At 35.5% G+C, this 115,343-nt stretch carries 98 protein-coding genes (2 of these 98 running past the window's edge); 44 read left to right on the top strand and 54 right to left on the bottom strand.

Annotation, left to right across the window (positions count from 1 at the left end):
- The 3 genes from ACZZZI_RS10890 to ACZZZI_RS10880 form a co-directional block, all read left to right on the top strand.
- Positions 1 to 830 carry the 3' portion of a hypothetical protein gene (locus ACZZZI_RS10890; RefSeq protein ID WP_463489434.1) on the top strand. The gene continues 463 nt to the left of window position 1, outside the view, so the window shows 830 of its 1,293 coding nt (coding positions 464-1,293); the start codon falls outside the window, past its left edge; the stop codon is at positions 828 to 830.
- A gap of 63 nt (positions 831 to 893) precedes the next feature.
- Positions 894 to 1,454: a thiamine pyrophosphokinase gene (locus ACZZZI_RS10885; protein ID WP_344768124.1), complete on the top strand. Its 561-nt coding sequence runs from the start codon at positions 894 to 896 to the stop codon at positions 1,452 to 1,454.
- Positions 1,451 to 1,945 (top strand): GNAT family N-acetyltransferase, encoded by a 495-nt coding sequence (locus tag ACZZZI_RS10880; protein WP_344768126.1) that lies wholly within the window; start codon positions 1,451 to 1,453, stop codon positions 1,943 to 1,945. Before ACZZZI_RS10885 ends, ACZZZI_RS10880 begins: the two co-directional genes overlap by 4 nt.
- Before the next feature lie 170 nt (positions 1,946 to 2,115).
- Here ACZZZI_RS10880 and ACZZZI_RS10875 read toward each other — a convergent pair whose 3' ends face one another.
- The 3 genes from ACZZZI_RS10875 to ACZZZI_RS10865 all read right to left on the bottom strand — a co-directional run bounded on the left by ACZZZI_RS10875 (position 2,116) and on the right by ACZZZI_RS10865 (position 6,519).
- Positions 2,116 to 3,423 (bottom strand): M20/M25/M40 family metallo-hydrolase, encoded by a 1,308-nt coding sequence (locus tag ACZZZI_RS10875; RefSeq protein ID WP_316755088.1) that lies wholly within the window; start codon positions 3,421 to 3,423, stop codon positions 2,116 to 2,118.
- Positions 3,424 to 3,467: 44 nt separating this feature from the next.
- Positions 3,468 to 5,300: a M61 family metallopeptidase gene (locus ACZZZI_RS10870; protein ID WP_463489433.1), complete on the bottom strand. Its 1,833-nt coding sequence runs from the start codon at positions 5,298 to 5,300 to the stop codon at positions 3,468 to 3,470.
- A 94-nt stretch (positions 5,301 to 5,394) separates the two neighbouring features.
- On the bottom strand, positions 5,395 to 6,519 hold the full coding sequence (locus ACZZZI_RS10865; protein WP_344768132.1) for a DUF4407 domain-containing protein: 1,125 nt from the start codon (positions 6,517 to 6,519) through the stop codon (positions 5,395 to 5,397).
- 160 nt (positions 6,520 to 6,679) lie between these two features.
- Between ACZZZI_RS10865 and ACZZZI_RS10860 the strand changes: the two genes are divergently transcribed.
- Together ACZZZI_RS10860 and ACZZZI_RS10855 are read left to right on the top strand one after the other, a co-directional pair.
- Positions 6,680 to 6,997 carry a rhodanese-like domain-containing protein gene (locus ACZZZI_RS10860; RefSeq protein WP_316755083.1) on the top strand — a complete coding sequence of 106 codons (318 nt, stop codon included), beginning with the start codon at positions 6,680 to 6,682 and terminating at the stop codon, positions 6,995 to 6,997.
- A 127-nt stretch (positions 6,998 to 7,124) separates the two neighbouring features.
- Positions 7,125 to 7,322 (top strand): DUF6358 family protein, encoded by a 198-nt coding sequence (locus ACZZZI_RS10855; protein ID WP_316755081.1) that lies wholly within the window; start codon positions 7,125 to 7,127, stop codon positions 7,320 to 7,322.
- Here ACZZZI_RS10855 and ACZZZI_RS10850 read toward each other — a convergent pair.
- On the bottom strand, positions 7,288 to 8,331 hold the full coding sequence (locus ACZZZI_RS10850) for a dipeptide epimerase (RefSeq protein ID WP_463489432.1): 1,044 nt from the start codon (positions 8,329 to 8,331) through the stop codon (positions 7,288 to 7,290). The genes ACZZZI_RS10855 and ACZZZI_RS10850 overlap by 35 nt on opposite strands.
- A gap of 80 nt (positions 8,332 to 8,411) precedes the next feature.
- Here ACZZZI_RS10850 and ACZZZI_RS10845 point away from each other — a divergent pair, with 80 nt between their 5' ends.
- Both ACZZZI_RS10845 and ACZZZI_RS10840 read left to right on the top strand, forming a co-directional pair.
- Positions 8,412 to 9,548 carry a hypothetical protein gene (locus tag ACZZZI_RS10845; RefSeq protein WP_463489431.1) on the top strand — a complete coding sequence of 379 codons (1,137 nt, stop codon included), beginning with the start codon at positions 8,412 to 8,414 and terminating at the stop codon, positions 9,546 to 9,548.
- A 253-nt stretch (positions 9,549 to 9,801) separates the two neighbouring features.
- Positions 9,802 to 10,767 (top strand): hypothetical protein, encoded by a 966-nt coding sequence (locus tag ACZZZI_RS10840; protein ID WP_463489430.1) that lies wholly within the window; start codon positions 9,802 to 9,804, stop codon positions 10,765 to 10,767.
- On the opposite strand, the gene ACZZZI_RS10835 is transcribed toward ACZZZI_RS10840, so the two are convergent.
- The 3 genes from ACZZZI_RS10835 to ACZZZI_RS10825 are packed head-to-tail and all read right to left on the bottom strand — an operon-like array spanning position 10,750 to position 13,848.
- Positions 10,750 to 11,364: a rhomboid family intramembrane serine protease gene (locus tag ACZZZI_RS10835; RefSeq protein ID WP_463489429.1), complete on the bottom strand. Its 615-nt coding sequence runs from the start codon at positions 11,362 to 11,364 to the stop codon at positions 10,750 to 10,752. The genes ACZZZI_RS10840 and ACZZZI_RS10835 overlap by 18 nt on opposite strands.
- 5 nt (positions 11,365 to 11,369) lie before the next feature.
- On the bottom strand, positions 11,370 to 13,109 hold the full coding sequence (locus ACZZZI_RS10830; RefSeq protein ID WP_463489428.1) for a M14 family metallopeptidase: 1,740 nt from the start codon (positions 13,107 to 13,109) through the stop codon (positions 11,370 to 11,372).
- Positions 13,110 to 13,116: 7 nt separating this feature from the next.
- Positions 13,117 to 13,848 (bottom strand): hypothetical protein, encoded by a 732-nt coding sequence (locus ACZZZI_RS10825; protein ID WP_463489427.1) that lies wholly within the window; start codon positions 13,846 to 13,848, stop codon positions 13,117 to 13,119.
- A 59-nt stretch (positions 13,849 to 13,907) separates the two neighbouring features.
- Here ACZZZI_RS10825 and pepT point away from each other — a divergent pair, with 59 nt between their 5' ends.
- Positions 13,908 to 15,161 carry a peptidase T gene (gene pepT, locus ACZZZI_RS10820; protein WP_463489426.1) on the top strand — a complete coding sequence of 418 codons (1,254 nt, stop codon included), beginning with the start codon at positions 13,908 to 13,910 and terminating at the stop codon, positions 15,159 to 15,161.
- Positions 15,162 to 15,206: 45 nt separating this feature from the next.
- On the opposite strand, the gene ACZZZI_RS10815 is transcribed toward pepT, so the two are convergent.
- Positions 15,207 to 15,533: a hypothetical protein gene (locus ACZZZI_RS10815; protein ID WP_316755063.1), complete on the bottom strand. Its 327-nt coding sequence runs from the start codon at positions 15,531 to 15,533 to the stop codon at positions 15,207 to 15,209.
- Positions 15,534 to 15,706: 173 nt separating this feature from the next.
- Between ACZZZI_RS10815 and ACZZZI_RS10810 the strand changes: the two genes are divergently transcribed.
- Positions 15,707 to 16,573, top strand: a complete 867-nt coding sequence (locus ACZZZI_RS10810) for an aldose 1-epimerase family protein (protein WP_463489425.1) — start codon at positions 15,707 to 15,709, stop codon at positions 16,571 to 16,573.
- Between the two features lie 6 nt (positions 16,574 to 16,579).
- Here ACZZZI_RS10810 and ACZZZI_RS10805 read toward each other — a convergent pair whose 3' ends face one another.
- From ACZZZI_RS10805 to ACZZZI_RS10790, 4 genes are read right to left on the bottom strand one after another with little or no spacing between them, the layout of a single operon-like run.
- Positions 16,580 to 18,949 carry a hypothetical protein gene (locus ACZZZI_RS10805; RefSeq protein ID WP_463489424.1) on the bottom strand — a complete coding sequence of 790 codons (2,370 nt, stop codon included), beginning with the start codon at positions 18,947 to 18,949 and terminating at the stop codon, positions 16,580 to 16,582.
- A 10-nt stretch (positions 18,950 to 18,959) separates the two neighbouring features.
- Positions 18,960 to 20,129 carry a DUF4249 domain-containing protein gene (locus ACZZZI_RS10800; protein WP_463489423.1) on the bottom strand — a complete coding sequence of 390 codons (1,170 nt, stop codon included), beginning with the start codon at positions 20,127 to 20,129 and terminating at the stop codon, positions 18,960 to 18,962.
- Position 20,130: 1 nt separating this feature from the next.
- The gene (locus ACZZZI_RS10795; RefSeq protein WP_463489422.1) at positions 20,131 to 22,890 is read right to left on the bottom strand and encodes a TonB-dependent receptor; all 2,760 of its coding nucleotides are present in this window, start codon (positions 22,888 to 22,890) and stop codon (positions 20,131 to 20,133) included.
- 1 nt (position 22,891) lies between these two features.
- The gene (locus ACZZZI_RS10790; RefSeq protein ID WP_463489421.1) at positions 22,892 to 23,578 is read right to left on the bottom strand and encodes a hypothetical protein; all 687 of its coding nucleotides are present in this window, start codon (positions 23,576 to 23,578) and stop codon (positions 22,892 to 22,894) included.
- Between the two features lie 236 nt (positions 23,579 to 23,814).
- Here ACZZZI_RS10790 and ACZZZI_RS10785 point away from each other — a divergent pair, with 236 nt between their 5' ends.
- Complete coding sequence (locus ACZZZI_RS10785) at positions 23,815 to 24,237, top strand: VOC family protein (protein WP_463489420.1); 423 nt, start codon at positions 23,815 to 23,817, stop codon at positions 24,235 to 24,237.
- 56 nt (positions 24,238 to 24,293) lie between these two features.
- Here the strand turns inward: ACZZZI_RS10785 and ACZZZI_RS10780 are convergent, their stop codons facing one another.
- Positions 24,294 to 25,889, bottom strand: a complete 1,596-nt coding sequence (locus ACZZZI_RS10780; RefSeq protein WP_463489419.1) for an ABC-F family ATP-binding cassette domain-containing protein — start codon at positions 25,887 to 25,889, stop codon at positions 24,294 to 24,296.
- Between the two features lie 158 nt (positions 25,890 to 26,047).
- Here ACZZZI_RS10780 and ACZZZI_RS10775 point away from each other — a divergent pair, with 158 nt between their 5' ends.
- The 4 genes from ACZZZI_RS10775 to ACZZZI_RS10760 all read left to right on the top strand — a co-directional run bounded on the left by ACZZZI_RS10775 (position 26,048) and on the right by ACZZZI_RS10760 (position 28,990).
- Positions 26,048 to 27,064, top strand: a complete 1,017-nt coding sequence (locus tag ACZZZI_RS10775) for a 2-hydroxyacid dehydrogenase (RefSeq protein WP_463489418.1) — start codon at positions 26,048 to 26,050, stop codon at positions 27,062 to 27,064.
- 98 nt (positions 27,065 to 27,162) lie between these two features.
- Positions 27,163 to 27,753 carry a sigma-70 family RNA polymerase sigma factor gene (locus tag ACZZZI_RS10770; RefSeq protein WP_463489417.1) on the top strand — a complete coding sequence of 197 codons (591 nt, stop codon included), beginning with the start codon at positions 27,163 to 27,165 and terminating at the stop codon, positions 27,751 to 27,753.
- A gap of 10 nt (positions 27,754 to 27,763) precedes the next feature.
- On the top strand, positions 27,764 to 28,039 hold the full coding sequence (locus ACZZZI_RS10765; RefSeq protein WP_463489416.1) for a hypothetical protein: 276 nt from the start codon (positions 27,764 to 27,766) through the stop codon (positions 28,037 to 28,039).
- 438 nt (positions 28,040 to 28,477) lie between these two features.
- Positions 28,478 to 28,990 (top strand): thermonuclease family protein, encoded by a 513-nt coding sequence (locus ACZZZI_RS10760; protein WP_463489415.1) that lies wholly within the window; start codon positions 28,478 to 28,480, stop codon positions 28,988 to 28,990.
- A 1-nt stretch (position 28,991) separates the two neighbouring features.
- Here the strand turns inward: ACZZZI_RS10760 and ACZZZI_RS10755 are convergent, their stop codons facing one another.
- The gene (locus ACZZZI_RS10755; RefSeq protein ID WP_463489414.1) at positions 28,992 to 31,364 is read right to left on the bottom strand and encodes an outer membrane beta-barrel protein; all 2,373 of its coding nucleotides are present in this window, start codon (positions 31,362 to 31,364) and stop codon (positions 28,992 to 28,994) included.
- Positions 31,365 to 31,604: 240 nt separating this feature from the next.
- Here ACZZZI_RS10755 and ACZZZI_RS10750 point away from each other — a divergent pair, with 240 nt between their 5' ends.
- From ACZZZI_RS10750 to ACZZZI_RS10730, 5 genes are all read left to right on the top strand, one after another.
- On the top strand, positions 31,605 to 32,648 hold the full coding sequence (locus ACZZZI_RS10750) for a sensor histidine kinase (RefSeq protein ID WP_463489413.1): 1,044 nt from the start codon (positions 31,605 to 31,607) through the stop codon (positions 32,646 to 32,648).
- The gene (locus ACZZZI_RS10745; RefSeq protein WP_463489412.1) at positions 32,641 to 33,351 is read left to right on the top strand and encodes a LytR/AlgR family response regulator transcription factor; all 711 of its coding nucleotides are present in this window, start codon (positions 32,641 to 32,643) and stop codon (positions 33,349 to 33,351) included. Before ACZZZI_RS10750 ends, ACZZZI_RS10745 begins: the two co-directional genes overlap by 8 nt.
- A 381-nt stretch (positions 33,352 to 33,732) precedes the next feature.
- Positions 33,733 to 35,682 carry a tetratricopeptide repeat-containing sensor histidine kinase gene (locus ACZZZI_RS10740; protein ID WP_463489411.1) on the top strand — a complete coding sequence of 650 codons (1,950 nt, stop codon included), beginning with the start codon at positions 33,733 to 33,735 and terminating at the stop codon, positions 35,680 to 35,682.
- 101 nt (positions 35,683 to 35,783) lie between these two features.
- Positions 35,784 to 36,608 (top strand): carboxypeptidase-like regulatory domain-containing protein, encoded by an 825-nt coding sequence (locus tag ACZZZI_RS10735; RefSeq protein WP_463489410.1) that lies wholly within the window; start codon positions 35,784 to 35,786, stop codon positions 36,606 to 36,608.
- A 181-nt stretch (positions 36,609 to 36,789) separates the two neighbouring features.
- The gene (locus ACZZZI_RS10730; protein WP_463489409.1) at positions 36,790 to 37,050 is read left to right on the top strand and encodes a hypothetical protein; all 261 of its coding nucleotides are present in this window, start codon (positions 36,790 to 36,792) and stop codon (positions 37,048 to 37,050) included.
- A 160-nt stretch (positions 37,051 to 37,210) separates the two neighbouring features.
- Here ACZZZI_RS10730 and ACZZZI_RS10725 read toward each other — a convergent pair whose 3' ends face one another.
- The 3 genes from ACZZZI_RS10725 to metG all read right to left on the bottom strand — a co-directional run bounded on the left by ACZZZI_RS10725 (position 37,211) and on the right by metG (position 42,140).
- Entirely contained in the window at positions 37,211 to 37,822 is a 612-nt protein-coding gene (locus ACZZZI_RS10725) for a GIN domain-containing protein (protein WP_316755029.1), read from the bottom strand.
- 892 nt (positions 37,823 to 38,714) lie between these two features.
- A complete protein-coding gene (locus ACZZZI_RS10720) occupies positions 38,715 to 39,560 on the bottom strand; it encodes a hypothetical protein (RefSeq protein ID WP_316755027.1) in 846 nt (281 codons plus the stop codon).
- A 474-nt stretch (positions 39,561 to 40,034) separates the two neighbouring features.
- Positions 40,035 to 42,140 carry a methionine--tRNA ligase gene (gene metG, locus ACZZZI_RS10715; protein ID WP_316755025.1) on the bottom strand — a complete coding sequence of 702 codons (2,106 nt, stop codon included), beginning with the start codon at positions 42,138 to 42,140 and terminating at the stop codon, positions 40,035 to 40,037.
- Between the two features lie 39 nt (positions 42,141 to 42,179).
- On the opposite strand from metG, the gene ACZZZI_RS10710 reads away from it, so the two are divergent.
- Both ACZZZI_RS10710 and ACZZZI_RS10705 read left to right on the top strand, forming a co-directional pair.
- A complete protein-coding gene (locus tag ACZZZI_RS10710; protein ID WP_463489408.1) occupies positions 42,180 to 43,079 on the top strand; it encodes a S66 peptidase family protein in 900 nt (299 codons plus the stop codon).
- Position 43,080: 1 nt separating this feature from the next.
- Positions 43,081 to 43,488: a DoxX family protein gene (locus ACZZZI_RS10705; RefSeq protein WP_316755021.1), complete on the top strand. Its 408-nt coding sequence runs from the start codon at positions 43,081 to 43,083 to the stop codon at positions 43,486 to 43,488.
- A 62-nt stretch (positions 43,489 to 43,550) separates the two neighbouring features.
- On the opposite strand, the gene ACZZZI_RS10700 is transcribed toward ACZZZI_RS10705, so the two are convergent.
- The 10 genes from ACZZZI_RS10700 to ACZZZI_RS10655 all read right to left on the bottom strand — a co-directional run bounded on the left by ACZZZI_RS10700 (position 43,551) and on the right by ACZZZI_RS10655 (position 63,441).
- A complete protein-coding gene (locus ACZZZI_RS10700) occupies positions 43,551 to 45,008 on the bottom strand; it encodes a RagB/SusD family nutrient uptake outer membrane protein (protein WP_463489407.1) in 1,458 nt (485 codons plus the stop codon).
- 11 nt (positions 45,009 to 45,019) lie between these two features.
- Positions 45,020 to 48,166 carry a SusC/RagA family TonB-linked outer membrane protein gene (locus tag ACZZZI_RS10695; RefSeq protein WP_463489406.1) on the bottom strand — a complete coding sequence of 1,049 codons (3,147 nt, stop codon included), beginning with the start codon at positions 48,164 to 48,166 and terminating at the stop codon, positions 45,020 to 45,022.
- A gap of 195 nt (positions 48,167 to 48,361) precedes the next feature.
- A complete protein-coding gene (locus tag ACZZZI_RS10690; RefSeq protein WP_463489405.1) occupies positions 48,362 to 49,870 on the bottom strand; it encodes a RagB/SusD family nutrient uptake outer membrane protein in 1,509 nt (502 codons plus the stop codon).
- 11 nt (positions 49,871 to 49,881) lie between these two features.
- On the bottom strand, positions 49,882 to 53,067 hold the full coding sequence (locus ACZZZI_RS10685) for a SusC/RagA family TonB-linked outer membrane protein (protein ID WP_463489404.1): 3,186 nt from the start codon (positions 53,065 to 53,067) through the stop codon (positions 49,882 to 49,884).
- Positions 53,068 to 53,274: 207 nt separating this feature from the next.
- Positions 53,275 to 54,744, bottom strand: a complete 1,470-nt coding sequence (locus ACZZZI_RS10680) for a RagB/SusD family nutrient uptake outer membrane protein (protein ID WP_463489403.1) — start codon at positions 54,742 to 54,744, stop codon at positions 53,275 to 53,277.
- A gap of 18 nt (positions 54,745 to 54,762) precedes the next feature.
- Positions 54,763 to 57,402: a SusC/RagA family TonB-linked outer membrane protein gene (locus ACZZZI_RS10675; RefSeq protein WP_463491792.1), complete on the bottom strand. Its 2,640-nt coding sequence runs from the start codon at positions 57,400 to 57,402 to the stop codon at positions 54,763 to 54,765.
- A complete protein-coding gene (locus ACZZZI_RS10670; protein ID WP_463489402.1) occupies positions 57,384 to 57,890 on the bottom strand; it encodes a carboxypeptidase-like regulatory domain-containing protein in 507 nt (168 codons plus the stop codon). Before ACZZZI_RS10670 ends, ACZZZI_RS10675 begins: the two co-directional genes overlap by 19 nt.
- 242 nt (positions 57,891 to 58,132) lie before the next feature.
- Complete coding sequence (locus tag ACZZZI_RS10665; protein WP_463489401.1) at positions 58,133 to 58,675, bottom strand: DUF1735 domain-containing protein; 543 nt, start codon at positions 58,673 to 58,675, stop codon at positions 58,133 to 58,135.
- Between the two features lie 30 nt (positions 58,676 to 58,705).
- Positions 58,706 to 60,295, bottom strand: a complete 1,590-nt coding sequence (locus ACZZZI_RS10660; protein WP_463489400.1) for a SusD/RagB family nutrient-binding outer membrane lipoprotein — start codon at positions 60,293 to 60,295, stop codon at positions 58,706 to 58,708.
- An 11-nt stretch (positions 60,296 to 60,306) separates the two neighbouring features.
- Entirely contained in the window at positions 60,307 to 63,441 is a 3,135-nt protein-coding gene (locus ACZZZI_RS10655; RefSeq protein WP_463489399.1) for a SusC/RagA family TonB-linked outer membrane protein, read from the bottom strand.
- Positions 63,442 to 63,689: 248 nt separating this feature from the next.
- Between ACZZZI_RS10655 and ACZZZI_RS10650 the strand changes: the two genes are divergently transcribed.
- A complete protein-coding gene (locus ACZZZI_RS10650; RefSeq protein ID WP_316755006.1) occupies positions 63,690 to 63,830 on the top strand; it encodes a hypothetical protein in 141 nt (46 codons plus the stop codon).
- 378 nt (positions 63,831 to 64,208) lie between these two features.
- Here the strand turns inward: ACZZZI_RS10650 and ACZZZI_RS10645 are convergent, their stop codons facing one another.
- The gene (locus ACZZZI_RS10645; RefSeq protein ID WP_463489398.1) at positions 64,209 to 66,704 is read right to left on the bottom strand and encodes a M14 family metallopeptidase; all 2,496 of its coding nucleotides are present in this window, start codon (positions 66,702 to 66,704) and stop codon (positions 64,209 to 64,211) included.
- Positions 66,705 to 66,788: 84 nt separating this feature from the next.
- Here ACZZZI_RS10645 and ACZZZI_RS10640 point away from each other — a divergent pair, with 84 nt between their 5' ends.
- Positions 66,789 to 68,090, top strand: coding sequence for a UDP-N-acetylmuramoyl-tripeptide--D-alanyl-D-alanine ligase (locus ACZZZI_RS10640; protein ID WP_463489397.1), 1,302 nt, complete (start codon positions 66,789 to 66,791; stop codon positions 68,088 to 68,090).
- A gap of 8 nt (positions 68,091 to 68,098) precedes the next feature.
- Here the strand turns inward: ACZZZI_RS10640 and ACZZZI_RS10635 are convergent, their stop codons facing one another.
- Genes ACZZZI_RS10635 through ACZZZI_RS10625 form a run of 3 tightly spaced genes read right to left on the bottom strand, consistent with a single transcriptional unit; the run spans position 68,099 to position 71,193 of the window.
- A complete protein-coding gene (locus ACZZZI_RS10635; protein WP_316755000.1) occupies positions 68,099 to 68,590 on the bottom strand; it encodes a gliding motility lipoprotein GldH in 492 nt (163 codons plus the stop codon).
- The gene (locus ACZZZI_RS10630) at positions 68,559 to 70,043 is read right to left on the bottom strand and encodes a PSP1 domain-containing protein (protein ID WP_463489396.1); all 1,485 of its coding nucleotides are present in this window, start codon (positions 70,041 to 70,043) and stop codon (positions 68,559 to 68,561) included. Before ACZZZI_RS10630 ends, ACZZZI_RS10635 begins: the two co-directional genes overlap by 32 nt.
- A 1-nt stretch (position 70,044) precedes the next feature.
- The gene (locus ACZZZI_RS10625; RefSeq protein WP_463489395.1) at positions 70,045 to 71,193 is read right to left on the bottom strand and encodes a DNA polymerase III subunit; all 1,149 of its coding nucleotides are present in this window, start codon (positions 71,191 to 71,193) and stop codon (positions 70,045 to 70,047) included.
- A 202-nt stretch (positions 71,194 to 71,395) separates the two neighbouring features.
- Here ACZZZI_RS10625 and ACZZZI_RS10620 point away from each other — a divergent pair, with 202 nt between their 5' ends.
- The 8 genes from ACZZZI_RS10620 to ACZZZI_RS10585 all read left to right on the top strand — a co-directional run bounded on the left by ACZZZI_RS10620 (position 71,396) and on the right by ACZZZI_RS10585 (position 78,909).
- Positions 71,396 to 73,822: an outer membrane beta-barrel protein gene (locus ACZZZI_RS10620; protein WP_463489394.1), complete on the top strand. Its 2,427-nt coding sequence runs from the start codon at positions 71,396 to 71,398 to the stop codon at positions 73,820 to 73,822.
- A gap of 173 nt (positions 73,823 to 73,995) precedes the next feature.
- A complete protein-coding gene (gene ruvX, locus ACZZZI_RS10615; RefSeq protein WP_316754992.1) occupies positions 73,996 to 74,412 on the top strand; it encodes a Holliday junction resolvase RuvX in 417 nt (138 codons plus the stop codon).
- An 8-nt stretch (positions 74,413 to 74,420) separates the two neighbouring features.
- The gene (locus ACZZZI_RS10610; RefSeq protein ID WP_316754990.1) at positions 74,421 to 75,056 is read left to right on the top strand and encodes an O-methyltransferase; all 636 of its coding nucleotides are present in this window, start codon (positions 74,421 to 74,423) and stop codon (positions 75,054 to 75,056) included.
- A gap of 25 nt (positions 75,057 to 75,081) precedes the next feature.
- Entirely contained in the window at positions 75,082 to 75,759 is a 678-nt protein-coding gene (locus tag ACZZZI_RS10605; protein WP_344768219.1) for a glucosaminidase domain and LysM peptidoglycan-binding domain-containing protein, read from the top strand.
- Between the two features lie 51 nt (positions 75,760 to 75,810).
- On the top strand, positions 75,811 to 76,647 hold the full coding sequence (locus ACZZZI_RS10600; protein WP_316754986.1) for a glucosaminidase domain-containing protein: 837 nt from the start codon (positions 75,811 to 75,813) through the stop codon (positions 76,645 to 76,647).
- A 48-nt stretch (positions 76,648 to 76,695) separates the two neighbouring features.
- Positions 76,696 to 77,448 (top strand): hypothetical protein, encoded by a 753-nt coding sequence (locus tag ACZZZI_RS10595; protein ID WP_316754985.1) that lies wholly within the window; start codon positions 76,696 to 76,698, stop codon positions 77,446 to 77,448.
- Positions 77,445 to 77,780: a hypothetical protein gene (locus tag ACZZZI_RS10590; RefSeq protein WP_316754983.1), complete on the top strand. Its 336-nt coding sequence runs from the start codon at positions 77,445 to 77,447 to the stop codon at positions 77,778 to 77,780. The genes ACZZZI_RS10595 and ACZZZI_RS10590 overlap by 4 nt, the downstream gene beginning before the upstream one ends.
- Before the next feature lie 127 nt (positions 77,781 to 77,907).
- Positions 77,908 to 78,909, top strand: a complete 1,002-nt coding sequence (locus ACZZZI_RS10585) for a DUF3078 domain-containing protein (RefSeq protein WP_316754980.1) — start codon at positions 77,908 to 77,910, stop codon at positions 78,907 to 78,909.
- Between the two features lie 3 nt (positions 78,910 to 78,912).
- Here the strand turns inward: ACZZZI_RS10585 and ACZZZI_RS10580 are convergent, their stop codons facing one another.
- A complete protein-coding gene (locus ACZZZI_RS10580) occupies positions 78,913 to 79,641 on the bottom strand; it encodes a siderophore-interacting protein (protein WP_463489393.1) in 729 nt (242 codons plus the stop codon).
- Positions 79,642 to 79,737: 96 nt separating this feature from the next.
- Here ACZZZI_RS10580 and ACZZZI_RS10575 point away from each other — a divergent pair, with 96 nt between their 5' ends.
- A complete protein-coding gene (locus ACZZZI_RS10575; RefSeq protein ID WP_344768227.1) occupies positions 79,738 to 80,727 on the top strand; it encodes a helix-turn-helix transcriptional regulator in 990 nt (329 codons plus the stop codon).
- A gap of 172 nt (positions 80,728 to 80,899) precedes the next feature.
- Here the strand turns inward: ACZZZI_RS10575 and ACZZZI_RS10570 are convergent, their stop codons facing one another.
- Complete coding sequence (locus ACZZZI_RS10570) at positions 80,900 to 83,323, bottom strand: DUF5916 domain-containing protein (RefSeq protein WP_344768229.1); 2,424 nt, start codon at positions 83,321 to 83,323, stop codon at positions 80,900 to 80,902.
- Positions 83,324 to 83,514: 191 nt separating this feature from the next.
- On the opposite strand from ACZZZI_RS10570, the gene ffh reads away from it, so the two are divergent.
- Positions 83,515 to 84,855 carry a signal recognition particle protein gene (gene ffh, locus ACZZZI_RS10565; RefSeq protein WP_463489392.1) on the top strand — a complete coding sequence of 447 codons (1,341 nt, stop codon included), beginning with the start codon at positions 83,515 to 83,517 and terminating at the stop codon, positions 84,853 to 84,855.
- 568 nt (positions 84,856 to 85,423) lie between these two features.
- Here the strand turns inward: ffh and ACZZZI_RS10560 are convergent.
- From ACZZZI_RS10560 to ACZZZI_RS10535, 6 genes are all read right to left on the bottom strand, one after another.
- Complete coding sequence (locus tag ACZZZI_RS10560; protein ID WP_463489391.1) at positions 85,424 to 86,038, bottom strand: ABC transporter ATP-binding protein; 615 nt, start codon at positions 86,036 to 86,038, stop codon at positions 85,424 to 85,426.
- A 23-nt stretch (positions 86,039 to 86,061) separates the two neighbouring features.
- Positions 86,062 to 86,526, bottom strand: coding sequence for a GNAT family N-acetyltransferase (locus ACZZZI_RS10555; RefSeq protein WP_463489390.1), 465 nt, complete (start codon positions 86,524 to 86,526; stop codon positions 86,062 to 86,064).
- Between the two features lie 32 nt (positions 86,527 to 86,558).
- Positions 86,559 to 87,344 carry an acyl-ACP--UDP-N-acetylglucosamine O-acyltransferase gene (gene lpxA, locus ACZZZI_RS10550; RefSeq protein ID WP_154281849.1) on the bottom strand — a complete coding sequence of 262 codons (786 nt, stop codon included), beginning with the start codon at positions 87,342 to 87,344 and terminating at the stop codon, positions 86,559 to 86,561.
- Positions 87,345 to 88,757 carry a bifunctional UDP-3-O-[3-hydroxymyristoyl] N-acetylglucosamine deacetylase/3-hydroxyacyl-ACP dehydratase gene (locus ACZZZI_RS10545; protein ID WP_316754962.1) on the bottom strand — a complete coding sequence of 471 codons (1,413 nt, stop codon included), beginning with the start codon at positions 88,755 to 88,757 and terminating at the stop codon, positions 87,345 to 87,347.
- Positions 88,747 to 89,823, bottom strand: a complete 1,077-nt coding sequence (gene lpxD, locus ACZZZI_RS10540; RefSeq protein WP_344768241.1) for a UDP-3-O-(3-hydroxymyristoyl)glucosamine N-acyltransferase — start codon at positions 89,821 to 89,823, stop codon at positions 88,747 to 88,749. The genes ACZZZI_RS10545 and lpxD overlap by 11 nt, the downstream gene beginning before the upstream one ends.
- Positions 89,824 to 89,945: 122 nt before the next feature.
- Complete coding sequence (locus ACZZZI_RS10535; RefSeq protein WP_463489389.1) at positions 89,946 to 91,169, bottom strand: HD domain-containing protein; 1,224 nt, start codon at positions 91,167 to 91,169, stop codon at positions 89,946 to 89,948.
- A 112-nt stretch (positions 91,170 to 91,281) separates the two neighbouring features.
- Between ACZZZI_RS10535 and porX the strand changes: the two genes are divergently transcribed.
- From porX to ACZZZI_RS10515, 4 genes are all read left to right on the top strand, one after another.
- Positions 91,282 to 92,835: a T9SS response regulator signal transducer PorX gene (gene porX, locus ACZZZI_RS10530; RefSeq protein ID WP_316754959.1), complete on the top strand. Its 1,554-nt coding sequence runs from the start codon at positions 91,282 to 91,284 to the stop codon at positions 92,833 to 92,835.
- Positions 92,836 to 92,954: 119 nt separating this feature from the next.
- Positions 92,955 to 93,380: a tRNA (adenosine(37)-N6)-threonylcarbamoyltransferase complex ATPase subunit type 1 TsaE gene (gene tsaE, locus ACZZZI_RS10525; RefSeq protein WP_316754958.1), complete on the top strand. Its 426-nt coding sequence runs from the start codon at positions 92,955 to 92,957 to the stop codon at positions 93,378 to 93,380.
- 469 nt (positions 93,381 to 93,849) lie between these two features.
- Positions 93,850 to 95,079: an alanine dehydrogenase gene (locus tag ACZZZI_RS10520; protein WP_316754957.1), complete on the top strand. Its 1,230-nt coding sequence runs from the start codon at positions 93,850 to 93,852 to the stop codon at positions 95,077 to 95,079.
- A 36-nt stretch (positions 95,080 to 95,115) separates the two neighbouring features.
- The gene (locus ACZZZI_RS10515) at positions 95,116 to 95,799 is read left to right on the top strand and encodes a M15 family metallopeptidase (protein ID WP_463489388.1); all 684 of its coding nucleotides are present in this window, start codon (positions 95,116 to 95,118) and stop codon (positions 95,797 to 95,799) included.
- Between the two features lie 44 nt (positions 95,800 to 95,843).
- Here the strand turns inward: ACZZZI_RS10515 and ACZZZI_RS10510 are convergent, their stop codons facing one another.
- From ACZZZI_RS10510 to ACZZZI_RS10475, 8 genes are all read right to left on the bottom strand, one after another.
- Positions 95,844 to 96,344: a phosphoglycerate mutase family protein gene (locus ACZZZI_RS10510; protein ID WP_463489387.1), complete on the bottom strand. Its 501-nt coding sequence runs from the start codon at positions 96,342 to 96,344 to the stop codon at positions 95,844 to 95,846.
- Between the two features lie 117 nt (positions 96,345 to 96,461).
- The gene (locus ACZZZI_RS10505; RefSeq protein WP_463489386.1) at positions 96,462 to 97,832 is read right to left on the bottom strand and encodes a RagB/SusD family nutrient uptake outer membrane protein; all 1,371 of its coding nucleotides are present in this window, start codon (positions 97,830 to 97,832) and stop codon (positions 96,462 to 96,464) included.
- A gap of 10 nt (positions 97,833 to 97,842) precedes the next feature.
- Positions 97,843 to 101,118, bottom strand: coding sequence for a SusC/RagA family TonB-linked outer membrane protein (locus tag ACZZZI_RS10500; protein WP_463489385.1), 3,276 nt, complete (start codon positions 101,116 to 101,118; stop codon positions 97,843 to 97,845).
- Between the two features lie 125 nt (positions 101,119 to 101,243).
- A complete protein-coding gene (locus ACZZZI_RS10495) occupies positions 101,244 to 102,257 on the bottom strand; it encodes a FecR family protein (protein ID WP_463489384.1) in 1,014 nt (337 codons plus the stop codon).
- A gap of 55 nt (positions 102,258 to 102,312) precedes the next feature.
- Positions 102,313 to 102,864, bottom strand: coding sequence for an RNA polymerase sigma factor (locus ACZZZI_RS10490; protein WP_463489383.1), 552 nt, complete (start codon positions 102,862 to 102,864; stop codon positions 102,313 to 102,315).
- Between the two features lie 92 nt (positions 102,865 to 102,956).
- Positions 102,957 to 104,000, bottom strand: a complete 1,044-nt coding sequence (locus ACZZZI_RS10485; RefSeq protein WP_463489382.1) for an aminotransferase class I/II-fold pyridoxal phosphate-dependent enzyme — start codon at positions 103,998 to 104,000, stop codon at positions 102,957 to 102,959.
- 12 nt (positions 104,001 to 104,012) lie between these two features.
- On the bottom strand, positions 104,013 to 104,810 hold the full coding sequence (locus ACZZZI_RS10480; RefSeq protein ID WP_463489381.1) for an alpha/beta hydrolase: 798 nt from the start codon (positions 104,808 to 104,810) through the stop codon (positions 104,013 to 104,015).
- Between the two features lie 5 nt (positions 104,811 to 104,815).
- The gene (locus ACZZZI_RS10475) at positions 104,816 to 106,144 is read right to left on the bottom strand and encodes a D-alanyl-D-alanine carboxypeptidase/D-alanyl-D-alanine-endopeptidase (RefSeq protein ID WP_463489380.1); all 1,329 of its coding nucleotides are present in this window, start codon (positions 106,142 to 106,144) and stop codon (positions 104,816 to 104,818) included.
- A gap of 50 nt (positions 106,145 to 106,194) precedes the next feature.
- Between ACZZZI_RS10475 and ACZZZI_RS10470 the strand changes: the two genes are divergently transcribed.
- The 5 genes from ACZZZI_RS10470 (at position 106,195) to ACZZZI_RS10450 (ending at position 110,303) form a co-directional block, all read left to right on the top strand.
- Complete coding sequence (locus tag ACZZZI_RS10470; RefSeq protein ID WP_463489379.1) at positions 106,195 to 107,445, top strand: aspartyl protease family protein; 1,251 nt, start codon at positions 106,195 to 106,197, stop codon at positions 107,443 to 107,445.
- An 85-nt stretch (positions 107,446 to 107,530) separates the two neighbouring features.
- The gene (locus ACZZZI_RS10465; protein WP_463489378.1) at positions 107,531 to 108,397 is read left to right on the top strand and encodes a phosphodiester glycosidase family protein; all 867 of its coding nucleotides are present in this window, start codon (positions 107,531 to 107,533) and stop codon (positions 108,395 to 108,397) included.
- Between the two features lie 41 nt (positions 108,398 to 108,438).
- On the top strand, positions 108,439 to 109,368 hold the full coding sequence (locus ACZZZI_RS10460) for a hypothetical protein (protein ID WP_463489377.1): 930 nt from the start codon (positions 108,439 to 108,441) through the stop codon (positions 109,366 to 109,368).
- Positions 109,369 to 109,472: 104 nt separating this feature from the next.
- Positions 109,473 to 109,664 (top strand): cold-shock protein, encoded by a 192-nt coding sequence (locus ACZZZI_RS10455; RefSeq protein WP_010599196.1) that lies wholly within the window; start codon positions 109,473 to 109,475, stop codon positions 109,662 to 109,664.
- 114 nt (positions 109,665 to 109,778) lie between these two features.
- Positions 109,779 to 110,303 (top strand): RBBP9/YdeN family alpha/beta hydrolase, encoded by a 525-nt coding sequence (locus tag ACZZZI_RS10450; protein ID WP_463489376.1) that lies wholly within the window; start codon positions 109,779 to 109,781, stop codon positions 110,301 to 110,303.
- A 58-nt stretch (positions 110,304 to 110,361) separates the two neighbouring features.
- Here the strand turns inward: ACZZZI_RS10450 and ACZZZI_RS10445 are convergent, their stop codons facing one another.
- The 4 genes from ACZZZI_RS10445 to ACZZZI_RS10430 form a co-directional block, all read right to left on the bottom strand.
- A complete protein-coding gene (locus ACZZZI_RS10445; RefSeq protein WP_463489375.1) occupies positions 110,362 to 110,847 on the bottom strand; it encodes a hypothetical protein in 486 nt (161 codons plus the stop codon).
- Positions 110,844 to 111,425: an RNA polymerase sigma factor gene (locus tag ACZZZI_RS10440; protein WP_316754927.1), complete on the bottom strand. Its 582-nt coding sequence runs from the start codon at positions 111,423 to 111,425 to the stop codon at positions 110,844 to 110,846. The genes ACZZZI_RS10445 and ACZZZI_RS10440 overlap by 4 nt, the downstream gene beginning before the upstream one ends.
- A gap of 118 nt (positions 111,426 to 111,543) precedes the next feature.
- Positions 111,544 to 111,864, bottom strand: coding sequence for a DMT family transporter (locus ACZZZI_RS10435; RefSeq protein ID WP_463489374.1), 321 nt, complete (start codon positions 111,862 to 111,864; stop codon positions 111,544 to 111,546).
- 67 nt (positions 111,865 to 111,931) lie between these two features.
- On the bottom strand, positions 111,932 to 112,486 hold the full coding sequence (locus ACZZZI_RS10430; protein WP_463489373.1) for a Crp/Fnr family transcriptional regulator: 555 nt from the start codon (positions 112,484 to 112,486) through the stop codon (positions 111,932 to 111,934).
- 150 nt (positions 112,487 to 112,636) lie between these two features.
- On the opposite strand from ACZZZI_RS10430, the gene ACZZZI_RS10425 reads away from it, so the two are divergent.
- On the top strand, positions 112,637 to 112,993 hold the full coding sequence (locus ACZZZI_RS10425; RefSeq protein ID WP_316754921.1) for a DUF6249 domain-containing protein: 357 nt from the start codon (positions 112,637 to 112,639) through the stop codon (positions 112,991 to 112,993).
- Position 112,994: 1 nt separating this feature from the next.
- On the top strand, positions 112,995 to 114,113 hold the full coding sequence (locus ACZZZI_RS10420; RefSeq protein WP_463489372.1) for a serine hydrolase domain-containing protein: 1,119 nt from the start codon (positions 112,995 to 112,997) through the stop codon (positions 114,111 to 114,113).
- A gap of 47 nt (positions 114,114 to 114,160) precedes the next feature.
- On the opposite strand, the gene ACZZZI_RS10415 is transcribed toward ACZZZI_RS10420, so the two are convergent.
- The 3 genes in view from ACZZZI_RS10415 to ACZZZI_RS10405 are tightly spaced (each overlapping or abutting the next) and all read right to left on the bottom strand, a layout consistent with a single transcriptional unit that may run on beyond the window.
- On the bottom strand, positions 114,161 to 114,583 hold the full coding sequence (locus tag ACZZZI_RS10415) for a hotdog fold thioesterase (protein WP_316754917.1): 423 nt from the start codon (positions 114,581 to 114,583) through the stop codon (positions 114,161 to 114,163).
- Positions 114,573 to 115,082: a DinB family protein gene (locus ACZZZI_RS10410; protein WP_463489371.1), complete on the bottom strand. Its 510-nt coding sequence runs from the start codon at positions 115,080 to 115,082 to the stop codon at positions 114,573 to 114,575. The genes ACZZZI_RS10415 and ACZZZI_RS10410 overlap by 11 nt, the downstream gene beginning before the upstream one ends.
- Positions 115,063 to 115,343: the end of a sensor histidine kinase gene (locus tag ACZZZI_RS10405; RefSeq protein ID WP_463489370.1), read on the bottom strand. Its footprint extends 925 nt past the window's final position; only the last 281 of its 1,206 coding nucleotides appear in the window; its start codon lies beyond the right edge, outside the window — the gene reads right to left on this strand; its stop codon occupies positions 115,063 to 115,065. Before ACZZZI_RS10405 ends, ACZZZI_RS10410 begins: the two co-directional genes overlap by 20 nt.

Genomic DNA, 115,343 nt, shown 5'->3' with positions numbered 1-115,343 from the left:
CTTTTGGAGATTCCTCTCCAATGGGTTTAGCTTGGACATTTTTAGGTTTCTCAAAAGGCTATAATATCTTTATGGGTATTATTGAAGTATCAGCTATCCTATTACTATTTAAAAGAACAATGGTTGTAGGCGCATTTTTATCATTAGCTGCAAGTGTGCACGTAATGGCTATGAACTACTTCTTCGATATACCCGTAAAAATCCTTTCGACAACACTCGTCTTCATGTGTCTATTTATTTTAGCTCCTAATATGCTGGCGATATACAGGTTCTTCTTAACCAATCAACCTCAAAAAATAACGCTTCTTGAGGTTCCTGCTTTTAGAAAACGCTGGTACATTATTTTGTTTAGAAGCTTCAAATATATAATAATTGTTTGGACAATTGGAATCATGTTCAGCAATGCATTAAAGCAACAATATACCTACGGCTCACTAGCGCCAAAACCTTTTTTATACGGCATATACGATGTTGAAATTGTTAAATTTAAAGGTAATGAAGTGCTTCCACTTACTACCGATAGTACACGCTGGAAAAAAATGATTATTAGTAGAACTGATTATGCTCAGATAAAACTGATGAATGATAGTACATTAAATTTCGCTACAGTATTTGATAGGGGCAAAAAAGAACTTATATTAAATTCAAGAAATAAAGACTTTGAAAAATATACACTGAAATATAGTTTCCCCGATAAAGATCATCTTATTTTCTATGGTAAAAAGAACACAGACTCCATTTACATAAGTTTTAAACGTAAAGATTTGAAAGAATTTAGATTAATTAACCGGGGTTTTCATTGGATTAATGAGTATCCATATAATCGATAAAGTTATACATCATTATAGTTCAATCCATACTCACTTCTTGATACTATTTTTTATCTTCGCAATATGTCTTCACACCATATTGTAAAAGAAAAACAAGAGCCAGCTTTATACATTGATGAGCTTGGAAATTTTAACGAAGAGCTTTTAGGCCAGCTATTAGAATGGAGCCCAACGCTTTTAGTAAATGGCGAAAACTATGATAAAATTATCTCTTTAGGTTTAAAAGTCGATGTTTTAGTAAACGGAAAAGAAACTGATACTCAGGAAGACACCAAGTTTGTTCATGGCCTGGTAGATGATTTAATGGTTGCCATGAATTATCTATATGAAGAGAAATTCCCTGCTGTAAATGTGATCACCTCTAAATTCGATCTAGAAAAATTTGCAGGTTTTGAAGATAAAATTAATCTTGTTGTATTTACCGAGAAGGCAAAACACTATGCCATCAAATCTGGCTTTTCAGTTTGGAAACCTGCTGGAAGTGAATTTTTAATTCACGGCAACAGGTACTTTGAAGTAAACAACCTCATGCAAAACGAGGAAGGTATTTTCGAAGTCGTTAATGATGGATTTGTAGAATTTACTTTTTCTGGTCAACCTATTTTTATTAGTGAACCAATATGATTACCCTTAGAAAAGCCAAAGAAGAAGATTTAGAAATTATCCGTGATATAGCTGCAGGCACCTGGCCTGATGCTTACCTAGACATTATCGGGCAAGCTCAAATCGATTATATGTTAGAGAAAATGTATAACCGTGGTGAGTTACTTAAGCAGCTTATGGACGGGCATATTTTTCTTATCGCAGAAGATAATGAAAATCAATATGGCTTTGCTGGCTATTCGATTATCGGTCATGATGAACGCATTTATAAGTTACATAAACTTTACGTGTTGCCTTCCGCACATGGTAAAGGCGTTGGTAAAATCTTAATAAATGAGGTCTTTAATCAGGTAAAAGATGCTGGAGCTTCGGCATTAGAACTTAACGTTAACAAGCATAATAAAGCAAAAGATTTCTACCTAAAAGGAGGTTTTACAGTTAAAGAATCTGTTAAATTGGATATTGGCGGTGGTTATTTCATGGATGATTATGTAATGGAATATAAATTTTAGAAATAGTAACCCTTTTGCTCTTAGTAAAGAAATATTTTGACGTTGATTCAAACATTTCTTTATCATAACTGCTAAAAATTAATTAAGAAATAAAGCCCTGATTTGAAAACAAATCAGGGCTTTTTATTTATATAGTTTGTGTGTTCACAAAACAAATCGTAGCTGATATTTTATTGCTTCAATTTCGGGATTCTTGTAGGCGTATCAGTTCCGTTTACAATCGAAGTTGCGCTTTTAGCAATCGCTTTAATGGTAGATAAAATATTCTCTACATCCAAAGAACTGTATTCATCCTTAACAGAGTGATAAAGCTTATCGATATCTATTTGATCTGTACTAATTGTATGCGCAGGAACACCTAATGCGGCTAAGGTTGCATTATCACTACGGTAAAATAAATTTTGCTCTGGATATGGATCTGGATGGAAAGTAAACTCTGTACCAGTTAAGTTTTTCTGTAAAATTTTTCCGAAATCAGAACGTTCAAATCCAGTAATAAAGGCTGTATTTTTTCCGAATTTCGAATCTTTGCCAATCATTTCAATATTAAACATGGCTACCACATCATCAGGATTTAATTTTTCAGAGAAGTATCTTGCACCAAAACCACCAATTTCTTCAGCCGTAAAAGCAACAAAAATTAAAGTACGTTCGTTATTTTTTTGTGCTTTATAATATTTCGCCAAGGCAATCATTGCAGTTGTTCCCGATGCATCATCATCTGCACCATTTGCAATACTATCGCCATCAACTGATTTAGTTATACCTAAATGATCGTAATGACCAGAAAATACAACTAGTTCTTTAGCTTTCGATTTACCAGGAATCATGCCTGCAACATTAAATAGAGGCAGTTTTTCAGTTTTGTTTTTTACTTCAACGTTAAATTCTTTTGCATCATTTACACCAAACACAAACACCATCGCATCTTGTGTTGGGCTCTGCATATCCTTTTCATCTAAAATTGCGCCACGACCTCCAAAAGATTTATAACGTTTAAAATCTGCAGCAAATTTTTCATTCACCAAAACGATTTGTTTTTTACCTGCCCGACTTAACGCACGGTATTGTACCGCAAATGTTTTTGTTGTATCTAATTTAATAACTCCATCGCCATTGGTTTGGTTAAAAGTAACCAAAGGTGATTTACCTGTTACCAGAATATTTTCCTGCGCAATAGTTTTGCCATCGATAACCAGTTTAGTTGGTTCGGGACTTAGTTTAATTTTAAAAAAAGTTTGACGGAAAGAATCGGCGCCAGTTAATGGTTTCAAACCAATTTTCTTAAACTCAGATTCGATAAACGTTGCAGCTTTATCTATTCCAGGCGTAAATGTCCCACGGCCTTCCATATCATCAGCACTTAAAGTTTTAATTAAGTGGTCGGTATATTCACGGGTAATTATTTTATCAATATTTTGTGCACTCAGCTGTAAAGTGGCCATTCCAGCAATTGCAACAAGAAAAATTTTCTTCATTTTTTATTTATTTTATCTACTAATTTAGTTTTTTGATTTGATTATTATTTTGTTTTCACCTGAGAATTTAACCAGTTATCTCTGAAATTTTGCATCTCTTTTGTTAAACTTCCTCCAGTTTTTTCAATAGAAATAACCTCAAGTGTTGGATTTTCAGCAAAAGTTAACTTTGTCGATTTTGCTTCTCCGCGATAAGAATAAGTTACTTCTACAACATCGCCAGGTTTATGTGCTTCTGTTAACTTAGTTAACGCAGCTTGGTCTTTTATTTCCACACCATCAATAGTTAACAATACATTATCAACATCTAAACCCGCGTTATAAGCTGGTGTTCCGATTGTTGTTTGCGGTAATGTAACTTTACCATTCTCTACTGTTAAGCGTGTTATGCCTGTATAAGCTTTTCTTGGATTTGCTTTTCTAAGCACAAATCCAGCATTCAGTAATAATTTTGCGTAATCATTCTTCTCCGTTCCATAAATATAACGCTTAAAAAAATCTGCCGCAAAAGCGGGATTCTTTGTTAAAGCGGCTAACGTTTTTTCCAAATCGGAAACGGTGTATGCAATTTCTGGCTTACCATAAGCTTTCCACAAGGCACGCATATAGTCATCAAGGCTAAGTTTAAATTCGCTGCGCAAACGTAAATCTAATGCCAAAGCCGTTGCCGCACCGTAAGTATAGTACGAAAGAAAAATATTGCCTTTGTTTGTTTGATCAATAGCCACACCTGCATCAGCAAAAACAGCATATCTGCTAGATTGTATTGGCGAATAATTTTTAGCCCCTGGCGAATTTAGCACTGCGTTTGCTAAACCATTAAAAGTTTGAGCAGCATTATCTACCGTTTTAAAACCTGCTCTGGTAAGCAACAATGAACCATAATATTGTGTAAAACCCTCAGCAAGCCAAAGCTCATTACTGATGTTAGAATGATTAAAGTTAAAAGGCTCTAAGGTTTTAGGTCTTAACCGTTCAACATTCCAGCTGTGAAAATATTCGTGAGAGAATGTTCCAAGTAGATTAGATTCATATCCTTCAATTTTTGGTGTACGCTGAACAATTGAAGTAGAGTTTCTATGTTCCATCCCATCGCCAGCATTATCTGGATAAACATCGTGAAGGAAATAATAATTTCCATAATCGTAAGTTGGAAATTCGCCCCAAACGGCATAATGCTCATCAACCATTTTCTTGAGCATATTTGCATAATTATCTACTGTTTTTTGTTCATCATTAGAATGTGAAATCAGATGAATGGTTTGCATTTTTCCATCTTTATTTTTTACTTCCCAGCTTGCCGTTTTATAGTTAGCAATTTCAATTGGGCTATCCATAAAATACTGAAAACTTGGGGCATAATAAGTTTCGTTACCCATTGGCTTTAATTGCGTAGCCACTTTCCAGTTTTGTTTATCGTTGTAGTTAAATTTTACCAAACGAGCACGCTCATCCAGTCCAATCGGAAATGCAAACGTTGCAGGGATATTCATGTGTGCATGTGTTTCATCGAAACCCGCGTATGTTCCATCAATCCAGTTACCAAATAACGTATAGGTTATTTTAACGCTTTTACCAGGATTTGGGATTTCGTAAACATCGCCAGCAGATTGATTTAACACCAATACTTTTCCATTACCATCGAAAGCTTTTAGGTTGTAAACATTTTTACCGAATTCGTGGGTTGCATATCGCCCAGGCGAAGAACGGCTCATTCTAACTTTCAAAGTGCCAGCAGGAACATTTGGAATTTGCATACTGATTTCTGCCTCGTGGTGAATGGCATTAGGGAATGAAACATTGTAGCTGATTTCATTTTGGGCAAAAACGCTTAACGATAATAACATTACCGCAGCCGTTCCTAAAATTTTTTTCATAAATCGGGGTTTGACGGGCTTAAATTACAAAAAATGGAAGATGTTTTATGTAAGATGGATGATGGATTCCGCTTTGGGTACCTTAATTCTGCCATTATTCTTTGTCCCAATCGTATTTTTGTAAATCGCGGTAGGCTTTTCCTTTTAAAATCTCTTTTTGTTTAGATGATTCTGAATCAACACGGGTTTCGTGAACATGATCAGCTACTTCCATTCTAAAATCTTTATTCTTTTTTGATTCATAAATATCAGCTTCATCACCATCAGCGGTAACGTAATCGTAAGGGCCACGGGCGCTCATTAGTTTTACAAAAACAGGTAAGCATTCGAAGAAAATAAACAGCAGGCCAATAAAAGTAACCGCAAGCGCCGTATTATTGTCGCTGGTTCCGTTTGCATTAAATTTTAACTGTCCTAAAGCCCAGTTTCGATCGGCAAAGCCAGCAATATTTGCCAAACTATCTAACTGCGGTTTGGTGAAAAGTTTTTCGGTAAAAAGGCCATCAAATTCTTTCCGTTTATCAATAAAAGATTCTGATTTATTGATATTAATTTTCAAACTATCTAACTCAGCTGTTCGTTGTTTTATTTCTTCTTCTTTACGTTTTGCAAAAGGGCCATAACCTAATACGCCTGATGTTTCTGTTGTTTTATTTCCAAAAATTTCAAAGTTAAGCTTCTGCCTATCGGCTTTTATTCCCTTTTCCAACGAATCTCGTGTCGCCTTTTGTTGGTTTAGTCTACCAAATTCTACCTGATATTTATTCTGGAAAGCTTTATTTAAGGTATCAATTTTAGAACGCTGCCCGTTTAAATAACTCACTTTTAAACGTTCCTTAATCTCCTTATCAAAAATTTTCAGCTCTATTGGCCTCGAGATTACAATACCAATCATAATTGCCAATAAAATACGAGGTGTAGCCTGTAAAATTTGTTTATTAGTTGAAGCGCTTTTATTTATACTGGATACAATATATCTATCCATATTAAAAATTGCTGCGCCCCATAAAAAGCCAAAAATTATGGCAAAAACTACAGCCAGATCATCGCCTTTAAAAACGAAATACATGGCGTAGCCACCAGATAAAGCAGCAAACAGACCTGTAAAGAAAATTGTGGCACCAATGCCTGTATATTTATTTTGTTCAGTTGAATATTTTTCCAGTGTCGGGATATGGGCACCAGAACAAAACCAGAAAAATCGGTTCAGTTTGTTCATAAAAGTTATTTACAATTAAACGCCTGAGAATTAAATATGTTACAGTTTTAAGCGAAATATTTGTCTTTAAATGTTTAACTACAGTAATTAAAATGTTATAAGATCAAGCATTATTGTACCCATGAACTAATTTATATAAGTTTGTAAAAATAAATTTCACATGAAAGAAGTATCAGTACAGGAACTAAAACAGAAAATCGACAATAAAGAAGATTTCCAATTAATCGATGTTCGCGAAACATTTGAATACGAGGTTTCTAACCTTGATGGAGAAAACATCCCTTTGGGTGGCATTTTAATTGAAGCTGATAAAATCTCGAAAGATAAACCTGTTATTATTCAGTGCCGTAGCGGTAAAAGAAGTGCTGCTGCAGTTATGCAGTTAGAATCGCAGTATGGCTTTGAAAATTTATATAATTTAAAAGGTGGTATTTTAGCTTGGCAAGAGGCTTTCGATCCAAATATGCCAGTGTACTAAAAATAATCAACATACATTTTCCAATTATCAAACTTTTCAGGCTGCATAAACAAGTTTTTTCAACTTCTTTTGCTTCATGCGAGTTTGATAATTGTTATTTGAATATTTACTCTTTAACCTTCTTACTGTGGGCAAAAAATTCGCACTAAACATTTTTTATAACCTTGGAATCATCCTTTCAATTTTTGGATTAGTGTGGTGTTATAACAATGGTAAATATCTTCCATCTGCTTTTTTAGTAGGAACTGCTGCCTGCCTTTTCTATTTCAAAATTCAATTAATGAAAGATATTAGAAAGTCGTATAAGGAAAAAGATCAGGATTAACACCTTCCAAACCCAAACCTGGCAAATCTTTAAGAATGTACTTTCCGTTTTCGAATTGAGGATTTGCGAAAGGGTTATTTTTGGTTAACCAGGGTCCATCCAAATCTGCCCAGTTGCAAAGTGGCGCCAATGCTATAGCGGCAAGGGTTGCACAACTGGTTTCGCTCATGCAGCCAATTAAAACCTTCATCCCGAACGAACGGGCTTTTAAAATCATTTGATGGCCTTCGTACATCCCGCAACTTTTCATCAGTTTTACATTAATACCATGATAAGCGCCTTTTAATTGATCCATATCAGCTAGTCTTTGTACAGCCTCATCTGCCAGCAATGGAATCGGGCTTCTTTCTGTGAGCCAGGCATTGCCATCCAAATTATTTTTATCCATCGGTTGCTCGATTAAAACCACCCCTTTGTTATGCAACCAGTAAATTAAATCAATAGCCTGAATTTTATCTGCCCAGCCTTGATTTGCATCAACATAAAGCGGCACATCAGTCATGCTTCTAATCGTTTCGATTATTTCTTTATCATTATCTCTGCCAAGTTTTACCTTAATCACTTTAAAGGCTTCGGCATCTTTTAACTTTTCACGAATTATCTCTGGTGTATCAATACCAATGGTATAAGAGGTAACAGGCATTTTTGCTGGCTCTGCACCGTAAATTTCATAACAGGGCTTATTTAAAATTTTACCGTTGATATCATTTAATGCAATGTCAATGGCAGCTTTAATTGCTGGCTGACCTGGAGCAAGACTATCCAGGTAAGAAATTATTGCTCCAAAATTAAAAGGGTATTGAATTGTATTCCAGTCGACAAGCTTTAAAAAGGCATTTGCGCTTTCGTAGCTTTCGCCCATGTAGGGCACCATAGATGCTTCGCCATAGCCAATAACATCTTCATACTGAACTTTTAAAAGCATCAGCGGTGTACTGGTTCTGGTAAATTTTGAGATAGCGAAAGGATGTTTTAATTCTAATTCAAACTGCTTGCAACTTATTTTCATTATCAATCGTCTATTAAATAAATAAGGCGGAATTCGCTTTACAAAGGTATATTTGTTTATTAACGCAAACCAATCCTGCTATGAAAAACATTTCAAGATTACGGTATTTTATTTATTTATCCTGCATAATTATTGGAGGATGTACCACAGGAAAAAAAGCCTTGGAAAAAGGCGATTACGACGCATCAGTTTCTAAGGCGGTAAGCCGTTTACAAAGCTCACCTAAAAACAGCGAAGCATTAGGTGTATTACCAGCAGCATTTAACTTTGCCCTGCAAGATCATTTAACAAAAATTGATGAAGCTAAAGCATCTATTGATGTATATAAATGGGAAGCCGTGATGTATAATTATCAAAAAATTAATCAGCTTGTTGATGAAATTAATAGTTGCCCAGCGTGTTTAACCGTTGTACCAAAGCCAATAAAATATATTGATGAATTAGCTGAAAGCCGCTTGAATTCAGGTATTGCAAGATATAATTCTGGGCTTACTTTCCTAAACCAAAATACTAGGGTAAGTGCTAAAAAAGCCTATTACGAATTTGAAAAATCGCAAAACCTTGCTCCAAATTACAAAGATGCTGAAGCGAAAATGGATGATGCCTACTGGGCAGCAGTAACCCGAATTGTAGTTCAGCCGATTATGATCAATAGCAGTTATTATAAGTTAAGTGGCGATTATTTCCAGCAACAAATCGATAATTTTATTGGAAATTACTCCAGAAATAAGTTTGTTATTTTTTACTCGGAACAACAGGCAACAAAGCAAAAAATTGTACCCGACCAAGTGTTGAGTTTAAATTTCGATGATTTTGTTGTTGGGCAAACTTATATTAAAGAACGTGTTGAAAGACTGAAAAGAGATAGTGTTATAATTGGCGAAACCCGTGAGAGAAAACCTGTTTATGGAACAGTAAAAGCTAACTTAAGCGTTTTCGAAAAAAACATATCTTCATCAGGACTGTTGGATTTGACCATTACCGATTGGCAGAGTAAAAAGGTCGTTCGTAAGCAAAAATTCCCTGGAACCTACATTTGGAAAGATAGTTGGGCAAGTTATAAAGGTGACGACCGAGCATTAAGCAACCATCAGTTAGCGATGACGAGAAGAAAAGAAACGATTCCACCACCGCCAGATGTTTTGTTTTTAGAGTTTACAAAACCTATTTACAACCAACTGGTAGATGATATTAGCTATTATTACAACAATTATTAGTTAACGGATTTAAATTGGCTCAACAATATAAATCTATCCGCAAATTTGTTGCATTGAGCTTGTCGAAATATAAAAGATTTTTCAAAAAAGGTTCTTCGACAAGCTCAAAAAATCCTTTTTACAAATCCATAAGGATAGGGCATAACTCTAGCGCCTTTTAAGTTTGTTGGAAAAATCACCGACTTAGTAATCGCAACGTTAAAATAAATCATCGTTGTTAAGCCGTAAAAATATAATAGCTAATATTGCAGCGATGAATACCGGCTTATACAATCCTTTCCAGAAATTCGATTTTTTATATAAAACCTGCTTTTTAAGTGGTCAAACATTCAACTCTCCTGTAGTTCAGGTGCCATTGCTTCCAAAGTGGTTATTGGATCAGGCGGGCTTAACAGGCGAAGAGCAAATTCAATTTTTAGATGAGAGTATTCGCTCCTACAGCACGCTTGTAATCCCTGTAAATAGCGAGATTAACGAGCAGTTTTTAAATCCTTTGGAAGAAAAAATTGAGAACGCTTTTAAAAATGGGTATGAATCAATCTCTCGTTTAAACGAACTGGATTTGTTTAACTGGATTGGAAAGTTTCTATATGGCTTTGTTTATATCGAAATGCATTCGGCTTTACGCAAGGAAATGACTGCCGATGGTTTAAACATGTCGCAATCGTTAATGATGAAATTCGCCAACCTGAATTTCATGATGCAAAATCTGTACACCAGTATCGAATTTGAAGATTTTAATCCTTGGTCTATTATAATTGTTAAGCTAGAAAATGAAGAAACGCCATTCAGTTTCCGTGATGAGATTAATACTTTAACTTTTTCATTAAAGTTTAAAAATTTCGGAATTATTGCTTGCCTGCAGGATAATGGAACTAACAAACGCTACCATCAGGATATTGTAAATGAAGTAAAAGGAAAAGCGTTAACCGCTGAGCAATTTGAAGAGCTAACTGCTCGTTTTTATTATTCGGCCTACCTATTTAACCGTTTACCCGAATATACTTTTATGCCCGTTGAAGGGACAACTTACATAGAAGCGATGCCCCTTCGTGGCAATATGAGTAAGCCACTTTTTGATGTTTGGCAGCATAAAGTTTACGCACAGGTTTTAGAAAATTTCTGGAAACCGTGGGGTTACGTTAAATTCGAAATTATTAAAAATCCTGATGAACCGATGAGCTTTTTTGAAAACCCTTGCTTACCTGTTGCCGGTTAATACGCTTATAAAATTCTGAATAATTCCAGGCTCAAAAATTATTGTAAATATTAATCCAGTTAACGCACCGAAAAAGTGTGCATCATGATTAATATGATCTCTGGAGTTGCGAGAGGCGTAAGCACAGTAAATCAGGTATAAAAATCCGAATACAACTGCTGGAATTCCGATCGGGATAAACATGATGTAAATCTTTGACATCGGGTTATACAAAATATAACTAAAAAGCACTGCGCTAACTGCTCCAGAAGCTCCTAAACTGTTATAGTGGAAGTTATCCTTATGTTTAAAAACGGTTGGTATGTCGCTTAAAATCAAGCCTAAAAAATACAATAAACCAAATTGCCAGCTTCCCATTAAACGCTCCAAGGTAAATGCGAAAGCAGAAAAAGTAAACATATTAAAAAACAGGTGCATCCAATCGGCATGAATTAAACCACTTGTGATTAAAGTATAAATACTATTTCCTTTTGAAACACTGTATGGATGCAGCATAAATTTACCGTAAACGCTGTTGTCATAAAAGGCGTAAAGGCTAGTTACAATTGTAAAAACAAAAATTATTGAGGCAACTGGTGCTACGTTTAAATATTCCATTTAACTTATTTTAAATTGAGTTTTACATTAGTAAGCAAACGCGAAACTGGGTATCTGTTGTGTGTTTTTTCGTAATAATCAGAATTTTTATATACAAATTCTAATTGTGCAGCACCGCTTTTAGCGAAAACGGTATCGGTTGCCTTTTTTTCGTCTAACTGCGCTTTTAATTTTGGATTATTTTTTAACAATTCTGCCGCTGTATCTTCAAAAACATAAGCAGAATAGTGCTCTTTCATATCTAAAATAGAATCGAAGAAATTCCAGTTAAAAAAAGAATCCGTTGCTTGCGGCTCTAATGTTTCAACAATATATCGGTTGGTAAACTGATTAACATAAACCACAAAATCGCCTGCGTAATACTGCAAAGTTTGCGCTACTGGATTTAGTTTAACAGCCGAATGCAAATAATGTCCTTCATAAGGCCTTGTTCCTGTTTTAAAATCGCCAATGTAGTAGCTTTCGACAGTAATCTTTGTATCTGTTTTAAGTTGCTCTATTTTAACGTTATTCAACTTAAGCAAAGCGATAACCCGATCCCATGCTTTTGGAATGATGTAGGCAATTGGTTTCTGCACAGTGACAGCAGCTTCGAACTTATTGTATTCTTTTATATTTTTGGTAAAGGGCTTATTTCTATCGTAGTAAAGCCGATCTACACCGCTTATTTCGCTTGGCTTTTTATCTGCCTGAAAACCTTTAAACGGAATGCTATCGCTTTCATTTTTATTCAAAGCCCATTCTAAAGGAAATTCCTTTTGTACAGCCACAAATTCATCAGCTTTGCGTTTATTTTCGCCAATAATTTTTGCATCACGTTGAACAACATCAATGTAAGTTTGCAATAATTTGTATGTAGCATCTACCCGCAAATCGTACGATTTTAACATGTGTGTTTCTGGCATAAAACCAATCGTATTATGTAGCGTGGTATAACCAGTAGAGTATCTTGGCGATTCGATAAAACCTGTAATTCCAGTTTCTGGTGTTTGGCCGATTGAATTTACATAAGGTATCATTGGGTAGCCTTTCTGCTCCATTCCTTTATACAACTCAGGCACTAAAGTTTTGGTTAAATAAGCAGAAAGAATACCATTTAATTTATCCTTTTGTGTAGGAATTAAAGTCATTACGTATTGGTAATCGGCACCATTACTGGTGTGCGTATCTACAAAAATTTCGGGCTGCCAGGTGTTAAAAATTAACTGGAAAGCAGCAGCGTTTTTTGAATCTGTTTTAATGAAATCGCGATTTAAATCGAGGTTTTTACTATTCCCTCTAAAACCATAAGCAACAGGCCCGTTTTGATTGGCTCTAGAAGTTCCACTCCTGTTAAAACTTCCATCAATATTGTACATCGGAATAATGCAGATTACTACATCTTTCGGGAGTTTGTTTGCACTTAATAAATCGCGGGCAAGCATCATCGATGCATCAACACCTTCTGGTTCGCCAGGATGAATGCCATTATTAATAAGTAGAATACGCTTATTTGCTTTTCTAATTGCCGATGGTTCAAAAACCTGATCTCTTGAAAGAATTAAAAGATGCAGAGGCTTGCCGAAGTCGGTGCTTCCGTAGGTTAAAAGCTTAGATTGAGGGTATAACTTTACTAAAGATTTATAGTAAAAAATTGCCTTATCATAAGTCGTCGTTTCTTTCTTGCCGCTTTGTTCGTATGGGGTTTGTTGTGCCATCATACTAAAGTTAGCAAGAAGTAGGAAAAACACTAAGATTTTTCTCATACAATAATTAAAGGGTTTTGCGATAAACTTTAATATTACCGAAGTAATATTTAAAGCCAATGCTGTAAACATTATAAGTATCTGGATCGTAGTTTTTAAACTTAGTTGCGGGATCATTATAACCATCTAGTCCCTCGCCAAATGTAAAATTACTTTGCGCATTTACGTTAATTACATAACGTACATAACCCCAGCCATCGTTTAAATAAAAGTTAATACCTAAATTAACTGGCACCCAAAGATTGGTACTTTTATCTTCTCCCGGAAATGGGCCATAACCTGGATCGAAAGCAGCCCAACTTGGCTTATATCGAACAATATCTGTAATTTTATTTTTCACAGCTCCAATTCCCGAGCCTATATATAAACCTTTAATATTGTATAAAAAATCAGTTTTATTATAGTTAATAAATTCACCCAGAGCGAATTTCATATTAAAATTTACACCCGTGTATTGATTTACAAACTGCCGATTATGTGGATCAGTAACAATATCGCCGCCCTGAACAATGCCATACTGCGCCTCTAAACCAGCAGTAACAAAAGGGGTAAGATGATGATCAATTGTACCAGCAATAGTGTAGCCCCAGCTTCCTTTATAAACGTCCGTTTTAGAATAGTTTGGCCCTACATTTATTCCATAATCCCACTTAAAATAATTAGATTGAGCATTAGAAAACTTGGCAAACATCAAAAGGGGAACAGCTAGGAATATAATTTTGAGGCGGTTAGAATTCATATTGTTTTTTTACAAAAATAATATGTTTATTCAATATCCATAACTTTTACCTTTGAAATATGAATATCTATCAAAACTTCAACAAATCGCTAGAGAAGAGATTTATCAATTATGCAAAAATTGATACACAATCTGACCCTGAATCTCCAACTTGCCCTTCAACCTTAAAACAAAAAAACCTGGGCAAACTTTTAGTTGAAGAGCTTTTAGAAATCGGCATAAGAGATGCTCATATAGACGAAAATGGTTATGTATATGCAACAATCCCGTCAACAACCGAAAAAAATGTTCCAGTAATTTGCTTTTGTTCACATATGGATACTTCGCCAGATTGTAGCGGAGAAAATGTTAAACCGATCATACATGAGAATTATCAAGGCGAAAATTTAGTATTACCTGATGATACGAATATTGTAATCAAACTTGCAGAACATAAAGATCTGCAGCATCAAATTGGAAATGATATTATAACAGCAAGTGGTACTACTTTGCTAGGTGCCGATAATAAGGCTGGTGTTACCGAAATTATGGAAGCTGCAAGCTTTCTTGTAAAAAACCCAGCTATAAAACACGGGGTAATTAAAGTTCTTTTTACGCCTGATGAAGAAATTGGACGCGGTGTAGACAAAGCCGACCTTAAAAAGTTAGCTGCCGATTTTGCTTATACCATCGATGGAGAAACCTTAGGCTCTATAGAAGATGAAACTTTTTCTGCTGATGGTGCAACTTTAACCATAAATGGCGTGAGCAGTCACCCGGGTTTTGCCAAAGGTAAAATGGAAAGCGCCATAAAAATTCTTGCTGAAATTTTAGATGTTTTACCAAAAGATAAACTAACGCCCGAAACAACCAGTGGCAAAGAAGGCTTCATTCATCCCGTTGCAATTAAAGGCCAGGTTGAACAAGCAGAAGCACAGTTTATTATTCGTGATTTTACCGACGAGAAATTGGCAGAACATGGAAATCTTCTTAGGCAAATAACTGAGGAGATTTTAAAAAAGTACCCAAACTCAACTTATAATTTAGTAATTAAAGAGCAGTACAGAAATATGAAACAAGTATTGGATCAGTTCCCTAAAATTGTAGAATACGGTATTGAAGCAATTGAACGAGCGGGTGTAAAGGCAAAAAAACAAAGTATTCGTGGTGGCACCGATGGTTCTCGATTATCGTACATGGGTTTACCGTGTCCGAATATTTTTGCTGGCGAACATGCATTTCATAGTAAACAAGAATGGGTAAGCGTACGGGATATGGAAAAAGCAGTTCAAACCATTATTAATATTGCTACCATTTGGGAAGAAAACAGTTAACCCGTTTTCAGTTGGCAGTTTAGAGAAGCTGTAAATTGCCAACTATTAATGATCTTGCCCGATATCCAATCTATTTATTTTTCCTTCTTTATTAAGTTGAAATTTAAAAAAGGTTTTAAAATCGCCCCACTGATCAGAATGAAAATGGCCATAAACATGCAAGCCATTGTTTTCAACCTTATCAATACTCGTAAATCTTTCGTGGCCCAAAGCTTTTTTAAAAAAATTATTAAACTGCATTTGGTTTCCATCGTCGTATAAAACAACTTCTTCGGCGAAAAGTAAAAACCAGGCGTTATGATCTCCTTTTTGTAATGCCTCTATTGCTGCCTTAACCTTTCTGTTTGTTAGTTTCTTTAAATCGACAGCCATTATTTATACTAATTGAGTGAGATGAATTACTAGATAGATGCTAAAACCATTGGAAAATTATCAAATTTAAATAAAAAACAGAAGGTTATAACCAGCTCGCAAGAAAATTACTTTTTCTGTATTTTAATAAAAGATAATCGATTTATTATCAAATTTGCTACTTTTAAATACAAATGATAACACTAGAAAACGACTTTATTAAAGTCCGAATTGCCAATAAGGGTGCCGAGCTACAAGGCTTATTTAGTAAAGAAACTAATATAGAATATTTATGGAATGGGGATTCGGAATACTGGGGCAAGCATAGTCCTGTTCTTTTCCCTATTGTTGGCTCTTTAAAAAACGACAGTTACATTTACAAAGACAAAACATATAAATTACCCCGACATGGTTTTGCCCGTGATAATGAATTTATTGCAGATCAATTAAATACCGCTGAAGCTGTTTTCACATTAACACAAAGTGATGAAACTTTAAAAGTTTACCCTTTTCCATTCGAATTAAAACTTAACTACCAAATCATAGATAGAAAGTTGATTTTAGAATACACGGTAACCAATACAAGCAGTAAAAAGATGTTTTTCTCATTAGGTGCTCATCCAGCGTTTGCTGTTCCAAACACGCCAAATACAAGCTACGAAGACTATTACCTTGCATTTAATAACGATGAAAAATTAACCTACTGGAAATTGGAGGATGGACTGGTTGCCAATGAAACCGAGAACATCGACCTCAGCAGACATCGATTAAACCTAAAACACGATCTTTTTTATGATGATGCCTTAGTTTTTAAAGCATTGCAAAGCAATTGTATTAGCTTATTAAACTCTAAAAATGATTATGGCTTACATTTTCATTTTGATGACTTTCCTTTCTTTGGCATTTGGTCGGCCAAGGATGCACCATTCGTTTGCTTGGAGCCGTGGTGTGGTGTCGCCGATAGCGTTAACCATAACCAGCAGTTGGCTTACAAGGAAGGAATTGTTAAACTGGATGCAGGAAAAAGCTGGAAAAGATCTTGGGAAGTAGAATGCTTTTAAAGCAGACTACTTAACCTCGAAACTGAAATAGCTTACCCCTGGAATACCCGATGCAGTAAGCCCCTGTACAACACCAATGTAACTACCTTTTTTATCAGATGTATAAAAACTAACTTTTCCTTTCCCATTAGCATCAATATTAACCTCAGGCGACCAATATAAAGTGGATCTAAAATCTGGAATTCTTTTATTCTTCAAATCATCCCCAGTTGGACTATAAAATTCTCTTTGTAATTGCATTCCTTCGTAATCAATAACAACTGCACGAGGGTCTATTTCTGTTCCGCCTAAATCTGATTTCATAGTCGAAAAGCTCAAAATCCCTTCAGAGCTTGTAGGCCCATAATAGTACCTGCTTCGAATTACTTCCAACTTTTCTACTTTAAGCGGATCTATTGCTATTACCTTATCCATATTAAAGTACGGCACACCGTCCAGTAAAACCAAGGGGTCTACTTCCTCATCAAGAATTGCTTCTTCACCTAAAATATGAAAATGGAATCTTTTTTGCTTTTTATATACAAAAACCTGCGCAACATACTCTCTTAAAACCTCTTCCATCGTTGTAAAACGGGTATAATCGCTTAATTTATAAGTTTTATAAGGGTTTAAATAAAAGGCTGAACTATCGATATTAGGCTTATAAAACTGTTTCAATTTTGCTCCCGAATAAACATTTTGCACTTGCATGCTTAAGTTACGCATACTCAAATCGTTTAATTGTGAAGTCTTAAGGTTTCCTGAAAGATATTTATTTGCTGAATATTTTTCAAAAAACGGATTGTTTATGGAAATAAGACTCGTACTATCTAATTCTGTATTCGTTTGTAAAACAACCTCGTTCTGGCCGTAGAAATCTTTTGTATTAAATACAACTTGCCCTGTAGAATCGCTGGTTGAGCCATAAAACTGAATTCTTTTGCCCGGAACGCTCATATATACAAGATGATTGTTAATCGCATTTCCTGCCTTATCTACAATTTTTCCAGAAACAATATGACCGTTATATTCTGGCAGAAACTTAAATACTGGCGCTTTCTTTCCACTTAAAACATCCGCCCAGTTAAACCGTCGCCAACCCTGTGTAAGTAATAAATTATCAAGCGCTTCACTTGTACCTAAATTATTTTGTTCGAAGTAATACCCAGGTGATTCTACCTCGCCCTTTAAATTAGAGCTAAGCCATAAATAGCTTTCTATATCTGGATAGTTTTTAACATCTAAAGAATCGACCTTATGAACTGAAATTGAAACATCAGCCAACTTGCTTAAGTTCTTTTCATCGTTAAGCGATAAATTAACATTTACTTCTTGTCTGTTATTATAAAATTTCGAGTCAGAAACTGCATTTATGGTTAACTTTTTAGCCGATTTCTTAAAATATAAACGCTCTGCAACGGCTTTTCCTTCGTTATTAAAAGCCGTTAAATAAGTTATGCCATCGTTCAGGCTATCTTTTTTAACTACAAAAGATGCTTTACCTCCCGAAACTTCTCCTGTTGATGCAAAGACGGTTTTAATTCCATTATGAGCAACTAAATATAGTTTTTGATTACCTAAATTACTGAAAACATCGATGTTCAAATTTGCATTTTCATCTTTTAAGTTAAGCACATAGCCCGTTTTCTTTGCTGCTGGAAGTTGCTGTATTATAATTTCACCTTGTGCCGATCTTGCAATGGCCTTGTAATCGTTATTTGCCAATGGCATGAAACTAAACTGTCCAATACCGAATTTTAAAGTTTTAAAGCGGGCTAAAGTATCATTTCGGTTGTTTACAATAACGCCACTTATATCCATCCCTTTGCCATCCGAACCTAAAATTTTGAAGCCAACCCTACTGGTTATTCCTTCAACCAAATCACCGCCTTCTGGAAAAAATTGTAAATTATATTTTTTGCTTTCTGCCTTTGAATTCTGAGGTGTGTTTAATGTGTTTATTATTTTCAATGGTTTTTCAAAGAAAACATCTGCGCCCAAATTTTTCATCCAGTTGGTGTAGGCCCTTAACTTATAAGTTCCATTATTCAAATTAACAGGAATATATAAAGAGCCGTTACCACTACCGTTTTTTAAACTAATTTTTGCTTGTAGCACTGGGGTATTAGCGTCATCCAAAACCTCTATATAAGCTACTTTACTTACATTTAATGGTTTATTTTGCAAATCTGTATAATAAGCTTTAAACCAAAGTATTTCTCCAGTCAGGTAAAATTCGTTATCGGTTTGTACAAAGAGTTTTTCTTGTAGGATATTATTATTCTGGTGATTTACCAAAGCCTTTTGTATCTCAGGTAGTACCTGTGCATTTAACCGCAGCGTAACCAGAGAACATAAAAAAACAACTGAATATAACTTTAAAATTATCTTATTCATATACGGTTACTTATTGCCAAAATCCTGGTTTTTTATTGGTTCCTCTAATTGTACAATCGGCACATTGGGCACCTGCTCCAGTATGCCCTACAACACCCCCGTTATTCCCTGTCATTTCCTCTAACGGTAGTAATGCTTTTGTTTGAAATAATGCATCTTCATCCCTGTTTTTTGTAATAGGATTAACGGTATAAACAGAATCCGGTTCGCTACACGAATAGGGATATTTTACACGCCATATGCCCGGCAATACATCTCTTGGCACGAAAATCCTTTGCTGAGTAACTGTACCTGCACTAATATAACCTATAACGGGTTCGGCGGCATTACTGATATTATGGATATTACCCGTTAACTGAGATGGCAAGGCATCGAAAATAGACCCCAGATTCTCGGTATTTTTCTTTAACAATTCCCAAAACTCAAAAGCCTCTTTTGTTAATGCATACTGTTTAACTAAAATGCTATACTTTACACCAATCTTTTCTGAGTCTGATGTGATGAAAGTTAATGGATTTAGATAAATAACATCGTTTACCAATTTTGAAGAAGACCCTAAAACTATAGAACTTGAAATGCTATTCCCCCAGCACTCATAAATGTTTTCTGTTGCTAAATTCCTCGGTACAATTGCTTTTCCATCCGCTTTAAAACGAGAGAAATATTTAGCTCTAAATTGCCATGTTTCGTTATATTCCCATCTATAATACCTGCTTTTATTAGTAGCATCATGTGTATTGGTGTACAACTGCAAACCGTTTTCTGTAATTTTCCAGGTTATGCTGTCAACTGCAGGCGAAACCCTTGCCTCAACAAAATCAGACAAATATGTAACACCTTTTGAAGTTTTTATTCTTAATCTATATTTTTGGCTTACGCTTAGGTTTAAAGGTGCCGATGCATAAGTACCTGCCACCTTAACATCCGATAGGTTATAACTTTGATTGGCATCGCTTTCTACAGTAACCGTAGCCCCCGTTTCAACTTTAAGGGTATTTTTATTATCTAAAACAACTGTTCTGCTTAACCTAATAAAAGTAGAATCAGTGCCTGTGTTTATTAAACCTTCAACAACCAGGTAATTATAATTTACATCTGTTACTTCGGGTTTGTATGCCTTTTTACAACAAAACAATATTACTCCAACAAGTACAAGGCCTAAAATGCTAAACTTTTTCATGTTAAAATCTTATATTATAGTTGATAAATGGAATTGCTGATGCAAAGATGGAAAGCTTGTAACCACTTATTACACCGTTTTGCTCTGTAAAGTATGTTGAATAAGCATTTTGTCTGCCTGTAACATTGTAAACTCCAATTGTCCAGGAGTTATGAGTAAGCTGATGCACTTTATGATTTCCCTCGATGTTTAATGAGATATCGGAACGGAAATAATCTGGTATTCTATATGCATTTCGATCCGAGTAAAAAACCCGCTCGCTGCCAGCATAATAGTACTTCGCAATTGGAAGTGTAATTGGTCTGCCAGTACTATAAGTTACGTTTAGCGAGAAGCTATAACGATGCGTAAAACGATAATTTCCAGTAAAATTAAAGGCATGCGGTTTATCATAGTTTGCAGGGTAATAATTTCCACCATTCACAGGAGCTGCTATAGTTGCATCATCCATTTTAAGGAAGGTTCGAGAATAAGCATAACTCATCCAGCCATTAAGATTTCCTGTGTTTTTACGTACAAAAAATTCAACGCCGTAAGCTTTTCCTTCGGTATTTAAAACATCAGTTTCTATATGATGGTTGAGCACCAAATTAGCACCACTCTTATAATCCAGATAGTCTTTTAACTTTTTATAGTAAACCTCTACAGAAGTTTCTATAGTTTGCGATTTAAAGTTCTTATAAAGTCCTAAAGAAACCTGGCTCCCAAACTGCGGTTTAATGTTAGGGTCGCTCAATTTCCAGACATCAGTTGGTGCAATGGCTGTTGTGTTCGATAACAAATGAATATATTGCCTTAACGTATTATATGAAGCTTTTACAGAAAAGTTATCACTCAAGTTATATCTAGCCGAAAGCCTCACTTCAGGCCCATGATAAGTTTGAATAAGCTTATTATTCCCATACTTTACACTATCAATTAAATTAACACTCGTTTTTGGCAATCCCGGAGCGTAATTATTTATCGTTTGCGGCCCTAAATAGTTATAAAGAGAATATCGCAAACCAGCACTTATCGAAAGGTTAGTGCCAATATCATATTTATCACCAATGTATAATGCGCTTTCTAAAGCCTGCTCAGATGGCATTAAATCTGGCCGAACCAAAGATTCATCGCCTTTTGGATTGAAATTACCTGGATTTAGTTTATAATAAATGCTCGATAAACCAAAATTAATCGTGTGGTTGTTATTTAAGTAATAAGTGAAATCGGTTTTAAAATTCGATTGATTAATATTAAAATCGAGGTTGTATGCTGTTAAAGGATTTACAGCACTGTTAATATTATATTCATACCGATCTACGCCAGCAGAAAACACACCATAAATCTTATTGTTAAAGATATGTTTCCACTTTAATGATGCATTTTTATTGCTATAACTGTAGGCTGTATCGCTATTTAACTTGAAATCATCAGTACTGTAGTAGCCAGAGAAGTAGATGTTGTTTTTTTCATCAAACTGGTGACTGATACCCAAATTTATATCTGTAAAAGAGGCTCTGCTTTGCTTATAATCATCAGGAAGCAATTTTAGCAGCCAATTAGAATAAGTAGTTCTTGCGCCTAAAATAAAGGAGGTTTTATTACTATCGATTGGCCCTTCAATATTTATTCTACTGGTTATCAGACCAATACCTGCTGTGCCTGTAAATTTCTTTTTGTTGCCTTCGCGATTAGTTACTTCTAATACTGATGATAATCGTCCGCCAAAACGTTCGGGTATTGTACTTTTATAAAGCTGTACATCTTTTACTATATCAGGATTGAATGCAGAAAAGAAACCAAAAAAATGTGATGGGTTATATATTGTGGCATCATTAAGCAAAATTAAGTTCTGATCTTGAGAACCTCCCCGAACACTAAAACCAGTACTTGCCTCACCAACAGATTGAACGCCAGGTAAAGTAAGCACCACACGCAGAATATCGGGCTCGCCAAAAACTGAAGGCACCTGCTTAATATCTTTTATATTAAGGCGGTTAACGCCCATTTCCAAACTTTTAATATTCGCGATTTTATCTGAGGAAATTTTCACCTCTTTAAGAGAAAAAATCTGCTCCTGAAGTTCGATGTTCAGCTTACCATCACCGTTTAGTAAAATCTGTCTTCTTGCATCACGCGAGATAACAGACTTAACAACCAGTGTATGCCTACCCGTAGGAAGTGTTAGCGAGTAAAATCCAAATTGATCTGACATGGCACCTACCTTTGATTCTAAAGAATAAATACTGGCGCCTACAATTGGTTCTCCTGTTTTTATATCTTTCAAATAACCCGCCATTGTTGCCCTGGCCTGGCCAGTTTTTATACCTACAGCATATACCTTATTTTCTATCGTTGCATCAGCTACTTTTTCGGTTTGGGTATCATTAAAATAATCTGCAGTTTTAACTTCCTTTGCTTTTTGGCCTTCCTTAACTGCATAGTAGCCTTCGGCCAACTCTGTTTTAATTTGTTTATTTCGAGTTAAAAATATATCGTTTCCGCTAATAGCATAATGAAAATCAGTGTTTTTAAATGCCTCTTCCAGTATAAAAGACACTGGCTTTTGCTCTACTTTTAATGTAATGGTCAAACTATCGGCATTAACTTCCTCGAAATAAAAATGATAAGCAGTTTTGGCTTCAATATCCTTTACCAAATCGATTATTTTCGCGTTATTGAAATCAACTGATATTGGTTTTGAAATATCGTTCTGCGCAAATGAGCTTAAGCTCAGAAACGAGAAAAAAGTAAAAACAAAATAAATAGTGAAGCGCATGTTAGTTAGAAAGATTATCAAAATAATTAGCTAATAAAACCATTGCCTTTGTCGGTTCTTTTCTAAATTTAACAGCATTGGTTTTAAGCAATCGTTTCATCTCGGCCTTATGATCTTTAAAAAGTTTAAGGAAAGAGCTTTCATTGGTGATTTTAGAATAGCTACCATCTTTTTTCACAAAGAATTGAGTTCTTACCTGAAAATATTTTCTTAAATCGGCAGTTCCCGATGTTTGTTGCAAACTTGCAGATCGCTTAACGAGAACTTGAGTTTTCCCATCGTGAAGCAGCTCCAGGAACCCACTTTTAAAAGGAATGTTAACACTATCTTTACTCGTATCTATAAAAACGTGATGGTGATCTAAAATTGTAAACGAACTTACTTTTTCAGAAATTAAACTGAATTGTAAAGAGCTTTCGTAGTTATTGCTAACTAACACGTCTTTATAAACATCATAAAGTAATGGAACATTCTCATACTTAAACCCATTGTAAACTACAGTACCATTTTTAAGTAACTTTTCTTCGAGCAAGTACGGCGATCCATCGATATTAGATCGGTAACCAACATAAGAAAAGCCGTTATATAAACGAGATTGAGAACCGATAGCTTTATTGAAATAAGTTTCGATATTCTTTTCAGCTATTGATTGAACTTCAGCACCATCAGACTTAACTAACTGGCTCATTGCAGCTTGACTAAGCCCAATTAAAAAAAGAAGTGAACAGCTTATAGCTTTGAACATTTTATAGAGAGATATAATTTTTTAAGTTAAATAATTAAGCTGTACAAAATATTAAGTATCAAAAATGTTATTCTCTATGGCTCTAAAAGACAGCGCACCTACAACCCTTAAATTTGTCTTGAATACACCCATCTGCCTGTTTTAGTGTTGCTTAACTTAGCTTATCAAAGCACTAATATATGAATACATTTCACCCATACTTAAACTTCGATGGCCAGGCCGAAGAAGCTTTTAATTTCTACAAATCAATTTTCGGTGGCGAATTTATTTTTCTTAAAAAAATAGGTGATGCACCAGATTCTGAGCAATTCCCTGAAGAGGAACGTAATCGCGTAATGCACGTTGCTTTACCAATAAATGAGCATACCATTTTAATGGCATCAGATTGCGTCCCTTCGGCGGGCCATGTACTTAACTCAGGTAATAATATATACATTAATATTGCAGCCGAGAGCCGTGAAGAGGCAGATCGGTTATTTAACGGTTTATCGAATGGCGGCACCATAGAAATGCCAATGGAAGATCAGTTTTGGGGCGATTATTTTGGAAGCTTTAAAGATAAGTTCGGAATACAATGGATGATTAATTTCGGATCATATTAAGATAATGAGACTGTATATAAATAAAAAACAACTTATTATACAACCTCATTACTCTTTTAAGTGCCTGTTAAGCTTATAAACCTTTCAACTCCGATTTGATTCAGAAAATATTCATCATGAGAAACAACTAAAAGCAACCCTACATATTCATTAACCGCAGCAGTTAAAATTTCTATGTTTTGAATATCGAGGTTATTTGTTGGCTCATCTAAAACGATAACATCTGGAACCTGCGTGCCAATTGTTAAACAGCATAACATTAACCGCATCCTTTCTCCACCACTTAACGTTGCGCAGGGTTTATCCCAAAATTCTTTCGTGAAAAGAAACCTGTTTAAACGAATTTTAATTTCATGCTCCAACAATGCCCCCGAATTATTAGACTGTGCCTGCTCATAAACACTAAAATCGTCACGAATTAAAGAGTAATCCTGATCAATATAAACTGCATTAAAATCGCTGATTTTAATTCTGCCCGACTGGGGCACAAGCAATCCGAGTATCATCTTAATAAATGTGGTTTTGCCTGAACCGTTTAAACCTTTAACAGCAATTCTTTCTCCAGCAGTAAATTGAAAACTTAGGGGCTTTTTCCATAACAACTGACTATTATATTGGAAATTTATCTGCTCCGCAGTAATCAGAATTTTTCCGTTATGAAAACGAGAGGCTTCAAAACCCATCTTCATCTTGTCAACATCCAACGCTTCCCTCCGCAATTGACTTAGATCTTTGGTAATTTCATTTACCTTTTCTGCGTGTATGCCTTTAATTTTAGAAGTGCTTTTTTCGGCATTATTTTTCAGCGTATTCATTGAAATAGTAGGCAAACCTGCCTTTTCTTGTTTCTTTTTTCCTCGGGCATCTAATTTTTGTTGCCGCTCTATTGATTCCTTTTGTATTTCTTTTGCCTTACGCAACGCTTTTTCTTTATTTTTCAAATCGTACTCGTGTGCCTCACTTTCTATCTTTTTTTGTTCGATATAGAAATCATAGTTCCCCCCATAAACAGTGATACCAGCTTTATTAAGCTCATAAACCACATTTAGCAGATTAAGTAATGTTCGATCGTGGCTTACCACCAGTAAGGTATGATTAGTTGAGGCTACATAATTATATAAACTTAATCGACCTGCATCATCAAGGTGGTTACTCGGCTCATCAAGCAGCACCATTTCGGGTTGGTGAATGTGGATGCCAGCAAGAAAAATTTTCGTTTTTTGTCCGCCACTTAACAACTGCAGTTTTTGCATCAAATCCAATTCATCTAAGCCCCAAATTGCAAGTGCTTCCTTGCAACGTTCTTCGATTAACCAATCGTCATTTAGTGTATATAAATTTGACTCCGTTGCCCGACCTTCTAAAATTTCGTAAAAAGCATTCAGCTTATCGGCAATGCCCAATGCTTCAGCAACTGTGCAGTTATTGTATTGCCCGTAAATTTGCGGCACATAGTAAGGTTTAACTTCTGCCTTGAGAACGCCTTTTGAGGGAATTAAATCTCCAGCTAATATTTTTAAGATTGTAGATTTACCCGAACCGTTATTTCCAATCAGTGCAATTTTATCGTTTTTATTGATTTGGAGATTTAACCCTGAAAAGAGTATATCTCTATTTGGATGTACGTAAGTACTCTCTTGTAGAATAAGCATAATTTCTTTTTAACTGTAAATAATTAAAAGCAACAGCCTAATGTGCCTGTGCTAGTTATTTTTTTTGAAAAGAAATTAAATCCTACATTCAGAATTGGTTTTGATTATGATGCAAAAATAAGAAAATGATTTAAATCACAGCTATATAGCCGAACTAAATGAGTATTTTAGCTACTATGAAAATCCTGTTCTTCTCTGCAAAACCATACGATAATACATTTTTTGAACGCTACAACCATTACGGTTTTGAGATGGAATTCTGGGAAACTCATTTAGGCCCGCATATAGCTGATGCTGTAAAAACTGGTACAGATGTAGTTTGTGTATTTGTTAATGATAAGTTAACTGCCGAGGTAATTAAAACCCTATTCGAAAAAGGAGTTAAAATTATTGCCCTTCGATGTGCAGGCTTTAATAATGTGGATTTGGATGCTGCAAGGAAATATGGCTTGAGGGTTTGTCGGGTTCCTGCCTACTCGCCCGAAGCTGTAGCAGAACACGCTGTTGCCATGCTGCTCACCTTAAATCGTAAAACACACAAAGCTTATAATCGGGTAAGAGAACAAAATTTCTCGCTAACGGGCCTTATGGGTTTTAACCTTTTCGGGAAAACAATTGCTGTAATTGGAACTGGAAAAATAGGCGCTTCCTTTTGCAAGATTATGCTGGGCTTTGGCTGCAAAGTAGTAGCTTTTGATCCATTCGAAAATGACGATTTGAAATTACGCGGTGTTGAATATTTACCTTTTCACGAAGTGATAAAACTGGCAGATGTAATTTCGCTCCATTGCCCCTTAACAGCAGAAAATGGATACTTAATTAATGCTGCGGCAATTGCAGCAATGAAAAAAGGTGTAATTATAATTAATACCAGCAGAGGCGGATTAATTAATACAAAAGATACTATTGAAGCGTTAAAAAACGGCCGTATTGGAGCATTAGGAATCGACGTTTATGAGCAGGAGCAAAAACTCTTCTTCAAAGATTTATCTGGCAGTATCATCGATGATGATGAGATTCAGCGCTTAATCAGCTTTCCAAATGTACTGGTTACGGGTCATCAGGCATTTTTTACCCAGGAAGCTCTTGTAGAAATTGCAGAGTCAACATTACACACCATTTCTAAGCTATTGCAAAATCAAGCCGTTGATAACGACCCAGCAGTATTAGTTTAAATTTTAATCGTAAATAATTTGTAAGGAAATAAAATCTATACCGACTAACACTGAATTGAGCGTAGTAATAATCATCAGCAAAATTATTTGAAAAGCAAATGCAAACGGAGCCAGCAACTTTAAATACCTTTCCCTGCAACCCTAAAAACTGGGTTGTAAACTATGCCGATTACCTCTACAATTATGCCGTAACACGCATTAACGATGATGAATTAGCAAGAGATTTAGTACAGGAAACATTCTTAGCAGCCTTAGAAAAAGTAGAAAAGTTTGAAGGCAGAAGTAAAGAAGGCACCTGGCTTACCGCGATTTTAAGAAACAAAATTATCGACGTGTACCGAAAAAAATCGGCATCACTTTTAAAGCAAGAAATTAGCGAGGCGGAAGATTACAATGCCCAGGATTTTTTCGACAACGATGATGGCCATTGGAATCAAAATCATCGCCCTAAAGCATTTGGTATTGAGGATTTTGATGTCCTAGGAAAGAAAGAATTTAATCAGATACTTCAACTTTGTTTCCACAAATTACCTGCCCTATGGTTATCGGTTTTTACTATGAAACATCTAGATGATGAAAGTGCCGAAAGCATTTGTACAGCGCTTAGAATATCTTCCTCCAATTTTTGGGTAATTATACATCGAACAAAAGTAAACCTGCGTTCGTGCCTTCAAAAAAACTGGATTTAATATCAACGAAATGAACGAACTAAAAAAGATTCAATACAATTGCAGGAAAGCAACCTTTTTAATCGAGAAGAAACAAATCGGTAAAATTACACTTCGCGAAAAAATAGAACTATCTATTCATTTAGCTGGTTGTTCGATTTGCAAAACTTTCGAAAAGCAGAGCTTAGTAATTAACCACATGGTAAAGTCGCTATTTAATGCTTCGCAACATCATAGTCTAAAACTCGATGATGATTTTAAAAAGGATTTACAAAAACGGTTAGATGAAAAGCTTAGTCAGTTTTAACTGGCCGTTTATTTTTTTGTTTTCCTGTCAAATAATCTACACCAAAAGCAAATAATATTGCCCCCAATATTGAACAGCAAACCAAAGCTATAACATTTAATATAAAGCGGTGGCTGGAAGTATGATTAGTTAAAATATATGAAGTGGGTGGTCTAAGTATTTAAAAGAATCGATTGGATGTGTACCGATATGTTTTTTGAAAATTAGAAAGGCTATTCTATTATTTAATTTCCCATCCTCCTACGAAAATCCAATATCTATTGCTGTTTTTGTTTACCAACATTCTATTCAAAGTGTCAAGCACTGATTATATTTACAGCAGCGAAAGTGCTAGAAATATCAAATAAATCCACCTGCCGGGGTTTAAGCAACTGCCAATATAAAATTTTGGAAAACTACCTTTGAAAAAGCAACCAAAGACACAAAAAAATTATGTGGATGGGAAAAATAACTGCCCTGATTTTACTGCTTTTTAGTGGTCAGGCTTTCAGTCTTGCTGATCCAGGCAATTTAAAAAACACCGTTTTTACCGCCAAAGTTATTCGAATTTTGGATGGCGATACGATGGAGGTTTTATACCAAAATACGCCAATAAAAATAAGACTGGCACATATCGATTGTCCAGAAAAAAGAAGAAAACAACCTTTTGGTAATAACGCTAAAATTGCACTATCGGATTTATGCTTTGGGCAAAACGTTACCATTCAGGCACAGAAATTCGATCGCTATAAAAGACTTATTGCGGTAGTAATTAATTCAAGAAAACAAACCGTTAATCAGGAAATGATTAAAAAAGGCATGGCCTGGCATTATAAAAAATATTCTACCGACCCGCTTTATGCACAACTGGAAATAGAAGCCAGAAGAAATAAAGTTGGTTTGTGGAAAGATGCAAAGCCAACACCACCATGGGAATGGCGGAAACCAAAACCAAAAGCATTTTTTCTTTAAATTACTGATTTCGCCTTTGTTCCTCATCCGAACCGGAATTTCGTTTCCTGCCTTCGATTCTGGCGTTGCCAAAACGATAAGAAAAATTTAAGCGAATGCTTCTGCTATCATATTTACTTTTTACGCTATAATATATATTTCCATAATTCCTTAAACTTCTGGTTATGCCTGTAAAAAAAATATCATTGATACTGATCCCAAGATTGCCATTACCCTTCCATATTTTTTTGCCTGAACTAAAGCTCGTTGTGCTAAATGGGAGATTTATATATGTACCATAAGTTACCCTAGCCTGCCCATAGAAAAATATTTCGGCATAAACAGTTTTACTAAGTTGAAAGTTATTTCCGATAGATAAGTAACCTGTACTTTGCTTAACCTGTTCCATTACGTTATTGTAATTAAAGCGATAATTACTGTTCGATATTCCTAAAGCGTAATTAAGCTGCCAGAATTTAAACAAAGTATTGTTGTACGACATATTAAAGCCCACATTGTGGTAACTACTAATATTCGCTTTAAGCACTTTGGAAATTTCATCCTGGTTGTCCCTCGTCTGGAAATCGGTAATTACATCTTTAGTGGTAGAATAAGAGGTAGAAAAATTAAGCTTGCTGTTGTAAACGTAAGCAAGTCTGAAATTTTGGGTATAAGAAGGATTGAGATAAGGATTTCCTGTTCTCGAGCTAAAAGCACCTGTAACAATCATAAAAGGATTCAGCTCGCTGTATGATGGCCTTCCTATCCTTCTTCCATAAGTTAACGAGAAGGCGTGCTTTCCTGTTTTAAACCCTGAGCTAAAGTTTGGAAAAAGATTTAAATAGGCATTCTTAACCCTGCTTTCGAGCGTTAGCGATATGCCACTGGTAAAAGTTTGTTCTGCCCGTAGCCCAAGCTGCAAACTAAATTTATCAAAAACCATTCGGCTGGCACCGTAAACTGCAATAATTGTTTCATCGTAATGAAATTCGTTACTTCCATAATCCAGAGCAGGTTGCCCCTGACTGCTCATTACAGAACTAAAATTATTCTCTAAACCAACGTCGCTAATTTTTAAACCAGTTTCGAGCGTACCAGATTTTATTTTCTGTGTATAATCGGCCTTTAAGCTGTAAATCTGTGAGGTAGTTTTTCCTTCCTGAATATAATTTCGACTTATTGGTAAGCCATTATTTAGCTGGGTGATTAAATTTTTACTCTCATTGTGATATTCAAATAATCCCGCATCGGCGTCTATATTAAGTTCCTGCTGCTTTTTGGTATCAATTAAATATCGATAACTAAGGTTTAAATTTAAGCCCTTATTCACAACAGAGCCTGGATTTTCAGACAACGTATAATCAAAATCATTAGCATTAGAAAAAGACCCAACTTTTGCAATAGAGGTAAAACCTGGTTCTCTCTTACTGTAGTTTCCTATTAACAATGCGCTGATGCTTTCTTTAGTATTTAAACTACGTTCGAAGCCAGTCCGAATATTTTGACTTTGGTAAGGTGTATTGTAAACCGACGAATCAAGCAGTGTTTGATTCAAATCCTGTTGCTTATTTACAGTTTGCAATTCCTGATATTGTTTACCTCCGCTACGGCTATAATTGAGGGTTATATTATTTTTCCCTTTTTTATAGTTAAGCCCTGCACTTCCATTTGCCGATGGATATTTCCAGCCATGTCCTAAAGTAAAATTGATAGTTGCATCATATCCTGGCTTTATCCTTTTAATGGTTTTAATATTGATAATTCCGCCAGCACCAGCAGCATCATATTTTGCAGAAGGATTATAAATAACCTCAATTTGTCCGATATCTGTACTGGGCGACGATTCGAGTAATGTTATTAAAGAATTGCCACTGAGCCGAGTAGGTTTTCCATCTATTAAAACCATAATAGGCTTACCTTCTACGGTAATATCATCACGATTGATAAGCACACCAGGTATTTTTTTTAGTACATCTACGGCATTGATACCAGCTTTCGGATTACCATCTACATTTACCAGAAGCTTGTCGGGCTCTTGTTGTAAAAAAGGTCTACTGCTGCTAATTATTACTTCCTTCAATTGCTGGCTTGTCGACATTAAAACAATATTTAAGAAGCCTGTAGTATCTGTTAAGCTAATGCGATAAGGAATATATCCCATGTGGTTAACTGCCAGATAACTTTTACCTATTTCCCCTTTAATAGAAAACTTTCCTGTTCCATCCGAAACTGTTTTATAAATTACCTGATTCGATAAATTATGTATGGTGATACTAGCACCTGCAATAGCTCTTTTAACTGAATCGATAATTGTTCCATCAATCGTTGCAACTTGTCTGGCTTCACTAAAACCAGTTATTAAAATTAAAATAATCGATAGGTAGAAATATTTCATCGCTAATACAGTTTGGTTTTTTAAACAGGTAATAATTGCGGTTTAGTCGCTATGCCTGTCGGTTTGTTTTTTGCTAAAGATGAAATCCAAACCTCAACAATAAAGAATAGAATCTTTAACAAGCGCAATAGTGAAGGCCAACTGGCTGTTTTATTCTGCAAAATTTTGGAGGTTTAATAGAAAGCTAACTTTCTGTTAATGTTGTATTTCAGAATCTATATAAAGCTGTAGATTTGAGTTATGAGACCAAAAATCCCGCTGCTGATACTTTGTTTTACCGCCTTCTATTTGGCAGATCATCTTTCGGGTTCTGTTAATGAATTTAGTAATGGAAAAGGCGTTGCAGGCTTTTTTCAAAACCTTATCCATGTATTTTTAAATACTTCTTTCTATGTTTTTTTGCTCGATGCTATTTTAACATACTTACTCTTTTTTTACCTCTATCCACGTAAAGGAACCATAATTACGACTTTGGTATATTTAATAATTGCCATTCCGCTTATGATTTCGCTTCGTTACCTGATAGAAGAAATAATTATTTTTGCCATCACTGGGCATCATAATTATGGAACAAATGCCCGAACGGCTAAAATTTATATCCCCGATAACATCTACTTTACCATTTATTTTAGTTTGCTTTCTATTGTGTTTTTCGGGGTACAGTACGAGCGTTTTAGCAAGCTGAAGAAACAGGCGCTGGAGCTACAAGCCAGAAATGCAGAGCTTTCTTTTTTAAAGTCTCAGATTAATCCTCATTTTCTTTTCAATAATTTAAACAGCATTTACACTTTAATTTATCAAAAATCAGAAAATGCACTCCCCGCCGTAAGTAAGCTATCCGAACTGCTTCGTTATATGCTTTATCAAAAAGAAGATTTGGTGTTGTTAAGTAAAGAAATAAGTTACCTGCATAACTTTATAGATTTGCAATTGATGAGGTACGATTTTACGCCTTGCATAAAAATTGATATTGAGGAAGGTATTGATGAGGGTTTAACCATTACTCCACTAACTTTAATTCCTTTTGTAGAAAATGCATTTAAACATGGCGATCTTAAAACTACAGAATATCCACTTTCTATAACTATTAGTGTTAAAGATAAATGGCTTTATTTTAATATTAAAAATAAAAAGAATAACATGCATAAAGATGAAACTGGTGGAATAGGGCTTGAAAATGTGCGTAAAAGATTAGAACTACTAAAGCCAAATGATTTCGAGCTTAAAATCATTGAAAACAATAACATATTTGATGTGAAACTTAAAATGACCATCAATGGCTAATGTATTAAACTGCATGGTGGTAGATGATGAGCCTTTGGCATTGTCCCTTCTATCCGATTATATCGAAAAAACACCAGGATTGAATTTAATTTCTGCTGTATCCAATCCTTTGGCAGCGATTAGTTATTTAAAATCGGAAGCAATAGATCTTATTTTTCTGGATATGCAAATGCCCGAACTAAGTGGTTTAGAATTTCTTGAACTGTTGCAGAAAAAATGTATGGTTATAGTAACCACAGCCTATAGTGAATTTGCTATTGATGGATATCGATTCGAAATACTTGATTACCTGCTTAAGCCTATTACTATGGCAAACTTTCAAATTGCTGTAGAAAAAGCCTGGTTGCTTGCTGCAAAAAATAAATTTTTTAACGAAACAAACTCCTCACAACCTCAGCAGTCATATATTTTCATTAAAACGGAGAATCGGTTTGTCAAAATAAATCATGCCGATATTTGCTACTTTGAAGGCGCAAGAGATTATGTTGTCATCAGAACCATAAACGAAACCATTTTAACTCTGCAAAGCATGAAAAGTATTCAGGAAAGCCTGCCTGAACCTAACTTTATGCGGGTTCATAAATCCTTTATTGTATCTCTTGATAAAATCGATTTTATTGAAAGAGGACGAATCAGCATTCGCGATAAGCTGATTCCAATTTCGGATAGCTATAAAGAAATTTTCTTTAAATATATAAAATAAGCACAACTCTAGAATACGCCCTTAAAGGCGTTTCAAAGGCTTTTAAGGTATTCTACCTTAGGAAAAGTCTTATTTATGGGGGTTAAAAATTAATAATTGAACAATTGAATTGCAATTGTTCAAACTTATTTCTATTTTCCATGTAAATCTCTCAAAAGCCCTGTTACTACCAGATACATTATTCCCCCTAAATCATCAAGTTTATTTTAATGAGCCAAAACCGAATCGTCAGCCTATTTTCCTGTGAAAGAAAAAGTATAAATTGCAGGGCATCTTCATTTTGATTAGATCATCGCTAGATACTTGCGAAGCCTGCAACGTATAAAACTCAGCACCAAAATAAATTAAATCCTAGCTTGCACCTAACATCGTATATTTAATATGAAAATTATCAAATTGATAACCTTTCTCTGTATGTTAAGCCTGTTTGTATTTGCTAAAGACAAGAAAAGCAATTATAAAACGCTTTCGCGTGATACATTAATCGTTAGTCAGCTATTAAAAAAATCGCGTTTGCACGAAGCCGATCAACCTGCTTTATCGGTAAATTTCGCCAGATATGCGTTAAAGGAAGCTCGTAAAACTAACTTTACCCTCGGCGAAGCTCGTACGCTCTCGCAAATGGCAGTGCTCAACTTGCAATATCATTCTCTTATAACGGCCATAAGCTATCAAACTCAAGCCCTTAATCTGCATAAAAAAATCAATCCTTCAAATGCAGAAAGTGCCCATGCTTATATGTTTCTCGGCTACCTGTACGGTAAGGCAAAAAACCTCAAACAAGCAAATCTTAATCTGGAGAAAGCGATAAGTCTTTATACAGTACTTCATTTAAATCATGGTACGTTTCTTAGCTATAAAAATCTTGGAGAAGTTAACCAACACATGGGTAACAGTGATGCAGCACTTGGATATTTTCTTAAAGCGAAAGCAATTGGCGAAATGCAACCCCTTTCTAACGATTATCTTGATCTGCTTAAAAAGCTAGGTAATCTTTATTCGGATATAGACAGCAATAACAGGGCCTTGGTTATTTTTAATGAAGGATTTAATAAAAGTGATCAGCAACCCACACATTTACGTGCACACTTAGATTTTTTAAGCAGTAGCGGTATGGTGCATAATCGCATCGGAAACAAAGATAGTGCACTCAGCTATCATAAACTTTCCTTGTCGAAGGCTGTGCAATATGCCATTCCTGAAGAACAAGCTCGATCCTTAATTAATATAGCTGGCGTACTAAAATATGATAATGCAGGGCAAAGCCTAAATCATTTAAACCGTGCACTTGTTATTGCAAAGGAAATTGATAACAAACCATTGGCTGCAGAAATTTACCGCAGCTTGAGTGAAACGTATCAACAACAAAACAAATTTAAAGAAGCAATTCTGGCACTGGAAGCACACCACAATTTGCTGCAAACGCTTATTGTGATCAACAAATCACGCGAATCTGTTATTGTTAAAGGTAATGATGAACTGGAGCGATCAAGGGCAAGTATTTTTCAGCTCGAACTTACTAACCAACATCGAACATTCGAACGTAATGTGGGTATTTTTGCGTCAGTATTTGCCTTTTTTATAATTACAATGGGTGCTTATCATTTTTACAACACCCGAAAATTAAACAAGAGACTTTCAGAAACCAATCTTGTTAAAGACAAGCTTTTTTCTGTTATTGGTCACGACCTCCGAAACCCTATTGGCGGCATTACTACCATGCTTTCGCTTATGGAGAAACGAGATCTCGATTCGCAGGTATTATCCAAGGTATCGATGATGAAAAAGCAAGGAGAATTAGCCCTCGAAATTCTAAATTCTTTGCTAAAATGGGGACAAACACAGTTGCAGGGTATCCAGGTAAATCCTGTCAGCTTTAATTCGAAAATTTTAATTGAGAAAAACATTAATTTACTTTACCATCAGGCCGAGGAAAAACAAATCACAATTACCGACAATTCTCTATCCGAAATCAGTTTATGTGGCGATGCAGATCATTTTGATTTTATTATTCGAAACCTTTTATCTAACGCCATAAAATTCAGCTTTGCCTCTGGCAATGTGCAAATATTAGCTAAGGCTGATGAACAAAAGCATGAAATAATTTTCTCAGTAAAAGATAATGGGACTGGTATTAGTATGGAGCAGCTGGAAAAATTTAAGGTTGCCAATATTGAAGTAGCCTACGGAACAGAAGGCGAAAAAGGAACAGGTTTAGGGTTGATGTTGTGCAAAGAATTTGTGAAAGCCAACCACGGTAAAATATGGGTAGAAAGCAATCAAGGAAAGGGTGCTTGTTTTTATTTTTCTTTCCCTTCACAAGCCAAGTAATTTTGCTTACTTGTTATAAAAATCTTTTGATCCTTTACGTTTCCAAGTTAAAGTATGTTAAAACTTGCAAAGAAATTGCAACAATATTATACATTTAAAACATGCGTACTTATCTATTATTATTTCTTTTTACCAGCGCTTTTCTTTTACAAGCTAAGGCGCAACAGTTAATTAGCGGCAAAATTACCGATGCTAAGGGAGAACCATTGTCTTACGTAAATATTGGGATTAAGGGTGGCAAAACAGGCACAATCAGCGATGTCAAAGGAAACTTTAAGCTAAGTATTCCTCAAGATCTTTTAGCCGAATCTTTTACTTTTTCTTGTATAGGATTTCAAGAGCAAACATTTTCAGGTACAGAATTAGCAAAACAACCTAATCTTCAAATCACTTTAAGCGAAAAGGTAGAGCTACTTAACGAGGTAAAAATCAGTAATACAAAAAGAAAAGTCCGCAAACTAGGCATCACGGGTAGAACGCCAATGGTGTCTATACCTACTTCCAGTAAAACCTCTACAGATATTTTCGAACAAGCCAGGTTAATTCACCTTCAATCGGCTGCGAAAATACTGGATGCAAACATTTTTTTAATATCTAACGATGAACGCGAGGTAACCATCAGGGTTAATTTTTATGCCTTTAAAAACGGTATCCCTGCAGAAAGATTAATTGAAAAAAGTATTATAAAAAGAAAAATTCTAAAAAAAGGTTGGCTTTCAATCGATCTTTCAGATGAGGATATTTATATCGCTCAAGATTTTGTTGTATCATTCGAATACCTTCCCGATGGTATAGAAGATAATAAACGTATTGTTTTCGCCGCCAAATTGGGTGCTTCAGATAGTTGGTTAAGAAGTAATAGTCTTGGTTTATGGCGCAAAAATGAAGTTGGTGGCGCTACCATTTATGTTACCGCAGAAATGTAATTATGTGTTTAATTCCACTTCACTTTATGGCGCACTGCCCCATAAAGGAATTATAAATCCAGTAGTCTGAAAGAGACTCGCCCCTTGTTTGCTATTTTTGATACAAATAAAATTGTTGGCAGAAAACAAAGATAATATCTTTGCAAAAAAATTAAAAACAACAAAGGCGTAGCCTACAAGTATGAATACCCAGAAGGAAGATCTTGTTTCGAACTGGATACTGGAAAATGGAAACCCAGCCATCGAAAAATTGACAAAGGTAAATTTAGCAACCGCAGCAAAAGTTAGTCTACTTCTTACACAAAAAGGACTCAATGCCAATACGCTCGCTCATCTGGTTGATACCCAAATAACCGAAGTTAACAAGTGGTTAAAAGGAAAACATAATTTCAGCGAAAAAATTTTAACGCAAATCACAAACGCACTCGAAACAGAAAGTTAAGTTTAAAAGGAGAAAGCTGAGGTTGAAAGATTAAAACGAAAAGTTTTAAAAAATTAATGCTGACAACCGAATTTGACTTAGTTTCAGCGTAGGAAAAATTAATTCTAAACAAAAAAGCCGCCTTAATAGGCGGCCAAATTATAACGTGAGTTTGATTTTTTTATTTTGCTAAATTCATGGCATTTTGTTCAGCTGCCATAATCGCTTCCGAGGCGTAAGAAGCTGATCGTTGACTTGCAAAATTATTAAGCTTCAAGTTTTTCTGATTACTTGCGATGATCGTGCTCTGATCAGCAGTACCGTTTAGTTTCAATACCGCATCATCATTCACTACTGAATATAAACTTGCAGTTGTAGTTTTGATTCTAGCTGTAGCGCTATGGTGTAAAAATAACTGCAGGTATTTTAAATCCAGGTTATTAGTGGTTATCACTTGCGACTGACCGTAAGCTTCTATTCTTTCTAAATTTTTAACGGTAACGTTAAGGGTAACCTCACCAGTTTCGGTTGAATTAATAACTAAGATTTTGCCATTGCTCGAAACCGAAGTTTTTGCGGGGTTAAAGTTTTCTCCGCCTACTACGGACTGTTTATCACCTTGTGTTAAAATAACTTTCACATTTCCACTTACCCAAATCCTATCAAAAGTTTTAATTGAAGATGTTTTTGTTTCTGTTGTAACAGGCTCGGTGGCGAAAGTTGCCATAGCTGAAGAAGTTAATACTACTGCTGTTAATGCTGTTGCGAATAATGTTTTTGCTAAAGTTTTCATATCTTTTATATTTTAGGTTTTTGCTATTGTTTTGTTATTAAGACGCCACTACGCATAAAACGTTGCAGGCAAAAACCTTGTATTATACCAGTTTAGGTAAGTGCTAGACCAACGCCTGTAATTTCTCGACGAACGGTTGAGGTAATTTTGTAATAGGGGTGAAATTTAGAGTAGTTCCTGTTTACAATCGCCAACAATGAGGCATAAACATTCTATCCCTATAACTATTGTCGGGGTCACCGCTAAAGCATAGTGTGGTTTCTTAGGATTTCGCTCGCCGCTGCAAGGGCTCTTACCTTTCCCCTGATTGATAGAAAGGTAACCAAACATCAAGACTTGCATCTGATGTGGGTTATGCCCGTCGAAACTTTGATAACGGCAGTACAAGCCCGATAAAAAATCGGGTGGACGCCGCCGCCTTGTGCAATGCAAATTTGAAAGTTTGCGCATACATTTCAAAGCCTAACCTGCCATCATTTGCTATGCTAGATTACTGGATGCAGAGATTAAGCCCCTTTATGGTTGGAAAAAACAGAAGATTAATGAACTAAGGTTGCAATTAAGACAGTAGCGGTGGGTTGATCTGGTATAGAAGATTTTGGAAGAGAGAAGCCGTAAAATCTGTGTACTTATTAACGATTCACGCCAACAAGGAAATTTGCTGCTGTGGGAAAGATTGATATTAGGGATACCACAAATTAGCGCCTATGAGGCGAAAATAAATTTATTTAAAAAGATCGCCAAGGTTCGTTCATACCTGCGCCTCGAATGGTATTCAAAGTCAAAGATCTCTCCGCTACGGTCGAGACGACCTCCAGAAACCATATGATCTATATTTATGGTAAAAAATAGATTTGTTATTCCATTATTTTAATAAGATTAAAAAGGTTAATTAATAAAAACGGTATTCTATTTTAAATACTTCACCATAACTACTTACCTGACTATATTTACAGCTGGTTTTATATTCTTTTTTAGTTTCAATAATTACTGAATTATTATCACCCCAATATGCTTTAATAGGAAGCTTCTCTCCAACGACGCCATACACTATTCCTGTTCCAGCAATTAGCGAAATAACTACATAAGTTGATGCGCAAGCACCTTTTCCATTAAATTGCACATTCAATTTAAACAAACCATTAGGCGAAATTTCTTCAGATAATAACCATTTATCATTAAATTTCTTGTTGTATACTGTATATTCTTCCTCATTCATGGTGATACTCTTTTTGCCCTGAACAATTGAATAGAATGTTTCCGTCTTACCCAGGCTCATCATTTTATCTATCATGATTTTATGTGCCACCAGCAATCCTTCAAGTATCGCTACATTTTCTTTTTCTTTTGGGTTTAGACGGTAGGCTTTTAGGTAATTCTCTACTAGATAAGAGTCATTATTATCGATTTCCTTTTTGGCTAAAATTGGTAAAATTCGGGTTTTATATTCTTCGAAAATATCAATATCATAGCCTGTATTTTCTTTGATGTAATCATTAAAATTTAAATCGTAACGGTGCCTTAAAAGAGAAATATGAATATCCAGGCGTTTTTTAATTTGCTTCGACCTATATTTTTTGATGTCTTCTTCGGTTCGCTTCAAGTCGCCTAAATACCATTGTTTTGATTGACTAAAATCATCAAAAACCATATCACTAGAATGATACTCCAGCAAATAATTTAATAAAGCTAAAAGAATTTTTTTATTCCTTTCCCGTCCTTCTTTTGTAAGAGTCATGTTAAATGAATTTATTTTATTAATAATTTATCTCTTAAACTTCTAAGCTATATCAGCTGAAGATAAAAAAATTTGATTTAACATGGAGTAGTGCGATGACCCCTGAAAGCGGGGCAAAAAAACACGGCAATATCAAAAAGTATCTACCGCGTTTATGATCTGAGAATCTGTGAACAGATTTCGATTACACAACCTAAACAAACTCACTAACTATCCAAAATGACTGTTATTGAGCTCGATGTTTTCACTCAAATTTAGGAAATGAGTTTGTTTAGCACAAGAAAAATCATCTAGTACAACCAGTTACAAAATATTAGGAAAATTAATAAATTATTTTCGCTAACATTTCAGTAACAACAACATACACATTTACCCTAATTCAGTGACGAAATATTCACTAATTAACCCTTATTTTGTAACAAAAAGTAGTTTTGGAATTACAGTTTATCAAATGTTCGATAGGATAATATCATTCTATCGTATTACACTACCAACTTCAAACTGCTCGTTTGGTGCTACAAATGTCAATTTACCTTCCGAATTTTCAGCCATTAAAATCATCCCTTGCGATAAAATACCTTTAATTTCTCTTGGCGCCAGGTTTACGATTATGCTTACCTGTTTTCCAATGATATCTTCTGGCTTATAATGCTCTGCAATGCCCGAAACTACCGTACGTTGGTCAATACCAGTATCAACGGTAAGTTTTAGTAGTTTTTTGGTTTTCTCTACTTTTTCTGCGGAAACAATAGTAGCAACACGAATATCCATTGCCGAGAAATCATCAAAATTAATGTTTTCTTTAGCAGGTATTGCTGCTGCAGGTGTCGCATTCGAAGCTTTGCTTTGATTTAATTTCTCGATTTGAAAATCGATTTCGGCATCCTCAATCTTTTCGAATAAAAGTTCACCTTCGTTTATGCTATGGCCGCGTTTAATTAAATGCGATGAGCCCGCTTCTGCCCAGGCCTGCTTACCATTATTAAGTATTTTCATTAACTTATCTGCAGTAAAAGGCATAAATGGTTCGACAAGGATTTGCAAGTTGGCACAAATTTGAAGTGAAATATTCAATATTGTACGAACACGATCTTCATCTGTTTTAATCAGTTTCCAGGGTTCAGTTTCGGCCAAGTATTTATTACCTAAACGAGCAACATTCATTACTTCCGATAAAGCCTCTCTGAAACGATAATTTTCGATCGATGCAGAAATTTTTGCAGGGAAAGAAGCTAATTCGTCTACAACAGCCTGATCTTCGGGCTTAAGCTCCATTAAGGTTGGCACAACTCCATTAAAGTACTTATGTGTAAGAACAACCACCCGATTAACGAAGTTGCCTAAAACCGCCACTAATTCGTTATTATTTCTAGCCTGAAAATCTTTCCAGGTAAAGTCGTTATCTTTTGTTTCGGGTGCTGTTGCAGTTAATACATAACGTAATACATCTTGCTTACCTTCAAACTCTCGCAGGTATTCGTTTAGCCAAACGGCCCAGTTTTTAGATGTTGATATTTTTTGCCCTTCGAGATTTAAAAATTCGTTTGCAGGAACATTATCGGCCAGAATATAACCACCGTGTGCCATCAGCATTGCTGGGAAAATAATGCAATGAAAAACGATATTATCCTTCCCGATGAAGTGTACTAGTTTTGTGCTTTCATCTTTCCAGTATTCTTCCCAACCGCATTTATCGCTTTCGTAATTATTTATGTAGTATTCTTCTGCTTTTGGATTCCATACATCAAGCTTTGCATAGTTGCAAAGTTCTTTTGTTGCTGAAATATAACCAATTGGCGCATCAAACCAAACATATAGCACTTTACCATCTGCACCACGAACGGGTACACGAATTCCCCAGTCCAAATCACGAGTCATGGCACGAGGATGCAAACCTGCATTTAACCAGCTTTGGCATTGGCCATAAACATTTGGTCGCCATTCTTTATGGCTCTCGATATATTCCCTTAATTGACCTTCATATTTATCTAAAGGTAAAAACCAATTTTTAGTTTCTTTTAAAATTGGCTTATTACCTGATAGCGTAGATTTCGGGTTAATTAAATCGGTAGCATTAAGCGTGCTGCCGCAGTTTTCACATTGATCACCATAAGCATTTTCATTTCCACAGTTAGGGCAGGTACCAGTAATGTAACGATCGGCAAGAAATTGCTTAGCTTGTTCATCGTAATATTGTTCGGTAATTTCTTCTGTAAAAACACCTTTATCATATAGTGTTTCAAAAAAATCTGCCGCCGTTTGGTGGTGTGTGGATGATGAGGTACGGTGGTAAATATCGAAAGAAACCCCAAACTCTTTGAAAGAATCGCCTATGATTTTATGATATTTATCTACCACTTCTTGCGGCGTAATCCCTTCTCTTTTAGCTTTTAAGGTAATCGGCACACCGTTTTCATCAGAACCACAAACAAATTTTACATCACGTTTATTTGAGCGCAGGTATCTGGCATAAATATCGGCAGGAATATAAACACCCGCTAGATGACCGATATGCACTGGTCCGTTTGTGTAAGGAAGTGCTGCAGTAACGGTATATCTTTTTATTTTACTATTATCCAAAACAAATTATTTATTTTGGCAAAGATAAGTGTTTTGAACATGATAAAGCAGCCACCATATTTAAAAAAAGGAGATAAAATCGCCATAGTTTGTGCGGCGAAAAAATTACCCAAGCCTATAGATTATGCCATTTCGGTTTTAAAAAGTTGGGGATTAGATGTAATTATTGGTAGAAGTGTTTATGCAGAAGCGCACCAGTTTGCTGGCGATGACGTTCTGCGTGCTGCTGATATTCAGTTTTTTTTGGATGATCCAGAGATAAAAGCGATTATATCAGGCCGTGGCGGTTATGGTACTGTTCGTATTATTGATGAATTGGATTTTACCCGTTTTAAAGAAAATCCAAAATGGGTTATTGGCTTTAGTGATATTACCGTGCTCTTATCGCACATTTTTGCGGAATTGCAAATTCAATCGATGCACGCCCAAATGCCTTATACTTTTGAGGAAGCTACTACAGAGTCTTTAGTTTCCTTGCAAAAGGCTTTGTTTGGTGAAAAACAAGTTTTCCAACACCAGAGTGGGTTTAACAACCGTGCTGGGCATTGCCGAGGACTTTTAATCGGTGGAAATTTAACACTGCTTTGTATGGTTCAGGGCTCCGTTTCAGAAATGGATTTCGATAATAAGATTCTTTTTTTAGAGGATGTTGGCGAGCATGAATTTTCGATAGACCGAATGATGAGAATGCTTAAAAGAGCAGGCAAACTGGCGAAATTGAAAGGCTTAATTATTGGAGCATTTAACGAAATCGAAATAGAGAAAATTCCTTTCGGACAAAGTGCTGATGAGGTAATTTGGGATATCGTTAAAGAGTATGACTACCCAGTTTGTTTCAATTTCCCAAGCGGACATATTGATAACAACCTAACTATGGTTGTTGGCGCAGAAGTTGAATTGAATGTCGAAATAAATAACGTAGAGTTTAAATATATATAGTATGGCCATTTTAGATAGTTTAGGGAAATATCGCAACACAGGATTGCTTTTACTGCGCATAGGCGTTGGTGTAATGTTTATTATTCATGGTTTTCCGAAACTGGCAGGCGGCCCAAAAGGTTGGGAAGGTTTAGGTGGAAGCATGAAAGTGATTGGTATAGATTTTTTACCTGTTTTTTGGGGTTTTATGGCCGCAGCGACAGAAACATTTGGCGGTTTTTTACTAATTGTAGGCTTATTTTATCGCCCTGCTTGCATTCTATTAGTTTTCACTATGATTATTGCAGCATTGGTTCATTTTGGTAAAGGCGATGGTTTAGGTGGCGCTAGTCACGCCATTGAGTTAGGGATTGTATTTTTCTCTCTAATTTTTATTGGCCCAGGGAAATACAGTGTAGATAAGAAGTAAGTAAAATCATTATAAAACAGAAAAGCCAGCAAAATTTGCTGGCTTTTTTGTTTTATAGGTTACTAGTTCTGAACTATTAGTTTATTATTTTGAATTTCCAGAGATGGAATTGGCCAAATGTAGCCTACTGTATTAAAAGGGATCGCTGGAGCCGTGCCTTGTGAACCACTTTTGGCTACAAAACCTAAACTTAAGCGCATTACATCAGGAGAACGGAATCCTTCGCCCAATAATTCGATTCTTCGTTCTGTTAAAATTGTAGCTTTTAAGTTTGCTGGCAATAAATCGGCAGCGGGGAATATATAAGCAGGGTTTGAACGCTGTCTAACTGCTGTTAATAAAGCAATTGAACGAGCAGGATCTGATACTACCGTCGCTTCAGCAAGATTTAATAAAACCTCGGAATATCTGATTACTGGTATATAATCGGTGTAAGGAGAAGGTTTTTTAAATTTCGTTAAGTAAGTATTCGCACCTGAAACTAATGTAAATCCTTTTCTAGCATCGGTTGAACCTGTTGCAAATGCAGCATTACCGAAAATACCTGTCGGGTTTAAAAAGAATTCCTGATTACCGCCAGCACCATTAGTTTCTACGTTATAATAGTAAGCTAATTGATTCTGTGTACCTGGAGCATCCAAATCTGCCATAGGGAAACTTAATAATGCTTCATCACCAGCATAGCTACCACCAAAAACAGTTGTAATATTTGCCTCAAGTTTGTTCGTCCTGCCCGAAGTAGCAGTAAAAGGAGCTGCAGTACTAACAATTTTATTTGCTTCAGTAACTACCAAAGGTAAATTGCCCATTGTTAAATATACCCTGGATTTAAGCGCAATAGCAGTATTTCTAGTTGCCCGAGTGGCTACTCCTGTCAAGGCTAGATCAGGTTCAGCTTCGTTTAGATCTTTCAAAATCTGGGTATAAACTTCAGCAACAGTGCTACGCTTTAAATCGTTACCAGTCACGTCCTTTTCTGCCTTTAACCTTAAGGGTACACCAAGGCTGGCGCCATTATCTGTAATATAAGGCTTTGCGTACAATTGTAGTAAGCTGTAATAAGATAGTGCACGTGAAAACTTAGCTTCTGCGATATATTGCTTAGAAAGTACTGGTGTAAGAACAGAAGCGTTGGCAGTCACACCTTCAATTACTAAATTTGCCCTATTAACCGCTGTATATATTGCACCCCAAAGGTTATTAACTTCATTTGTACCTGAAGTTAAATTAAATCTCCAAGTATCAAGGCCAGTAACCCCATTTGGTTTATTTACAATAAAGTCTTCTCCTCGAATATCGTTATAAATTAAATAACGACCGCCATAAAACTGTCCGTTTTTTATTCCTGCATAAATGCCGTTTACTTGAGATAAGATTCTTGAGGGATCAGAAAAAGCATTTTCAATCGGCAAGGCCGTATCTGGCGCTGTATTCAGGAAATCTTTTTTACACCCTGTTGCAAACAAAAAGGGTGCAGCAAGAAAAAGATATTTTATTTTATTATTTATTTTAATTTTCATAATCGCTATCGTTAAAATCCAACATTAAGTCCAAAAGTAAATGTTCTGCCAGAAGGAACAGAATTTCTATCTACACCAGGAGCAAGGTTACCACTATTTCCTGTTGCAGTAGAGTTTCCATTTACAGATACCTCAGGGTCTGGTCCTGGGTAACCTGAAATTATTAGAAGGTTACTAGATTGGGCGTAAACTCTAATATTCGAAATACCATATTTATTTAAGAAATTCTTTGGCAGAGTGTAACCTAATGCAAGGTTACGAACTTTAAGGAAGTTACCAGAGAAAACATTCTGTGACTGAGCAAAAGCGGAGCCATTCGATGTGTTATCTCCATATACCAAACGAGGAATATCTGTAACTTGACCAGGTGTGGTCCATCTGTTTAGAACGCCTTGCTCGTTATTCCAGAAACGTTGGTCACGGAGACCTGCAAGTGAGCCATAATATAGTTTATTACCGCCAGAGAAGGTAATTCCAACAGTTAAATCGAAAGCTTTATAACGGAAGTTATTATCTAACCCACCAAACCATTTTGGAATTGCTGGACCGATAATTTGTGCATCTAATGAAGCATCAATAGCAGGTGCATTTTGACCTGCATTTGGTCCATCCATATACTGATAACGTGCGGCGGTTGCTCTTTGGAAGCTGAATCTTACACGCTGGCCATTTCTATTGATGAAAATACGTTCACCAGTTGCTGGATCTACACCATCTGTTTTTACAGTATAAATAGATCCGATTGGATAACCTACTCTTGTGATATTCGCTGTTTCTAAAGAAGTTGCACCAAATAAATCAGCGTTGTTATTTCCTAAAGCTGTTACTTCATTCTTAAGCGTACTAAATGTAAATGTGGTTGACCAGCTAAAATCATCATTATTGATATTTTTAGAATTTAAAGAGAATTCGAAACCTTTATTGTACATTTTACCTACGTTGGTAGTAATTGCATTTCCAGGAATTCCTTTTGATGGAGCCTGCGGCGCAAATTGAACTAGGTTATCGATGTTATTGTGATAATAATCAACATCTAATGAGAAACGACCATCTAAGAATTCCAAATTCACACCCACATCGGCTTTTTTACTAGTCTCCCATTGTAAATCTGGATTTCCAGCCTGAGAGAAAGATAATGCAGGATCGGAACCATATAGACCTGGGCTGTACAAGAACAATGCAGGATAATTGCCAATGTTGATATTACCTACTTCTCCATAACTTCCACGTATTTTAACACGTGTTAAGATTTTACTAATTCCTGAGTTTTTATAAAATTCTTCTTCAGAAATTGCCCATCCTGCTGATGCACCACCAAAATTACCATATTTGTTACCAGCAGAAAGACCAGAATAACCGTCTCTTCTAAATGAACCTGATAGGTAATATCTTTTCTTGTAATCGTAGCTTAAACTTCCAAAATATGATCTGAAGGTGTTATCGCCTTGAACTAAGCCTGCTGGCGTAATAATACCAAATGCACCTTGATACACTTTGATAAATGGATCAATTACATTTTGTCTGGTTGCACCATAACCTACAGAACTTGTACTTTGATCTTCAGCACCTACTAAGACTCCTAAACTGTGTGAACCAAATGTATTGTTATAATTCAGGGTATTAGACCAGTTCCATCTATTGTTCTTCACAAAGTTACTCGTAGCACCACCATTGTAAGCAACACCATCACCTTGTAAACGATTTACAAATGAATTGTTATCAACCTTAAGATTATCTAAACCATAACTTGTTTTTAACGTCAAACCTTTAACCAATTGAATCGAGGCATAGATATTTCCGATAATTCTATCGCTTTCTGAAGTATTGGTATCTTCATTGATTAATACGGCTGAATTTGGATAGTTAGATGCAATTGTATTTGCACCTAAACCTACTGCAGAACCATTCATGTTATAAGAACCATCTTCGTTATAAGCTGCGACGTTTGGAGGCAATACAATCGCTAAACGACCTAAACCTACGGTAGAAAAGGTTTGGCCAGGAAGAGAACCCGTATTTGGTGCCTTATTTAAAGTATTACTATATGAAAAATTTGTTCCAATCGTAACGCCTTTAAAAAGTTTGTGATCTAAGTTAACACGTCCACTTTTTCTTTCGAATGAATTCTTTTGGATAAAGCCCTCTTGATTACTATATCCTAACGAAACATAATAAGATGTTTTTTCGTTTGCTCCAGAAAAGTTTAAAGCATGATTCTGAGAGGTTGCAGTTCTATATGCATAATCGTACCAGTTGGTTTCTACCTGGCTTCCATCAGATCTGGTTTGAAGGAAAAATGCAGGGGCAAGGCCTATGTTTGTTCTAGCTTCGTTTTTTATTTGAACATATTCTGCTGCATTTAAAAGTGGTGTTAAATTTTGTGCTTTAGTAGATCCTACCCAAGCTTCGTAGTTTACCTTTGTAACCCCCTGCTTACCTTTTTTGGTGGTTATAACCACAACACCATTTGCTGCTCTTGAGCCGTAGATTGCAGAAGATGCCGCATCTTTCAAAATGTCAATGCTTTCGATATCCGCTGGGTTAATGTCGCCTAAAGCATTTCCAGCAGCACTATTACCAGATTGATCTCCAGTGAAAACGGCAATACCATCAACAATTACCAAAGGATAAGAACTTAATGAGATTGAGTTAAAACCACGAACCCTGAAAACTGGAGGGTTATTTAAAACGCCATTCGGTTGAATAATATTCACCCCAGCAGCCTTACCAGCTAAGGCTTGCTCGAAACTTTGAATTGGTTGATTTTTAAGTTTCTCTGCACCAACACTTGCGATAGAGCCTGTAACATCGCGTTTAGACTGTGTAGTATAACCTGTTACAACAACATCTGTTAAGGTTTTTGAATCTGTTTCTAATGCAACATTAACAACATTTGAAGTTCCTAATGTTCTACTTTGTGCTAAAAATCCAATTGATGAAAATTCTAAAGTGCCCGCTTTAGCTGATGTTTTAAGAGAATAGCTGCCATTTGCAGTGGTAATTGTTCCACCAGTGGCGCCTTTTAGTTTAACAGTTACACCAGGTAATGGCAGACCATCTTCCTTTCCCGTAACTGTTCCTGTGATTGTTCTTTCTTGCCCGAATGCAGTGGCCGCAATAAACAGCAATATGAACAAACTCTGTAGAAGTTTTTTCATAAAAATTTAAGTTTAGTTTGATTAATTAAAAACTAATATATAAAATATTGTAATGTAATGCAATCTTTACGAAAACAATGTATAGTGTTTAAGTCGACTTAATTGCAAATAAATCGTTTTAGCTAAAGCTTTTTTGTTAAAAAAAAAGAGAGACTTAAACGGTCTCTCTTTTTTCTAACATTAAATTGATTTATTTTATGGATTTTGTCCGCCAGGACCAATGGCTGGGTTTGAATCAATTTCAGCTTGTGGAAGGGCCCATTGCCACTCTACTCCTCCGGCTGGCACGCTTAAAATACCAGATAACGCAATTGTTGCATTACCTCCAGTTCTATCAAGAGGGGCATTCATTCTTTTCAAATCAAAGAATCTAAATCCTTCACCCCAAAGTTCAATTCTACGTTGAATTAAAATTTCATTAAGAAGTGCAGTACCAGTATTTGTTGATAGCACATAACTTGCATCTCTGTTTTTTGCTAATGTAAATAATACACTCTGTGCGTTCGCTGTTTCTGCTACTGACCCGTCCATGGCTAATCTCACTCTTGCTTCCGCTTCGATTAAAAACATTTCTGCTACACGCATATTAACAACATCACCAACACTAGTCGTTCCTGCAACAGCAAATTTTCTTTGTCTGTAACTAGCAGTACTATTAGTTACAACTCCTGCAGGTAAAGAGAATGCCACATTTGTTCCCGTTGGATCCCAAAGGCCTTTACGAACATCTGTTGAAGTGATTTGATTATATAACGCAGAGTTAATTCTTTTCGGATTAGTTCTGTTTGCTGTCGAATTAAACGTTCCTAAGTATGCGAAGAAAGAATAAAAATAAGTTGTCTGATCTTCCTGTTGTTTACTACCCCACATCCATTCCTGGTTTGTATAGCTATTAAAACCAGATAAATATTCTGCGTTAGTCATTAAAGTTAAACCAGATCTCGCCTCAAGTGCATTTTGAGCTGCAATAGCCCATTTTCCTTGAGTTAACGCAACTCTTGCTTTAATACCTTTTGCAACATTAATGTTAAAATGTGATTTATTGGGCCTAGCTGTTGCACCTGCAAAACTTGCGATTGCAGCGTCTAAATCAGCATTAATTTGAGTATAAACAGCTTCAACTGTAGCTCTTGGTTTTCCTGGTTTTTCATCAACTTTTGAAGTATTAGAAATTGGAACACCCAGCTGCGTGTTGTTTCCCGCTGCATCATAACGTTTTCCGTATACCTGAACCAATACGAAATGTGCCCAAGCTCTGTAAGTTAATGCCTCAGCTTTAATCGCTTTTTTATCTGCATCATTTCCCTCTGCCCCGTCTATATTATCTATAATTAAATTTGCATTCGCTATAATTCTGTAATAAAATGTATAGATAAATGAATTGTTACCATTAGCAGCACTTCTATGAGTGACCCACTTGTGAACGCCAAAGGCCGTTGTGCTAATTGTATTTACAATATCCTCTCCCATATAATCTATATTCAAGTTAACAGCACCTTGTCCGCCTTCTTCCTGTCTTGAATATTGAATATAAAGTGAACGGTGAATACCGTTTAAAGCCGCCATAGCATTTGTTGTTGTTGTAAAGACAGCATCACTTGATACGGCATCAGTTGGGGTAGTATACAAATAATCTTTTTTACAAGCGCCCATTGTTAGCGTCAAAACTGCTAATGGGAAAAGTAATTTATTTAAATTTTTCATGAGTCTCTGTGTTAAAATGAAGCATTAATACCAAAACTAAAAATACGTGTAGGTGTGTAGTTATTACTATTTACACCAGAAAAGTTTTCAGAAGGATCTAGGCCTTTGCGTTTCGATAAAAGGAATAAATTTTCTCCAGATGCGTATACATTAGCTCTGCTTAATCCAATTTTTCCTATGAAAGTTTTAGGAAGATTATATCCTAAAACAGCTGATCTCATGTTTAGATAAGATGCATCAATTAAGAATCTTGTTGATGTTGCATTATTAAACGTAGATCTTCCAATATCTAGTCTAGGTATACCAGAAGGATCTCCAACTTGTTTCCATGAATTTAGGGCATCAACATGTAAAGAGCCTCCATAACCACTATAAGACATTAATGACTGATAAGTTGCATCGTATGCTTGACCACCTACCTGATAATTCATAATCACTGAAAGCGAGAATGCTTTATAAGTAAAAGTATTTGTAAAACTTCCAAAGTAATCAGGGATTGAGGTTCCTGAATATGCATAGAGCGCATTATTCGGATTTATAGTGTAACTCTGACCATTTACTGTTCTAGTATCTGCAACTGTTCCTGGGCTCAATGGGTTAATTAAATACAGACCCGCACCATCATTTGCATCTACACCTGCCCATTGACGCAACCAGAATTGATATCTTGATTGATCAACAGCCAATTGTTTTGTCCCGTCAATAATTGTGGGTGTTTCATCAGGCATTTTTGTTATCCTGTTTCTAACCAATGACCAGTTTACATCTAATGCCCATTTAAAAGCGCCAGCTCTAATCACATCACCACCTAGATTAATCTCAACACCTTTATTCCACATTTTACCAATGTTTTTAGGGAAGGTACCAGTACCGCTACCAATGCCTAAACCAGATGATAAAGGAAGAGGCACATTAAATAATAAATCTTTAGATTGTTTATTGAAAACTTCAAAAGTACCGTGTAATCTGTTTTTGAATAAACCAAACTCTAAAGCAGCATCAATTTGCGTCTGCGTTTCCCATGTTATGTTAGGGTTTGCAAGGCTTTGCAATAGAATACCTGGCTCGGTAGAGTTATTATAGTCTAAGCTATACAATGATCTGTCTAAATTAAGGCCAGTCAAGCCATCATTACCTAGAGAACCATAAGAAGTTCTTAGTTTTAAATAATTAACCCAGCTAACGCTTTTCATGAAGTTTTCTTCACTGATTAACCAACCTGCACTTCCCGAGTAGAAATTTCCCCATCTTAATCCAGGACCCCATTTCGATGAACCATCACGGCGGAATGAACCCGAAATAAAATATTTTGAATCGTAATCGTAATTTACCCTTGTAAATACAGCTTCCTTGCGATAATCATTTAAGTATGAGTTTAAATCACTTGTAGTTGCAAAGTTAATTAACTCACTATTACCATCTAAAATTTGAGTATTACGAGCGCCAGTTAAATACTTATAAGCGTAATCATAGTTATTATGTGCCAATAACACATCGAAAGTACTTTTACCAACCTTTTTATTATAGGTTAATAATTGCTCAATTGTATAGGTAGTAGTCGTAGTCGAGGTGTTTCTTGCTCTACCGTTGGGAGCGCCATCCCCAACAATTTTATTTTGATAATCAGCGAAGTTATAGTTTGTTATATCGACACCCAAATTTGCTCTCAATTTGAAATCCTTAAGAAAAGAAACTTCTCCATAAGTTCTTGCACCTAAGACATTTCTTTTAATTTGAGTTGAGTTCAAAAGCGTTTCTTGCAAGATATGTCTACCTGCGTAAGCCCCAGATGGACGGTTAGGAATACCTAATGTAGTAAGTAAGTTTCCTGTATCAAATATCTGATTGCCTTTTGCATCCAATAAATATGCACCTGTGGTTTGGTTGTGAGCATAAAGTGGATAAATAGGGCCAATATAACGAGAAAAATTAAAAGGATTAACGATACTGCCACTTCCATCAGCATCAGCTTGGTTAGATTTTGTAATATTAGCGGTCAAATTTAATCCAGTTTTAAACCAGCTTAAAGGATTAGTATTGATGGATACACGCCCGTTAATTCTGTTAAAGTCAGATCTGATTAAATAACCTTTTTCGCTTAGGTATCCCAATGAAGCGTAAAAGTCGGACTTTTCTGTTGCCCCACTATAGGACATAGAATAATCGCCTCTTTGACCAGTTCTTTCTAATGGAGTTCTCCAATTTAAATCATCAGCATATAAAAGTGACGCATTTGGATTCATGGTACCATCCAAACCTACAATTGAATTATCTGCAACATTAAATGGATTATTACCCAACAATGCCTTAATGCCATTCGTTGCGGTGGTATTTGCTGTTGCTAGAGGTACTCCAGTTCCTGTAACGGGATAAACTAAGCTATTGCGATATGCTTGCCATGCTAATGGGTAGTAGTCGTAAGCGCCAACAGTTTCATATTCAGGAATTCCACGAGAGGTAATGCCTTGAATAACTCTGAAGTCCAATTGTTCTTTACCTTTTCTACCTTTTTTTGTTGTTATCAAAATTACACCATTACCCGCACTAGACCCATAAAGAGCAGAAGAAGCTGCATCTTTCAATACGGAAATACTTTCAACATCATCAGCATTAATATTGCTGATATTTCCAGAATATTGGATACCATCAACAATATACAAAGGATCGTTTGATGCAGATATTGAACCAAAACCCCTAACGCGAATAGTTGGACCAGAGCCTGGTTGACCACTACCAGCATTTAATTGAACGCCGGGTGCCGCACCAGCTAAAGCACTATTAATGTTTGTAATTGGCCTTTCTGCAATTTTATCACCACCAACTGTAGATACAGAACCAGTGTTCTTACCTTTTGTTGTGGTACCATAAGCAACGTTAATAACAACATCTTGAAGATTTGTTGCATCGCCATCAAGCTTCACGTTCACAATATTTGATGTAGCCAAGGTCACGGTTTTTGACACATAACCAATAAAGTTAAATTGAAGGTTTTTCGTTGAAGAAGTTACTCGGATTGAGTATTTTCCATCGTTACCCGTCACAGCCACACCTTGTGTGCCAACTGCTCTAACACTAACACCTGGAATTGGAGAACCATCTTCCGTAGACGTTACTGTACCATTAATCGTTCGTTCTTGAGCTATTGCTGAAAACGCAATAAACATCAACACGAACAAACTTTGTAAAAGTTTTTTCATGAAATTTAAATTAGTTAATAGTTATTTAGTTTGCCCTTAATATCTGGTGTCGAAAAATAGCAATATTATCCTAATAATCAAATTAGTAATTCAAAAAAAAGGCTTTTTGTCAAGTAATTATTGGAAAAACAAAGGATAAAAGAAAAACCCTCAAATAATTGAAAATTACTTGAGGGTTTTAAATCTATGTTAAGACTTAGTTATCAACTAAGGATTTTGATCGTTAGGTGTTAAAGCTTTATTTGTATTTAATTCTTGCTGAGGTATTCTCATTAAGAATTTAGGAGATCCATCTGGCAAAACATATTCGACTGGATCGAAGTTGGGAGTACCGTGGTTTCCTGCACCAGTTGGTCTATTTAAACCAGTTTTCAAACGTTTGATGTCATTATATGCAAAACCTTCACCGTATAATTCGATTCTTCTTTGCAATAAGATTTCGTTAATTAAAGCATTACCTGTACCAGTGAACGAGTAAGAAGGGTTTTTAGATTGAACTAAAGTGTTCAATACCGTTAATGCATTAGTTTGATCGCCAGCAATTCTAGCCGAAGCTTCTGCTTCAATTAAGAACATTTCACCGGCACGCATTAAGCAATAATCACCATTCCAGCTAGAAGGATTTGGTTTTCTGAACTTTAAAATCGTATAAATAGGATATGTACCTACTGTTGAAGTTGGCGCTTTAAAGGCTGCTTTTCTTGCATCAGCATCAGGAATCTGATCATATAATGCTTTAGTTATTTTTTTATATGAACCTAAACCCGCATAACCAGCAGCTGTATTATCCATATGTGAAAAATAAGAAGCATAAATTGTAGATTGTTCTGTAATTACCTCTAAACCCCAGATCCACTCTGTGTTAGAAAGTGTAGAGAAACCTGCATTATAAACTGTTCCTGTCATAGGTGCAATTGAAGCTCTTGCTTTTTTAGCGTAGTCTCTTGCGGTTGCCCAATCTTCCATTTGTAATGCAACACGAGCTAACATTCCTTGTGCTGTATTTACATTAATGTGAGATTTGTGTGTTCTAACTTTGCCTGTTAATAAAGTTTCAGCCTGTTTTAAATCAGCAACAATTTGCGTATAAACCTGTTGAACTGTTCCACGTACTTTACCTTCAGAAGTCGGTTCTGTATATAAAGGCACGCCTGGTTTATTTTCATTGCCTTTATAAGTTTGCTGGAAGAAGTTAACCAGATAAAAATAAGAATATGCTCTAAGTGCTAAAGCTTGTCCTTTAATATCTTCCTTTTCTGCAGTTGTTCCTGTTGCTGCATCAATGTTTGCTAGTATTCTATTTGCATTGTTAATGGTCCTGTAATAATAGTACCAAGTTCTTTCCGATCTGCTGTTATCTGTCGCAGTGGCAATTGCAGTATATTGATATTCAGCATTGAACCAACCGTAACCTAGGGCATGAACAACCATATCGTTACCCATTAAATCTGATACAATTTCAGCAGATTTTTGCCCAAAATTACCATGATTGGTTAAACTGGTATACATTTCTCTATAAGTGCCATCTAAAGCAACCTGAGCACCTTTAGTTGTCGCAAATACCGTTTCTCCTGAAACATCGCCACTAGGACTTGTAGATAAATACTCCTTTTTACAGCTGCTTAATACGACCAAGCAAACTAAAAACGGACTTAATTTTTTAAATATATTTTTCATTCTATTTATATTTTCTTTCTATAAATTAACATTCAAACCAAGCGTAAATGTACGGTAGATTGGGTAAGTGTAATCAGAAACACCAGTGATTGCACGTTGAGGGTCCATTCCTTTAACACCATCTTTTGTCCACAAATAACCATTATCTAAACTCGCAAAGACTTTTGCGCCTGTTATACCAACACTATTTGCCCAAGCCTTAGGCATTTTATAGCCGAAGCTTACATTTTTAAGGTTTACAAATGTTGCATCATACAAAAACCTTGTTGATACACCTGATTGTGTTGCTATTGCATTTTGAAGTCTTGGTACAGTAGTAACCTGTCCTGGAGTAGTCCATCTATCTAAGATGTCAGTAGACCAAGCGGTTCCATAAGTACCTGGATGCATTAAAGATGCATAATTTCCATCATAGAACTGACCACCCAACTGGAAGGTAAGCAAAAATGATAAATCAAAATTACCATAACGGAAACTATTGGTTAAACCACCACTTAAATCTGGCAATGCAGACTTTGCATAATAGAAGCTACCTTGAGTAAAGTTATTCGTTGTTGTACGCTCTCCAGTTGGTCTACCACTTGCGTCTAAAACGTCTCTGAAGTATAATGCATCACCATTAGCAGGGTTAACACCTGCGTATTCTTTCATCCAGAAATCGTAGATTGATTTACCAACCATTAATTTTTTGGTTCCAGAAATAATTTCTTCTTGAGGTAATTTAGTAATTGTGTTTTTAAAGTGCGTAAGGTTTAAATCAATTCTCCAATCAAATTTATCACCTCTTATTGCATTATAACCCAATGCTAAATCGATACCTCTGTTACGCATTGTACCAGTATTCGAAGTAATTGTATTGATACCAGTAGATGATGGCAATGGCACACCAAATAATAAATTATCAGAAACCTTATTATAAACTTCGATTGTACCTGTTAAACGGTTTTTGAAAAAAGCAAAATCAACACCAATGTTTGCATTTGTATTTTTTTCCCAAACTAAACCAAGATTTGGAAGTGTGCTAATTGTTGCACCAGGGAAACTTGCGTTGTTATTACCAAGCGCATACAAACTTTGCCACGCAAAATAAGTATCTAAATTCTCATTTCCTTGTTGACCATAACTTGCTTTTAATTTCAATTCATCAATCCAGGTAGATGATTTAAGGAAATCTTCCTGAGTTAATCTCCAACCTAAACCGAATGAATAAAAATCACCCCATTGGTTATCTTTATAGAATCTTGAAGTACCATCTCTACGGTAACTAGCTGAAGCTAAATATTTAGATTTATATTGATAATTCGCATTTAAGAAATATCCTTCGATTCTGTGGTTATTTTCGTAAGAAGTAGATGCTTCTGCTGTAGCAGCTGGAGCTAACTCACTTGTACCAGGAAAAGGAAAACCTGTTCTGGTAGCCGAAAGGAAATTTTGTTTGAAATAATAATTCTCGTGACCAGCTAAAGCTGTAATGTTATGATCACCTAAAGTTTTGCTATAACTTAAAACCTGGTTGAAGGTTACTGTTAACTGACGGTTGTTACTTTTAGTTGAACGACCAGCTACGTTGTCAGCATCTCCAAATAAAGAGTTCTGAAATCTAGTAAGATACTGATCATAGTATGTTGCAGCTAATGTTGTTTTAAATTTAAAATCTTTTAAGAAAGTAGCTTCCAAGTAAGAGTTTGCGTTAACACTCGTTGGTTTTACATTACTGTCATCTAAATCCAAAGATCCTAATAAGTTAGAGTTTGGTGCATATGGTCTTAAACCCATTTGATTTGCCCTACCCCAATCTAAAGTATTTCCACCATAAGTCAAATCAGGTATAAAAGCGCCTGTAGCTGTTCTTTGGTAAACAGGATAAATTGGTCCCATCATACGACTATAATAGAAAGGGTTAGATGTTGCTGTACCATCTGCTCCATTATTTCTTTGTTTAGCAATAGATCCATCCATGTTAACGCCAGCCTTAAGCCAATCTTTAACTTGCGAGTTTACGTTTACTCTTGTTGTAAATCTATTGTAATCTGTAAATTTAGCAATACCGTCTTCTTTCAAGTAACCCATTGAGATAAAATAATCACTTTTATCCGAAGCACCACTTACATTGAAGTTAAAATCTTGTCTTCTACCTGTTCTGAAAAGAACTTCTGACCAATTATCATCCCATAATAAAGATGCATTTGGATTTAATTTCCCAGTTACTGGATCAACTAATTGGTTTCCTGGAACATTGTATGCATTATATACTAATCCAGTTCCGCTGGTTAACGTATTAGTAGCATTTTGACCAGCAACCGCAGGTGTTTGACCAGAAGCATTAACTAATCTATTTCTAGTTGCTTCCCACATTAATTCGTAGTAATCTTTTTCATCTACACGTTGATATTCAGGAATTCCACGAGTCATCCAGCCAGTTCTTAAAGTAGCATTAACTGCAGCTTTACCTTGTCTACCTTGCTTAGTTGTAAGCATAATTACTCCGTTTGCACCTCTCGAACCGAATAACGCAGCAGCAGCAGCATCCTTTAACACAGTTACAGTTTCAATATCATCCATAGATAATGCTTCAATAGAGCCATTATATGGAGTACCATTTAATACATATAACGGACTAGAATTTGCATTAACTGAACCTACACCACGAACGCGAATTGTTGCCCGGAACCTGGCTGTCCGCCACCATTTGTAGCAACTAAACCTGGTACTAATCCTTCTAGAGCTCTTGTTACCGAAGTAACTTGCTGTTTTTGTAAAGAAGATGCCCCAACAGTTGATTCAGATCCTGTGAAAGCAGTTTTTTTAACAGTACCATATGGAACCTGAATAACAACCTCATCTAAAGACTTAGAATCGGTAGTTAATGCTGCATTAATAACAGCTTTATTTCCAGCACTAAATTCTACGGTTTCGTAACCTATAGAACTAAATACTAAAGTTGCATTTGAGTTTGCGGTAATTGAGTATTTACCATTTGAATCAGAAACAGTTCCTTTAGTTGTGTTTTTAATCCTTACAGAAACACCTGGAATAGGGAGTTTGTCATCTGAAGATGTAACTGTACCAGTGATTGTTCGTTCTTGAGCTATTGCAGTGATTGCAACAAACATCAGCACGAACAAACTTTGTAAAAGTTTTTTCATGAAATTTAAGTTAATTATTAATTAGTTTGTGTTTTTAAAGCCGCGAATATAGTCGCCTAAAACTTTTTTTAACAAATTTTAACAAAAAGCTTCAGCTTTATGATTAAAATATGACAAACAAAGGGAATCCAATAATAGCTTTTTAACGTATCAAATTTGCCACATAATCGCAATAAATCACAAAAAAAATAGCCAAACAATCTTCGATTGTCTGGCTATTACTTCTTAAAAAGAAGATCTAATTATTGAGCTGCTACTGCAACGATAATTGTTCCGAAGTTACCACTAACTGTACCTTGAGAAGTAGATGTAATTGCTAAAGGTAATGCATAGGTTTGACCCGCAACATAATTATTAGTGTTGATTGGAATTGTTACTTCTATTCCTCTCTGTCCTGCAGGTATTACAACTGTAGCAGGTAGAGTGTACCATGCAGCAGGTATCAAATTATATGCTTTACCAGCTTGTGTATTATGAAGTGTTAATGCTGCGGCATCGACACCTAATCCTACCGTAACGTCACTTGTTGGAGTTTTACCTGTACCAACATACTGAACAAAAACTTTAAGCGGCGTAGCTGCACCTTTAGTCAAAACTAACTCGTATCTAGCTAATCTAATAGAAGCAGATGCAGAACCTGTTGCGATATAATCTGGATTCGCAAATTCGATTATTGCACCAGCGCTATTTGCAGCTTCAGGCCCTATAAGGTCTTTTGACTTTAGGCAAGAACTTAATGCAACAACAAATGCAAGTATTGCTATATTTTGAAATATTCTTTTCATTTCTTTAATATTTTAATTTAAAATTATCAACTATCTAGCCCAGAATATTTTTGTAGTGTACTTGTCAACAGTTGGAACATTAGCTTGATTATATTGGAATTCACTATTTGGATATAATAAGCGTGTTGGCAATTTATCTGGACCAGTTGCCTCTGTAACAGTAGAAACTATTGTCTGTGTAGCAGTTGCACCAGGAGTTGTAACGATTGTAGGGAAACCAGTTCTTCTATATTCATTCCAAGCTTCATCACCGAACAATAAGTTTAAGGCTAAATATTTTTGAGTAATAATTGCCTCTAATTGTTGGGTTGCACCTACAGCAAGATTGTAGTTTGCTAATCTATTTGTAGCATTTGCAGTTTGGTAAGTAACAGCATCTACATCAGGTGTTTTTGTTGCAGGAATAACATTTGCATTATTTTTGTAAAGGTATCTGAAAGATGCTTTGATACCATTATCAAATAAAGTTTTCACATCACCTGTAATCACGCCTGTTAATGCTGCTTCAGCCTGTAAGAAATAACTATCGGCTGCTAAAAATAATGGTTGACCAGCGTCTGGACCTTTAAAAATACCAATCGACTCAAAGTTAGTTGCGTTTGTTCCTCTAAACCAAGAATTTGGAGTTTGACCTCTTCCAGCTGTTGCCAACTGATTACCTAATTGATTTAAAGTTCCTGTTGGTGTAGTACCATTGATTATATTCGCTTTATAAACAACTGCAGCTCTTCCTGGATCTGATAATTTCACTCCGTTATAAAAAGTTGCAATATATGGTGTTGGAACATATTGTACACCACCACCTACAGCTGCATTAGCAAAAGTATATGCGAAACTATTCCATGCTGGATTTTGTTTTCCATCTACACGTGCATAACCTGGATTAACAACTGCATCATCAGTTAAAAAGCCAGCAGCATCAAAGGTTTTGTTTGTAAAAGCAACTTTACTTCCTGCTCTGATAATTAATCTAAGCTTGATCGTATTAGCAAACTGAATCCATCTTGTGATCTCTGCAGCAGCTGCAGAACCATTAAACATTACATCAGCTGTTCTAAAAGCTGTTGATGCTGTAGGATTTGCCTTAAAAGTAGCAATACCTTGATCGCAAAGATCTGCTAATGATTTATAAACATCAGTAGCTTTATCGTATTTAGGTGTAACATTACCAACTCCTTTTAAAGCATCAGTATAAGGAAGATCATTATACTGATCAACTAAACGCTGGAAAGCGTAAGCTTTCATAATTTTTGCTGCAGCGTTAAATTGAGCAAGATCAGCATTACCTTCAGTATTGGTAATAACATATTGAATGTCAGTAGCAATGTCATATGAATTATTCCACAAACCTTGTTGATCTGTAGTAGCGTAATTATATGAAATGATTGCACCCCAACCACTTACACCACCACCGTTTGCAAGATACCCAACTGTTTGAGCACCGTAAAAGTTGTAAGCCCAAGTTTGATTTGCCACAGCTGTGATTGCCTGAGGTAAAACTAATTGAGGTGTTGCTGTGATTGCTTGATTTGGATTTGTGTTAATATCCAAGTACTTCTTGCAGGATGATACCGAAATACCAACCAAAGCAATTAATAAATATTTTATACTTTTTCTCATGATATTATTCTTTAAAAAGTTAATGATATAGTTCCGCCATAATATCTAGAAGGTGGGATCTGGTTTAAACTCGTCAGACCGACAGCATTACCATTACTCAAATCATCTCCAGCACTATATTCAGGATCTGTATAAACGTTTGCTTTAGGCAAGAATATAAACAAGTTACGACCTTGAGCACTTATTCTTGCGCCTTTAATAAATTTAGATTTAGCTAAAATTGACTGAGGTACATTGTAAGCTAAAGTAATCTCTCTGATTTTCCAGAAATCACCAGGAGTTACATAATTCTCATCAATGTTTCTTCTTGGTCCACCAATACTCCAGTACGCTGCTCCACCATCTCTAACAGTAACATTTGTATTCGCTACATATTGACCGTTTAATAAATAAGATGAGTTAGGAATAACGAAACGCTCTCTGTTGTATTGAGTTGTCAAAATACCCGAACCGTTAAATTCGAAAGAGTTACCCGCACTGTTGTAGATGAAATAACCACCTCTATATTCAGCAACCGCAGATAATGTTAAGTTTTTGTAGCGTGCTGTAAAGTTTAATCCTAAGATTTTAGTTGGTGATGCATTACCATATTCTGCAAAGGTTGATGTACCTGATGGATAACCTGTAACAGGATTAACAATAATTCTACCTTGTGGATCACGAACATAAGAACGTCCTTGTAATACTGGGAAAGGTCTTCCTGCTACTGCATAAGTACCAGCACCTGTAAATCCACCTAAGTTGATATTCGGAATACCACCTACTAATTCATCAACTGTGTTTTTAGTATAGTTAAAGTTTCCACCTACTGTTACAGTCCAATTGTCGTTTCTAACTGGTGTTAAGTTTAACGAAGCCTCGATACCTTTACCACTTGTTTGACCAGCATTCAATAAATATGAAGAATAACCAGAAGAGTTAGCAACCGTTGTAGTTACTGTTTGATTTTTACTGATGTTATCATAGTAAGTAGCTGTTGCTGTAATTCTATTTTTCAATAAATTAACATCTAAACCTGCTTCAAATGTATAAGTAAATTCAGGAGTAAGATTTGGAGAAACTAATCTGTTACCAATAGTGAAACCACCTTGTCCGTTGTATGGGAAACCAGCACCTTGGTTAAAGGTTCCATCTAATGTATAAGCACCAAAGCTTGTACCACCACCAACGTTAACTTGTCCTACTTTAGCATAACCTGCTCTAACCTTAACAAAATCAATTGCTGGTATAGTTGCAAAGAAATCTTTAAAAGCATCTGTTGGTACAAATGATAAGTTAGCACCTGGGTAGAAGAACGAACGGTTTGTTTGCAATAATCTTGAGTCCCAATCGTTACGTGCCGTTGCATTTAAGAATAAATAATTTTTATATGCAAGGTTTAAAACTGCATAAACACCTTGTTGACGAGCTTTGTAGTTTGCCTCGTTTGCAGTTGGTGTATTTGTACTATTGCTTAAGTTAAATAAGCCTGGTTGAACCAAACCACTAACAGAAGCATTTAATGTTTTAGATTGATCTTGACGAACAACAGCTGCAAGCACTAAACCAAAATCGAAATCGCCAAACTTTTGTTTAACCTGAGCTTGGAATTCGTTAGTGATTCGCGTTGTATATAATGAACCGTCAGTTACACCACCAACAATATCTGTTCTTTTATAAGTACTGGCTGTTTCAGGCAAAGCCTTAGTATAGTCACTAAATGTAAATTTGTCAGAATAATTTTTGTTAGAATAATTTCTGGTTTGAAAACCTACTCTGTAGGTAAAATCTAACCATTTAACTGGGTTATATTTCAATTCGCTACTAGCAGTAAAATAGTCATTTCTAACATTTTCTCTGTAGTTATCCAACATGAAATATGGGTTATTGTAATAAGCATTGTAATAACCGTTTGGATTTGCAAAAGGATCATTTTTCCAATCTTGTAACTCGGTTATTGGCACTTGAGCAGGTGATTGTAACAACTGATCGTAGATTGTTCCTGTTTGAGTTGTTTTGTTAGATCTGTTTTGTGTGTAACTTGTTGCAAAATTAGCAACTAAATTATCAGCCAATTTTCTAGTTCCGTTGATTCTAACGTTTGCTTTATTGAAACGATCTTTAGGAGTTGTACCGCTTACATCAACATATTGTGCCGACATAAATATCGATCCTCTGTCATCACCAGATGAAGCAGAGAAATCTGTTTGACTAGTTAAACCAGTTTCCCAGAAATCATTTTTTGCATTGGTTGCAGAGTAAGGTACCATTTTAATAGCACCATTAGCTAAAGGAAGACCAATTTCTCTTACAACACCATCGAAAGCTGGACCGTATTGTTGGTTTTCATAACCTAGATAAACTCTCAAGTCATTATCAGACCCAGAACCGAATTCCTTTTGAATTTTCGGAAAGAAAGCAACCTGCTCTGCAGTTAAAGTTTGACCAACAGTAATTTCAAGTTTGCCATTTTTACCTTTTTTTGTTGTGATAATTAATGCACCATTGGATGCGTCAGAACCATAAAGCGCTGCTCCAGAAGCACCGTTTAACACGGTTACATCTTCAACATCTTCAGGATTTAGATTACCTAATACAGCATTTGGAACGATAACATTATCTAGAACGATTAATGCCTCGTTATTTCCAGTTAAAGAACGCATACCCCTTAAAACTACACGGAAATTTGGATTGGTTCCACCCGTTGTACCATTAATTTGCAAACCTGCTACCTTACCTAATAAACCACTGGCAATAGTAGTTGGTTTAGCAGCTAAGAGTTGATCTGCTTTAATTGTTGTTACAACCGTTCCTATTGAACGTCTTGTGTTCGAAAGTCCACCTGCAGTAACAACAACTTCATTCAACGCTTTTGAGTCGCTTACAAGCGTAACGTTTAATAAAGAACTTGAGATTGCACGGCTTTGTGTTGCATAACCGATAAACGAGAAGTCTAAAGTAGTTGAACCCGAGGGTACTCTGATGGCGTATTTACCACCAGCATCTGTTACAGCACCAATTGTAGTGCCTTTTACTCTTACACTTACTCCAGGGATAGGTAATTTATCATCCGAGGAAGTAACTGTACCTGTAATTGTTCGATCTTGTGCCATTGCCGTTACAGCAACGAACATAAGTATGAACAAACTTTGTAGAAGTTTTTTCATAATTGTGAAAATAGGTTAGTTAATGATTTAGGCGCTAATGTATAGTTAGTTAGCTGAATCACCAAATTTTTTTTAACATTTTTTAACAAAAAAGCAGAAAACCTCCTCTACTATGTACAAATTTAAGTAAATGACTGGTAATTAACTCTAAAAATGAGGTGACAAGTCCCAAAGCAACTAAATTGACCACAACCTATCAGAATATTAGGATGGATATTTTATTTTAATATGTAATCAATGCAAAGCCTATGAAATTTTTATTAAGGGTAAATAAATTAGCTATACAAATTGAAAAAACAAAGCCAATCATTGCAGTAAATCAAAAATACCTTTCCAAAGCGATTCGGATTGACTCCAAAGACCAAGAGAAGTTACGGCAACTTCTTTAAGCTGCTTCAAATTGATTGCTAAACAGCATCATAATACGGAAAATACTAATTCTTTTCGCATGATCTTCATTGCCAATAGCAGAGAATTTTTCTTTGCTGCGGATGCGAACTTGATAGATAATTTCCCCTTCAGTGTTTTTCGAAGCTCCCCATCCAGTTGTAGTTATACCGCAATGATGTCATTGCAAACTGATAAAATGAGCAAACCTTAAAAAAAGTTTGCTCGTGGTAACTAAATTAGAGTATAGCGAATTATCTTCCTTCATATGCAGAATTAGTATTTGACAAATAGCTATTATTCCGCTTAAGGATGAACTGAAATCGAATATAAATTGCTATTAAAATAAAAAAGAGTCTTAATAATGGCTATCAGTTAAATCAATAGCTACAAAATATTACATTTCCGAACAAGGTTTTACCATTTTCCCAGAAATTTCTAAATAATGGGTCATTTGCCAAATACACAATATTCCCTCTGCCCGAATCCTGAACACCAATAACTAAGCCTTTTTTCAGTTCTTCTCTTACTTTTTTACCTACAATTCCAGCCATTAAGCTTTTATCTCCAAATTGCCCTACATTCCATCCCTTAACTAATGGCTCATATATTCTGCGGTCTGTTTTAAGTGTGTAATATGATTTGCCAATGCCGTATGAGAAGGGATGAGAAGCGTCCAGGTTGACCTTATATATGGCGCCTGGAATGGTATTTTCATAATCATCTCTATCCTTATCTTTAAAAAGTAGTTTGCTGGCTTCAGGTTTTTCATCCTTTTTTACAGCTACTTCTTTCTTTTTGATATCGAAGCCCTTTTTCTCTAAAACACTCTCAATAGCATCTTCCATTAAAATTAGTTTGCCACCTCTACTAATCCAGCCTTTTAATCCGTCATCAATAAAACTGCTATAATTACCATCAGGAAGAATTAATGTATTTACTTTACTAATATCTAGGTTATTAATATCCCGGGCATTTAAAATAGTCGGCGATAATCCTAAATCGTGTTCTAAATAATACCAGACTTCTCCGAAAGCTAATGATGACACTTCATTTCCAGATACTATAGCAACCTTTGGCTGTTTTAATATCGGATATACATTAGAACCAAAATCTTTGCCTTTTTCTACAAATCCGCTAATTATAGCTTGTATTGGTTTGTCCAGTCTAGAAGAGGCTTGAACAATTTTATTCTTAAGGTCTTTAACCGATTTTTCATTTTCAACGCGTAAAACAATAAGCGTTCCTGCGGGATAGTCTTTACCATTTACCGAAAAAGGTTGATCTGCTTGGCGAACTTTTATGTTTTCCTTTTGTAAAGCAACCAACAGCTGCAAATCTTCACTATTACCCCAACCGAATAACCAAGCTAAAGGTTTATCAACATTCGAAGATGTTGCTTTGCTTTCATCAATTGAAGCGAACTTACCTTTTATACTCTCTTTAGATGCGTAGGCTTTTAAACCATAAACGTAAGGCAATGCCCAAGCGGTAATATCATAAGTGTTAGAATCGGTTACAAAAGTTTGCGGTTCTAATAACACATTTGCAAGAACACCTCTGGATTGCAGTACGTTAACAATTAAATCATTTCTACCTACAGTAAAACTCTCTTCCTTTTGGGTATCATAATCATAACCTCTGCCACTTTTCTCGCCGCCATAAGCAAACTCTATTTTGTTTTTAGTCAATAACTCGGCGAGTTTTTTCAATCTCGATATATTATCTGGTTTTATAATAAAGCTTTTATAAATACCTGGAGCAGTGGTTAATGCTTGTTGAAAATATTTTTTATACTCATCCAATAATTTACCGCGATTTTGAGAAGTAACCTCGACAGTTGACATTCCTGTTGTAAAATGATGTGCAATACGATCTTTTAATGTTAATGTATCGCCATCATTGGTAACCACAGATAAACCTGCCCTAATTCCACCCTGCTCGTAAGTCATTCCTATCGAACCGTTGTATAGTGGGTAAGTATCTCCATAAGATGGATATAGAAGATCGAAACGTTCTTTTGTGAAATACTGCCAGCCTTGTTCATCAAAATATTTAGCATTATTTTTACCAACCACAACCTGAAAACTTTTTTGCCAAGGTGTGATATCCTGGTGTACAGGTTCTGCAGCTGGCGCAAAATAATAAGGCTGATTATAACTCTGCTCGTGAAAATCAACATGAACTTGTGGCATCCACTGGTTGTATAAAGCCAAACGCTGTTTACTTTCTAATTGCGTTTGCCAAGCCCAGTCTCTATTTAAATCAAAATAATAATGATTTGGTCTTCCTCCTGGCCAAGGTTCGATATGCTCTCTCGAAGATGGATCCGAATTGGGTTTTTCTCCGACAACACTGTTAAAATAATTCACATACCGATCTCTACCATCGGGATTTAAGCATGGGTCAATAACAACTACTGTATTTTTTAACCACTCGTTAGCTCTTGTATCTGTGCCAGACGATAAGGTATAAAGCATTTTCATCGCAGTTTCTGTAGAATTGGCTTCATTACCATGCACATTATAGCTCAGCCAAACAATTGCAGGCTGGTTTGCTAAATCAACTCCGTTCGATTTCCCTGTTGCCAACGAAAGATTATTCGCTCTGATTTGCTCGATCTTATTAATGTTTTCTGGCGATGAGATTACAGCCGCAAGTAAAGGTCGCCCCTCATTTGTTTTACCATACTCAATAAGTTTAATATTTTTTGGTGAAGCAGCCGCTGTTTGTTTGAAATATTCGGCAACTTTATGATGCGGCGTGAAATGTGCTCCAAGCTCGTACCCTAAAAACTCATCAGGAGATTTAACTTGAGCCTGCACAAATAAAATAGATGACAGCGCCAATAAGCAGATGGTAAAGAGTTTCTTCATAATTAATAATTTTATCTAATGTACTAATTTTGTTTTTTGTTGTTGCGAAAGCTTAATTTTACCACAAAAATTTTTTCAATTAGCATGATTACGACCGCAGAGTTATATAAGCATTATTTAAAAAACCCAGTAATTTCTACTGATACTCGGAATATTACTGAAGGCTGTATCTTTTTTGCTTTAAAAGGCGATAATTTTAACGCTAATGAATTTGCCGAACAAGCAATTGAAAAAGGAGCTGCTTTTGTTGTAATTGATGAATTAAAATTTGAAATTAACAGCAAATGCCTATTGGTGAATAATGTACTGTTGGCCTTACAGGATTTAGCACGCCATCATCGCAAACAGTTACACATACCAGTTATTGGCTTAACAGGTAGTAATGGTAAAACTACTAGTAAAGAATTGGTAAATGCCGTTTTATCAGAACGATATAAAACATTCGCCACTTTTGGTAATCTTAATAATCACATTGGTGTTCCATTATCCATTTTATCTATTACCGAGGATGTTCAGGTTGCTGTAATAGAAATGGGTGCTAATCATCAAAAGGAAATTGAATTACTTTGCACCATCGCACAACCTACACACGGTATTATTACCAACGTTGGTATGGCACATTTGGATGGATTTGGTGGGTTTGAAGGTGTAAAAAAGGGGAAAGCAGAGCTTTACACCTACCTTAAATATACCAACGGCTATACTTTCGTTAACCGAGATAACGATTTTTTATTAGAGATGAGTGTCGCTGCTGGTTTAACAAAACTAATTTATTACGGTACCGAAAATGGTAATACCATTAAAGGGAGTTTAAAAAGTAGTGATCCATTTATAGAAGTTGACTGGACAAATCACGAGGTTTCTACCTATGTTAAAACCAATTTAACCGGCAGTTATAATTTCGAAAATATTTTAGCGGCAATATGCATTGGCGATTTCTTTGATATGCGCCCTGAAGAAATTAATAATGGTTTGTCAAATTATCAACCAAAAAATAATCGATCGCAATTAACAAAAACGGAGAGCAACACCGTTATATGCGATTTTTACAACGCTAACCCAAGCAGCATGAATGCGGCTTTAAATAATATATCAAAGCTTTCGGCAAATAAAAGGATTGCAATTTTAGGAGATATGTTCGAACTTGGGCCAGAATCTGAAAGCCAGCATCAAATTATAGTAGAACAAGCTTTTACAAGCGATTTGGATAAAGTTATTTTCATCGGAAAGTATTTCTATGCCTTTAAAAATGCAGAAAAAGGAATCTTCTTTGAAACGCCTGCAGAAGCAGCAGATTACCTGATTGCAAATAAAATTACCGATGCTTTGGTATTGCTAAAGGGATCAAGAGGTATGAAACTTGAAAGTTTACTACAATATCTGTAGTCAGAAAGTTATTTTACCTCCTCAACTAACACACCAGCATCACTTACTTCTACAAGTGGGTTATCTCGCATATTCTGCTCAATCTCTATCTCGTAATTGCCTGCATGCGTAAAATGATAGTTTGTTAGTAACGGAAGTTTATAGGCAAAAACATTTCCCGAGCCACTTCCAAGCCATTCACCATCATTTTTGGCTAATCTATATTGATATCGTCTGGTTACTTTATTTTTTTCATCCTTAAAATGAACCAAAACAAAAATATTAGCGTAATGATAATCCGCGGTATGTCTTAATTTAAAACAAAGATTGTACGCTTTAGAAGCATCTTTAATTACAAAGGATGTTTTTATGTGATTACGGTAAGTCCATTTTCTTTCTGGAATTTCGAAATTACTATCAACAACACTCGAGGTACAACCCACAAAAAGTGAAGCAAAACACATAAAAGAAAGTAAAATGACTTGCCTTTTATTCAGTAGCTGGTTTATTTTCTGAGCCATTGTTAGTGTTGCGGCGGTTATTATTTTTTCTACGGTTATTTCTACTTTTATTCTTGCTTGGTTCTGTTGCCTGTGATCCTTCAACTTCTGGTTTACTTTCTAATTTAGCAACAGGTTTGCCTGCTTGCGCTTGCTGAGGTTTCGGACCATTTTGTGACCTTGGTGCTTGTTGTTGTACTTTTTGTTGAGGCTTTGGACCGTTTTGCTGTTGTTTTTGTTGATTAGGATTTTGTTGAGGCTTAGGCTGAACCGACTTATCAGCCGCTGGAACCCTTTCTCTTCTGTTTTGGTTATTATTGCGATTATTTTTCTGGCTATTGTTACGGTTCTGATTATTATTTTTATTTTTCGAACGCTCATCTAAACGAGTTAAGCTATCCTGACCAACAACATTCTCATAATCGAACGATTTTTCTACCACAACAGGTGCAGCAATTTGAACGGCTTCTTCCTTTAAATTAGGTGCTTTTTTACCTGCCTTATTCATTACCATGATTTCTTTTACACGAGCCGCTGCAACTGGTATCCAGTTTTCGTCGCCCTGGTAGCTAAACCACATAATTTTTTTGAAGATATCTGTTTTTTGATGGCGGGCATAACCTGCTTCAGTATCTAAATTTTCAATTCTATCTGGAATATCTTTTAAAGCATCCAAATAAGTATCCAATTCATAATTTAAACAGCACTTTAACTTACCACACTGGCCCGCAAGCTTTAGCGTATTTAATGAAAGATTTTGATAACGAGCCGCAGCGGTAGACACCGTTTTAAAATTTGTTAACCAGGTTGAGCAGCACAATTCGCGACCGCAAGACCCAATTCCACCTAAGCGGCCAGCTTCCTGGCGCATACCTATCTGGCGCATTTCTATACGAATACGGAAATTTTCGGCCATTTTTTTAATCAGTTCGCGAAAATCTACACGGCCATCGGCAGTATAAAAAAATGTTGCTTTGGTTTTATCAGCCTGGTAATCAACATCACTAATTTTCATCGACAAACGTAAATCTAATGCCAGCTTACGAGCCTTATGCATGGTTTCCCATTCCATCTCTTTCGCAGCATTCCATTTTTCTACATCAGCTTCTGTAGCCTTGCGATATATTTTTTTAACAACCTGATCTAATGGCGTTTTGCGACGTTTCATTTGAACGCGAACTAATTCGCCTGTTAGCGAAACGTGGCCAACATCGAAACCACCAGTTGGGCCTTCAACGGCAACCAACTCGCCTATTTCAAGGTAAATATTATCGTTGTTTAGAAAAAACTCCTTTCGCGAGCCTTTAAATTTTATTTCTGTAACCTGAAAAGGTTTATAATTAGAGGGCATATCCAAGTTGGATAGCCAATCGTGAACTTCCATTGTTTGGCAACCGCCAGTGCCACATGAGCCATTACTCTTGCATCCATTAGGGGTGCAACCACCACCTGTTGAACAACTTCCACATCCCATATTAATTGTATATATATTGAGTCCCCGCAGGGAGCGTTTTAAACTTGATAATTTTTACCAATTGTAAAGATACATCTAAAAACAGAATTTTTGGGTTTGCATTTCTTTCAATGTGGTAATGAGCCTTTTCTAACTCGCCAATAATTGCCTCGGCCATAGGCAAGGTAAGCACATGTGCGCTTAACTTTTTAGCTGTTTCCATGGTTAAAGGCGGCAATTTTACCAGCTCTTCGGCACCGCTAATAATTAAACAGCATTCGCGTAAATAATTTACGCCGTATTTTAAAAAATTCTTCTGGTTCTCTCTCCCCCACTTTGCAGCATTATCTGTAAAGTCAATTAAATCGGGCACTTTATTTCCAAAACCCATTCGCAACCAGCTGGTAAATGTGCCCGAACTATCGTTTTGAGAATCTGCCGCCAACGCTTTTGCTTCAATTAGATTTCCATCAGCTAAAAAAGAGTAATCTATAGATTGATGCTCGGTTAAGCCACTATTTTCGAGCAAGTAGGCAGAAACCTCATCTCCAGATAGTTTTGGGATTTTAACAATCTGTGTACGCGATAAAATGGTTGTTAAAATCTGATCCTGACTTTGCGCAATTAAAATAAATAAAGTATTTGCAGGTGGTTCTTCAATCAATTTTAATAAAGCATTTCCAGCCTTATCCAGATATTCTGGTAGCCACATTATTAATACCTTGGTTTGGGCTTCAAAAGCTTTATAACTAAGTTTTTTAATAATATCATGGCACTCGCCAATTGGAATATTTGCTTGTTTGTTTGCTGCATCTAGCTTAGATCGCCAAATGTCCATATCGAAATAGCAATCTTGAAGCAACATATTTCTCCAGTCATCCAAAACATCAACAGCTCTTTTTATACTTGCAGAAGCAAAAAAAGGATATGAAAAATGTAAATCGGGATGAATTAATCTTTCATATTTCCGGCAGCTCGAACATTCGCCACAGCTATCCGTTTCTTTTCTATCCAAGCAGTTTATATATTGTGCATAAGCTATAGCCAAAGGCAAAGCTCCAGAACCCGCAGGCGATAGAAAAAGCTGAGCATGGCTGATGCGGTTTTCTTTTACCGTTCCGACCAACTGTTGCTTAATTCTTTCCTGACCAATGATTTCTTTAAACTGCATTTGGTGCAAAATAAGAAATAGATATGAGATGTTGGTTATTCTGGCTGAGATTTTGACTTTGACCAAACTCTAACAGCTTTAACTATGTATTAAGTTTATTACGCAGGCGTGACAATACCGAAAACCTGTAACTATGTAATTACCTTGTTTTCACTATATTTGAATCTCAATTAATATCTCAAACTAACTTTTGCCATTACAAATGAACTTTTTAAGGTCTTTGTTATTGCTTTTTTTATTGCTCTCAACAATATCAAGCTTTAGCCAGAAAAAAAATAAAACGATAAAAATAATCGTTTTAAATGAAAAGAATGTTCCTTTTCAGCATGTTACTGTGCAACTCTTTTTGGCCAAAAATTCCAGCTCCGTCCAAACTGTTAAAACAGATAATAAAGGTATTGCAATTTTTACCCAACCCACACCAGGAACTTATTTTTTTAATGCAAAAGCTGTAGGTTATGAAACTTATAAAACCAATATTATTAAATCCCCATTCGTTTTAAATAGTTTAACGATTAGAATATTACCCACCAGCCAGTTACTTAAAGAGGTAATTATTGAAGGTAATAAGCCTCGTATTCAGCACATCCAAGGTAAAATTGTTTTAAATATAGATGCAGACATAACCAACACGGGAACAACGGTTTTAGAGCTTTTGGAAAAATCGCCAGGTGTAATGCTAAACAAAGAAGGTGCTATTAGTTTACAAGGCAAATCAACCGTGTTAGTTATGATTGATGAGAAACCCACATATTTATCGGGAGTAGATTTAACAAATTTACTTGCCAGCATGAATTCTGCTCAGGTAAATCAAATAGAATTAATTACCAACCCTTCGGCAAAATACGATGCCAGTGGAAACGGAGGCATAATTAATATTAAAACCAAAAAAAATAACCAGAATGGCTTTAACGGAACAATTACCACAATTGGTGGCTGGAGCCGAGATTATAAAAATAATAATAGCCTGCTACTAAATTATAAAAGGGGTAAAATAAATGCCTTTGCAACGGCAAGTTATAATACAAACAACAATTTTGTAGACATTAATGCTTACCGCAATTATTTTAGCAATAATCAGGCAACGGAGGCGTTGGACCAAACTACAGCCATTTCCAGTCTTACCCATTATAAATTTCTAAAAACTGGATTAGATTTTTACGCGTCTAAAAATACAACTATAGGCCTTGCCTTAAGCGGAACATTGATAAAAAAAGATGGCGAAAGTAATGCGCTTGCAACTTGGAAAAAAGAATCTGGAAGTATAGACTCGGCCATTTCTACAAATAGTAATACCCAATATGAATTTAGAAATGGCGCCATTAACCTTAATCTAAAACAATCCATTGGCGAAAAACAGGATGTATCGGTTGATTTGGATATGCTTAGTTACAGCATGAACAATAACCAGGAGTTTACAAACAAACTCCTAACTTTTAACGGCTATACGCAAGGTACAAATATCGAAGTTCCATCTACAATAAAAATATATGCTGTCAAAGCCGATCATATTATTCATTTCAATGATAATTCACAATTAGAATCAGGAATAAAAGTTTCTTCTATAAATACGGATAATAATGCAGGTTACACCAATTTTAATGGTAGTGTGCGCTATCCCGATTTAAACCGAAGCAATCATTTTAAGTACAAAGAAAACGTTAATGCGATTTATAGCACTTATCAGAAAAAAATGGGCAGAATAAATGCGCAGCTGGGACTACGGTACGAGCATACTGATTACGATGCAAATCAACTTGGAAATGCAGTAAAACCAGATTCTACCTTCTCCAGAAGCTACGGAAATCTTTTCCCATCTGGCTATTTGAGTTATCAGGTAGATTCGCTAAACATATTTACCATAACTGCAAGTCGCAGAATCGACCGCCCGGCATATCAAAAACTTAACCCTTTCACCTTTATCGTAAATAAGTACACAATACAAAGAGGCAATCCATATATACTACCTCAATACAGCTGGAATTTAGAACTTAGTCATCGTTTTAAGCAAATCTTAACAACTTCTCTTTCTTACAGCGTTGTCGACAATTACTTTTCCCAAATTTTTCTTTCCGAAGGATCAGATGTTTTAATTTACACAGATGGCAATGTTGGTAAAATGAACAACTTAGGATTATCGGTTTCGTTACAATTTTCCCCAGCCAGGTGGTGGTTATTTAACGGCCAGGGAAATTTTAATTATAAGAAATTCAATGGCTATCAAAACATTAATTACCAATCTGATATTAATCAATTTCAGTTTAGCCTGAGCAACCAATTTAGCATTACCAAAACATTTAGTGCCGAATTATCTGGTTTCTACCTCACAAAGGCCAGAAACGATTTGCAAGAGTTATTGTACCCTAACGGACAGATTTCGGCGGGATTATCAAAATCAATTCTTAAAGGTAAAGGGAGTTTAAGATTCAATGCCCGCGATATTTTCTTTACCCAGAGAATGGAAGGACTTACCGATTTTCCTCAGGCACAAGAACATTTTAAACTTACAAGAGACAGCAGGCTTTTTGTGCTGAGCTTTAGTTATCGATTCGGCAAACCAATAAAAGCTACAAAACGTTCGAATGGAGGTGCAACCGACGAAATGCGCAGAGCTGGGGGCGTTAATTAGAAAATCAACTTCAGTAGTACTTCGATAAGCCCGTCCCTCTTTTCGCTATATCCCGATAGAAAAAATCGGGGATGCCGCTTCAATAGGGTTTAATTTAATCAAGCCTGTATTTCATACCTTGCTAAAAAGACGAGTTATCAAAAAAGCTTACCTTTGGGGCTTTAACAAATTATATGGCCCGAATTCTTGCCTTCGATTATGGTACTAAACGCATCGGCATCGCCGTTACCGACCCTTTGCAAATTATTGCTACAGGTTTAGATACCGTACACCCAAAAGATGCAATAGAGTATATTAAAAAATACCTTGTCACCGAGCAAGTAGAAGCCTTTGTAATTGGTGACCCAAAACAAATGGATGGTTCAGATTCTGACTCAAAACAGCATGCCAAAGGTTTTTCTACATCGCTTAAAAAAGCTTTTCCAACCATTCCACAACATTGGGTAGACGAACGTTTTACTTCTAAAATGGCGCATCAGGCCATTATGCAAAGCGGTTTAAAAAAAAGCGATCGACAAAATAAGGAGCGTGTAGATACCATAGCCGCCACAATTATTTTACAATATTTTATGGAAACCAACCGTTTATAACAAACAAAATGAGCCTAATAAACGACGATTTACAAGATTTATTAATCAAATACTGCGAGCCAGAGAGTGAATTACTTCAAAATATAGATCGCGAAACCAACCTTAAAGTACTTATGCCTCGCATGCTTTCAGGCCATTATCAAGGTCGTGTTTTAAGTATGTTAAGCAAAATGAATTCGCCAAAACGAATTTTAGAAATTGGCACATTTACAGGTTATGCTACCCTTTGCTTAGCCGAAGGCTTAACAGCTGATGGGTTAATTTACACTTTAGATATTAATGAAGAACTCGAAGACATGGTTCGCAAGAGTTTTAGTGAATCTGAATATCGCGATAAAATTAAATACATTTTGGGCGATGCCACAAAAACCATAACTAGCTTAGATGAGGTTTTCGACATCGTTTTTATCGATGCTGATAAAAAAAACAACGGAACTTATTACGACCTGATTTTTGAGCGTGTTCGCCCGGGCGGAATTATTATTGTTGATAATGTACTATGGAGTGGAAAAGTACTTCAAGAAAAACAAGATAAAGACACAAAAAATATAACTAGTTTTAATGATAAAATAGCTGATGATGAACGGGTTGACAAGTTAATTCTTCCAGTTCGTGATGGGCTTTTTGTAATTCGAAAGAAATAGGATACTCGTGATTCAATAGAAAAAAATGAAAAATATATTTACTTTTTGCATTTTACTTTTAAGTGTAACTCTCTCTAAAGCACAAGAAACAGAAGAATATATTACAGAGCATGCAGAATTTGCGCAAACACTAATGCGTGATCATAAAATTCCAGCAAGTTTAATTTTAGCAGTTGCCATTCACGAATCGGCGGCAGGAAACAGTAAAATTGCACAATACCTTAATAATCATTTTGGGGTAAAAGGCCCAAACAATAATACCGAAATTCGTTCTGCCTATCGCGATTACGAAAGCGATGAAGAATCTTATAGCCATTTCGTAGAAATTATGGAAACGCGTTCGCCTTTTAACAGTTTATTCGAGAAATATGATCAATACGACTATAAAGGCTGGGCAAGAGGTATACAACGTTCGGGTTATGCACATAGTAGAAGCTGGGCAAGCCAGGTTGTGGCTTTAGTTAAAAAGTACGAATTGTATAATTATGACGAACGACCTGAAGGTTACGAAGAACCCGTTTACGTTACAACAACTTATCGTAAAAGAAGTTCGAAAGCCAGAAGCGGTAGAAGCTACACTGTAAAATCTGGCGATAATTTAAGCATTATTGCAAAGAAAAAAGGCACCACCGTTAAAACGCTGATGCAAAAAAACGGATTAAAAAAAGCAAACCTAAAACCTGGACAAAAGATTAAATTGTAATCCTGTTATTTACGACCACTACTATAACCTAATTAATATACTTAACACCTAATGAAATTCAAATACCTATACTTATTGCTTGCTGTTGCTTTTTTTAGCTCTTGCGGATCACGTAAATATTCTAAAAACAATAAACAAATAGAAAAAGCAGCAAATAAAGCCAACAACAATACCTATAAAAGCTACAATACTTTAAGTTATATTGATGAATTTAAAGCTGTAGCTATTGAAGAAATGAACGCTTTCGGAATCCCAGCAAGTATTACCTTGGCTCAAGGCATTTTAGAATCGGGAAGTGGAAACAGCGATTTGGCAAAATATGCAAATAACCATTTTGGTATTAAATGTACTTCAGATTGGAAAGGCAAAAATTATTTTAGAGATGATGATCAAAAAAATGATTGCTTTAGGGTATATAAAGATGCTCGCGAGTCGTTTAAAGATCACTCTGAGTTTTTAAAGCGCAAACGTTACAGCAACCTATTTCAGTTAGATAAAAATGATTATAAAAGCTGGGCTCAAGGACTTAAACAAGCTGGCTATGCGACTAATCCTAAATACCCCGATTTGCTAATTAACACAATCGAAAAGTATCAGCTTTATCAATATGATCAATCTGAAAATGAAAAGCAAAAAATTGCCCGCGAGGATAGGGTTTTTAGTGAAATCAATGAGAATATCCCGAAAGAAAAAGCAAAGTTTACGCCAGTTGATACACCTCCCGTTGGCGCAAAACCAATTTTAGCCGACGGAACTTACACCGTTATTAAAGGCGATACCCTTTATAACATAGCTAAGCGCTTTAACATTAGCATTGATGATTTAAAAATTTTAAATAATATGACTACTGATGGCATTAAACTTGGGCAAGTATTGAAGGTTAAATAATGTTAATCAGATTTATTGCTGACCAGTAAATTGTAGTTTTGTTATCTAATGAGATTTTTAATTGCTTTTATGTATTTCTTTGGCCTATCGGCGATGCTTTATGCGCAAACGAAACCTGTGCAAGGCGTTGTTATTGATAAAGAAACCAAACAGCGATTAGCAAAGGTTTACATTTATAATACCAGAAGCGGCGATGGCATGTATAATACAACCAAAGGAGAATTCAGCACATTTGCAATTCCTGGCGATACTTTAGTCGCGGCACTTTCTGGTTATGGTGTAGATACCATTGTTTTTAAGGGCCAGCCTGCAGCATATTTTCAGTTAAAATCTTTAGGCATTCGTTTAAGAGATGTTTTAATTCGAGAAAAGAAATTATCGCCACAGGAACAATACGAAAAAACCATAAAAGAATATCGTTATGCTAAGCAGAGAGGGAGCAGTAAAGACTTAATTAATTTAGGTAATGGCGGTGTAGGTTTAGGTATAGATGCAATTTATAATTTATTGAGCCGGCAAGGCAAAAACGCAAGGCATTTGCAAAAAATACTGGAAAAAGATTATCGCGAAGACATGATTGATTATCGTTTTACAGCTGGGCTCGTGCAGCAAATTTTAAATATAAAAGACCCTGAATTGAAAGATTTTATGCAACAGTATCGACCAACCTATCAGTTTGTTTTAGATGCAAATGATTATGCTTTCAATCTTTTTATCAGAAATGCTTACAGAAGTTATCGCATGAACCCACAAGCCTTGCGATTACCTGCTCTGCCACAACTTAGCATTGATAAGCTGTGAAAGCGCCAATATTAATAGTTAAAAATTTGCCTGCCGAAGGGATGGCTATTTTTCCATTTATTTTACTCAAAAAAGAAAGTTATAAAAAGGATAAGCAAATTCTCAATCATGAGAAAATCCATTTAAGGCAACAACTAGAACTGCTGATTTTTCCATTTTATTTTCTGTACTTGGTTAACTACTTAATTAACATTTTAAGATATAAAAAACACGATTTGGCTTACCGAAAAATATGCTTTGAACAAGAAGCCTATCAACATGAAAACGACCTGAATTACCTAAAAAATGGAAATTGGTTTGGCTGGCTTGTACTAGGAAAAAGTGGCACTTAGCGGTTAAAAATTAGCACTTTAGTTTTGCCAATTTACTCATTCAGAAATCCAAAATTCTGAACCTCAAATTAAAATCATTTCGTTAAACTTTTTTATCTGTAGTTAATTTTCATTTTCTTTGTAACCAATGAAGAATTTTTTAGCCTCCATAATCATCATTTTAAGCCTCAGTTCTGCGAAATTATATGCTCAGGAGATTGATACAATTCCTATCAATACCAAAGACATGAACATTAGGCTTAAACGTAGTCCGCTGCCAAGCAGAACACTACCTTTGTCTTTTGAGCCTGTAAAACTTCGCCCTGCAGTTGTTAATGCAAAGGTTAATTATTGGAAAACCAAAACTGCTATTGGTATAAACATTAACCAAGCACAATTTAGCGATAACTGGAAAGGTGGTGGTGTAAACTCAATTGCTGTTGGTGGTTTACTAAACTGGAAGGCTGAGTATAGCAAAAACAGCTATAGCTATGTAAGCGAGGTTATTCTTCAATATGGAAAGATTAAAAACAAAGATCAGCTTCAAAAGAAAACTAATGACCGTATTTTCTGGGATAACAAAGCTTCCTTTCAATTATCTAAAAATTGGTATTTCTTCGGTTCAATAAACTTCGAATCTCAGTTCGATAATGGTTATTCGTATTCAACCGTTAACGGCGCAGAAACGGCTACATTAATTTCTAAATTTATGGGGCCTGGTTATTTAACCGAATCTATCGGTTTCGAGTATAAACCAAACAAATATTTCTCAACCAGAATTGGTACGGGTACCGCCAGACAGACTTTTGTTTTAGATACTGCATTATATCGTACAAATGCTAAAAACTTCGGTGTAAGCCCTGGTAAACAATTCAGAAACGAACTTGCATTTCAGGTAGTGGCTGCGTTTGATAAAGATATTTTCACCAATACAAATTTAAAAGCTCGCTACGCCATGTTTATTCCTTACGAGGATATTGCTTTTAAAAGAATTGACCATAGGTTGGATGTTGCGTTAACAGCAAAGATAAACAGGTTTATGAACACAAGTTTAACTGGCGTTTTATTATACGATACCGATACAGGTACCAATAAAATTCAGGCCAGTCAAACCCTTGCGTTAGGCTTTGCATTTGTATTTCCAAGATAAAAGTTAACCGCCTGTTCGTCCGTTTTCCCAATAACAGGTTGTTTGAATTTGTTTGTAGCTAACACCTTTTTCTTTAAGGTATTTTTTAAATCGCTGTACAGATTTCCCCCTTCCAGTGAGGTAAAAGCTTGCATCCTTCCACATTTCCCAACATTTTGGGTGCATATTTTCCATCCATTCTATTGCGTTTTCTGCAGGTGCAATAAGTTCTGATGAAACCGTATCAATCAAAAGTTTAATGTTGTTCAGAGCAGCATCATTTTCGGCTTTCATTTCTAAAACGCCAAAATACTCGTGATTAGATTTTTGAGTAATTTCTCCAAACCACTCATACAAGCCTAAACTGGTTTCATCGCCAAAGAAAAAATGTTGATTTGAATCAAAATCATATTTTATTTTAGCAGCATCTGCAATGAGTTTTAAGCTATCTCCTTTTTGAATATTAACAGCCCAACTACTGCCAATACCTTTTCTATTTAAAAAGAAAATGATTTTGCAGGTTTCTGTTTCCATATCAAAATCGGCTAGAGTATAATGTCGGTATTCGTTAGAATTTATACGGATTAGCACTTCGTTTCCTGGCACGAAATCGGCATTAAGGAAATCGCCTTTAAATGTAACACACTTTAAATTGCCGCTAAGCATTTCTGTTTCTACTACATCAACAGCATATATTTTACTACTGATGATTTTTTCCATCGTATTGGCGAACCAAGAAGGTAATTTCGGCATCGTATTATTTTGTTTAGTAACTTTAGCCAAAAGTAGTTGTCTTATGTTTTTTGTGTTTTACACGAAAAGGATAAAAATTTATACTAAAAGGATTTTATGGCCTTAAGCGTTTACGATAAATCGAACAAGGAATACGTTGTTGGACACAGCATAGATAACTTTATGATTAACCAGCCGCTTGTAACCGAGCGTAGGGAAAAATTCAGCTTCCCTTTTGGCGATGCTGAGTTGGTACAGATTGGTTTTTCGGGGATTTTTATTGTGTATGGCGATGTAATGGTTCGTGAAAATCGGCTTCGTATTAAATCTTTTGATGAAAATGAATTGGTTGAGCTTCATTTTTCGATTTATGGCGGTGGAATTATAGAGAACTTTTTGACCAAAAGAAGGATTGCAATTAAGCCTAACCACCACAATATTATTTATACACCAGATTTTGATGGTACGGCAGAATTTCCAATAGATCAAAAATTGAAATTTTTTGAAGTTCATTTTGACCGAGAACGCTTTATTGACTTAACCAAAGACAGCAGCGTTTTGCTTAGAAGGTTTGCAGATAAGATTATGAATAACAAATCTGTAGAAATATCGCAAACCGATTTACCCATAAGTTTAGCCATGCACAGTTGCATTAACGATATTATGAACTGCCACTTTACTGGCGGTTTAAAATTATTGTTTCTACAATCGAAATGCGTTGAATTACTGGCTTTACAGGCACAGGCATTTGAATTGGCTGATAAGAAAACAGCAGCCCCTAAATTGAAATCGGCTTATGATAAAGAAAGGATTCACTATGCCAGAGAATACTTATTAGCACATGTAAATAACCCGCCATCATTAACCCAACTTGCAAAGGTTGCTGGCATTAATGAGTTTAAGTTAAAAGAGGGCTTCAAAGAAACCTTTCAAAATACAGTTTTCGGCTATTTAAGCGATTACAAACTGATGAAAGCTAAAGAACTTTTAACCAATGGTGAAATGGATATTAAAAATATTTCAGACGAATTGGGCTATTCTTCAGTTCAACATTTTAGCAATGCTTTTAGCAAAAAATTTGGCATAAGCCCTGGCAAAGCCAGATAAACCTTTAATGGTTTTATGCTTTATAAGCTTACTTCTTTTATAAACCCGATTGAGTGGAAATACTTTTTTGGTGCCCGACTTTCGTTAAAAAACTACTATTTTCCCAAAAAAGATTGTAATGAAAGCGGGGCTGAAAACCGCCAAGAATTACACCTCCGTTCCTTTTCAAATATTATATTTTTTTGTGCTTTTTCTTTAAATCGAGATAATCTACATAGTAAAGCACTTTAACCGAAAGGCTATTATTTTGTGGGGAAGCTAAAATTCCACTTAGGTTTTTGTTGTAGCGCTGGGTATAAAAAGTATCGTAAGTTTCGGCTGCATCTTTGTACGATAGGGAAAGTGTACTACCTGGTGCGAATTGCCAGGTGTAAACAAAATCGATATTGAAAACATTGTAGTTTCTATCGGTTCCAGTCAGTGCTGGGCCCTGGTAATCGGTTAAATTTCCGTCGGGCTTAAGCAAATAAAATTCCTTATTTCGTCTATCGCTCCAGTAATGTCTTAACACAACAGTTAAACCCATTAAGTTTGTAAAAGTATATTTTGCATCGAAAGAGTTTTCAACTGTTCTTCGATCGTATTTAGAGAATATAGCCTGATTGCCTTGCGCTGTTACCCAATTAACATAATTGTAATTTGGATTGAAATTTAAATCTAAACCAAAAGCTATTTTATCGTTTAAACGGAAATTTTGAAATAGATAGAAATTATATGATTTTCCTTTAAACAATTGTTGTTCGCGATAACGAACATTACCCCCAAAATTGTAAGCCTTTGCACGATTTGGATTAATGTATAAACCAATTGTAAAGTTTTCTGGCGCCTTATAAATCTGACCATTTCTGGCCTCGTAGAAGTCGTTAGCTTTGGCATCATAATTTAAATCGATTTCTGCCGACCATAAATTTTTAAATCGAACGTAAGAACCTCCTTCTAAGCCGAAACTTTGATAATCGCCAGGCGCTGCTCTTCGAGAATATGAAGTATTAAACCAATTTTGCCACTCGTTATACCATTTACTTGGTTTGTAAATGTTGTAGCCGAAACCAATACGCTGATCTAAAAAGTTGTTATTGGTGAAAAAACCCATATCCGAGGGATCAAATTTATCATCGGCATAAACTTGATTATAACTCCAGGTAAAATTGCCACTTTGCTTTCCTAATCGTAAGGTATAACTGTAGCCTGTACTGGTTTCATTGCCACGTAAATAGCTCATTTTACCTCCGCCGTTAACAAAATATTTATTGCCTTTATTGTTTAAATTGAAAAGTAAGGCGCTTACGTTTGCATCATAAGCACTGCCTTGCCTTAAAACGTTGGTATTAATAAATGTTGCTGAGCTATTGTTTTTTAACGATTGATCGAAAACTAAAATATTGTAATTGGTTAAGGGTTGGGTTTCAACCTCACGGAGGTTTCCATTGGCATCTTCAACCTCGGTTTGCATACTATTGGTAATTGCATTAAAAATACCAATTCCTAAACCTTTTGCAGTACGCCCAGAAATTTTAGTTGCATTTAAAACCTTAGCCTCCGTTTGATCCTTAATTATTTTATCGCCGCTGTTTATTTGACTATAATCTGAATATGCTGGAATAGAACCGATTCGTTTCGAGTAAAATAAATCGCCTTTGTTAAAAAGCTCTGTTCCTTCGGTAAAAAACTGGCGATTTTCGTTAAACTTAACTTCAAATGGTGTAAGATTCAAAATTCTGTTATCAGATTGTACCTGACCAAAGTCGGGCACCAGAGTCATATCCAAGGTAAAACTGTTGTTTATACCATACTTTACATCCATACCACCATTAAATCTCGAAGTGGTATTTTTCACTCCTGGAATATTTGCTGGATAATGATTTACATAAGCCGAAATGTAAGGAGAAAATGAAAGACGAAGGGGCGGTTTAATATCCTTAACGCCCATCCAAAGGCCTTCCTGGTTAATAAAACCGTTAACCGTTGGATTTACAAAGTTCCAGAAAGTTTGTGTATTTGAACGTTGGATTCTTCTGCTAAAGTTTAAGCCCCAGTTTTGAACATCTTTACCAGAAAAACGCAAAGCTGAATAGGGAATTTTCATTTCGCATGTCCAGCCTAAATCGTCTATTTTAACTGCACTTTCCCAAACTGCGTTCCAATTTGGGTCCTCATCACCAACCTGCGAATATTTTGCATCAAACTGAACACCTGCAGCAGTTACAAAGAAACCGTTACCATTCATTTTATCGTAAAAAGGATCAACAATAATTGATATGAAATCGGCATTACCGATGTTATCCCGAGAAACTAATTCATGAGAAACACTATCCTTATTATCGTACATTCTTGCATAAACGTAAATGGCAACATCATCATAAATCACTTTCATTTCAGTGCGTTTATCCTTTCCCTCTACCCGACCAGGAACTGGTCTGATTTCGAAAAAATCTGTTGCAATGGGTACATTTACCCAACAGGCATCGTCTAAAATACCATCAATTTTTGGTGTCGCAGCAGTTCTCACCGCAGATAGTTGTTTCTGTTTTGCAGGGTCTTGCGCCTGAAGATAGGTGTAACAAAACAGGCTCAACAAGAGTAGATAGAATTTCATTTGGATGGCTTAGTTAACCATAAGACTAGTTGTTATTGGAAATGTTGCACCGAACTGAAAATTTAGTTTAACATAATTGTAAGTTTTGGCTTTGACTTGCAAAGATTTACAAGCAAAATTTGATACATTTGCCCTTTATTAAAAACAAGTAGCTTTTGCTTTAGGGCAACAGGCTTTTAGCTTATAAAAAGATGTTTGATAATTTACAGGACAAGCTAGACAGAGCATTTAAAGTATTAAAAGGACAAGGCAATATTACGGAAATCAACGTGGCAGAAACCATGAAAGAGATTCGTAAAGCACTATTAGATGCCGATGTTAACTATAAAACCGCCAAAGCATTTACCGATGATGTAAGGCAAAAAGCATTAGGACAAAACGTATTAACTGCGGTTTCTCCTGGTCAGTTACTTACCAAAATAATGAACGATGAGCTTGCTGCCTTAATGGGTGGTGAAGTTACTGAGTTAGAAACCAAAGCCAATCCAACCATTATTTTAATTGCAGGCTTAAACGGTGCGGGTAAAACAACCTTCGCAGGTAAGTTGGCTTTGCACTTAAAAGGTAAAGGCAAAAAACCTTTATTGGTAGCTGGCGATATGTACCGCCCTGCAGCTGTAGATCAGTTGGAGGTTTTAGGAACTTCAGTTGGTGTTTCAGTTTATGCAAACCGCGATTCTAAAGATCCAGTTGGTATTGCTTTAGAAGGTATTGCTCATGGTAAAGAAAACGGAAATAACGTAATTATTATCGATACAGCTGGTCGCTTAGCGATCGACGAATCTTTAATGAACGAAATTTCTGAAGTTAAAGCCAAAACACAACCGCACGAAATTTTATTTGTGGTCGATTCAATGACTGGTCAGGATGCTGTGAATACTGCAAAAGTATTTAACGACAGATTAGACTTTACTGGTGTTGTTTTAACCAAATTAGATGGTGATACACGTGGTGGTGCTGCACTTTCAATTAAATCGGTCGTAAACAAACCGATTAAATTTATTGGTACAGGCGAGAAAATGGAAGCACTTGATGTGTTTTATCCTGATCGTATGGCATCACGTATTTTAGGTATGGGTGATGTGGTTTCGCTTGTTGAACGTGCTCAGATGCAGTTCGATGAGAAAGAAGCGGCAGAATTACAGAAAAAAATTCGCAAAAATAAATTCGATTTCAACGATTTCTATAACCAGATTCAACAAATTAAGAAGATGGGTAATATGAAAGATTTGATGGGCATGATTCCTGGCGTTGGCAAAATGATGAAAAATGTAGATATCGAAGATGATGCATTTAAATCAATCGAAGCAATTATCCAATCGATGACACCATTTGAAAAGGAAAATCCAGATAGCATTCAGCAAAGCCGTCGTTTACGTATTGCAAAAGGCTCGGGCCGAAAAATAGAAGAGGTAACCAAACTAATTAAGCAATTTGAAGATATGCGCAAAATGATGAAGCAATTCTCAAATCCTGCTGCTGCTGCCGCAATGATGAAAAATATGCCTAAAATGCCATTTGGAAGAAGCTAATAAGCTAAAAGTTGAAAGAATAAGGTTAGAAGCATATTGCAGATATTCAAATTCCAATCAGAAATGGTTGGGATTTTTTTTTTGGAAATGATTATTTGGTTTCATTGGCAACATCAGTCCCGCTTTTCCTCCAATCTTTTTTACCTGTTGGGCAAAATGAAGGCTAATGCGAACAAAAAAAGTATTTTCGTTCAATCGGGTTTAATTAACGCAAAACAGCGAATTAACTCGGCTTTCAAATGTTTATTACTTAAAAACCATGGGCTTTAACTGAAAAAACCTCTGTATAAAAGAAATGCCTTTGGGAACCACTCCAAAGGCATAATCAACCTAAACCTCAAACTAAACTATGAAAAATCTTTTGCCTTTTCAGGCTATATACTAAAATCTGCAAAAGCAGAAATATTATCATTTACTCGAAGAGATAAAATTAAATAACTGTTTCTCTTTTTGGTGGTGCAAAGGTAATAACTATTTTTCAATTACAAAATATTTATTTAAAAAAATTTTTATAATACAAAATGATGACAATTAGTGTGTTTAATTCACGAAGAGAAAGCACCTTAAACTACTTATAATCAGAAATTTGAATATGCTCTGTACAAAAGTCATATTCCTGAATTTGATTAGAACCTATTATAGTTAATCTATCTTTTGCAAAATTTTCTATTAACTCTCTGTACCAACTTATACCCTGAACGTCTAAATTGCTGGTAGGTTCATCTAAAAATAATATAGGTGTATCTGCGCAGCAAGCCAAAGCTAGTTTTGTTCTTTGCTTCATTCCAGATGAAAAATACTTAATTTCCTTGTTAGCCGATTTTTCTAAACCTAAAATTGAAATTAGCTTTTTAGCATCAACATCCTTAGCTATTTTTTTGAATTTGAAATGAAAATTGATAATCTCTTTCAAGGTAAATGTTTCTACCAATTCCAAATAAGGAGCTGCAAGACTTATATATTGATAAATATCTTCAACAGGAATGTCTTTAATATCGGAAAAAGAAATTTCCCCTTCAGATGGAGATAAGCTGCCTGTTAAAACGCTCAATAATGTCGATTTGCCCGAGCCGTTCGGCCCAAGTATAGCATAACTATTTCCTAAAGTAAATTCTTTGCTCAGGCTTCTAAAAATCCATTCTTTGTTAAAACGGCGACCAACATTACTTAAGGTTATCTTCATTGTTTTTAGTTTCAATGCGAATATCAAGATTTGACAAGAGCCTTTAACATACAAACACTATTATCTATTCCGATATATTGCCCATAATTAGGTGTAATATGATAACCAACTTTTTGATAAAGTGCAATCGCCTCGGGTTGCTTTTTTCCAGTTTCTAAAACGCACTCCGAAAAACCAAGTTCAGCTGCCCAATTTTCTAGCTCTGCTAAAATTTTAATGGCAATACCCTTTTTTCTGCTTTGAGGATGCACAAACATCTGTTTTACTTCAGCAGCGGTATCTGAGAATGGCTTTATAGCACCACAGCCTACGGGAATATTATTGCAAAAGGCAACAACCACTTCTTTTATTGCATCAACTTTATTAAACTGCGCGTAAAAGGCGTGCTCTTCGCCATCTCTAATCGCTAAATCTTTATCCAACAAAGTAACCAATTCTCTAAAATTGGCATGATCTGAATTGGTTCTGATTAGCGTTATATCATCCATGAATGTTTTGCTTTTAGCTTTGGTTTTTCCGCTTAACTTCCCATTCCAAAACCTTTCATCACACCTCGGTTAGAGTTACGAATGAAATCTACAATCTCATCGCGAATCTCAGTAGGTTTGAATTCAGCTTCGATCATATCCAAGGCTTTGGTTACGTTATTGTGTTTTACAAAAAGTACACGATAAATTTCCTGAATTTCATCAATTTGCTCATTGGTAAAACCTCTTCTACGCAAACCAACAGAATTTATCCCCGCATAAGAAAGTGGCTCACGGGCAGCCTTAACATAAGGCGGAACGTCTTTTCGAACTAATGAACCACCAGTTACAAAAGCATAAGAACCAACCTTAACAAATTGATGAATAGCCACCAATCCTGCTAAAACTACATTGTTTCCAATTGTAATGTGCCCTGCTAAAGTTGTGCTATTCGAGAAAATACAATTATCTCCAACTTCACAATCGTGCGCAATATGCGAATAAGCTTGAATTAAGCAATTGCTTCCAATTACTGTTTTCCATTTATCTTTAGTTCCGCGGTTTATGGTAACACATTCGCGAATGGTGGTATTGTCGCCAATTTCTGCAGTTGTTACTTCTCCTGCAAATTTTAAATCCTGAGGTTCGCCAGAAATAACGGCTCCAGGAAAAATACGGCAGTTTTTACCAATTCGTGCACCATCCATAATGGTTACGTTCGAACCAATCCAAGTTCCTTCGCCAATAACAACATCTTTATGTATTACAACAAATGGTTCGATTACTACGTTTTCGGCAATTTTTGCCTGGGGATGTATGTATGCTAAAGGTTGTATCATTTATTGAGCAGGTTCTGTTTGTTTAATTTTAGAAATTTGAGCCATCATTTCAGCCTCAACTACGATTTTTTCGCCGACCATACCAACACCTTTCATTTGGGCAATGCCTCTTCTAATTGGCTCAAGTAAATCACAGCGGAAAACAATTGTATCGCCAGGAAGCACTTGTGCTCTGAAACGTACATTATCTATTTTTAAGAAATAAGTTAAATAATTCCTCGGATCTGGTACGGTACTTAGTACTAAAATACCACCAACCTGCGCCATGGCTTCAATCTGGATTACTCCAGGAAAAACTGGTGCCCCAGGAAAATGTCCTTTAAAAAACTCTTCATTCATGGTTACGTTTTTAACGCCCACAACGTGGTTTTTAGACAACTCTAGTATCTTATCTACAAATAGAAAAGGTTGGCGATGTGGCAATATGTCCATAATCTGAACAATATCATATAATGGCTTAGCGCTTGGATCGTACACCTTTTGGATTTTTTTATTTTTTTCTTTTTTAATAGCTGCTTTTATTTTTTTTGCAAAAGCAACGTTCGCTGCATGGCCTGGACGGGCAGCCATAATATGGCCTTTCAAATGCATACCTACCAAAGCTAAATCGCCAATCATATCTAATAATTTATGACGGGCAGGTTCATTTTGGTAACGAAGCTCCATGTTATTCAGGATTCCCTGAGGTGCAACATCTATATCTTTTCGGTTAAAAAGCTTCGCCAAATGATTTAATTCATCTTTGGTTACTTCTTTATCAACAATTACGATGGCATTATTTAAATCACCACCTTTGATTAAGTTGTGTTGCAACTGATATTCTAATTCGTGTAAGAAACAGAAAGTTCTGCACGAAGCAATTTCTTTTTTAAACTCTGCAATGGTATTAATTCCAGCATGCTGGCTTCCTAAAACTGGAGAATTATAATCAATCATACAAGTAAAACGATAGTCATCCAAAGGCATGGCTACGATTTCAACTTTTCGATCAGCTTCTGTATAGGTAATGTTATGGGGAATAGTAAAATATTCGCGATCAGCATTTTGCTCTATAGTACCAGCTTCTTCTAATAAATCAATAAACTGAATGGAGCTACCATCCATAATAGGAGTTTCAGGACCATCAAGCTTAATTAAAACGTTATCCAAATCCATACCAACTAAAGATGCCATAACATGCTCTACAGTGCTTACGCTTGCTCCATTTTGAGTAATAGTAGTCCCTCTAGAAGTATCCGTTACGTTATCTGCATCAGCATCGATAATTGGTTGTCCATCTAAATCAATGCGTTGAAATTTAAACCCGTGATTTTCTGGTGCAGGGCAAAAAGTTAAGGTAACATTAGCTCCAGTGTGTAAACCCACGCCTGAGGCTGATATTTCTTTGTTAATCGTTCTTTGTCTAACGTTCATTGTTTATTGTATTCTTTTCCAGTTCTGATGTAAGTCTTTTCAATTCTTCTTCGAGTACGTTAATTCTTTTTTCTACATCTGGAAGATGTTTAAAAATTACAGAAGCACGCATCCAGTTACGCAAAGGTTGTGCAGGACTACCGTGCCATTGTTTATTTTCTTCAGTAATATTAAAGTTAATGCCAGCTTGAGCCCCAATTTGGGTTCCTTTTGCTAGTGTTAAATGACCAGCAATACCTACCTGTCCTCCAATAACGCTATTTGGCCCTATTTTAGTACTACCAGAAACGCCTGATTGTGCTGCTAGAACGGTATTTTCGCCAATTTCAGCATTATGAGCAATTTGAATCAGATTATCAATTTTTGCTCCTTTTTTTATAATTGTTGAGCCCATTGTAGCTCTATCAACCGTTGTGTTTGCACCAATTTCTACATCGCTTTCGATAATAACATTACCAATTTGAGGTATTTTATTATAAGTTCCGTCTTTCTGGGGTGCAAATCCAAAACCATCGCTCCCAATAACCGTATTAGAATGAATAATTACTCTATCGCCGATAATTGAATTGTGATAAATTTTTACACCTGGAAAAAAAGTACAGTTCTCTCCTATTTTAGAGTTAGCGCCAATGTAGGTTTGCGTAGTAACTTTTGTACCTGCAGCTATTTCAACATTTTCGGCTACATAAGCAAAAGCACCAATAAAAACGCCTTTTCCAATTTTTGCAGTCGGGTGTACATAAGCTAATTTATCAATACCAGCTTCTTGCTCCTGAGCATTTACAGCTTCATTATACTTATCTAATAAAATAGTAAATGAACTATAAGGATTCTCAACACGAACCAAAGTGCTGGTATAATCTTGCGTTGGATTAAAGTCTTTTGAAACGATAACCACCGAAGCCTTAGTAGAATACAAAAAGTTTTCATACTTAGGGTTGGAAAGAAAAGACAACGAGCCTTCCTTACCATCTTCTATTTTAGAGAGTTCAGTTACGGCTACATCAGGGTTACCATCTATGGAACCGTTTAAAAACTCGCTTATCTGCTTGGCAGTAAATTGCATCGTACAAAGGTAAATGTTAAATTGATATGAACAAAAAAACCTGTAAGGGTTAAACCGTGTATATTCTACACAATAATAAGAGTTAAAACGGCTCTAAAAGTTAATTATTTTGTTAAATAAACTTAAATACCACGAGGGTAACAAAGGATATATTTTTCTACAGTTTTTTGCAGCGACTTTAGATTGGATAAATCCGATGCTTTTGCAATATCAACAATATCGTTATTTTTCATTAAAATTTTAATATTCCCAACACCTGCATTGTATGCCCTATTTTTTATCGAATCGGTAAAAACAAAGTAATTTGCTTCTTTAGGCTTTATACCCAACAAATCAACAGCTGCATTTTGTAAAAACGAAAGTCGTTCTACATCAACTATTTCATTACTCATTTCTACCTTATACAAATTACGGGAGGTTAACATTTTGCAAAGCGTTGATAAAATTTTATCAGGATGTTTTACCCAAACCTTAACGGCAGCGTAAATATCCTGATCATCGAGATTTGTAAAATGTTCTAAATTTTCTTGTTGTTCGAAGAAATTTTCTTCGTTAATATCGTTTTTAAGGAAATAATTTAAAGATGGTGCGGCAAATAAATCTTCGCCTTCGGCAGATAACTGTTTGGCTCGCTCTAAAAGTTTAACCAAAATCATTTCACCAGAAATAACCGTTTTGTGCAAGTAAACCTGCCAGTACATTAACCTGCGAGCAATTAAAAATTTCTCGATAGAATAAATCCCTTTTTCTTCGATAACCAAATCATCATCGTAAACATTAAACATTTTAATGATTCGATCGAAACTGATTACACCCTCGCTTACTCCAGTAAAAAAGCTATCGCGATTCAAATAATCCATCCGATCTAAATCGAGCTGACCTGAAATTAACTGGTGCAGAAATTTTTTAGGATATGTGCCATTAAAAATTTCTATTGCATGGGTTAATTTACCGTCAAAATGCTGGTTTAACTCCTGCATCAGCTTTGCTGAAATATCTTCGTGTTTAATTCCGGTAACTAAAGAATGTTCTAGTGCATGAGAAAACGGACCATGACCAATATCGTGTAATAAAATAGCCAGTATGGCCGATTCTTCTTCACCATCGGTAATTGTATGCCCTTTACTTTTTAATAAGCTAATGGCTAAGCTCATTAAATGCATTGCCCCCAAAGCATGGTGAAAACGAGTATGTAAAGCGCCAGGATAAACCAAATGTGTCATCCCAAGTTGCTTAATGTATCGCAAACGCTGAAAATACGGATGAGAAATTACATCGTAAACTAATTCTGTGGGGATACTTATAAATCCGTAAACCGGATCATTTATTATTTTCTTCTTATTCAATCGTTAAAAATAGTTAAATAGATAGATACGGTACAAAAATTGCTATTTTTATTTATAGTTTGATTTAACTGCAAAAATATAAGAGCAGTACTTACCCTATTTTTACAAAAACATGCAAGAAACTAAAATATTGTGGGCCGATGATGAAATCGACTTGCTAAAACCTCATATATTACTGCTAAACGACAAAGGGTATAATGTTACTACTTTTACCAACGGGAATGATGCATTGGAAGCTTTTGGCAAAAGCCATTTCGACTTGGTATTCTTAGACGAGAATATGCCCGGAATGAGTGGAATTGAAACACTTTCGGCCATCAAGAATTTAAATCCTGATGTTCCTGTTGTTTTAATTACAAAAAGTGAGGAAGAAAATTTAATGGAAGACGCGATTGGTAGTAAAATCGACGATTATTTAATTAAACCAGTAAACCCTAAGCAAGTATTGTTAACCATTAAAAAGCTAATTGATAAAAAGCTTTTGGTTAATGAAAAAACATCAATGGCCTATCAACAAGATTTTCGTCGTTTGGGCATGACGCTTGGCGATCGCTTAAATTACGAGGAATGGATTGATGTTTATAAAAAAATCATTTTCTGGGAATTAGAATTAGAGAAACTTGATGACCCTCAAATGCATGAAATTTTAACCATGCAAAAGCAGGAAGCCAATACGCAGTTTTCTAAATTTATAGAAGAACATTATTTAGGCTGGATTAAGGATAAAGATAAGGCACCTTTGCTTTCGAATGAGTTATTAAAGAAAAAAGCGTTTCCGCATATAAACGATACCACACCCGTATTTTTTATTCTGATTGATAACCTGCGTTACGATCAGTGGAAAATTATCAACCCTTTAATTTCTGAATATTTTAGAATTGATGAGGAAGATATGTACAGCAGTATTTTACCAACCGCAACACAATATGCCCGTAACGCGATATTCTCTGGCTTAATGCCGTTGGAGATGGAAAAACGTTTCCCACAGTTATGGCAAAATGACGATGATGAAGGTGGCAAAAACATGCATGAGGAAGCTTTTTTAGCCGATAACATTAAACGTAATTTACGCAAAGACTGCAAGTTCAGTTACAATAAAATTTTAACTTTCGAGCAAGGAAAAGATTTAGTAGAACAAACTAATAACCTGCTTAATAACGATTTCAATGCCATTGTTTTCAACTTTGTTGATATGTTGAGTCATGCAAAAACCGATATGCAAATGATTCGCGAATTGGCAAATGACGATGCCGCTTATCGTTCGTTAACGTTATCTTGGTTTGAGCACTCTCCTTTGTTCGATTTGCTGAAAAAAATATCTCAAAAGCAGGTTAAAGTAATTATTACAACCGACCATGGAACGATTCGTGTAAAAAAACCAGTTAAAGTTATTGGCGATAGAAGCACAAACACAAACTTGAGATACAAACAAGGCAGAAATTTAAATTTCAACGCCAAAGAGGTTTTTTTAATTAAAAATCCTCATGATGCATTATTGCCAAAAATTAACATCAGCAGCAGTTATATTTTTGCAAGAGAGGATAGCTATTTTGTTTACCCGAATAACTACAATCAATTTGTAAATTATTACAATGAAACTTTCCAACATGGAGGAATTTCGTTAGAGGAAATGATTATTCCCGTGGTAACTTATTCACCGAGATAAATATTATTTTCTATCATTTCGATTGCTGCGAAGCGAAATGGAGAAATCTTTATAACTTAAAATCAGAGGCAAAAGCGATGCAATTATGTATTACTTTTGCCTTTATTATTTTATAAGCAATGAAAATAAAAGTAAACAGCTTAGCCGATTTACCCAATGTTGCCGATAAGCTTTTGGCATTTGCAGGTAACGAGAAAATTTTCCTTTTTAATGGAGAAATGGGCGCCGGCAAAACAACATTTATTAAAACATTTTGCAAAGCTTTAGGTATTGAAGACGCGGTTTCGAGTCCAACTTATTCCATCGTAAATGAATATGCAAGCCCCCAAGGTGCTGTTTACCATTTCGATTTCTACAGAATAAAAGATATTCAGGAAGCTTACGATTTAGGCTACGAAGAATATTTTTACGGCGGCGGAATTTGCTTAATTGAATGGCCCGAAAGGATTGAAGAATTATTACCCGAAAATTATATAAAAGTAGAGATATCGATAATTGGTGAAAGTGAAAGAATTTTTGAGTTTGGCACAGTAGTTAAATCTTGATAACACAATTGAAAACCCGTGCTTAATCCTATTCTGAAAACGAATATACAGTAATTCCTGGCAACTTAAGTCCCGCCATCTGCTATAGCTCCCGAAGAAAAATCGGGAGGCTGCCGCTACTGTCGGGTTTAGATACATCGGCAAGTGGAAGAAACCCAGCCAAAAGCAAATTCCTTGCTTATTAGCCCCGACAAACACGAAAATACTTTTGGTTTTAAAAATCGTTTTTAAACCTCGTAACTTAAAAAAACCAGAGTAATATTGTAGAAAATAGTGCCGTTAACCAAAAGATTGCAGTATTGGCGGGAACCAGTTTACAAAAGCACCACAGACTTTGCGCTACAAAATAAAAAGAATTAAATAAAATAGATGTTCTAATTTCTTCAGGTTCTTTACATTTAGTTATCAGTATTTTAACAGATTTTCCGTACCTTCATCAACCTAAAATCAAAATATTTTATAATACATCATGGCTACAGGATTACGCGAAGGAATGGCCGATATAGCTCGTCAAGGTTTATTACAAACACAAGAAGCGACGCTGGAAACCAGAAACAGAAAGAATAATCTAAATATTGGCATTCCCAAAGAAATCTCTTTTCAAGAAAATCGAATTGCTTTAACACCACTATCTGTGGCGCTTTTAGTTAATAACGGGCATAGGGTAATTTTAGAAAGCGGAGCTGGCATTGCTGCTAATTTTTCAGATAATGAATATGCCGAACAGGGCGCAAAAATTACCCACGATAAAAAAGAAGTTTTCGACTGCGATATTCTTGTTAAAATAGCACCGCCAATGCTCGAAGAAATTGCAATGATGCATAAAGGCCAAACCTTAATATCATCTTTGCAAACGGGCACTTTAAAGCAAGAATATCTTAAAGCATTAATGCAAAAAAAGATTAATGCATTATGTTTTGAAAACTTGCGTGATGAAGGTAATGTGCTGAGTGTGGTAAGGGCAATGAGCGAAATTGTTGGTTCTACCTCTATATTGATTGCTGCCGAATACTTAAGCAATGTTACCGGTGGAAAAGGTTTAATGCTTGGCGGTTTTACTGGCGTACCACCTACAGAAATTGTAATTTTAGGTGCAGGGACTGTTGGAGAATATGCCGCAAGAACAGCGCTAGCTTTAGGTGCCGAAGTAAAAGTTTTCGATAGTTCTATTTATCGTTTGCGCCGCCTTCAAAATAACTTAGGTAACAGCCGTGTTTTTACTTCGGTTATGCAACCAATTGTTTTAAACAAGGCAATTGTAACCTGCGATGTAGTAATAGGTGCCATTCGTGCAAGCCATGGCCGCAGCCCATGTATTGTTATGGAAGAAACGGTTGCCAAAATGAAACCACATTCGGTAGTTATCGATGTAAGCATTGACCAGGGTGGTTGTTTTGAAACGTCTGAAGTAACCAACCATACCAATCCCGTTTTTAGGAAGTACGATGTAATTCATTATTGTGTTCCGAACATTGCATCTCGGGTTCCCAGAACAGCGTCGTATGCATTAACAAATATCTTTGCTCCTATTTTGCTCGATATTGGCGAATATGGCGGCTTAATGAATATGGTTTGGAACAATCCAGGCATTCGCGAAGCGTTATATATTTACCAGGGAAACGTAACCAATAAAGATTTGGCAGATATGTTTAGTTTACCTTTTAAGGATTTAGAATTACTCGTTGTTTCAAATCAGTAATCTCATTTTTAGTTCTTGCGATTTAGCCAGTGTAGTATGAAATTAAACTTCTTTATTCTTTTTTTATTTGCCTCCTTTTTTGCTCTGGCTCAAACTAAGCCTCTAAAGCCACAAAAACTCGTTGTTGTAAATTCTTATAATCAGTATCTGGCTTCGATTAAAGTTAACCCAAACAACGAACTTGTTGAGATTAAAAAAGCCATTCCAAATATCAAACTAGATATTAGATACGCAACAAAAAACAATTTCATGCAGCAGGTTATGTACAAACAAGCACGAGCTTTTGCTCGTAAACCAGTTTTAGAATCCCTTAAGAAAGTACAGTTAGCATTAAATAAAAAAGGCTTAGGCTTGAAAATTTTTGATGGTTATCGCCCTTATACAATTACGGTAGCATTTTATAAAAAAGCGAGCGATAAAAGCTTTGTAGCAAACCCTGCAAAAGGATCAAAACATAATCGAGGTTGCGCAATCGATTTAACCGTTATCAATTTAAAAACGGGTAAAGAACTGGAAATGGCAACGCCTTACGATAGCTTTTCGAAAGCCGCAGCAGCTAATTACGAACCAGTGTCAGCCGTGGTTCGAAAAAATCGAGAATACTTGATTTCGATAATGAAGAAGAACAAATTAAATGTGCTCGAAAATGAATGGTGGCATTACGATTTTCAAGGCTGGCAAAATTATAATCTAATGGATATTCCTTTTGAAAAGCTCTAGCTGATTAACGATTAATTCCTTCCCATGAATATTTAAAGTTAATGCTACAAATGATGCGGAACGCCATACTGACTCATCTTTACCTTTGCTTTATCGCCTTTAACATTTAAACGAAAAATGAAGTCATAATCATCATCGGTTAACTCTTCTCTTGGACGCTTTCCGCCAAAAGCTTCAATAATCTCCAGAACGGTATTTGAATGACCAGCTATAATAATTTTCTTACCCAAATAATCGGCTTTAACCTTCTCTACAAGAGATTTAATGTCTGTGTAATCAATAACTTTCGGAATTACCAACGAATCTAAAGTTTGATGAGTTCTTTTATATGGTGTACTGAAAGCAACATCAAGTTTTTCCTTTTTCAAATAAATAGCCAAATCTCTTGCTCTAGTTTTTCCTTCTTCTGATAAATCTGGATTTTTCTCTTGAGGATTCGATTTATCTTTTTCTGCATGGCGAACAACCCAAATCTCGGTTGTTTGTGCTTGTGCATTTATAAGAAATAGAAATGATAACGATATAAGGAAAAAAAACTTTTTCATTGCTTTTGATTTTGGTTATAAATATTGAAAAAATTATCGGCTTGAAGAAATATGTATAATTGAAAAAACCGATACTGCATTACCACAGTATCGGTTAGAAAAGTTATAGATTAAAAACTAATAGCCTTGATTCTGCCATCCAGTTTTATTGTTTACGTTATCAATTTCCATTTGCGGAACTGGATAAATACTTCTAAAAGCAGGAATGCCAGGAAATACGGTTGCCATTTGCGTAGTTCGAACAATATCAAACCAACGGTCTGCTTCTAAGGCAAGTTCTAAACGTCTTTCTAAATAAACCGCGTTTCTAAAATCGGCCTGAGTTAGCAAGGTTGCCGCTGTTTTATTTGTAGCATTTGCATTTGTCCGTATAGCATTTAAAGCTTTAAAAGCTTCTGCATTGCCATAAGCAACCTCATTTAAAGCCTCCGCATACATTAATAAAACATCAGCACAACGAAGTACTGGAAAATCTCCACTAATTTCTGTTGAGTTAGAAACTGCGCTGTTAAATTTACCTGGGCGAATACCCGTACCTGTTGGCGCAACTAAAGCTCTGCGATTATCGCCAGTTTCAAATAAAGCCTGAGGAATTGTTATTGTATTTGTGTTATTGTTATTTCTATAACGGTTATCTTGATTAACAGCTTCTTTTACCCCTCCATTTAAGTACAAAACAGCAAAAATAATATCCTTACTTGTTTTTAGTCCACTTGGAAAAGTTGTAGTTTGTGGCACAACAGAAAGATTAGTTCCTGCATAAATTGCGGTTGCAATTGGCTGCAAAGTTGATACAACAAGATCATATTTCTTTTGATACAAATAAACCTTCGCCAATAAAGCTGATGCGGCATAGCTTGTTGCTTTACCGCGTTGTGCATCTGGCCATGTTGTTGGTAATTTCGTTGCTGCATCAGTTAAATCGTTAATAATTTGCTGATAAACCGCAGTAGAAGTTGCCCTGGTATTTTCTCTGGCTTCGGCCGTTTTCTGAACGGTTAAAACTAAAGGAACATTACCCCACAAACGCGTTAAGTTAAAATAACTTAATGCTCTGATAAATTTCGCTTGCCCAATAATTTGATTTTTAGTTGCATCGGCCATGCTAATTCCAGGTGCACGATCTAAAATAATGTTAGAACGATAAATTGCTTTATAATGTCCTTGCCACGAAGCTGAAAGAATTGCATTGGCGGATGTTTCAGAAAAAACCTCGATAGAGTTACGTACGCCAGCGCCAGAGCCTGGGTCGTTATCCGTAACATTATCGCCACGAATTTCACCTAGGGTAAGCATGTTGTTTCCGTACAAACTATCGGTTTGCAGTGCATCGTAACAACTTACCAAACCGCCTTGTAAACCTTTTTCATCAACATAAAAGGTATTTTCTGTGTAAGAATCAAGTGGTTTTAAATCTAAAAACTTTTTGCAAGAAGTAGCCGTAATGATTAAGCCACATGTTATGATTGGTATGATATATTTTTTCATGGTCCTAATTTTATAAAGTGATGTTTAAACCGATTGAAGTTGTTTTCGCCGTCGGATAAACACCATAATCTTCTCCGTTTGTAGTAGCTGCCGAACGATTTGTAACCTCAGGATTGTAACCTGTATAGTTTGTAAAAGTAAATGGATTTTGCATCGAAACATATAATCTAACCTTAGTTAAGGAAAGTTTCTTAATCAAATCCGTTGGAAGAGTATAACCCAATGCAATATTTCGGATTCGCAAATAAGAGCCATCTTCTACATGCCATGTAGAGGTTGTTCCATTACTGCCTTTAGCCACACGGTTTGCTCTTACGTCTTGTCCACTACCTGGATTACTTTCTGAAACCCATCGATCTAAAGAGCTAATCATGTTATTCATGTTACCTTCCTTATTAGCAAAATATCTACGAGAAAGATTAAGAATTTTGTTTCCATAAACACCCTGCATCGAAACATTTAAATCTATGCCTTTATATTCTGCCGATGTAGCAAAACCGTAAGTGAATTTTGGCAAGTAGTTACCAACGATTTCACGATCCTTAGTTAAATCGATCACGCCGTCACCATCAACATCTTTAAATTTAAAATCGCCTGGTTTAGCCGTATTTAAATCAAAATTACCTTGAGTATCTAAGTAATGAGGATAAGCATTTACCTCTGCCTGGTTTTTGAAAACACCTAAAACAACAGGTAAATAATATGATCCAATTGGTTCGCCAACTCTTGTTAGGAAATAAGCATTGGCAACTGAACCTGTGCTTATAATGTCTGCATTTCCTGGTCCTAATTCTACTACCTTATTTTTATTCTTAGAGAAGTTACCGCTGGCAGTCCATTTTACAGCGCCAAACTGTTGTGTAGTACCTAAGTTTATATCAACACCTTTATTGTTTACTTTACCAATATTTTTTAATTCAGAAGAGAAACCTGTAGATAATGGCACAGGAACATTTAGTAATAAATCAGTAGTATTACTGTTATAGGCATCAACTGATAATGTTAACTGATTGTTCCAGAAAGCAACATCTAAACCAATATTTAATTGTGTTGTTTTTTCCCAGCTTAAATCATCGTTAGGTTGTGCAAAAGGAGCGGCACCGTTAACAACGCCAGGAGTTCCACCACCAAAAACATAACCATAATTAGTCATAGCACCCTGAGCCAAATAATTTGGTATATTGAAGTTACCAGTTTGTCCTAAACTTGCTCTAAGTTTTAAATCAGAAATGGCTTTACTGTTTTTCAAAAATTCTTCTTCTGATAATCTCCAACCCACAGAAGCAGATGGGAAGTAACCCCATTTATTATTTGATCCAAATCTAGATGAACCATCGGCCCTGACCGACCCCGTGAATAAATACTTGCCTTTATAGCTGTATTGCAATCGGGCAATACCAGAGGCCAAAGACCATTGTTGTCTGGTTGAGGTACCTGCTGTTACTAAACCAGCACTTAAATACTCAATTTGATCGCTAATAAAACCTCTGGTGGCAACAGCATAATTTCCGCTTAAATCATCTTTTTGGTTAGACCAGCCTAATAATGCATTCAGGTTATGATCACCGAATGTTTTAGTGTAATTTAAAGTATGTTCTAATAACCAGTTGGTTTCTTTTATCGTTCTGGAACTCGCCTGAGCATCAGATAATGGATTTCCTGCCGTATTTGATAGTGGAATAATCGAAGGACGGAAAGTATCTTCAGCGCTGCTGAAAATATCAACACCTAATTGGAGTTTATATTTCAAATCCTTGATAATTTCTGCCTCAATAAACGTGCTTCCAGTTAATCTGTTTGAGCCTACATCATCCTTTTGCAACATCGCTAAAGCAACAGGATTCCAGGCCTGAGTTTCTCCATTACCAGTTATTGTAGAACCATTAGGCAAAGTGGTTACCTGACCAGGACTCCAGGAGTTTTGTGCAAAACTATAGCTCCCATTTGCATTGTAAACTGGCCAAAGTGGAGAATAATGAAGCGCAGACGCTACAATACCACCTGTATTTAAGCCGTTTGCATTCCCAGCGTTATAAGCACCGTTGGCATTTAGCCTTTTTTCTTTAATTACTGATGGCGTTATATTTACACCATACCTGAAAATTCCTTTTTTGCCATCTAAATTTAATCGACCACTATAACGTTTAAATCCGCTATTTAAAATGATACCATCTTGATCAAAATATTCTAAAGAAGCATAATATTTCATGGTTTCACTTCCGCCCGAAGCAGAAATTGAATGATTTTGAATTTTAGCTGTTCTGAAAATTTCATCTTGCCAATCTGTATTTGTTAAACCTTGTTGTCCGCTTAAATAAGGCAGAATTTCTGTAGGAATAACGGCACTCGTATTATTTCCAGAATTAACCAAACGCTGCACATTGGTATCGTTAATGCTGTATGCGATTGTTGCCGATCCATTTGCAACATTACGACGATTAATCGCATCCATGGCATCGGCATAAGTATTATTTCTCGATTCAAGCGTCATTTGAGCATACTGATATGCATCCATCATATCAATTTTATGCGCCAAACTTTGCCAGCCCGTATAACTATTTACGCTGATTGATGCTATACCAGTTTTACCTTGTTTGGTTGTTATCAAAACCACACCATTTGATCCACGAGAACCATAAATTGCAGCTGATGATGCATCTTTTAATACTTCTATCGATGCAATATCATTGGTATTAATTGTGTTGATATTATCATTTGAAATCGGAACGCCATCAATTACATATAAAGGATTTGAACCAGCTGTAATTGTACCAACGCCACGTACCTTAATGGATAATGCACCGCCTGGTGCACCCGAGCCTTGCGAAACCTGAACGCCTGCCATTTTACCAACCATTGCTTCTGCAGCATTATTAATTGGTTGATTCTCCAAATCAGAGGCTTTTATACTTGCAATTGCAGTTGTCACATCCTTCTTTTTCTGACTGCCATAACCTACAATTACAACATCTGTTAGTTTAGCAGATTCAGGAGCCAATTGAATTAAAAGTGTTGCCTGCTCTCCTGCTTTTAACATGTAATTTTCAATTGTTTTGGTTGTGTAACCAATAAATGAAGCGCTAATGTTATAAGGAACGTTTGCTGTTAAGCCAGAGATGGAAAATTTTCCATCTGCATTAACCATAACCCCCTTTTTTTCGTTGGTTTTAGTATTTAGTAAAAGAATAGAAGAACCAATTAATGGCTGGCCTGTTTCATCTTTTACAATCCCCGTTATCTCGGATGTTTGAGCTCGGGCAGTTGCACCAGCTGTTATTAACAGCATGCAAAAGAACAAGTGTTTTGTAAATTTTCTAAGCATAGTTATAATTATTAGTTTGTTTTTTTTTGCAAAAAGATTCCTTGTCCGCTATTTTTTAGCAGCTCGTTTATTCAAAATATATTATTGGTTTATTTAGTAATCAGGTAGCCTTCAGTTGTTTTAGTTTGGTTAAGTTTGTTTAATTCGGTTATCTCTTCAAGAATTTTGTCTGCCTTACGGTTTAAATCAATTGTACCCGTAAAGGAAATTTCATCTAAATCATCAGCGTTATAAATAATTTTAACTTTATAGTGTTCTTGTATTTTATCAAACACCTCTTTTAGCGATGCTTGTTTAAAGTTAAGTTCGTTAAGTTTTGGTAATTCCTTAGCAAGCATAGCTTGATCAACTACTTTAACCTGATGTTTAATGCTGTTGTAAACTAATTCACTTCCTGGCAACAAAATTTTATCGAAAGTCAAAACCGATTTATCAGCACTAATATTTTTAACCCAAACTTTACCCGTATGTAATTCCACCTTTATAAGTTTATCCTGTTCGGTTGCGGTAATGGTAAAAGATGTTCCTAATGCAGTAGTTGATATTCCTTTAGCGTAAACAATAAACGGATGTTTCTTATCTTTAGTAACCTGAAAAAAGCCTTTACCTTTTAAATAAATTTCACGTTTTGCCTTAACAAAGGGAACGGCATATCTTAATTCCCCTCCTGGATATATTTTTACTGTAGAACCATCTGGCAAAGCCATCGATTGATTGTAACTTGTATAATTCACAATCGATTTCCAGTTAATTGTTTCCTTTTTAACCGCTTTACTCTTTACGAAATCTGGAACTATTTCGGGCTTATTTAACAATAAAAATCCAACGCTAAGCAATACAACAACAACTGCTGCCGCCGATGTAATTTTGAGCCATTTTATTCTTATTGATTTTGCTAAAGTTTGTTTCTTAACCGCTTCAAATATTTCGTCACTCTTCTCGTTTGAAATCAACGCATCATCTGCATCATCCCAATCGTTTTTACTCAAATAATGCTCGGGTAAATCATCTATTTGTTTTAAATAATTTACCACCAAAAGTTTTTCTTCGGGTGTACAAATACCTTTAAAATACCTGCTTAAGAGCTCATCAGATATGTTCATACTACTAATACGATTGGATTTAAGAATAACCCGTAACGGGATTGAAATATTTTTTTTATTTAGCTAATAAATCTAGCAGAAAGATAAATATAGGCAAATAGGCATAGCCATTAAGTTGCTTAATGGCCAAAGAAATGTGTTTTTCTACCGTTCTTGGAGAGATGGAAAGTTTTTCTGCAATTTCTTTGTAAGAATATCCATGAACACGGTTTAAAACGAAAACTTGTTTTCGGGTAGGTGGTAAGCAATTTAAAACAACTTCTAATTGTTTATTGATATCAAACTGAAGACTTTGTTCAGCTATTTTATAAGTCAAATCTGCGCTATAAATTTTTAGGTTTCGTTCATCATTTGCTAGTTTTTTAAAATAATCTAGCAATGTAGTTTTAGCAATTTTAAACAATTGCACATCTAAAGGAAAGTCTTCGGTTAACGTATGTTTGAATCGCCAAAGCTTAATAAAAGCAAGCTGTGTAAGTTCTTCAGCTAAATCATCAGAAGCTGTTTTTTTTAAAAAATAGCCATACACTTTTTTATGCCATAGTTTAAAAACTATTTCGAAAGATGTATGGTTTCCCTGCCTTATATTTTGGATATAATCTGACAATGGCTCAAAACTACTTGGTTAATGTTAGCTGGAAATAAATATAGTGTTAATTTTATTTATTTGATTAACATTAATTTTTTTGAGCGATAAACTTATTTCAAGGCTAAAATTAGCGTTTTAATATCTGCATCAGTATGCCAACTTGAAAGCACAATACGATTTAAAGGTTTATCAGTTGGGGCTGGATAAGGAAAAGAGGAAATTAAAATTTGATGTTTTAAAAGATCCTCGGCTAAGTTTGGATAATTAATCAGGTAGGCTGGAAAGCCTTGTTCAAATTTCCAGGTTAAATTTATAGCATCGTTAAAATGAACAATATTTTTTTGAAGATTTTCCCAGGCTTTTTGATAAATATCTCTTGCATATATAAAGGCATAAAGACCTGCCGCCGAAGGAGGTGAAGCACCTACGAAAGTGTTTGACAATTTAAGCTTTTTAATGATTTCTTTTGATCCCAAAACAAGGCCAGCATCGATGCCTAATGCTTTTGCCATGGATGAAACAACTACATTCTCCACATTTTTGAGTTTGGGCAATTGGCTAAATGCGCCAAGTCCATGGTTGTTTACACCAATCCCATGTGAGTCGTCAACGATGAGCAATATATTCTTATCAGGTAAAACCTCCTCTAAAAAATCGAAATCGTAAATTTCAGGTAAAAGATTATTCATCGAGTTACTGATCAAAACCCAGTTAGACTGAGGAGCTGCGTTTATTGTTTCAATGGTTTTAACTTTCCATTCGCTAAATGACTGAGATAACGCATCTGGTTGATGATTTTGCCAAAGTGCAGGATGAGTGGACGGGGCGTAGATTACCTTTCCAAGTGCTGATAATGTTTTAACAGTAAGCTGTGCGGCTAAATACCCACTCGAGGTAATCAACGCATCTTCGGCTAAAAATCTTTTTGCGGCTTCTTTCTCGGCTTCGCCGTAAATACCCAACTGAATATTGTTGCTTCTGCTCGTCCCATTATTTAAGCCAAATTTTTTAATCCCATCAATATACAAATCGATAAATTCTTGATTTTGAGGAATCCCTAGATAAGCTGTACCGCCAAAATATAAATAATCCTTCCCATCGACATTAATGGTATTAGAAAATGGTTGTGTAATCGATTTAAATTTATTATCCATCAAAATATGATGTTATTGATTTTGAGAAACTTGTTTAGAGAAAAATTCGAATTGCTGTTTTATAGATTTTTTCCAGTAAGCAGAATTATGCGAACCTGGTTGTGAAATGTAAGTTGCGTTGATTTTTAAACTATCGCATTTCTTCTTCATTTCATTGTTCGAATCATAAAAAAAATCGCCTGAGCCACAATCAAAAATAATCTCCTTCTTACTGCCTGCAAGCTTATCAATATTTTGAATTACCGAATATTTCAACCAAATTTCGCTATCTTTTTCTGGATTTCCCAAAAGCTCGGGAACACCAAATTTACCAATGGCATCTCTTAAATTTATGCCTCCACTGGTACTCCCTGCGCCTCTAAACGCTTCAGTATGCTTTAAAAACAACCAAAGCGCTCCATGGCCACCCATGCTTAAACCTGTTATAAATAAATTTGAGGTGTCAATTGGAAAATCGGTTTTAATTTTTGGCATTAGTTCATCGAAAAAGAAGTTTTCATATTGCCAATCTGCTTTTGCAGGACTGTTTAAATACCAGGATTTAACCAAACCATCTGGACAAATTAATATATAACCATACTCATCAGCATATTTTTGAGCATCCATAATATTGTTCCATTGTTTATAATTTCCACCGAAACCATGTAAAAGTATTACAGCTGGAACCTTTACTTTCTTATCAAGCTTTTTCGGAATAAAAACCCAAGTTGTATCTGGCTGAGGCAAATTTTTAGAGTTAAAAACAATTTGTTTCTGCCCATAAACATTTACCGAAAAAAAGATGGCTATCGCAATTAAAAAAACTTTCATTTCAATTAAAAATTATCGTGTATGTAGGTTATAATTCTAACCATTTCATTTCTTACTGCCGTTGTAGGGTTTACGAAATTGTTATTCATAAAGGAATAAGTATAAACCTTTCCTTTTTTTGTAACCACAAAACCACTTTGATTATGAACGCCTGTTAGCGAGCCAGTTTTTCCGAAAACAAAAGGCTCATTTGTTTTTGGATAAGCGTTTTTTAAAGTTCCGCTCTTACCTCCTGCTGGAAGCATGTTGAATAATTTTGCCTGATCATTTACTTCGCCGTAGATCAGGTTTAAAACCATAATCATATCTTTTGGCGAAAATAAATTCATTCTTGATAAACCTGAACCGTCAACCCATCGAGGCTTTTCTGGTAAATCAGCTAAATAATTTTTCAAAACATACTCAATCGTCTTATTAGTATTTAGTGTATCGCTTAACTTATCGCCGCAAACAAGCAGCAGTTGTTCTGCAATGAAGTTATCGCTGGGTAAAAGCATGGCCTTTAAAACCGAATCGCGGTTTGCGCCTGAGAGTGTTTTGGCATCAGCGGGCATCTTCATCTCGATGATCTCTACAGATTTATGCAGTGTATCAGCTAATAAACTTAAAGTGGTTTCGTTACTTAACTTAAATGGAATTTGCTGAACATAGTTTGCCTTTACGTTTACGGCATTATAATCGAATTCGTTTGTGTTAAATTTACGTTTGACAAAAAAATCACCCGTAGTTGTTTTTGCATCCTTAACAAAACACGATGTAAAATTTTTAGGTATGATAGAAAATCCCCCCGTTTGATTTCCTCTTACCCAAACAGTATTATCTAACAAAGGCAATTCGTTAATTTCTGCCTGATAATAGTCGTTGTAATCATCCCAGGCCCAACCGCTGCCAAAAAAATTACCCGTGTAACGTCCAGGTGCAAAAAATAATTTTTTGTTAGTAGATAGGAGAAAATTATAAGCTGATTTATCTTTTAATTCTGATTGGAGAAAAGACGGGTCGCCAGTTCCCCAAAAAATTAATGAATCATTCCTTTCTACGTAACGAAGTGCAGGCATTGATTCTGGGATCATTTTCAGTGCTGCATAAAAAGTAAATAACTTTGTATTAGATGCTGGTGTAAACTGCTTATCTGCATCTTGCTCAAAAATCATTTTCTTATCGCCCAGATTATAAAGCGCAAAACCAACCTGATACTGTTTAATTATAGCAGATTTTCTAAATTCTTTAGAAACTTTATTTGCCACTAATTTATCTGCTGAACAGCCAAATAACATACTGATAGATAGTATTATGGCACATAAAAAAAAGTTTAATAATCTGTGATAAATCATCTTTTAAAGTTATTGGTAATTATACAAACTAAATCATTAAATTTAATTAAATGTTAACCAAATATAAGTTTGATATGCGTTCCGTGTTTCGCAGATTAGTTATTTGCGTGGGCATTACTTTGTGCTTTTTTACCTCAGCCTTTTCTCAGGATTTTCAGTTTCTCGATCGCCAAAAAAGACAATCAATACATTTCAAATCAATAAAGAATTTAATTATTATCCCCATTTACATCAACAACAAAGGGCCTTACGATTTTCTTTTAGATACTGGCGTAGGCCCGATGATTATTACGGAGCCTTCTATTATAGATTCTCTGGACTTTGCTAAAATGCGAAAAATTAAAGTTACAGGATTAGGAATAGAAACTGTTGAGGCTTTTGTTTCGCAAAACATTACCGCAAGAATAAACAGAGCACAAATGGACCATGTACCAACGGCCATTCTAAAAGAAGATCTTTTTAACCTCTCTGGTCATTTGGGCACAAAAATTTACGGCCTAATCGGTTATAGTTTTTTCAATAGTTTTATTGTTGATGTTCGATATTCAGAAAACCGCATTATTTTTAGCAATCCAGATATCCCCATAAAATACAAGGGTAATAAAATACCCATCGTTATAGAAAACCTTAAGCCTTATGTTTACGCCGAGGTTGAAGTACCAGATAGCGGAAAAATAAGCGCAAAATTTTTAATGGATACTGGAGCAAGCCATGCTTTATCGATGGAAATGTATAACGGTGATAAGTTTCCGCTACCCTATACTAAAATTAAAGCAAACTTGGGCATGAGTCTAAGTGGACAGATTAAAGGTTTTTTAGGGCGTATAAAAGAGTTTTCTATCGGTCATTTCGAATTTAATGACGTTATTTCGGGTTTTCCAGATTATGCTGTAATATCCCAAAAAGTAGATTTAAAGAACCGAAACGGAAATTTGGGAGCAGAATTATTGCGCAGATTTAATATTCAATTCAATTATCGGGAAGGGTTTATCTATGTAAGACCCAACAGCTATTTCAAAAATCCTTTTGAGCACGATATGGTCGGAATGGTAGTTTATTTAGATCAGCAGGAGTACAAAAGATTTTTAATAGGAGAAATTGATGAAAATTCGCCAGCAGAAAAATCGGGATTGTGCCCTGATGACGAAATTATAGGCGTTAACTTCAGGCCTATTGATGTCTATTCTTTAAATGAATTATCAGAACTTTTCAAATCGAATTCAACGAAAAGTGTAATTTTAGAAATTTATCGCGATAATAAAACCTTCTTTAGGGTAATTCATCTGGAACGTCGGATTTAACAAAAAACATTACGTAATTTTCAGGTTACAACCCAATTGTCAGTTTGCGAGCATTTAAATTTGCTATTCCATAAAACTGAGATCTATGTTCAAAAATTTAATGTTGGCGTTCTTATTTATTAGCTTGTCAATTTCTGGCTTTGCCCAAAATTCAGACTCTGTAACCTTTGTAAAAACTAAATGGCTAAAAACGCGGGTTGCTAAACAAGTTAAACTTTTCAAACATCATTTTAACAATAAAAATCTCTTTGCTGCAAATGAAAACATCTCTTTTATAGAAGTTAAAAACACAGGTAGAAAAGCTGTTTTTGCCATTGGTGCCGAAGAAAAAGAACTCATTACAACAAGTAACTTCGGATTGAGAGATACCGCAATTGCCGCAATTAATGGAAATTTCTTTGATGTTAAAAATGGAGGTTCTGTAGATTTTGTTCGCCTAAACGGTAAAATAATTAACGAAAATCGTTTAGAGAAAAATAATCAGCGAGCCAGGCACCAACAGGCAGCCGTAGTTATCGAGCATGGAAAAATATCCATAAAAAAATGGGATCAAACAAATGACTGGGAAACGAAATTAACCGAACAAAATATAATGCTAAACGGCCCTTTACTTTTTTTAAATGGCATTAAAGAAGATTTAGACACAACCGATTTTAATAGATTGAGACATCCAAGAACGTGTTTGGGGATAAAACCAAATGGCAGCGTTATTTTACTTGCAATAGATGGTCGTAATGATAATTCGGCAGGTGCGAGTTTACCTGAGCTGACTAAAATTATGAGTTGGTTAGGTTGCACAAGCGCTATTAATTTTGATGGCGGCGGATCTACAACACTTTGGATTAATGGTTTTGCCGATCAGGGCGTAATCAATTATCCAACGGATAATAAAAAATGGGATCATGAAGGGCAACGAAAAGTAGCTAACGTAATTCTCGTTAAGAAAAAATAAATTATTTTAGTCGAAAATTGTGCTTGTTGCGTTATATAGATATGATTAAAAATTTTTGCTACCTCCTTTTTTTATTGGCTTTATTTTCTGCTTGCAAATCTGGTAATAAAACAACCAATCCCGAATTACGTGATTTTAGATTTGAGCCAGTTAAGGGCATAAAATATACAGAGGTTAAGCGAAGGTTTAGTAATGGCATTTCTTTTAATCCCGAAGGTTTTATGCAAAAGCCATCGTGGATAATTGAGGTTGTAAAGGAAGATACCATGAGCGCCTGGAGCCCTCAAAAAAATAGAATGCAAAATTTCTACCTCCAATTCGACCACGGAAACCTTTACAATTTTGCAGAAGAGTGGTTTAAGGTAAAACACATTAGTAAAGATAGTTTGGTTTTTCAACGTGTACAGGTTAACAATAAAATTATTGCCCAAGATTTCCGTTCGGATGTGAATATGACTTTTTATGCTCAGACCTATATTAAGAATAAACTTAAAACCACAGCCGATAAATTACAGAAACCAACCAAAGCAGATACTTCATTTATTCTTAAACGTTCTGATGTAGTTAATGCCAGCAGCGACAGCAGTTTTGCAGCAACAGAACCCGTGGTTTTTATCCCAAAAAGCAAAGTTGTTAAGGTAAAAAAAATAGAAATACCTGGCGATAAATTATCTGGACGGACAGCATCTTATAATTACATATTTCCTGAATATAGAATTGATATAGATAGAGCGTACAGAGATTTTGCTTATAAGTTTACCGCAATTGTCGATTTTCAAGGAAATATCCATGTAAAAAGTATCAGCGGCATTATGCCTGAAGATACAGATCAGAAAATTAAAGTAGTACAGGGAATTGCAGATATATACATTAGAAATCTTTTTAATGTAATGCCAGGAACAACTTTAGGAATCGCCCATAATAGTCAAATTTCGATTGGCGTTGTTGGTAAAGCAATTAAAAAGCCTTAGTAATCTGTCCTTTACAAATTTTTAACGTTAAAAAAATGTTAAAAATTATTTTGATTTTAAAAATTAAAACTTACCTTGCGTTCTTAATTTTAATATTTAATACAATGCAAGAAGGCACAGTAAAATTCTTCAATGTAACTAAAGGTTTTGGTTTTATCATCCCTGCAAACGGCGATAGCGAAATCTTTGTTCATTCAACAGGTCTTATCGACGAAATCCGTGAAAACGACAAAGTACAGTACGAAGTTGCTAACGGTAAAAAAGGCTTAAACGCCGTTAATGTGAAAGTAATTTAATTAACTATCATATTTACAAAGAGGGCTGCTTTCTTGCGATGGCAGCCTTTTTTATTGAGTAAAATTTAAAAGGAATTACTCTCGTTATTAATAAATCAAGCCCCAAATTTTATCATGATTAACTATTTTATTGTTCCTGGAATCGGCAACTCAGGACCAGAACATTGGCAAACTTATTTCGAAAGATCAGCTTCGAATTTTACCCGAATAAATCAAATCGATTGGGATTCACCTTCTTGTAATGATTGGACTGAGGGTATTAATAAAGCCATTTCAGGTTACGATTTATCAACTGTAGTTTTAATTGGCCATAGCTTGGGTTGTATGGCTATTGTACATTGGGCACAAAAGTATAATCAAAAGATTAAAGGTGCCATGTTAGTTGCGCCAAGCGATGTTGAAGCACCGCAATATACTTTCTCAACCATTGGCTTCGACCCTATTCCATTATTTAAAATTGATTTTAAAACTATAATAGTAGCCAGCACAAACGATGAGTGGATTTCGATAGAACGAGCCGAGTTTTTTGCCGAAAAATGGGGAAGTGAATTTATAGATATTGGTAAAGCTGGGCATATAAATGCGGCTTCTGGTTATGGTGAGTGGAAAGATGGTTTAAAAATTTTAAAGTCTATTTAATTCTTATCCCGTAAAACGGATAAAATAATCAATTCAATCTGCGGGAGAAAAAATTTAGTTAATCCTTATGATTCAATTTTCTTCTTAGCACGTAGTCCATAAATATTAAACCAATAATAATATCCAAACCGATAAAAACATAAATTGCAGTTGGCGTTATATATTTATCTAAATTAAAATCTGCAGTAAAATATTTACCAAAATTGGGCATTGTAAAAGTAGAATTATAAAGTATATAACCTAAAAGACCCAGTATCGAAATAACAAAAAAGGCACCAATACTAAAAATAATACGGGTATCTACTCTCGTTTTCAATGAAACAGGCGCAGGTTCGAGCGCAACATTTTCCATCACATTTCTAGTGAACGACATAGAAGGTTCATCAAGCTCCATCTCGCTAAAAGCGAAATTTAAGTTTAATAATTCTTCGTACAGCAATTTTACGGCAGCATTGCTTTCTATTTTTTCTTCGATGTTTTTTCTTTGGATTTCATCAAGATTTCCATCAATATAATCCCAAAGTTGTTGTTCTATTGTATTCATAGTAACTCCTTTACTTCATCTTTTAACAAAAATTGTAATTTCTCTTTTAATCTTAGCCTGGCTCGGTGCAGTTTTACTTTTATCGTATTGGGTTCCATATTTAAAGCAACACCAATTTCTTCTAAACTTTGTTCGCCTTTATAAAACATGGTTATAATGGCAGCATCATCGGGCATTAAATGTGTAATTGCTTCATTTAAAAAAGCATGACTATTCTGCTGTTCGTAAATATTTGCATTAAAGGCCGAGGTATGGTTTTCTAACTGCAAAAAAGTATCTTCATCGCTTATAGATGAAGTATCTAACCGTTTTTTCCGCAGAAAAGTCATTGCGGTTGTATAAGTAATTGTGTACAGCCAGGTGCTAAATTTAGCAGTTTGTTTAAATGTTCCTAATGCTTTATAAGCTTTGATAAAACAATCCTGAGCAATTTCTTCGGCATCTTCACGGTTTTTAGCAAAACGTAAAGCAAGCGTAAAAACAAATCGCTGATGGCGTTTTACCAACAAAGCATATTGACTGGTTTCTCCAGTTAATACATTTTGAATCAGCTCTAAATCTGTTAATTCTTGCTTCATACTTACCCATAAGACTACATTAAAGATAGGCAGGTTACAGCTGAAAATAAATTATATTATTTTAGGCTCTTTCGCACTAATTTGTGCTTTTTAATCTGCAAGAAAAAACGTACAACCCTTAATGCGATGCAAAGAATTTTAATCCTGCAATAGACCCGATTAAAGTACAGATAAAAAATATACGCCAAAATGTGGCTGGCTCATTAAAGTAAATTATACCAACAATTACGGTTCCTACAGCACCTATTCCAGTCCAAACGGCGTACGCCGTACCCATTGGTAAAGTTTGTGTCGCTTTATTTAGTAACATAAAACTTAACGCAATGCAAATAAAGAAACCTACACTCCATTTTATATTGGAGAAGTTATTAGATAATTTAAGACATGTGGTAAAGCCAACTTCGAACAAGCCAGCTATAATTAAGATAATCCAGTTCATAAAAATGTGTTTGTGCAAAGTTATGAATGTGATTAGATGCTACATTTTACAAATGTTAAATAATAAACTATTTTATTGTAGCTCTTATCCTGCTTAGTGTAACCTGCGTAACACCAAGATAGGAAGCAATGTGCTTGAGTGCTACTTTCTTAATTAATTCGGGAGTTTGTATCGAAAAATCGTGATAACGCTCTGTTGCTGTTTTAAATAAACGATCTATTAATCTTTTCTCTGTTGCAATTAATTCGGCTTCTACAATTTTTCTGCCCCAGTTTGCTAGTTCGATATTTACAGAATACAAGGCCAACAAATCCGCAATTTTAATTTTGTAAAGCCTGCAATCTTCCAATAGTTCTATATTTTCGTAACCTGGTTTATTGTTAATATAACTGTTATAAGAGAATAGAATATCTCCTTTTTCCCCAAACCAAAATGTGATTTGTTGATTTTCTCCATCAGAATACGCCCTGGCAATCCCCTCCTCTAGGATATAAAAGTATGCTTCTGTTCGCTCTGCGTGGATTAGGATTTCACCTTTCTGATGATTAACCAAACTAACATGAACATAGAGTAAGTCCAATACTTCATCGCTTAGCGAAGAAAAGATTTCTATATTTCTCAATTGATTTTGCAAAATGGTTTTTAAAGAATATAAAGCTATAAAAAGTTTTTTCTATCGGGGTGTAACCTGATTAAAAAGCATGTAGTCATAATACACAGAACAAGTTCTAAAAAGAAAATTTAAATATTTACACTTTAAAAAATTATAATCATGGAAGGCGGTATATTAGTCCCAATCTCAATTTTCCTAGGCACATTCGCAATGGTGTTCGGAATCCGTTATTTATCGAATAAGGAAAAAATGGCAATGATCGAACGCGGTATCAACCCTGGTATCGGTAAATCTGCGCCAAAACCATACTTAAGTTTAAAATTCGGCTTATTATTAGTTGGCCTTGGAATTGGCTTATTAGTTGCCCTATTTACAGTAAGAAGTATATTTGGCCCGAATATGACCCACAACGAAGAAGGTCAGGCGGTTGCAGTTTACTTTGGGTGTTTAGGTATTTTCGGTGGTTTAGGTTTAATTACCTCATTCCTTATCGAAAAGAAAGCAATTGATAAATAACATGAACGTGGCATATAAAGAGTTTAAAAGTTTTGTGTTGAAACCTATGTATGCCCGTTCGCTATTCTTCGTTTGCGTTCTGTTAAACTCTGTGGTAGCTTGTGCGCAAAGTTTTGAAGCTAAGGTTGATGATTTGATTTTAACAGCATTTAGCAATAAAAGTGGCCCTGGCGCTGTATTTATGGTTGCACAGAACGGAAAAACAGTTTATCAAAAAGCTGTGGGCAAGGCAAATTTAGAGTTGGATGTAAATTTAACTCCTGAAAATGTTTTCCAGCTAGGTTCTATGACCAAGCAGTTTACAGCCATATCGATACTTATCCTGGAAGAGCAAGGCAAGTTAAGGGTAACAGACCTAGTTTCCAAATACATACCCGATTATCCATCTGGCGATAAAATAACGATTCATCATTTGCTTACGCATACTTCTGGAATAAGGGATTTTACAAAAATGAAATCGCTTAACAGCATTGCACAAAAGGATATGACACCAAAAATGATGGTCGATTTTTTTAAAAATGAGCCAAGCGATTTTCCACCAGGTGAAAAATTTGACTACAACAATTCTGGCTATGTTATTTTAGGGTATATTATAGAATTGGTTTCTGGAGAAACTTATGAGCAATTTGTTAAAAATTATATTTTCGAAAAAGCTGGAATGGCTCATTCTTACTACGCAAGTGATAGAAACGTAATCAATAAAAGAGCTTACGGTTATCACAAAAAGGAATCTGGATATGTAAATAAAACAGTAATTAGTTTTACTGTTCCTTTTTCTTCAGGTTCTTTAATGTCGACTGTGGGCGACATGTTGAACTGGCAAAATGCGTTAAACCAGAATATCCTGCTTAATGCAAAAGAAACACAAAAAGCTTTCAGCAAATACAAATTAAATAATGGAGAAGAATTTACTTACGGATATGGCTGGCACGTTAAACAAATAAACGGAATAGCGACCAGAGAACATGGCGGTAGCGTATTCGGCTTCAAAACAATGGGCGTTTATATTCCTGCTAAAGATATTTACGTTATCGGATTGAGCAATTGCGACTGTAACTCGCCAACACAAATTACAGGCGAAATTGCAGCTTTAGCTTTAGAAATGTTAAAGAATAAATAAATCCATTTATAAAAAGCTTGTTTTGTACAAACAAAACAGGCTTCTTTTTATTGGGGCTTATTAATAACTGCAACCGTTAAACGGCTAATGCAATTCATTTTACCTCTTTCATCGTAAATTTTTATATCCCAAATATGAGTTTTTGCGCCTCGGTGAATAACCTTGCAGATACCAGTAACCAAACCGCTTTTTACAGGTCGTAAATGGTTTGCGTTTACTTCTAAACCTACTGCAACATATTTATCAGGATCAATACACATGTAAGAGGCAATGCTACCTAATGTTTCGGCTAAAACTACTGATGCCCCGCCATGCAAAATACCAGCAGGTTGGTGTGTGCGTTCATCTACGGGCATGGTTCCGATTATAAAATCCTCACCAATCTCCGTAAATTTTATATCCAACAAACCACCAATATGATTTTTCGGACGGCTGTTTAAATCATCAATAGTAAAATTTTTAAACCACATGATAACGCTCTTTTAATACTCCAACATGATGAATAATGTGACCTGCAACAATAAAAAGAATTGATTTTACATTGATTTCTCTATTTGATGCTGTGCCAACCCGATTTAACTCTTCCTCATTTAAACTTCTAAATAAGTATAAATTTGCTTTACGGAGTGCAGCAAATTCCTCAATCATATCTTCGTAATTGCGTTCGCTGAAACGAGCATTCGAAACATAATCATCCTCATCAAAACCTGGTAAATGTTGTTTTTCATTTCTTGCAAACGCAGTAATTCTGTAGGCAAAAATACGCTCGCAATCGATAATGTGCCCAAGCATTTCTTTTAATGTCCATTTCCCATCTGCATAAGCAAAGTTTTCTTTCTCCTTATTTGCTTCAAATAAAACTGGAATACTAAAAACCTGTTCTTCAAGTATTTCAAAAATATCTTTATCTACTTTACTAATGTAAGTTTCTCCCCAGGCAGGATATTCGTTAGGCTGTGGTCGGTTCATAAGTTAAACTGCTTTTTAATATAATTCTGAAAGTGGTTCCTTTTCCTAATTCCGAATCTTTTACAAAGATTTCGCCACTGTGGTAATTTTCTACAATACGTTTGGTTAAAGATAAACCTAAACCCCATCCACGTTTTCTTGTGGTATAACCAGGTTGGAAAACAGCATCAAACTTGGATCTCGGAATACCTTTCCCAGTATCGGTAACATCTATAAAAACTTGTTCTTTTGCCAGGTTTTCGATAATATTTACGGATATAG

This window comes from Pedobacter sp. AC190, from assembly GCF_979258025.1.
The sequence above is the reverse complement of the archived record's forward strand: the minus strand, read 5'-3'. Positions and strand labels throughout refer to the sequence as shown.

What these genes read in the sequence shown, in the direction of transcription:
- ACZZZI_RS10720 (WP_316755027.1), bottom strand. Translation starts at nt 39,560, where the DNA reads ATGACTCTTACAAAAGAAGGACGGGAAAGGAATAAAAAAATTCTTTTA.
- ACZZZI_RS10420 (WP_463489372.1), top strand. Translation starts at nt 112,995, where the DNA reads ATGAACGTGGCATATAAAGAGTTTAAAAGTTTTGTGTTGAAACCTATG.
- ACZZZI_RS10850 (WP_463489432.1), bottom strand. Translation starts at nt 8,331, where the DNA reads ATGAAAATAAGTTGCAAGCAGTTTGAATTAGAATTAAAACATCCTTTC.
- ACZZZI_RS10605 (WP_344768219.1), top strand. Translation starts at nt 75,082, where the DNA reads ATGAAAAATATATTTACTTTTTGCATTTTACTTTTAAGTGTAACTCTC.
- ACZZZI_RS10635 (WP_316755000.1), bottom strand. Translation starts at nt 68,590, where the DNA reads ATGGCTCAGAAAATAAACCAGCTACTGAATAAAAGGCAAGTCATTTTA.
- ACZZZI_RS10575 (WP_344768227.1), top strand. Translation starts at nt 79,738, where the DNA reads ATGGCCTTAAGCGTTTACGATAAATCGAACAAGGAATACGTTGTTGGA.
- ACZZZI_RS10870 (WP_463489433.1), bottom strand. Translation starts at nt 5,300, where the DNA reads ATGAAAAAAATTTTAGGAACGGCTGCGGTAATGTTATTATCGTTAAGC.
- ACZZZI_RS10725 (WP_316755029.1), bottom strand. Translation starts at nt 37,822, where the DNA reads ATGAAAACTTTAGCAAAAACATTATTCGCAACAGCATTAACAGCAGTA.
- ffh (WP_463489392.1), top strand. Translation starts at nt 83,515, where the DNA reads ATGTTTGATAATTTACAGGACAAGCTAGACAGAGCATTTAAAGTATTA.
- porX (WP_316754959.1), top strand. Translation starts at nt 91,282, where the DNA reads ATGCAAGAAACTAAAATATTGTGGGCCGATGATGAAATCGACTTGCTA.
- ACZZZI_RS10805 (WP_463489424.1), bottom strand. Translation starts at nt 18,949, where the DNA reads ATGAATAAGATAATTTTAAAGTTATATTCAGTTGTTTTTTTATGTTCT.
- ACZZZI_RS10600 (WP_316754986.1), top strand. Translation starts at nt 75,811, where the DNA reads ATGAAATTCAAATACCTATACTTATTGCTTGCTGTTGCTTTTTTTAGC.
- ACZZZI_RS10710 (WP_463489408.1), top strand. Translation starts at nt 42,180, where the DNA reads ATGATAAAGCAGCCACCATATTTAAAAAAAGGAGATAAAATCGCCATA.
- ACZZZI_RS10755 (WP_463489414.1), bottom strand. Translation starts at nt 31,364, where the DNA reads ATGAAATATTTCTACCTATCGATTATTTTAATTTTAATAACTGGTTTT.
- ACZZZI_RS10760 (WP_463489415.1), top strand. Translation starts at nt 28,478, where the DNA reads ATGGGAAAAATAACTGCCCTGATTTTACTGCTTTTTAGTGGTCAGGCT.
- ACZZZI_RS10810 (WP_463489425.1), top strand. Translation starts at nt 15,707, where the DNA reads ATGATAACACTAGAAAACGACTTTATTAAAGTCCGAATTGCCAATAAG.
- ACZZZI_RS10740 (WP_463489411.1), top strand. Translation starts at nt 33,733, where the DNA reads ATGAAAATTATCAAATTGATAACCTTTCTCTGTATGTTAAGCCTGTTT.
- tsaE (WP_316754958.1), top strand. Translation starts at nt 92,955, where the DNA reads ATGAAAATAAAAGTAAACAGCTTAGCCGATTTACCCAATGTTGCCGAT.
- ACZZZI_RS10450 (WP_463489376.1), top strand. Translation starts at nt 109,779, where the DNA reads ATGATTAACTATTTTATTGTTCCTGGAATCGGCAACTCAGGACCAGAA.
- ACZZZI_RS10845 (WP_463489431.1), top strand. Translation starts at nt 8,412, where the DNA reads ATGAAAAACATTTCAAGATTACGGTATTTTATTTATTTATCCTGCATA.
- ACZZZI_RS10580 (WP_463489393.1), bottom strand. Translation starts at nt 79,641, where the DNA reads ATGCCGAAATTACCTTCTTGGTTCGCCAATACGATGGAAAAAATCATC.
- ACZZZI_RS10560 (WP_463489391.1), bottom strand. Translation starts at nt 86,038, where the DNA reads ATGAAGATAACCTTAAGTAATGTTGGTCGCCGTTTTAACAAAGAATGG.
- pepT (WP_463489426.1), top strand. Translation starts at nt 13,908, where the DNA reads ATGAATATCTATCAAAACTTCAACAAATCGCTAGAGAAGAGATTTATC.
- ACZZZI_RS10790 (WP_463489421.1), bottom strand. Translation starts at nt 23,578, where the DNA reads ATGAGCCAGTTAGTTAAGTCTGATGGTGCTGAAGTTCAATCAATAGCT.
- ACZZZI_RS10555 (WP_463489390.1), bottom strand. Translation starts at nt 86,526, where the DNA reads ATGGATGATATAACGCTAATCAGAACCAATTCAGATCATGCCAATTTT.
- ACZZZI_RS10440 (WP_316754927.1), bottom strand. Translation starts at nt 111,425, where the DNA reads ATGAAGCAAGAATTAACAGATTTAGAGCTGATTCAAAATGTATTAACT.
- ACZZZI_RS10480 (WP_463489381.1), bottom strand. Translation starts at nt 104,810, where the DNA reads ATGAAAGTTTTTTTAATTGCGATAGCCATCTTTTTTTCGGTAAATGTT.
- ACZZZI_RS10520 (WP_316754957.1), top strand. Translation starts at nt 93,850, where the DNA reads ATGGCTACAGGATTACGCGAAGGAATGGCCGATATAGCTCGTCAAGGT.
- ACZZZI_RS10745 (WP_463489412.1), top strand. Translation starts at nt 32,641, where the DNA reads ATGGCTAATGTATTAAACTGCATGGTGGTAGATGATGAGCCTTTGGCA.
- lpxA (WP_154281849.1), bottom strand. Translation starts at nt 87,344, where the DNA reads ATGATACAACCTTTAGCATACATACATCCCCAGGCAAAAATTGCCGAA.
- ACZZZI_RS10685 (WP_463489404.1), bottom strand. Translation starts at nt 53,067, where the DNA reads ATGAAAAAACTTTTACAAAGTTTGTTCGTGTTGATGTTTATTGCGTTT.
- ACZZZI_RS10410 (WP_463489371.1), bottom strand. Translation starts at nt 115,082, where the DNA reads ATGAACCGACCACAGCCTAACGAATATCCTGCCTGGGGAGAAACTTAC.
- ACZZZI_RS10875 (WP_316755088.1), bottom strand. Translation starts at nt 3,423, where the DNA reads ATGAAGAAAATTTTTCTTGTTGCAATTGCTGGAATGGCCACTTTACAG.
- ACZZZI_RS10455 (WP_010599196.1), top strand. Translation starts at nt 109,473, where the DNA reads ATGCAAGAAGGCACAGTAAAATTCTTCAATGTAACTAAAGGTTTTGGT.
- ACZZZI_RS10800 (WP_463489423.1), bottom strand. Translation starts at nt 20,129, where the DNA reads ATGAAAAAGTTTAGCATTTTAGGCCTTGTACTTGTTGGAGTAATATTG.
- ACZZZI_RS10500 (WP_463489385.1), bottom strand. Translation starts at nt 101,118, where the DNA reads ATGCTGTTAATAACAGCTGGTGCAACTGCCCGAGCTCAAACATCCGAG.
- ACZZZI_RS10595 (WP_316754985.1), top strand. Translation starts at nt 76,696, where the DNA reads ATGAGATTTTTAATTGCTTTTATGTATTTCTTTGGCCTATCGGCGATG.
- ACZZZI_RS10780 (WP_463489419.1), bottom strand. Translation starts at nt 25,889, where the DNA reads ATGCTTATTCTACAAGAGAGTACTTACGTACATCCAAATAGAGATATA.
- lpxD (WP_344768241.1), bottom strand. Translation starts at nt 89,823, where the DNA reads ATGCAATTTACTGCCAAGCAGATAAGCGAGTTTTTAAACGGTTCCATA.
- ACZZZI_RS10680 (WP_463489403.1), bottom strand. Translation starts at nt 54,744, where the DNA reads ATGAAAAATATATTTAAAAAATTAAGTCCGTTTTTAGTTTGCTTGGTC.
- ACZZZI_RS10585 (WP_316754980.1), top strand. Translation starts at nt 77,908, where the DNA reads ATGAAGAATTTTTTAGCCTCCATAATCATCATTTTAAGCCTCAGTTCT.
- ACZZZI_RS10570 (WP_344768229.1), bottom strand. Translation starts at nt 83,323, where the DNA reads ATGAAATTCTATCTACTCTTGTTGAGCCTGTTTTGTTACACCTATCTT.
- ruvX (WP_316754992.1), top strand. Translation starts at nt 73,996, where the DNA reads ATGGCCCGAATTCTTGCCTTCGATTATGGTACTAAACGCATCGGCATC.
- ACZZZI_RS10655 (WP_463489399.1), bottom strand. Translation starts at nt 63,441, where the DNA reads ATGAAAAAACTTCTACAAAGTTTGTTCATACTTATGTTCGTTGCTGTA.
- ACZZZI_RS10735 (WP_463489410.1), top strand. Translation starts at nt 35,784, where the DNA reads ATGCGTACTTATCTATTATTATTTCTTTTTACCAGCGCTTTTCTTTTA.
- ACZZZI_RS10830 (WP_463489428.1), bottom strand. Translation starts at nt 13,109, where the DNA reads ATGAGAAAAATCTTAGTGTTTTTCCTACTTCTTGCTAACTTTAGTATG.
- ACZZZI_RS10610 (WP_316754990.1), top strand. Translation starts at nt 74,421, where the DNA reads ATGAGCCTAATAAACGACGATTTACAAGATTTATTAATCAAATACTGC.
- ACZZZI_RS10730 (WP_463489409.1), top strand. Translation starts at nt 36,790, where the DNA reads ATGAATACCCAGAAGGAAGATCTTGTTTCGAACTGGATACTGGAAAAT.
- ACZZZI_RS10485 (WP_463489382.1), bottom strand. Translation starts at nt 104,000, where the DNA reads ATGGATAATAAATTTAAATCGATTACACAACCATTTTCTAATACCATT.
- ACZZZI_RS10665 (WP_463489401.1), bottom strand. Translation starts at nt 58,675, where the DNA reads ATGAAAAGAATATTTCAAAATATAGCAATACTTGCATTTGTTGTTGCA.
- ACZZZI_RS10510 (WP_463489387.1), bottom strand. Translation starts at nt 96,344, where the DNA reads ATGAAAAAGTTTTTTTTCCTTATATCGTTATCATTTCTATTTCTTATA.
- ACZZZI_RS10880 (WP_344768126.1), top strand. Translation starts at nt 1,451, where the DNA reads ATGATTACCCTTAGAAAAGCCAAAGAAGAAGATTTAGAAATTATCCGT.
- ACZZZI_RS10660 (WP_463489400.1), bottom strand. Translation starts at nt 60,295, where the DNA reads ATGAGAAAAAGTATAAAATATTTATTAATTGCTTTGGTTGGTATTTCG.
- ACZZZI_RS10795 (WP_463489422.1), bottom strand. Translation starts at nt 22,890, where the DNA reads ATGCGCTTCACTATTTATTTTGTTTTTACTTTTTTCTCGTTTCTGAGC.
- ACZZZI_RS10515 (WP_463489388.1), top strand. Translation starts at nt 95,116, where the DNA reads ATGAAATTAAACTTCTTTATTCTTTTTTTATTTGCCTCCTTTTTTGCT.
- ACZZZI_RS10495 (WP_463489384.1), bottom strand. Translation starts at nt 102,257, where the DNA reads ATGAACATATCTGATGAGCTCTTAAGCAGGTATTTTAAAGGTATTTGT.
- ACZZZI_RS10620 (WP_463489394.1), top strand. Translation starts at nt 71,396, where the DNA reads ATGAACTTTTTAAGGTCTTTGTTATTGCTTTTTTTATTGCTCTCAACA.
- ACZZZI_RS10645 (WP_463489398.1), bottom strand. Translation starts at nt 66,704, where the DNA reads ATGAAGAAACTCTTTACCATCTGCTTATTGGCGCTGTCATCTATTTTA.
- ACZZZI_RS10785 (WP_463489420.1), top strand. Translation starts at nt 23,815, where the DNA reads ATGAATACATTTCACCCATACTTAAACTTCGATGGCCAGGCCGAAGAA.
- ACZZZI_RS10700 (WP_463489407.1), bottom strand. Translation starts at nt 45,008, where the DNA reads ATGAAAATTAAAATAAATAATAAAATAAAATATCTTTTTCTTGCTGCA.
- ACZZZI_RS10545 (WP_316754962.1), bottom strand. Translation starts at nt 88,757, where the DNA reads ATGAACGTTAGACAAAGAACGATTAACAAAGAAATATCAGCCTCAGGC.
- ACZZZI_RS10765 (WP_463489416.1), top strand. Translation starts at nt 27,764, where the DNA reads ATGAACGAACTAAAAAAGATTCAATACAATTGCAGGAAAGCAACCTTT.
- ACZZZI_RS10690 (WP_463489405.1), bottom strand. Translation starts at nt 49,870, where the DNA reads ATGAAAAATTTAAATAAATTACTTTTCCCATTAGCAGTTTTGACGCTA.
- ACZZZI_RS10825 (WP_463489427.1), bottom strand. Translation starts at nt 13,848, where the DNA reads ATGAATTCTAACCGCCTCAAAATTATATTCCTAGCTGTTCCCCTTTTG.
- ACZZZI_RS10815 (WP_316755063.1), bottom strand. Translation starts at nt 15,533, where the DNA reads ATGGCTGTCGATTTAAAGAAACTAACAAACAGAAAGGTTAAGGCAGCA.
- ACZZZI_RS10750 (WP_463489413.1), top strand. Translation starts at nt 31,605, where the DNA reads ATGAGACCAAAAATCCCGCTGCTGATACTTTGTTTTACCGCCTTCTAT.
- ACZZZI_RS10470 (WP_463489379.1), top strand. Translation starts at nt 106,195, where the DNA reads ATGTTAACCAAATATAAGTTTGATATGCGTTCCGTGTTTCGCAGATTA.
- ACZZZI_RS10630 (WP_463489396.1), bottom strand. Translation starts at nt 70,043, where the DNA reads ATGGGATGTGGAAGTTGTTCAACAGGTGGTGGTTGCACCCCTAATGGA.
- ACZZZI_RS10625 (WP_463489395.1), bottom strand. Translation starts at nt 71,193, where the DNA reads ATGCAGTTTAAAGAAATCATTGGTCAGGAAAGAATTAAGCAACAGTTG.
- ACZZZI_RS10415 (WP_316754917.1), bottom strand. Translation starts at nt 114,583, where the DNA reads ATGTGGTTTAAAAATTTTACTATTGATGATTTAAACAGCCGTCCGAAA.
- ACZZZI_RS10695 (WP_463489406.1), bottom strand. Translation starts at nt 48,166, where the DNA reads ATGAAAAAACTTCTACAGAGTTTGTTCATATTGCTGTTTATTGCGGCC.
- ACZZZI_RS10460 (WP_463489377.1), top strand. Translation starts at nt 108,439, where the DNA reads ATGATTAAAAATTTTTGCTACCTCCTTTTTTTATTGGCTTTATTTTCT.
- ACZZZI_RS10865 (WP_344768132.1), bottom strand. Translation starts at nt 6,519, where the DNA reads ATGAACAAACTGAACCGATTTTTCTGGTTTTGTTCTGGTGCCCATATC.
- ACZZZI_RS10835 (WP_463489429.1), bottom strand. Translation starts at nt 11,364, where the DNA reads ATGGAATATTTAAACGTAGCACCAGTTGCCTCAATAATTTTTGTTTTT.
- ACZZZI_RS10435 (WP_463489374.1), bottom strand. Translation starts at nt 111,864, where the DNA reads ATGAACTGGATTATCTTAATTATAGCTGGCTTGTTCGAAGTTGGCTTT.
- ACZZZI_RS10670 (WP_463489402.1), bottom strand. Translation starts at nt 57,890, where the DNA reads ATGAAAAAACTTTTACAAAGTTTGTTCGTGCTGATGTTTGTTGCAATC.
- ACZZZI_RS10505 (WP_463489386.1), bottom strand. Translation starts at nt 97,832, where the DNA reads ATGAAAAAATATATCATACCAATCATAACATGTGGCTTAATCATTACG.
- ACZZZI_RS10770 (WP_463489417.1), top strand. Translation starts at nt 27,163, where the DNA reads ATGCAAACGGAGCCAGCAACTTTAAATACCTTTCCCTGCAACCCTAAA.
- ACZZZI_RS10860 (WP_316755083.1), top strand. Translation starts at nt 6,680, where the DNA reads ATGAAAGAAGTATCAGTACAGGAACTAAAACAGAAAATCGACAATAAA.
- ACZZZI_RS10640 (WP_463489397.1), top strand. Translation starts at nt 66,789, where the DNA reads ATGATTACGACCGCAGAGTTATATAAGCATTATTTAAAAAACCCAGTA.
- ACZZZI_RS10840 (WP_463489430.1), top strand. Translation starts at nt 9,802, where the DNA reads ATGAATACCGGCTTATACAATCCTTTCCAGAAATTCGATTTTTTATAT.
- ACZZZI_RS10475 (WP_463489380.1), bottom strand. Translation starts at nt 106,144, where the DNA reads ATGATTTATCACAGATTATTAAACTTTTTTTTATGTGCCATAATACTA.
- ACZZZI_RS10885 (WP_344768124.1), top strand. Translation starts at nt 894, where the DNA reads ATGTCTTCACACCATATTGTAAAAGAAAAACAAGAGCCAGCTTTATAC.
- ACZZZI_RS10775 (WP_463489418.1), top strand. Translation starts at nt 26,048, where the DNA reads ATGAGTATTTTAGCTACTATGAAAATCCTGTTCTTCTCTGCAAAACCA.
- ACZZZI_RS10705 (WP_316755021.1), top strand. Translation starts at nt 43,081, where the DNA reads ATGGCCATTTTAGATAGTTTAGGGAAATATCGCAACACAGGATTGCTT.
- ACZZZI_RS10465 (WP_463489378.1), top strand. Translation starts at nt 107,531, where the DNA reads ATGTTCAAAAATTTAATGTTGGCGTTCTTATTTATTAGCTTGTCAATT.
- ACZZZI_RS10425 (WP_316754921.1), top strand. Translation starts at nt 112,637, where the DNA reads ATGGAAGGCGGTATATTAGTCCCAATCTCAATTTTCCTAGGCACATTC.
- ACZZZI_RS10445 (WP_463489375.1), bottom strand. Translation starts at nt 110,847, where the DNA reads ATGAATACAATAGAACAACAACTTTGGGATTATATTGATGGAAATCTT.
- ACZZZI_RS10650 (WP_316755006.1), top strand. Translation starts at nt 63,690, where the DNA reads ATGAAATTTTTATTAAGGGTAAATAAATTAGCTATACAAATTGAAAAA.